This window comes from Larkinella sp. VNQ87 (genome assembly GCF_049445795.1).
In the GTDB taxonomy this organism is placed as follows: Bacteria; Bacteroidota; Bacteroidia; order Cytophagales; family Spirosomataceae; genus Larkinella.
On sequence record NZ_JBMSDT010000001.1, the window covers coordinates 458847 to 574189 of the forward strand.

The 115343-nt window shown below is 54.2% G+C and carries 95 protein-coding genes and 1 tRNA gene (2 of these 96 cut by a window edge); 56 read left to right on the forward strand and 40 right to left on the reverse strand.

Translation table 11 applies throughout. The annotated features are described in order from the left end of the window. On the reverse strand, positions 1–249 hold the 5' end (the start) of the coding sequence (locus ACO2Q8_RS01995; protein WP_423343094.1) for a DEAD/DEAH box helicase. The gene continues 1083 nt to the left of window position 1, outside the view; 249 of the gene's 1332 nt are visible here — the first part of the coding sequence; its start codon is at positions 247–249; its stop codon lies beyond the left edge, outside the window. A gap of 350 nt (positions 250–599) precedes the next feature. Between ACO2Q8_RS01995 and ACO2Q8_RS02000 the strand changes: the two genes are divergently transcribed. After that, on the forward strand, positions 600–3038 hold the full coding sequence (locus tag ACO2Q8_RS02000; protein ID WP_423343095.1) for a TonB-dependent receptor domain-containing protein: 2439 nt from the start codon (positions 600–602) through the stop codon (positions 3036–3038). Between the two features lie 219 nt (positions 3039–3257). Next, complete coding sequence (locus ACO2Q8_RS02005; RefSeq protein WP_423343096.1) at positions 3258–3911, forward strand: hypothetical protein; 654 nt, start codon at positions 3258–3260, stop codon at positions 3909–3911. Between the two features lie 101 nt (positions 3912–4012). Here the strand turns inward: ACO2Q8_RS02005 and ACO2Q8_RS02010 are convergent, their stop codons facing one another. Further along, the gene (locus tag ACO2Q8_RS02010; RefSeq protein ID WP_423343097.1) at positions 4013–4342 is read right to left on the reverse strand and encodes a MerR family transcriptional regulator; all 330 of its coding nucleotides are present in this window, start codon (positions 4340–4342) and stop codon (positions 4013–4015) included. A 152-nt stretch (positions 4343–4494) separates the two neighbouring features. Between ACO2Q8_RS02010 and alaS the strand changes: the two genes are divergently transcribed. Further along, positions 4495–7149, forward strand: coding sequence for an alanine--tRNA ligase (alaS, locus tag ACO2Q8_RS02015; protein ID WP_423343098.1), 2655 nt, complete (start codon positions 4495–4497; stop codon positions 7147–7149). Positions 7150–7264: 115 nt separating this feature from the next. Here the strand turns inward: alaS and ACO2Q8_RS02020 are convergent, their stop codons facing one another. Continuing rightward, complete coding sequence (locus ACO2Q8_RS02020; RefSeq protein WP_423343099.1) at positions 7265–7519, reverse strand: hypothetical protein; 255 nt, start codon at positions 7517–7519, stop codon at positions 7265–7267. 204 nt (positions 7520–7723) lie between these two features. Between ACO2Q8_RS02020 and ACO2Q8_RS02025 the strand changes: the two genes are divergently transcribed. The 8 genes from ACO2Q8_RS02025 (at position 7724) to ACO2Q8_RS02060 (ending at position 15271) form a co-directional block, all read left to right on the forward strand. Beyond that, complete coding sequence (locus ACO2Q8_RS02025) at positions 7724–9412, forward strand: hypothetical protein (RefSeq protein WP_423343100.1); 1689 nt, start codon at positions 7724–7726, stop codon at positions 9410–9412. A 24-nt stretch (positions 9413–9436) separates the two neighbouring features. Continuing rightward, on the forward strand, positions 9437–9793 hold the full coding sequence (speD, locus tag ACO2Q8_RS02030; protein WP_423343101.1) for an S-adenosylmethionine decarboxylase: 357 nt from the start codon (positions 9437–9439) through the stop codon (positions 9791–9793). 15 nt (positions 9794–9808) lie between these two features. Further along, positions 9809–11077 (forward strand): DUF4178 domain-containing protein, encoded by a 1269-nt coding sequence (locus tag ACO2Q8_RS02035; protein WP_423343102.1) that lies wholly within the window; start codon positions 9809–9811, stop codon positions 11075–11077. A 105-nt stretch (positions 11078–11182) separates the two neighbouring features. Then, on the forward strand, positions 11183–11377 hold the full coding sequence (locus ACO2Q8_RS02040; RefSeq protein ID WP_423343103.1) for a hypothetical protein: 195 nt from the start codon (positions 11183–11185) through the stop codon (positions 11375–11377). Between the two features lie 12 nt (positions 11378–11389). Further along, complete coding sequence (locus ACO2Q8_RS02045) at positions 11390–11605, forward strand: DUF350 domain-containing protein (protein WP_423343104.1); 216 nt, start codon at positions 11390–11392, stop codon at positions 11603–11605. After that, positions 11598–13121, forward strand: coding sequence for a polyamine aminopropyltransferase (locus ACO2Q8_RS02050; RefSeq protein ID WP_423343105.1), 1524 nt, complete (start codon positions 11598–11600; stop codon positions 13119–13121). Before ACO2Q8_RS02045 ends, ACO2Q8_RS02050 begins: the two co-directional genes overlap by 8 nt. Further along, positions 13096–14754 (forward strand): FAD-dependent oxidoreductase, encoded by a 1659-nt coding sequence (locus ACO2Q8_RS02055; RefSeq protein WP_423343106.1) that lies wholly within the window; start codon positions 13096–13098, stop codon positions 14752–14754. Before ACO2Q8_RS02050 ends, ACO2Q8_RS02055 begins: the two co-directional genes overlap by 26 nt. A gap of 49 nt (positions 14755–14803) precedes the next feature. Beyond that, positions 14804–15271, forward strand: coding sequence for a nuclear transport factor 2 family protein (locus tag ACO2Q8_RS02060; protein ID WP_423343107.1), 468 nt, complete (start codon positions 14804–14806; stop codon positions 15269–15271). Between the two features lie 43 nt (positions 15272–15314). Here ACO2Q8_RS02060 and ACO2Q8_RS02065 read toward each other — a convergent pair whose 3' ends face one another. After that, positions 15315–15794, reverse strand: coding sequence for a hypothetical protein (locus tag ACO2Q8_RS02065; protein WP_423343108.1), 480 nt, complete (start codon positions 15792–15794; stop codon positions 15315–15317). Between the two features lie 147 nt (positions 15795–15941). On the opposite strand from ACO2Q8_RS02065, the gene ACO2Q8_RS02070 reads away from it, so the two are divergent. Next, positions 15942–16313: a BlaI/MecI/CopY family transcriptional regulator gene (locus ACO2Q8_RS02070; RefSeq protein WP_423343109.1), complete on the forward strand. Its 372-nt coding sequence runs from the start codon at positions 15942–15944 to the stop codon at positions 16311–16313. Then, on the forward strand, positions 16310–17644 hold the full coding sequence (locus tag ACO2Q8_RS02075) for a M56 family metallopeptidase (RefSeq protein ID WP_423343110.1): 1335 nt from the start codon (positions 16310–16312) through the stop codon (positions 17642–17644). Before ACO2Q8_RS02070 ends, ACO2Q8_RS02075 begins: the two co-directional genes overlap by 4 nt. A gap of 66 nt (positions 17645–17710) precedes the next feature. Here ACO2Q8_RS02075 and ACO2Q8_RS02080 read toward each other — a convergent pair whose 3' ends face one another. The 9 genes from ACO2Q8_RS02080 to ACO2Q8_RS02120 all read right to left on the reverse strand — a co-directional run bounded on the left by ACO2Q8_RS02080 (position 17711) and on the right by ACO2Q8_RS02120 (position 30933). Beyond that, positions 17711–19105 (reverse strand): sulfatase family protein, encoded by a 1395-nt coding sequence (locus ACO2Q8_RS02080; protein ID WP_423343232.1) that lies wholly within the window; start codon positions 19103–19105, stop codon positions 17711–17713. A gap of 77 nt (positions 19106–19182) precedes the next feature. Next, a complete protein-coding gene (locus ACO2Q8_RS02085; protein ID WP_423343111.1) occupies positions 19183–20469 on the reverse strand; it encodes an MFS transporter in 1287 nt (428 codons plus the stop codon). A 44-nt stretch (positions 20470–20513) separates the two neighbouring features. Continuing rightward, positions 20514–21137, reverse strand: a complete 624-nt coding sequence (locus ACO2Q8_RS02090; protein ID WP_423343112.1) for a bifunctional 4-hydroxy-2-oxoglutarate aldolase/2-dehydro-3-deoxy-phosphogluconate aldolase — start codon at positions 21135–21137, stop codon at positions 20514–20516. Positions 21138–21139: 2 nt separating this feature from the next. Continuing rightward, positions 21140–22138 (reverse strand): 2-dehydro-3-deoxygalactonokinase, encoded by a 999-nt coding sequence (locus ACO2Q8_RS02095; protein WP_423343113.1) that lies wholly within the window; start codon positions 22136–22138, stop codon positions 21140–21142. Positions 22139–22311: 173 nt separating this feature from the next. Beyond that, entirely contained in the window at positions 22312–23541 is a 1230-nt protein-coding gene (gene dgoD / locus ACO2Q8_RS02100) for a galactonate dehydratase (protein ID WP_423343114.1), read from the reverse strand. 113 nt (positions 23542–23654) lie between these two features. Further along, a complete protein-coding gene (locus ACO2Q8_RS02105) occupies positions 23655–25202 on the reverse strand; it encodes a SusD/RagB family nutrient-binding outer membrane lipoprotein (protein WP_423343115.1) in 1548 nt (515 codons plus the stop codon). Positions 25203–25230: 28 nt separating this feature from the next. Further along, positions 25231–28362, reverse strand: a complete 3132-nt coding sequence (locus tag ACO2Q8_RS02110) for a SusC/RagA family TonB-linked outer membrane protein (RefSeq protein WP_423343116.1) — start codon at positions 28360–28362, stop codon at positions 25231–25233. Positions 28363–28580: 218 nt separating this feature from the next. Next, the gene (locus tag ACO2Q8_RS02115; RefSeq protein ID WP_423343117.1) at positions 28581–29822 is read right to left on the reverse strand and encodes a mandelate racemase/muconate lactonizing enzyme family protein; all 1242 of its coding nucleotides are present in this window, start codon (positions 29820–29822) and stop codon (positions 28581–28583) included. A gap of 73 nt (positions 29823–29895) precedes the next feature. After that, entirely contained in the window at positions 29896–30933 is a 1038-nt protein-coding gene (locus ACO2Q8_RS02120) for a LacI family DNA-binding transcriptional regulator (RefSeq protein WP_423343118.1), read from the reverse strand. Positions 30934–31212: 279 nt separating this feature from the next. Here ACO2Q8_RS02120 and ACO2Q8_RS02125 point away from each other — a divergent pair, with 279 nt between their 5' ends. From ACO2Q8_RS02125 to ACO2Q8_RS02135, 3 genes are read left to right on the forward strand one after another with little or no spacing between them, the layout of a single operon-like run. Further along, complete coding sequence (locus tag ACO2Q8_RS02125; RefSeq protein ID WP_423343119.1) at positions 31213–31869, forward strand: (2Fe-2S)-binding protein; 657 nt, start codon at positions 31213–31215, stop codon at positions 31867–31869. Continuing rightward, on the forward strand, positions 31866–32858 hold the full coding sequence (locus ACO2Q8_RS02130) for an FAD binding domain-containing protein (protein WP_423343120.1): 993 nt from the start codon (positions 31866–31868) through the stop codon (positions 32856–32858). The genes ACO2Q8_RS02125 and ACO2Q8_RS02130 overlap by 4 nt, the downstream gene beginning before the upstream one ends. Then, positions 32855–35116, forward strand: a complete 2262-nt coding sequence (locus ACO2Q8_RS02135) for a xanthine dehydrogenase family protein molybdopterin-binding subunit (RefSeq protein WP_423343121.1) — start codon at positions 32855–32857, stop codon at positions 35114–35116. Before ACO2Q8_RS02130 ends, ACO2Q8_RS02135 begins: the two co-directional genes overlap by 4 nt. 51 nt (positions 35117–35167) lie before the next feature. Here ACO2Q8_RS02135 and ACO2Q8_RS02140 read toward each other — a convergent pair whose 3' ends face one another. After that, positions 35168–35956 (reverse strand): carboxypeptidase-like regulatory domain-containing protein, encoded by a 789-nt coding sequence (locus ACO2Q8_RS02140; RefSeq protein WP_423343122.1) that lies wholly within the window; start codon positions 35954–35956, stop codon positions 35168–35170. A 207-nt stretch (positions 35957–36163) separates the two neighbouring features. Beyond that, a complete protein-coding gene (locus ACO2Q8_RS02145) occupies positions 36164–36769 on the reverse strand; it encodes an HAD family hydrolase (protein ID WP_423343123.1) in 606 nt (201 codons plus the stop codon). 195 nt (positions 36770–36964) lie between these two features. On the opposite strand from ACO2Q8_RS02145, the gene ACO2Q8_RS02150 reads away from it, so the two are divergent. The 3 genes from ACO2Q8_RS02150 to ACO2Q8_RS02160 all read left to right on the forward strand — a co-directional run bounded on the left by ACO2Q8_RS02150 (position 36965) and on the right by ACO2Q8_RS02160 (position 38873). Continuing rightward, positions 36965–37336, forward strand: coding sequence for a MerC domain-containing protein (locus tag ACO2Q8_RS02150; protein ID WP_423343124.1), 372 nt, complete (start codon positions 36965–36967; stop codon positions 37334–37336). A gap of 156 nt (positions 37337–37492) precedes the next feature. After that, positions 37493–37948 carry a hypothetical protein gene (locus ACO2Q8_RS02155; protein ID WP_423343125.1) on the forward strand — a complete coding sequence of 152 codons (456 nt, stop codon included), beginning with the start codon at positions 37493–37495 and terminating at the stop codon, positions 37946–37948. A 13-nt stretch (positions 37949–37961) separates the two neighbouring features. After that, complete coding sequence (locus ACO2Q8_RS02160; RefSeq protein WP_423343126.1) at positions 37962–38873, forward strand: NAD(P)/FAD-dependent oxidoreductase; 912 nt, start codon at positions 37962–37964, stop codon at positions 38871–38873. A gap of 61 nt (positions 38874–38934) precedes the next feature. Here ACO2Q8_RS02160 and ACO2Q8_RS02165 read toward each other — a convergent pair whose 3' ends face one another. Continuing rightward, on the reverse strand, positions 38935–40905 hold the full coding sequence (locus tag ACO2Q8_RS02165) for a glycoside hydrolase family 127 protein (RefSeq protein ID WP_423343127.1): 1971 nt from the start codon (positions 40903–40905) through the stop codon (positions 38935–38937). A 162-nt stretch (positions 40906–41067) separates the two neighbouring features. Between ACO2Q8_RS02165 and ACO2Q8_RS02170 the strand changes: the two genes are divergently transcribed. The 3 genes from ACO2Q8_RS02170 (at position 41068) to ACO2Q8_RS02180 (ending at position 46923) form a co-directional block, all read left to right on the forward strand. Beyond that, the gene (locus tag ACO2Q8_RS02170; protein WP_423343128.1) at positions 41068–44511 is read left to right on the forward strand and encodes a DEAD/DEAH box helicase; all 3444 of its coding nucleotides are present in this window, start codon (positions 41068–41070) and stop codon (positions 44509–44511) included. Between the two features lie 110 nt (positions 44512–44621). After that, positions 44622–45368 (forward strand): glycoside hydrolase family 19 protein, encoded by a 747-nt coding sequence (locus ACO2Q8_RS02175; protein WP_423343129.1) that lies wholly within the window; start codon positions 44622–44624, stop codon positions 45366–45368. Positions 45369–45414: 46 nt separating this feature from the next. After that, entirely contained in the window at positions 45415–46923 is a 1509-nt protein-coding gene (locus ACO2Q8_RS02180; protein WP_423343130.1) for an ATP-binding cassette domain-containing protein, read from the forward strand. Between the two features lie 105 nt (positions 46924–47028). Here the strand turns inward: ACO2Q8_RS02180 and ACO2Q8_RS02185 are convergent, their stop codons facing one another. Further along, on the reverse strand, positions 47029–48291 hold the full coding sequence (locus tag ACO2Q8_RS02185; RefSeq protein ID WP_423343131.1) for a hypothetical protein: 1263 nt from the start codon (positions 48289–48291) through the stop codon (positions 47029–47031). Between the two features lie 167 nt (positions 48292–48458). Beyond that, positions 48459–49556 (reverse strand): glycoside hydrolase family 130 protein, encoded by a 1098-nt coding sequence (locus ACO2Q8_RS02190; protein WP_423343132.1) that lies wholly within the window; start codon positions 49554–49556, stop codon positions 48459–48461. 144 nt (positions 49557–49700) lie between these two features. Here ACO2Q8_RS02190 and ACO2Q8_RS02195 point away from each other — a divergent pair, with 144 nt between their 5' ends. After that, positions 49701–50450, forward strand: coding sequence for a head GIN domain-containing protein (locus tag ACO2Q8_RS02195; RefSeq protein WP_423343133.1), 750 nt, complete (start codon positions 49701–49703; stop codon positions 50448–50450). A 92-nt stretch (positions 50451–50542) separates the two neighbouring features. On the opposite strand, the gene ACO2Q8_RS02200 is transcribed toward ACO2Q8_RS02195, so the two are convergent. Together ACO2Q8_RS02200 and parS are read right to left on the reverse strand one after the other, a co-directional pair. Beyond that, positions 50543–50776: an RES family NAD+ phosphorylase gene (locus ACO2Q8_RS02200; protein WP_423343134.1), complete on the reverse strand. Its 234-nt coding sequence runs from the start codon at positions 50774–50776 to the stop codon at positions 50543–50545. Between the two features lie 3 nt (positions 50777–50779). Beyond that, the gene (gene parS / locus ACO2Q8_RS02205) at positions 50780–51190 is read right to left on the reverse strand and encodes a type II toxin-antitoxin system Xre/ParS family antitoxin (RefSeq protein WP_423343135.1); all 411 of its coding nucleotides are present in this window, start codon (positions 51188–51190) and stop codon (positions 50780–50782) included. A 221-nt stretch (positions 51191–51411) separates the two neighbouring features. Here parS and ACO2Q8_RS02210 point away from each other — a divergent pair, with 221 nt between their 5' ends. From ACO2Q8_RS02210 to ACO2Q8_RS02220, 3 genes are all read left to right on the forward strand, one after another. After that, positions 51412–53034 (forward strand): ABC-F family ATP-binding cassette domain-containing protein, encoded by a 1623-nt coding sequence (locus ACO2Q8_RS02210; protein WP_423343136.1) that lies wholly within the window; start codon positions 51412–51414, stop codon positions 53032–53034. Between the two features lie 123 nt (positions 53035–53157). Further along, the gene (locus ACO2Q8_RS02215; protein WP_423343137.1) at positions 53158–55032 is read left to right on the forward strand and encodes a heparinase II/III domain-containing protein; all 1875 of its coding nucleotides are present in this window, start codon (positions 53158–53160) and stop codon (positions 55030–55032) included. A 248-nt stretch (positions 55033–55280) separates the two neighbouring features. Continuing rightward, positions 55281–55451, forward strand: coding sequence for a hypothetical protein (locus ACO2Q8_RS02220; RefSeq protein ID WP_423343138.1), 171 nt, complete (start codon positions 55281–55283; stop codon positions 55449–55451). Positions 55452–55480: 29 nt separating this feature from the next. On the opposite strand, the gene ACO2Q8_RS02225 is transcribed toward ACO2Q8_RS02220, so the two are convergent. Then, on the reverse strand, positions 55481–56185 hold the full coding sequence (locus tag ACO2Q8_RS02225) for a DUF4369 domain-containing protein (protein ID WP_423343139.1): 705 nt from the start codon (positions 56183–56185) through the stop codon (positions 55481–55483). Between the two features lie 329 nt (positions 56186–56514). Then, on the reverse strand, positions 56515–57873 hold the full coding sequence (locus tag ACO2Q8_RS02230; protein WP_423343140.1) for a GH1 family beta-glucosidase: 1359 nt from the start codon (positions 57871–57873) through the stop codon (positions 56515–56517). Between the two features lie 187 nt (positions 57874–58060). Between ACO2Q8_RS02230 and ACO2Q8_RS02235 the strand changes: the two genes are divergently transcribed. The 3 genes from ACO2Q8_RS02235 to ACO2Q8_RS02245 all read left to right on the forward strand — a co-directional run bounded on the left by ACO2Q8_RS02235 (position 58061) and on the right by ACO2Q8_RS02245 (position 61311). Further along, on the forward strand, positions 58061–59206 hold the full coding sequence (locus ACO2Q8_RS02235) for a glycosyltransferase family protein (protein WP_423343141.1): 1146 nt from the start codon (positions 58061–58063) through the stop codon (positions 59204–59206). A 181-nt stretch (positions 59207–59387) separates the two neighbouring features. Further along, complete coding sequence (locus tag ACO2Q8_RS02240) at positions 59388–60995, forward strand: calcineurin-like phosphoesterase C-terminal domain-containing protein (protein WP_423343142.1); 1608 nt, start codon at positions 59388–59390, stop codon at positions 60993–60995. A 118-nt stretch (positions 60996–61113) separates the two neighbouring features. Then, entirely contained in the window at positions 61114–61311 is a 198-nt protein-coding gene (locus ACO2Q8_RS02245) for a hypothetical protein (protein ID WP_423343143.1), read from the forward strand. Positions 61312–61389: 78 nt separating this feature from the next. On the opposite strand, the gene ACO2Q8_RS02250 is transcribed toward ACO2Q8_RS02245, so the two are convergent. Continuing rightward, positions 61390–61839 carry a putative quinol monooxygenase gene (locus tag ACO2Q8_RS02250; RefSeq protein WP_423343144.1) on the reverse strand — a complete coding sequence of 150 codons (450 nt, stop codon included), beginning with the start codon at positions 61837–61839 and terminating at the stop codon, positions 61390–61392. Positions 61840–62108: 269 nt separating this feature from the next. Here ACO2Q8_RS02250 and ACO2Q8_RS02255 point away from each other — a divergent pair, with 269 nt between their 5' ends. The 3 genes from ACO2Q8_RS02255 to ACO2Q8_RS02265 all read left to right on the forward strand — a co-directional run bounded on the left by ACO2Q8_RS02255 (position 62109) and on the right by ACO2Q8_RS02265 (position 66044). Then, positions 62109–62576 (forward strand): hypothetical protein, encoded by a 468-nt coding sequence (locus tag ACO2Q8_RS02255; RefSeq protein WP_423343145.1) that lies wholly within the window; start codon positions 62109–62111, stop codon positions 62574–62576. 138 nt (positions 62577–62714) lie between these two features. Then, positions 62715–64166: a hypothetical protein gene (locus ACO2Q8_RS02260; RefSeq protein ID WP_423343146.1), complete on the forward strand. Its 1452-nt coding sequence runs from the start codon at positions 62715–62717 to the stop codon at positions 64164–64166. A 63-nt stretch (positions 64167–64229) separates the two neighbouring features. Beyond that, positions 64230–66044 (forward strand): cytochrome-c peroxidase, encoded by a 1815-nt coding sequence (locus ACO2Q8_RS02265; RefSeq protein WP_423343147.1) that lies wholly within the window; start codon positions 64230–64232, stop codon positions 66042–66044. Between the two features lie 278 nt (positions 66045–66322). Here the strand turns inward: ACO2Q8_RS02265 and ACO2Q8_RS02270 are convergent, their stop codons facing one another. Then, on the reverse strand, positions 66323–66718 hold the full coding sequence (locus ACO2Q8_RS02270) for a T9SS type A sorting domain-containing protein (protein WP_423343148.1): 396 nt from the start codon (positions 66716–66718) through the stop codon (positions 66323–66325). Positions 66719–66987: 269 nt separating this feature from the next. Then, positions 66988–68355, reverse strand: coding sequence for an oxygen-independent coproporphyrinogen III oxidase (hemN, locus tag ACO2Q8_RS02275; RefSeq protein ID WP_423343149.1), 1368 nt, complete (start codon positions 68353–68355; stop codon positions 66988–66990). A gap of 157 nt (positions 68356–68512) precedes the next feature. On the opposite strand from hemN, the gene ACO2Q8_RS02280 reads away from it, so the two are divergent. After that, a complete protein-coding gene (locus ACO2Q8_RS02280; protein WP_423343150.1) occupies positions 68513–70924 on the forward strand; it encodes a heavy metal translocating P-type ATPase in 2412 nt (803 codons plus the stop codon). Here ACO2Q8_RS02280 and ACO2Q8_RS02285 read toward each other — a convergent pair whose 3' ends face one another. From ACO2Q8_RS02285 to ACO2Q8_RS02305, 5 genes are all read right to left on the reverse strand, one after another. Continuing rightward, positions 70925–71179: a type II toxin-antitoxin system RelE family toxin gene (locus tag ACO2Q8_RS02285; RefSeq protein WP_423343151.1), complete on the reverse strand. Its 255-nt coding sequence runs from the start codon at positions 71177–71179 to the stop codon at positions 70925–70927. A gap of 37 nt (positions 71180–71216) precedes the next feature. Further along, on the reverse strand, positions 71217–71465 hold the full coding sequence (locus ACO2Q8_RS02290; protein ID WP_423343152.1) for a type II toxin-antitoxin system Phd/YefM family antitoxin: 249 nt from the start codon (positions 71463–71465) through the stop codon (positions 71217–71219). Between the two features lie 140 nt (positions 71466–71605). Next, positions 71606–72355 carry an acyl-CoA desaturase gene (locus ACO2Q8_RS02295; protein ID WP_423343153.1) on the reverse strand — a complete coding sequence of 250 codons (750 nt, stop codon included), beginning with the start codon at positions 72353–72355 and terminating at the stop codon, positions 71606–71608. Positions 72356–72666: 311 nt separating this feature from the next. Beyond that, a tRNA-Arg gene (locus tag ACO2Q8_RS02300) sits at positions 72667–72738 on the reverse strand. A 139-nt stretch (positions 72739–72877) separates the two neighbouring features. Beyond that, the gene (locus ACO2Q8_RS02305) at positions 72878–73564 is read right to left on the reverse strand and encodes an NUDIX hydrolase (RefSeq protein WP_423343154.1); all 687 of its coding nucleotides are present in this window, start codon (positions 73562–73564) and stop codon (positions 72878–72880) included. A 208-nt stretch (positions 73565–73772) separates the two neighbouring features. Here ACO2Q8_RS02305 and ACO2Q8_RS02310 point away from each other — a divergent pair, with 208 nt between their 5' ends. From ACO2Q8_RS02310 to ACO2Q8_RS02330, 5 genes are all read left to right on the forward strand, one after another. After that, entirely contained in the window at positions 73773–74498 is a 726-nt protein-coding gene (locus ACO2Q8_RS02310; RefSeq protein ID WP_423343155.1) for a peptidase, read from the forward strand. A 37-nt stretch (positions 74499–74535) separates the two neighbouring features. After that, positions 74536–75378 (forward strand): transglutaminase family protein, encoded by an 843-nt coding sequence (locus ACO2Q8_RS02315; protein ID WP_423343156.1) that lies wholly within the window; start codon positions 74536–74538, stop codon positions 75376–75378. Between the two features lie 206 nt (positions 75379–75584). Further along, positions 75585–76994, forward strand: coding sequence for a phosphoglucosamine mutase (gene glmM / locus ACO2Q8_RS02320; RefSeq protein ID WP_423343157.1), 1410 nt, complete (start codon positions 75585–75587; stop codon positions 76992–76994). Between the two features lie 84 nt (positions 76995–77078). Next, the gene (locus ACO2Q8_RS02325) at positions 77079–78248 is read left to right on the forward strand and encodes a cysteine desulfurase family protein (RefSeq protein WP_423343158.1); all 1170 of its coding nucleotides are present in this window, start codon (positions 77079–77081) and stop codon (positions 78246–78248) included. A gap of 115 nt (positions 78249–78363) precedes the next feature. After that, positions 78364–79224 (forward strand): SDR family oxidoreductase, encoded by an 861-nt coding sequence (locus tag ACO2Q8_RS02330; protein ID WP_423343159.1) that lies wholly within the window; start codon positions 78364–78366, stop codon positions 79222–79224. Here the strand turns inward: ACO2Q8_RS02330 and ACO2Q8_RS02335 are convergent. Beyond that, positions 79221–80354 carry a trans-sulfuration enzyme family protein gene (locus ACO2Q8_RS02335; RefSeq protein WP_423343160.1) on the reverse strand — a complete coding sequence of 378 codons (1134 nt, stop codon included), beginning with the start codon at positions 80352–80354 and terminating at the stop codon, positions 79221–79223. The genes ACO2Q8_RS02330 and ACO2Q8_RS02335 overlap by 4 nt on opposite strands. 194 nt (positions 80355–80548) lie before the next feature. On the opposite strand from ACO2Q8_RS02335, the gene ACO2Q8_RS02340 reads away from it, so the two are divergent. From ACO2Q8_RS02340 to ACO2Q8_RS02365, 6 genes are all read left to right on the forward strand, one after another. Then, positions 80549–81433, forward strand: a complete 885-nt coding sequence (locus ACO2Q8_RS02340) for an SDR family oxidoreductase (protein ID WP_423343161.1) — start codon at positions 80549–80551, stop codon at positions 81431–81433. Positions 81434–81611: 178 nt separating this feature from the next. Further along, entirely contained in the window at positions 81612–82379 is a 768-nt protein-coding gene (locus ACO2Q8_RS02345; protein WP_423343162.1) for a class I SAM-dependent methyltransferase, read from the forward strand. Positions 82380–82525: 146 nt separating this feature from the next. Next, positions 82526–83884 carry a GWxTD domain-containing protein gene (locus ACO2Q8_RS02350; RefSeq protein WP_423343163.1) on the forward strand — a complete coding sequence of 453 codons (1359 nt, stop codon included), beginning with the start codon at positions 82526–82528 and terminating at the stop codon, positions 83882–83884. After that, positions 83857–84669 carry a 23S rRNA (guanosine(2251)-2'-O)-methyltransferase RlmB gene (rlmB, locus tag ACO2Q8_RS02355; RefSeq protein ID WP_423343164.1) on the forward strand — a complete coding sequence of 271 codons (813 nt, stop codon included), beginning with the start codon at positions 83857–83859 and terminating at the stop codon, positions 84667–84669. Before ACO2Q8_RS02350 ends, rlmB begins: the two co-directional genes overlap by 28 nt. Before the next feature lie 135 nt (positions 84670–84804). Beyond that, a complete protein-coding gene (locus ACO2Q8_RS02360) occupies positions 84805–85419 on the forward strand; it encodes a hypothetical protein (RefSeq protein WP_423343165.1) in 615 nt (204 codons plus the stop codon). Continuing rightward, positions 85419–86120 (forward strand): hypothetical protein, encoded by a 702-nt coding sequence (locus tag ACO2Q8_RS02365; protein WP_423343166.1) that lies wholly within the window; start codon positions 85419–85421, stop codon positions 86118–86120. Before ACO2Q8_RS02360 ends, ACO2Q8_RS02365 begins: the two co-directional genes overlap by 1 nt. Positions 86121–86176: 56 nt before the next feature. On the opposite strand, the gene ACO2Q8_RS02370 is transcribed toward ACO2Q8_RS02365, so the two are convergent. Continuing rightward, complete coding sequence (locus tag ACO2Q8_RS02370) at positions 86177–86548, reverse strand: c-type cytochrome (RefSeq protein WP_423343167.1); 372 nt, start codon at positions 86546–86548, stop codon at positions 86177–86179. Positions 86549–86831: 283 nt separating this feature from the next. Between ACO2Q8_RS02370 and ACO2Q8_RS02375 the strand changes: the two genes are divergently transcribed. Next, positions 86832–87581, forward strand: coding sequence for a class I SAM-dependent methyltransferase (locus ACO2Q8_RS02375; RefSeq protein ID WP_423343168.1), 750 nt, complete (start codon positions 86832–86834; stop codon positions 87579–87581). Between the two features lie 47 nt (positions 87582–87628). On the opposite strand, the gene ACO2Q8_RS02380 is transcribed toward ACO2Q8_RS02375, so the two are convergent. After that, positions 87629–89320, reverse strand: a complete 1692-nt coding sequence (locus tag ACO2Q8_RS02380) for a VRR-NUC domain-containing protein (protein WP_423343169.1) — start codon at positions 89318–89320, stop codon at positions 87629–87631. 59 nt (positions 89321–89379) lie between these two features. Here ACO2Q8_RS02380 and ACO2Q8_RS02385 point away from each other — a divergent pair, with 59 nt between their 5' ends. From ACO2Q8_RS02385 to ACO2Q8_RS02400, 4 genes are all read left to right on the forward strand, one after another. Beyond that, entirely contained in the window at positions 89380–90330 is a 951-nt protein-coding gene (locus ACO2Q8_RS02385) for a DUF2157 domain-containing protein (RefSeq protein ID WP_423343170.1), read from the forward strand. 43 nt (positions 90331–90373) lie between these two features. Beyond that, positions 90374–91543 carry a hypothetical protein gene (locus ACO2Q8_RS02390; RefSeq protein WP_423343171.1) on the forward strand — a complete coding sequence of 390 codons (1170 nt, stop codon included), beginning with the start codon at positions 90374–90376 and terminating at the stop codon, positions 91541–91543. A gap of 45 nt (positions 91544–91588) precedes the next feature. Then, positions 91589–91780: a type II toxin-antitoxin system VapB family antitoxin gene (locus tag ACO2Q8_RS02395; protein WP_423343172.1), complete on the forward strand. Its 192-nt coding sequence runs from the start codon at positions 91589–91591 to the stop codon at positions 91778–91780. 294 nt (positions 91781–92074) lie between these two features. Beyond that, positions 92075–93265 carry a phosphoglycerate kinase gene (locus ACO2Q8_RS02400; RefSeq protein WP_423343173.1) on the forward strand — a complete coding sequence of 397 codons (1191 nt, stop codon included), beginning with the start codon at positions 92075–92077 and terminating at the stop codon, positions 93263–93265. A 302-nt stretch (positions 93266–93567) separates the two neighbouring features. On the opposite strand, the gene ACO2Q8_RS02405 is transcribed toward ACO2Q8_RS02400, so the two are convergent. Together ACO2Q8_RS02405 and ACO2Q8_RS02410 are read right to left on the reverse strand one after the other, a co-directional pair. Beyond that, positions 93568–96021: an outer membrane beta-barrel protein gene (locus ACO2Q8_RS02405; RefSeq protein WP_423343174.1), complete on the reverse strand. Its 2454-nt coding sequence runs from the start codon at positions 96019–96021 to the stop codon at positions 93568–93570. 320 nt (positions 96022–96341) lie between these two features. After that, positions 96342–97916 (reverse strand): FG-GAP repeat domain-containing protein, encoded by a 1575-nt coding sequence (locus ACO2Q8_RS02410; RefSeq protein WP_423343175.1) that lies wholly within the window; start codon positions 97914–97916, stop codon positions 96342–96344. Positions 97917–98217: 301 nt separating this feature from the next. On the opposite strand from ACO2Q8_RS02410, the gene nadE reads away from it, so the two are divergent. From nadE to ACO2Q8_RS02425, 3 genes are read left to right on the forward strand one after another with little or no spacing between them, the layout of a single operon-like run. Beyond that, positions 98218–100242: an NAD(+) synthase gene (nadE, locus tag ACO2Q8_RS02415; protein WP_423343176.1), complete on the forward strand. Its 2025-nt coding sequence runs from the start codon at positions 98218–98220 to the stop codon at positions 100240–100242. 27 nt (positions 100243–100269) lie between these two features. Then, on the forward strand, positions 100270–100509 hold the full coding sequence (locus ACO2Q8_RS02420) for a DUF433 domain-containing protein (RefSeq protein ID WP_423343177.1): 240 nt from the start codon (positions 100270–100272) through the stop codon (positions 100507–100509). Further along, a complete protein-coding gene (locus tag ACO2Q8_RS02425; RefSeq protein WP_423343178.1) occupies positions 100506–100859 on the forward strand; it encodes a DUF5615 family PIN-like protein in 354 nt (117 codons plus the stop codon). The genes ACO2Q8_RS02420 and ACO2Q8_RS02425 overlap by 4 nt, the downstream gene beginning before the upstream one ends. Positions 100860–100946: 87 nt before the next feature. Here the strand turns inward: ACO2Q8_RS02425 and ACO2Q8_RS02430 are convergent, their stop codons facing one another. Beyond that, on the reverse strand, positions 100947–101825 hold the full coding sequence (locus ACO2Q8_RS02430) for an SDR family oxidoreductase (RefSeq protein ID WP_423343179.1): 879 nt from the start codon (positions 101823–101825) through the stop codon (positions 100947–100949). 132 nt (positions 101826–101957) lie between these two features. Between ACO2Q8_RS02430 and ACO2Q8_RS02435 the strand changes: the two genes are divergently transcribed. After that, a complete protein-coding gene (locus ACO2Q8_RS02435) occupies positions 101958–102836 on the forward strand; it encodes a DMT family transporter (protein ID WP_423343180.1) in 879 nt (292 codons plus the stop codon). Positions 102837–102988: 152 nt separating this feature from the next. Beyond that, complete coding sequence (locus ACO2Q8_RS02440; protein ID WP_423343181.1) at positions 102989–104041, forward strand: hypothetical protein; 1053 nt, start codon at positions 102989–102991, stop codon at positions 104039–104041. Between the two features lie 56 nt (positions 104042–104097). Here ACO2Q8_RS02440 and ACO2Q8_RS02445 read toward each other — a convergent pair whose 3' ends face one another. The 4 genes from ACO2Q8_RS02445 to ACO2Q8_RS02460 all read right to left on the reverse strand — a co-directional run bounded on the left by ACO2Q8_RS02445 (position 104098) and on the right by ACO2Q8_RS02460 (position 111098). Next, positions 104098–104661, reverse strand: a complete 564-nt coding sequence (locus ACO2Q8_RS02445) for a phosphonate degradation HD-domain oxygenase (protein ID WP_423343182.1) — start codon at positions 104659–104661, stop codon at positions 104098–104100. A gap of 109 nt (positions 104662–104770) precedes the next feature. Continuing rightward, positions 104771–106252 carry a SusD/RagB family nutrient-binding outer membrane lipoprotein gene (locus ACO2Q8_RS02450; protein ID WP_423343183.1) on the reverse strand — a complete coding sequence of 494 codons (1482 nt, stop codon included), beginning with the start codon at positions 106250–106252 and terminating at the stop codon, positions 104771–104773. Between the two features lie 115 nt (positions 106253–106367). After that, positions 106368–109691: a SusC/RagA family TonB-linked outer membrane protein gene (locus tag ACO2Q8_RS02455; RefSeq protein ID WP_423343184.1), complete on the reverse strand. Its 3324-nt coding sequence runs from the start codon at positions 109689–109691 to the stop codon at positions 106368–106370. 375 nt (positions 109692–110066) lie between these two features. Further along, positions 110067–111098 carry a LacI family DNA-binding transcriptional regulator gene (locus ACO2Q8_RS02460; protein WP_423343185.1) on the reverse strand — a complete coding sequence of 344 codons (1032 nt, stop codon included), beginning with the start codon at positions 111096–111098 and terminating at the stop codon, positions 110067–110069. A 324-nt stretch (positions 111099–111422) separates the two neighbouring features. Here ACO2Q8_RS02460 and ACO2Q8_RS02465 point away from each other — a divergent pair, with 324 nt between their 5' ends. Next, a complete protein-coding gene (locus tag ACO2Q8_RS02465; protein WP_423343186.1) occupies positions 111423–114467 on the forward strand; it encodes a SusC/RagA family TonB-linked outer membrane protein in 3045 nt (1014 codons plus the stop codon). Positions 114468–114616: 149 nt separating this feature from the next. Continuing rightward, a protein-coding gene (locus ACO2Q8_RS02470; protein ID WP_423343187.1) for a RagB/SusD family nutrient uptake outer membrane protein crosses the window boundary here: on the forward strand, positions 114617–115343 show its beginning. It continues 749 nt past the right edge of the window; the window shows 727 of its 1476 coding nt (coding positions 1–727); it begins with the start codon at positions 114617–114619; its stop codon lies beyond the right edge, outside the window.

The following is a 115343-nucleotide window of genomic DNA, read 5'->3' on the forward strand; positions in this document are numbered from 1 at the left end:
CACCAGCTCACGGGTCGGGACAATGATGAGCAGTTGCGGCAGCCGGTCTTTGGCAAACTGAAACTGTCGTAGACTTGGCAACAGGTAGGCAAAGGTTTTCCCGGTGCCGGTCTGGGCAATGCCGCACACATCCCGTCCCGACATGACTACTGAAAACGCGGCCCGCTGGATGGGCGTCGGCGTCGTATAACCCAGGTCGGCCAGGGCGTTCAGCAGGGGCTTATTTAAATTTAATTCGTCAAATGTCATAGTCGTATCTGGCACACCAACTGCATTTTTTACGCAATATGCTTCGGTCCCTTATGAAAGAACAAAATTACGAAAACCGCGTTCGGTATTACCCGGCCCACCCCTATGTATTTTATCCGACCGTTTTTTCGCTGCCTGGCCTGGCGATAAACCCTGTTTTATTTTTTATCTAATTCCAAAAAAGTCCTATTTTTGCTTTGTACTTGCGGAATCAGTTCCCCAGTATCCATCTCTACCGCCAGCGTCCTTCGGGGGCTTCCTTACGATAGTAGTAAAAAAGGCCATCTTCCGGCTTTTATTCAGCAATTAGCTTATTTCGAATGAACCCAACCTTTACACCCTCCTGGGGTATGTCCTACATACCCTTTCGAACGTTCTTGCTTTCCTTCCTGTTTGCCGTTCTGACAACGGGGCTGCTCACGTCCGCGCAGGCTCAGGACAGCAAGTTGAAAGTGACCGGCAAAGCCCTCGACGCCCAAACCAATGCGCCCCTCATTTACGCCAGCGTCCGGCTCTTCAAACAGGCCGACAGTTCGTTCGTAACCGGTGCGATTACGACCGAAACCGGTGAGTTTTCGGTGGACGCTCCCTCCGGCTCGTATTACGCTCTGCTTGAATTCATCGGCTACAAACCGCTCAAAAAACCGGGTATCCGACTGACCCGCGAAACGTCTCCGCTGAATCTCGGCCCGATCAAGCTCACGGCTTCGGCCAGTACGCTGGAGGAAGTGGTGGTGCAGGGCGAAAAAAGTACGATGGAATTTTCGCTTGACAAACGGATTTTCAACGTCGGCAAAGACCTCGCCAACGCGGGCGGAACGGCCGTCGACATTCTGAGCAACGTCCCGTCGGTGGCCGTCGATGTCGAGGGCAATGTGAGTCTGCGGGGCAGCAGCAGCGTCCGGATTCTGATCGACGGAAAACCGTCGGGGCTCGTCAGTTTTAAGGGCGGCAGCGGGTTGCAGCAACTACAGGGCAGCGCCATCGAGCGCATTGAGGTGATTACCAACCCCTCGGCCCGCTACGAAGCCGAAGGCATGGGCGGGGTGATCAACATTGTTCTGAAAAAAGAACGGAAGGAAGGTTTCAATGGCTCGTTTGATGTCATTGCGGGCCACCCGACCAATTACGGTTTGGCCGCCAACATCAACTACCGCAAAAAGAACCTGAACTTTTTTGTCAACTACACGGCTTCCTACCGCAACACGCCCGGCCGGAGCGAGCAGTACCAGGAGGTCTACCGGAATGATTCGACATTCCTGACGCAGCAGAATTCGACCAGCAAACTCCGGGGGCAGAACAACAACGCCCGGGCCGGGATCGATTATTTTTTCAACGAAAAGAACGTACTGACGGGTTCCTACACCTGGCGCATCAGCAAGGGGAAACGGTTTACCGACATCCGGTACCGCGATTACCTGTTTAATCTCACCAACCCGCAGAGCATCACGTACCGCACCCAGGACGAAACCGAAACCGAGCCCAACTCGGAATACGCCATCACCTACAAACGTTCGTTCAAGCGCCAGGGCCACGAGCTGACCGCCGATGTCCGTTACCTCGACAACTGGGAACAATCCGACCAGTATTTCGGCCAGCGAACCGTCCAGCCGGATGGAAAACCGTCGGGGATTCCCAGCAGCCTGCAACGGTCGGTCAACGACGAAACCGAGAAGCAGTTTCTGGTCCAGATCGATTACATCCAGCCCTTTGCCAAAGACGGGAAATTTGAAGCCGGTTTGCGGAGCAGTTCGCGCGATATGACCAACAACTACTGGGTTCGGGAACAAACGCCCGACGGTGGCTGGGTTCCGCTGCCGGGCCTGACCAACGACTTTTTGTACGAAGAAAACATCAACGCACTCTACGGAATTATCGGTAACAAAACCGGCAAGCTGTCGTACCAGGCCGGGCTGCGGGCTGAGTGGACCGACGTAACGACCACCCTGAAACAAACCAACGAGGTCAATCCACGCAGCTACGCCAACCTGTTCCCGAGCGTACACGTTACCTACGATTTGCCGCGCCAGAACGCCCTCCAGGTCAGCTACAGCCGCCGGGTGCGTCGCCCGACCTACAATGACCTGAGTCCGTTCTCAACGTTTAGCGATAATCGGAACTTCTGGAGCGGCAATCCGGATCTGAACCCGGAATTTACCGATGCCTTCGAAGTGGGTCACATCAAGTATTTTGCAAAAGGCTCCATCGGTTCCTCGCTGTATTATCGGTACACAACCGGAAAAATAATCCGTATCCGGCGGGTCGACGAAAACGGTTTTGCCAACACGCGCCCCGAAAACCTGGCCACCGAAGATTCCTATGGCGCGGAATTCACCACCTCGTATTCGTTTGTTAAATGGTGGAAACTGGACGGTAGTTTCAACTTCTTCCGGGCCATTACAAACGGCAACAACCTGGACTCCGATTTTCAGAGTGACACGTATAGTTGGTTTGTGCGGGCCAACAATCGCCTGACCCTTTGGAACAGTGCTGACATGCAGTTGCGGGCCAACTACGAAGCGCCCCAGCAAACCCCGCAGGGTCGACGCAAAGCCATTGCCACGCTGGATTTTGCCGTCAGCAAAGACATCATGAAGAACAAGGCCACCCTGACGCTCAACGTCATTGACGTGTTCAACTCCCGCCGGTTCCGCTCCATCACCGAAGGACCCAATTTCTTTACCGAAAACAACTCCCAGGGGCGGCTACGGCAAATCAACCTCACGTTCAATTACCGCCTGCGGCAGGCCAAGAAAAAGGCCAAAGACGTAGGCGAAGGCGAGTTCTGAGTCGACCCCGTTTTCCTGCAAAAAGCCACGGGTTGGGGCCGTGGCTTTTTGCTGTTCCCCGCGAAAAACCGCCACTTATTTCTTCAAACCGCCCCGTTGTCAATTCAGGCTACCGGGTCACGCGTAACGCTGCCATCTTTGCGACACGATCAGGGACGGTTTTTGAGCCGCTTGTATCGAACCTGAAGTTGTCTATCTCCAACCCCAACGCACTTTTACATGGCAAACGCAACGGCCTCTATGCCTTCCACCGGCCCCTACCGCGACCCGTCGATCAATCGGTTGTACGAACTGTTGTTTGGCGACCGGCCCGATCTCTACCAGAAGCTGATGCACGGTTCGCAGGGCTATCCGTGGGAAAGTCTGCTTTCCGAAACCGCTCCGGTTGCTGATTTACAGCAAATTGCCACCGATGACGAGTTGGAAACGCGGGCAAAGCTCCTGGCCTGTTTTCGGCTGCGGGCCGGTGGTCACCCCGTTCCGAAGCGCGAGTTGCTGGCGGTCGTCATTGAAGTTGGGTTGGATAAAGGGCTCGATGTGCTGGCTTCCTACCAGGACGGCACGGCCCGGTACATCAATCAGAGTGAAAAAATAGCCATCTGGGAAACCACCGACAGCCGCTCTAACCTTCTGACAAGCAATCTGTTCCGGGACAGCATCGCCATTGTGTCGAAAATTGGTCCGTGGGCCGGTCCGCGTCGCCCCTTCCCCACCCGGGGCAACCTCCGGATTTCCTTTCTGCTATCTGATGGTTTGTACTTCGGAGAAGGCCCGATGAATGCGCTGTTTAACGACCCGCTGGCCGCTCCGGCACTGAACGCAGCCGTGCAGTTGATGCAGTACATTACGGATCGGGTGCTAAAAACGCAGTAAGAGAAATCGCATTGTAACGGTTTTGCCAATGACTTCCGGAGGTGGCGAACCCGTTATTCGGAAAACCGTAAACTGAATACCGAAAACTGTAAACCGCAAACCTACCCCTCCAACTGATCCCGCGTCTCAACCAGGAACCGGCGGATTTCCTGTAAGCGGCTGACCATCTGTTTGATTTCATTCTGGCGTGAGGAGCGCGATTTGAGGTGCTGGCGGGCGCCTTCGAGGGTCAGTTTTTTTTCCTCGACCAATTCCAGAATTTCGTGCAGGTGTTCGATGTCGTCTTTGGTATAAATCCGGTCACCTGCCCGGTTTTTCCGGGGCTTGAGCGTCGGGAATTCCTTTTCGTAAAACCGCAGTTTCGAAATATTCACCCCGAGCATGTCGGCCACTTCCCGAATGCCGTAATACCGTTTGGTTAACTCCTCCATGGTTGCCGATCACGCCGGTGCGCGAATTAGTGCGTGAGCAAATTGAATCTTAACGGCGAAAATAGCTTAAATTTGCAAAAACTTTGGACGATAGCCCGACGATTTGCCCGACGACCGGCGCATTCGACGGCCGCCGTCAACCGCCCAGCATCATGACCTCAAGTGAAATTCGCCAGCATTTTTTAGATTTCTTTCGCCAAAAAGACCACCTGATTGTGCCCTCAGCCCCGTTGGTTGCCAAAAACGACCCGACGCTGATGTTCAACAACTCGGGCATGGCCCAATTCAAAGATTTTTTTCTGGGCAACGGCACACCGCCCGCCCGGCGCGTGGCCGACACCCAGAAATGCCTGCGCGTGTCGGGCAAGCACAACGACCTGGAAGATGTCGGTTTCGACACCTACCACCACACGATGTTCGAGATGCTCGGCAACTGGTCGTTCGGCGATTATTTCAAGAAAGAAGCCATTAGCTGGGCCTGGGAACTGCTGACGGAGGTGTATAAACTCCCGAAAGACCGGCTGTATGTGTCGGTGTTTCAGGGCGATGAGAAAGACGGCGTTCCGTTCGACCAGGAAGCCTGGGATTTGTGGAAACCAATTGTGGGTGAAAACCGCATCATTCTCGGCAACAAAAAAGATAACTTCTGGGAAATGGGCGACACGGGGCCATGCGGTCCGTGCTCCGAAATCCACGTCGATCTGCGCCCTCAAGCGGAAGTCGATCAAAAACCGGGTAAAGAACTCGTCAACGCCGATCACCCGCAGGTGGTCGAGATCTGGAACCTGGTGTTCATGCAGTTTAACCGCAAGGCCGACGGTTCGCTGGAACCGCTGCCCGCCCGGCACGTCGACACCGGCATGGGCTTCGAGCGGCTCTGCATGGCGATTCAAAGCAAACTTTCCAACTACGATACCGACGTGTTTACCAACACGATCCGGGTCATCGAAGAACTATCGGGCATCACCTACACCGGTTCGCAACGCGAGTACCCGGACGTTGCCATGCGCGTGATTGCCGACCACATCCGGGCGGTTTCGTTCGCCATTGCCGACGGCCTGATTCCGTCGAACGCGCGGGCGGGCTACGTCATCCGCCGGATTCTGCGCCGGGCCGTTCGCTACGGGTATTCGTACCTCGGTTTTACCGAACCGTTCCTGACGAAACTGGTCCCGACGCTGGCGCTGCAATTTGCCGACGTCTTCCCCGAACTAAACGCCCAGCGTGATTTTGTGGCTACTGTCATTCGGGAGGAAGAAGCGGCTTTCTTACGGACGCTGGAAAACGGCCTGAAACTGCTGGACAAAATCACCGCCGAACTAACCGAAAAAAGCCAGAAAACCATCGATGGCGAGACGGTTTTTGAACTGAACGACACCTTCGGTTTTCCGGTCGATTTAACGGCTCTGATTGCTCGGGAAAATGGCTTTTCAATCGATGAAGCCGGTTTTCAGAAAGCGCTGCAAGCGCAAAAAGCCCGCTCGCGGAAAGATGCCTCTTCTTCCACCGGCGACTGGACCGAACTGCATGATATTGACGGTGTGGAGTTCCTGGGCTACGACCAGACGCAGGCCGAAGCCCGGATTGCCAAATACCGGAAAGTGCAGAACAAGCAAGGCACCCAATACCAGATTGTGCTCGACCGGACGCCCTTCTACGCTGAATCGGGGGGCCAGATTGGCGATACGGGCAGTCTGGAATTACAGGTTGGCGACGAAAAAGTCCTGATTCGAATTGCCGACACGAAGAAAGAAAACGACCTGATTATCCATATTTCCAACGACAAGGATCTGGAAACGGTGCTGGATAACCACTCGGCGGTGTTGGCGAAAGTCGATGCCGACCGGCGCACCGCCATTTCTGACAACCACTCAGCGACCCACCTGCTGCACGCGGCTTTGCGGGATGTGCTGGGCACGCACGTGGCCCAAAAAGGGTCATACGTTGGGCCGGATGCGCTGCGGTTCGACTTCTCGCATTTTGCCAAAGTAACCGACGACGAACTGACGGAAGTGGAGCGAATTGTCAATCAAAAAATCCGGGAGAACATTCCGCTGGACGAAAAACGCAACGTGCCGATCGAGGAAGCCAAAAAGCTGGGCGCGATGGCGTTGTTCGGCGAAAAATACGGCGACTTCGTGCGCGTGATTACCTTCGACCCCAGCTACTCCGTCGAGCTTTGCGGGGGTACGCACGTTCCGGCGACGGGGCAGATTGGTCTGTTCAAGTTTACCTCCGAAGGCTCGGTTTCGACCGGCGTCCGGCGGATTGAAGCCGTGACGGCCGAAAAAGCGCTCGCCCTGCTGAACGAACAGCAAGCCACGCTCGATCAGTTGAAGGAACTGCTGAAAGCGCCGAAGGATGTCGTGAAAGCCGTTCAGGCGTTGCTGGACGAGCGCAGCCAGTTGCAGAAAAAAATCGATGCGCTGGAAGCCGAGAAATTGCAGCAGGTCAAGGCGGATTTGCTGACGAAAGTACACGCCAGCAACGGCCACTACGTGATTGTGGAACGCGTCGACGTGCCCTCGGCCGATGCCCTAAAGCAACTGGCCTATGACCTGAAAGCGAAACTCGACAACCTGGCGGTGGTGCTGGGGTCCGACATTGGCGGAAAACCGCAACTGGCCGTGATGCTCCCGGACGAGCTGATCAAAGATAAAAATCTCCACGCCGGGAACCTCGTTAAGGAACTGGCGAAGGAAATCCGGGGCGGTGGCGGTGGACAACCGTTCTTTGCCACGGCGGGCGGCTCCGACGCCACCGGCCTCGACCGCGCCCTGGCGAAAGGGAGGGAGCTGTTGAAATAAAAAAGAATGTAAACGGGGCCGCCCGCGCGGTGATGAACGCTAAATGATAAAGTAGTTCGAAAACCGGCACTTTATCATTTAGCGTTCATCATTTATTATTTAGCATTCTTTCGACTCACTCCTTCTCCTCCGAATGCTCGGAGCCGAAGACCGAGCCCAGGTACGAGTGCTGCCAGTCTTCCACCTGTTCGGGCGACTTGAGTTCTTCGATTTCAGTTACCCGGTGTTTCAGGTGCGGATATTGGGCATCCAGATCTTCTTCGATCAGTCGGGAAACGGGTTCGTGATCCAGCTTCATCGGGATCGTGGTGGGGGTTTCGACGCCCTGGTCGTCGGTCCCGACGGCCCGGACAATATACATTCGTTCCATAGCTTGTTTCGTTTTTTGAAAGATAACTAGCCAGCGGAGCAAAAGTTGTCGGCCGGTTTTAAATAGAGCGATTTAGGAAACGGTAAATCCTCCAATCAAGATATTGCTATCTTTACGTACCCACGGACTTTAGTCCGTGTTTTTGTTTTAATTCCATCTTATGGGTCTTATCAACTCACACGGACTAAAGTCCGTGGGTACTATATGCGTCTCTATACACACTCACTGCTGCCCATCCTGCTGGTTACCTTGCTGATGGGCGAATTTTCACCGACGGAAACACAACTGCTGGTGACAAAACCGGTCGCCGAACCGACGATTCCCTCCGCGCCGATCTGTGGTTCCATGCACGTCGGCGGTATTCCGGAATCGCTGCTGACGCAAACCGTGGCCCTGCGGCCGAATGTCGGACAATACCCCACGCCCACCTCCACCCAAAATCCGAAGGCACAGGCCTATTTCGAACAGGGCATGGCCTATCTGCACGGCTACGCGCTGGTGGAATCCGCTCGTTCGTTTCACGAAGCGCTCAAACAGGATTCGACGCTGGCCATGGCGTACGTCGGCCTGAGTCGCGTTTTTCTGCAACTGGAAGACAACAAAGCCGCCCTGAAAGCCGCCGAAAAAGCGAAATCGCTGTCGAAGTATGCGTCCGATCGCGAAAAAGCGCACGTGGAATTGCGGTTTGCACAGTTGAAGGCTGTCGATTCGCTGAGCAACCAGAAGTTGTTGAACGACTACCGCAACAAAGTGTACGGCATCGTCCGGCGGTTTCCGACCGACCCGGAATTGTGGCTATTGTCCGGCAACTCGTACGAGAAATTTGCCACGGGCCGAGGGCAAGGCTCCACCACGGCCAGCATCGCCATTTACGAAAAAGTCCTTCAGATGCATCCGAATCATCCGGCGGCTCACCATTATTTGATTCACGCGTATGAGGGCATGACGGATTACAAACAAGCCCTGGAACACGGCAAAGCCTACGCCCGGCTGGCCCCGAATCTGGCCCACGCGCTCCACATGTACGCCCACGACCTGATGAAAACCGGGAACGTCGACGAGGCCATTGCGGAAATGAAACAGACCGACGCCATCGAGCGGGGCTTGTATGCCAACGAAAACTACGAGTCGATGTACGATTGGCACCACATTCACAACATCTCGCTGCTGGCCCTTTCTTACCAATACCAGGGCCGGATTCGGGAAGCGGAAGAACTGGTAAAAGAACGGTTTAATACTAAGCGACCAATCAACCTGGAGCGCACGTTTTACAACAAAATGGGCTATCCGACGCTGTTGATTTCACAAAACCGGGATACCGAAGCGGTACCCATCGCCCAGGAAATGACGAAGGGCCAAACGCCCGGCGAACGCGTGATCGGGCACTATTTGTTAGGAATGATCGCGCTGCGAAAACAGCAACTTGAAGCCGCCCGGGCGTCGCTGAAAGCCGCCAAAACCGAACTGGTGGTTGCCAAAGAAGAAGCGCAGACCGACTGGCTGAATGCCTGGCTGGACCCGCATCCAAAGTTTTTGTCGGCCCTGATTGCGCTCCACGACCCCGCCGTTCGGGAAAAAGGGATGGCCGACATCCGCAAGTTTCAGGCCAGCGCCCGCGACCAGACCGGCCCCGACCCCTGGATCGAAGCCCTGTTCCAACTGGAAACCATCGCGCAGGTGGCTTACCAACTGAAGCTGAACAACTTTGCCGAGGAAGCCACCAAGGTCCTGGCCGAACACGACCCGTACTACCCCGGCACCCACTTCGCCCTCGCCCGGCTGGCCGACTTAAAAGGCGACAAAGCCACCGCCGAGCGTGAACGCCAACTTGCCCGGCAAGGCTGGGCGAAGGCCGACCCGTTTTTTTTAGCCCAGAATTTTCCTAAAAAATAAGTAGGAACTTCTATCTTGCGGGTTATGAACGCCTACCGTCCCGGCCTGCACATTTTATCGACCTTTGAAGCCCCGCTCCCGGCCCTGACCGACGTGGAGCGTTGCCGCAGCGGTTTTAATCGGTTGATTCAGGAATTGGGCCTGGCAAAGGTCGGCGAGGTGTACCATGCCTTTCCGAACGGTGGTTACACAGCGGTGGTCTGCCTGACCGAATCGCACGTCTCCATTCACACCTGGCCCGAAAGCGGTTTGGCCACGTTCGACGTTTTTTTGTCTAATTTTCAACACGATAACACGCCCAAAGTCCGACGGTTTTATGCCGAATCTTTACGTATTTTTGAGGCTACGGCAGTTTTGAATGAACAGGAAATTTCCCGTTGATCATTAGCTAAACCCATGCCCACCGACCCTGCCATTCCTGAAACTTCGTTCAATTGCCCCCACTGCCAGGCCCCGATTCCGGGGTATGACCTAGCGGAAAGCATTTACTTTGCCTGTCCGCAATGTGTGACTTATTTCCGGTATGGCGACACCGGTCCGATGGAAATCATCACGGCTTATCCCCCTCTCCCAACAGCGCCGGCTTTGTCGATCGGGTCCGAAGGTTACCTTGACGGCCAATGGGTGCGGGTGACGGGCATTATGCGGAAACGGGAAATTCAGTACGACGAACCCTGGCTCGAATATGTGCTGATGACGAAAGACGCGGCACACCAGATGCTGTCGGAGTACAAAGGCCACTGGATGGTTATTCGGCCGCTGGAAGGTGATTTTCGGGAAGATAAAAATCAGCGAATTATTCACGAAAACCGGGAATACGCCTTGTTCAACCGCTATAACGGCATGATTCTGAATGTCGTAGGCGAGTTTTACTGGAATGTTCTGGAGGATCAACACCTGACGGTTTCGGAGTACATTCATCCGCCTTACCTGTTGAGCCGGGAAGCAACCAGCCAGAAAACCGAGTGGTACAAAGCGGAATACAAAACACCCCAGGAAATTGCGAAAGCCTTCGGCTTGGGCGAAACGGCGCTTCCGCAACCGCTGGGCGTAGGTGCGATACAACCTTCCAAAACGGCTGCCCGACGCAAATCCGCAGGCTGGCTGGCAACCCGGCTGGCGCTGGCCGTGGTAGTGCTGCAAGTGGTGTTTTTTATCCTGAAACCGCAAAAGACGGTTTTCAGCCAGTCGTTTTACTGGGATTCGGATTCGACCCAACAAAGCCGGTCGGAGCCACTGGTGTCGCGGTCGTTCGTCCTCGACGGCCCGGCGGCTGTCGGCGTGAACCTGAAAGTGGATGTCGACAACAACTGGCTCGAATTACCGGTCAGTTTGATTCATGAACAATCCGGTCAAACCTACGAATTCACGCGGATTGTGGAGTATTACCACGGCTACGAAGACGGAGAAAGCTGGTCGGAGGGCGCGCAGGAAGACGAAGCCGTGCTGTCGCGCATCCCGGCCGGGAACTACCACCTGAATTTTTATCCGTCGTCGGAAGGTAAAAACCGGGTCAACTTTGAGGTGAAGGTCGTTCAAAATCCGATCCTGTATTCCAACTTTTTTTTGTTGCTTTTTCTGATTGCGCTCTACCCCATCATTCTGTTCATTCAGGACAAATCCTTTGAACACAAACGCTGGGAACAAAGTGATTACGGGCCGTGATAGGTACGCGAAATAAACGGATGCAACGGAATTTAACAGATAAATCTGTTTTAATCTGTTCAATCCGTTGCATCCGTGTTCCTATCCAAAACATTCAATCAAAAAATGCGCGAACATTTCACGAAAGCTAAATTCTTCGCCCTGGCGGGCGGTTTGCTGCTGGCCGGTTTTGTCTGGACCGGGATGTCCGGTTCGCGGCTGCTGGGCGACGACCTCGAAAGCGTCGATAAGCTCGAAAACTACAAGAAAGGCTCGGGTGGCCGGTCATACGGTCGCCATAACCGGTTTTACCACAAATAACTCGTTTCACGCATGGATTTGTCTACCCTCAAGTACATCGTTCCGTCCGTCGTTTACTCGCTGGTCGGCATTCTGATTCTGGTGGTCTGTTTCGTGATCATCGAAAAACTGGCCCCCGAAAACCTTTGGAAAAAGATCGTCGACGAGCAAAACGTGGCGCTGGCAATCCTGGCGGCTGCGTTCATGATTGCGGTTGCCATCATCATCAGCTCGGCCATCCATGAGTAACCCGCCCGACCGGCACCGGCATTTGCTGCTGCTGTTGTCGGTTTTTGTGATTGCCACCTGCGGACTCATCTACGAACTGGTCGCCGGAACGCTGGCGAGTTACCTGCTGGGCGATTCGGTGACGCAGTTTTCGACCATCATCGGTGTCTATCTGTTCTCGATGGGCATTGGCTCGTGGTTGTCCAAATACCTGGATGGCAATTTGTTACAATGGTTTATCCGGATTGAAATTCTGGTCGGCATCGTCGGCGGTGGCAGCGCGCCCCTGCTGTTTGTATTGTTTGAGTATGCGGCTTCGTTCCGGTTGATTCTTTATACCCTCGTCAGCCTGACCGGGGTGCTGGTAGGGCTGGAAATCCCGCTGCTGATGCGGATTCTGGAAAATCAGCTGACGTTCAAAGATCTGGTTTCCAGAGTGTTTACCTTCGATTACATCGGGGCGCTACTGGCGTCGCTGATCTTTCCGCTGGTGCTGGTCCCCTACCTTGGGCTGATCCGCACCTCGCTGTTTTTCGGCCTGCTCAATACCGGCGTCGCCTGGTTTCTGCTGTACCAGTTTTCCGACACCAAACCGTATCGGCGCTCGCTTACGACGGCCATCGTTCTCGCGTCGCTGGCCTTGCTGGTTGGTTTTGTTTATGCCGAACGAATCATGAGTTACACCGAAAACCTGACGTTTCAGGACAAGGTGATTTACAGCAAAAGCACTTCCTACCAGCGTATTGTGCTGACGACTAGCAACCGCGAACTCCGGCTTTTCCTGAACGGCAACCTCCAGTTTAGCTCCGCCGACGAATACCGCTACCACGAAGCCCTCGTGCATCCGGCCTTGCAGGCGCTTCCGCAAGCGAGCCGGGTGCTGGTACTGGGCGGGGGCGATGGGCTGGCCGTGCGCGAAATCCTGAAATACCCGCAGATTCAGACAGTAACGCTGGTCGATCTGGACCCCGGCATGACGACGCTTTTTCGGGAAAATGACCTCCTGCTGAAGTTGAATGAACGATCGTTGCTGTCGCCGAAAGTACAGGTCATCAACGCAGATGCGTACAATTTTGTCCGGCAGGATTCGGCGCGTTACGACCTGATTGTGATCGACTTCCCTGACCCCTCGAATTATTCCATCGGCAAATTGTACAGCACGGCGTTTTACCAGGAACTGCACCGACTGCTGAAACCAGCGGGGCTGGCCGTCGTGCAATCGACTTCGCCCTACATCGCCCGGCAATCGTTCTGGTGCATCCGCAACACGCTGGCGGCTTCCGGTTTTCACACCATTCCGTACCACGCCTACGTGCCGTCGTTCGGCGAGTGGGGCTTCGTGCTGGCCCTGCGCAACCAGCACTGGCGGGGCGATGGGCCGTTGCCCAACGGTCTGCGGTTTATCAATTCCCGAACGATTCACGACATGCTGCACTTTCCGCCCGACATGGCCGAGGTGCCTACCGAGATCAACAAACTCAACAACCAGGTGCTGGTGCATTATTTTGAAGATGACTGGACGCCCTACGCCCACTGACCGGCCGGATTCGCCGGACCGGCGACGGTTTCTCGAACAGGCCGCCGGTTTTTCAGCCTCGGCCCTGCTGGCTGGATCGGTCAGTCTGAGCAGTTGCCAGTCGGCGGCTTCGATCGCGCACATTCAGGGCGGCATAGTGGGGGCCAATCACCGGGTCGGCCACTTGCTTCGGAATCCCGAACAGCTTCCCCCACCAACCGAAACGCTGGAAACCGGGGTGTTGATCGTCGGGGGTGGCGTGGCGGGTTTGTCGGCCCGGCGCTGGCTCTGGCAAAACGGGATCAAGGATGTGTTGCTGGTCGAGATGGACGGGCAAGTGGGCGGGAATGCGGCCAGTGGTCACAATACGGTTTCGGCTTATCCGTGGGGGGCTCACTACCTGCCCATTCCTGATTTACGCAACCGCGAACTGCTTGATTTTTTGAAAGAATCGGACGCCATCACCGGTTCTGACGCCAACGGACTACCGGTGTACAACGAGTATTTTCTTTGCCATGATCCCGAAGAACGGCTGTTCATCAAAGGCCATTGGCAGGAAGGGTTGGTGCCTCAAGTGGGCGTTCCGGAAGACGAAAAAAGGCAAATTGCCCGGTTTTTTGACCTGATCGAAATGCTAAAAAAAGCCAAAGGACGCGATGGCCGGGATGCATTTGCCATTCCGCTCGACCAGTCTTCTACCGATGCGCAATTCCGGCAGTGGGACGCCATTTCGTTCGAGCAATTTCTGAACGAACGAAAGGTTACCTCGCCCTACCTCCGCTGGTATTTGGAATATGGGTGCAAAGACGATTACGGCAGCACCCTGGCCACGACCTCGGCCTGGGCCGGACTGCATTATTTTGCCGCCCGTAAAGGCGTCGCGGCCAATGCCGACCCCAATTCGGTGCTGACCTGGCCGAACGGGAACAGTTTTCTGGCGCAACAACTGGCGAAACAGGCCCAGTCGCCGATCCGATCTAATTGTCTGGTTTTTAACCTTCAGGAAAACAAAACCGGTGTTCGGGCGCTGGTGTACAATGTTTCGCAGCAAAAAACCGTGGCGATTCAGGCCCGGAAAGTGTTGTTGGCAACGCCCCAGTTTATCACGCAGCGGCTTGTTTCCTGCAACCCGGCCAACACCGCTTTTCAGTACGCGCCTTGGCTGGTGGCAAATCTGACCGTCAGCGGACTGCCGCAGGGCCGGGGTATGTCGCTTTGCTGGGACAATGTGATTTTCGGGGGCGCATCGGTCGGGTACGTCACGGCTACCCACCAGCTTCTGCACGCCCGCGACCCGAAAGTAATTACGGTCTATTGGCCGCTGGTGCAGGAACCACCCGAAGCCGCCCGCCGGAAAGCGTACCAAACCACCTACGACGACTGGCTCCGGCTCATTCTGGCCGAACTTGAAACAGCGCATCCGGGCGTGACGGCCTACGTATCGCAGGTCGATTGCTGGGTGTGGGGCCACGGCATGATTGCGCCGACCCCCGGTTTTATCAGCGGAGAAGCCCGCCGAAAAGCCGCCCAGCCGATCAACAACAAGCTCTTTTTCGCCCATTCCGACCTGAGTGGCATCTCGATTTTTGAGGAAGCATTTTACCAGGGCATTCGGGCGGCCAACGAAATTTTAGGACAATCCGCAGCGGTTTGACAATCTACCGGCCTGGCTGGTCGTTGCAGTTTGGAGTCTTCCCTTTTCTATGAAAACATTCCTACTGGTTGCCTTCTTCTTTTTAGCCTTTTCCAAAGCCTCACCCGCCCAGTCGGTGAAACACAAACCCATCAGCCGGGCCGACTTCCTGCGCTTGATGCAAACCGTGGCCGACGGCCTGAACGAAAACAACGGCCGGAAAGCCGCTGACTGTTTTGCCCTCGACGCCATTTACTCCGAACCGCCCAACAAGCAGATCTACCGGGGTCGCGACCGGATTTTTGAATTTTTCGGGGGCTTCAAAGGTCGCCCGAAAGTGGCGCAGATGGTCTGGCACCATTTGGCGTTCGATGAGCAGACGCAGATTGGCTCCGGCGAGTTTTCGCTCACTTACGACAAAACCGTCCACGGCATGGTGAGCGTCCGCATCCGCGACGGCCTGATCGGCAACTGGCGGGAATACTTCTACCAGTCGGCCCTCGACTGGAACGGATTTGTGTTGCAGAATCCTTTTTGAAAACCGGAATGCAGGAAGTCAACTGGCGAAAAACGGTCAAACACTACTTCTCAGCCGGTTTTGGTCTCTGGCGAAACACCAGCCGCAGCATCCGGACGTTCGGCTGTTGCGTATCCCTTACGTAGTCCAGGATAACAAGTTGATCAAATTTCTCGTGCACAAACCGACCATCGTCCAGTTTTTTGTAACCGGATTCCAGCATTCGGTTTTCCAGTGTATCAGGCACCCAGGGTTTTTGTAGCATGGGAATGCTGATGACCTGGTTACACCGGTTCTGGTTGGCCTGCGGAAAGCTCAGTGCGTGCGAAAAAAACAAGTCTACCCGGTTGGGACTGGTTTCCGATACGCTGTACGAAAGCGTCGTCATATCCCCCATCGGCGACGTCTGTTCCGTGTACACAATCCGCCTTTTATCCAGTTGGGATCTCACTTCATTGATGGCTCTACCCAGAAACTGATCCTGGGCCGCGCTTTGATAAACCGGGATAATTAGAAAAGCCAGTATCGTCAGCCAGTTTTGCATAACGTTTCAAAAGATGACGCCAAGTTAATGAATGATCGTCAATTTGACGTATAGACACGTCGATCCGTCCTCTAAAAATTCACATTCAGTTTTTTTATTTCGTCAGAAATTTCTACATTTGTAGAATAAACTCTATTTTTGTAGAAAATGAAACTAACCGAAGCCGAAGAAACCCTGATGCATTACCTCTGGCAAGCGGGCAACGCCTTCATGCGGGATTTGCTGAACGCCTACCCGGAACCCAAACCCGCTACCACTACGGTTGCAACTTTACTCAAACGCATGGCCGACAAAGGCTTTGTGGGGTATCGGGAGTATGGCAACTCGCGGGAGTATTATCCGCTTGTGAGCAAAGAAGATTATTTCTCCCGTCAGGTTAACGGATTGATCAAGAACTTTTTCAACAACTCAGCTTCGCAATTTGCCTCCTTTTTTACCACTCAATCCGATTTGTCGGCCAACGAGTTGGAAACACTGCGCGACCTCATCGACGATGAACTTAAAAAGAAGAAATCATGATACTGTATCTGCTGCAATCGGGAATCTGTTTGCTGGTTCTTTTTGGGGCCTATAAACTCGTCCTGGAGAATGAAAAGATGCACCGCTTCAACCGGTTTTACCTGTTAGCCAGCATCCTTTTCTCGTTTCTTACTCCGCTGGTTCCGGTTGATTTATTTCCTAAATCGATGTTGGTTCCAGCTCTTAAAAGTGTTCCGGAAATTCCGCTTCAGTCATTTAAACCGGCCAGTTCCGAGCTTATTGAACACGAACAACCAGGAATAACCATTCCGGTTTTTAGCATACTATACGGTTTAATCACCGGCTTCCTTTTACTGCGCTTTATCCGAAATGTTTGGTTCTTATGTGCTTCGATAAAATCAAACGAAAAGCGACCATTTGAAGGAGCGACACTCGTTCTAAAGCGTTCTATTACTGCTCCGTATACGTTTTTACGCTACATCTTTATCAACAAAGAACTTTATGACCAAAACCAGATCGAACCGGAGCTACTCACACACGAACTGACACACGTTCAGCAACGGCATTCACTCGATGTGATTGGTATCGAATTTCTGCTGGTTTTTGTCTGGTTCAATCCCGTACTGTATTGGCTAAAAACCGCCATTAAACTCAATCATGAGTTCCTGGCCGACGATGCCGTAAATAGCCGCTATCGGCAAATCACCGCCTATCAGCGGCTGATCCTCAGCAAAGTAACCAAACAGCCTACTCAAAACTTAAGCAGTTTATTGACCTTTCAAACGACCAAACGACGATTTCTCATGATGACGAAACAAACTTCTTTCACAAAAGCAGTAATCCTCCAATTCAGTATGCTGCTAGTCGTTTCCACCCTATTGGGTCTATCAAGCATTGACACCTCGGCCCAGGACGCCAAACCGGCATCACCTGCCCCGAAAAAAACCGACCCGGTGGTGCCTGATTTATCACTAGAAGAACGCTATAAAAACATCCAGGTTATAGGCTGGGTTAACAAAGAAATGAGGGGTAAAAAGTATTCAGAATTGACGCCAGAAGAGAAAAAACACGTCATAGAGCTGCCACCTGAACCCCGAAAATCGCCGACTGATGCACAATTTAACGACTGGAAAAACCCGGACAAATTTGGCATCTGGTTGGACGGAAAACGCATCAAAAACGAGGAGTTAAATAAATATAAACCCTCTGATATCGTCTCATTCTGGGGTAGTTATGTCCATAAAAATGCCCGACGGTTTGGGAAACATCACTATCAGTTTGAACTGATGACCGAAAAATATTATTCCGCTTATTTAAAAATACCAATCCTGGTTTTTGACGAAGAAGTAAAGAGAGAGGTTAAGAAATGATCCGGATAGAAAAGGTAGGGCTGGCAAATCGACGGCCTGCCCTGCCTTTTTTAGTATTGAAGCAAATTACGGCTTCGTTACCCTTCCCACCGGCCGCGTATTCGTTCCCTCCCGGTTTTGCAACTCGTCGCCCAGGTCCGTGCGGGCTTCTTCGGCCAGTTTTTCGAGTCGGGCCACGACGTCGGGATTTTGTTCACGCACGTCGTACCGCTCACCCGGATCGCGCCGGAGATCGTAGAGGGCCAGCGGAAACCGGTGGCTTTCGGTGCTGGGTCCCGGCTGACCACCCTTGCCCGGCAGAAAGCCTTCGTAGGTGCGGCCCGGATGCGCAAAAACGAGCTTCCAGTCCCCCTGCCGCACAGCTTCCAGGCTGTTTTTGCGGTAGTAATAATAGAAACGATCGCGGGGCGTGACGGTTTCATCGCCTTTCAACAGCGCCACCATATCGACGCCGTCGATGGCTTTTTTCGGCAAGCGCGCTCCGCAGAGTTTCGTGACGGTCGGCAGAATTTCCAGCGTCGTCAACAGTTTGTTGCAAACCCGGCCCGCCGGAACCACGCCCGGCCAGCGAACGATACACGGCACCCGGTGACCACCTTCGTACGACGTTCCTTTGCCTTCCCGAAAACCGCCCGCCGATCCCGCATGATCGCCGTAATTGAGCCAGGGACCGTTGTCGCTCGTGAAGATGACGAGCGTGTTTTTGTCAAGCCCCTGCTTTTTCAGTTCCTGCAGGATCTGCCCCACCGACCAGTCGAGTTCCTGCATCACATCGCCCAGCAAACCGGCCCCGCTTTTGCCCCGAAACCGGCTCGAAGCCGCCAACGGAACGTGTGGGAGCGGATGCGGTACGTACAGGAAAAACGGGGCTTTTTTATGTTTCCGAATGAAGTTGACGGCTCGTTCGGTAATGGAAGGCGTCAGTTCGGCGGCATCCTCCAGCGTTTTGACTTCCCGGCTTGGCGTGTCGCCTTCGATCAGGTGCAGGGGCGGGTAATGGGCGTTTTTCTGGTTGGGATGCAGCGGCCACATGTCGTGCGAATACGGTACGCCGTAGTACTGATCAAAACCTTGCTGCAACGGCAGAAACTCCTTCCGGCTGCCCAGATGCCACTTCCCGAAAATACCGGTCGCGTAGCCTTTTTCCTTCAACAACTCGGCAATCGTTTCCTCCTCGGGATTCAGTCCCACCACCGATTCGGGCCCAAACGCCCCGGCAATCCCCAGCCGATTCGGGTAGCAACCCGTCAGCAAAGCCGCCCGCGAGGCACTGCAAACCGCCTGGGCGGCCAGAAAACTCGTAAACCGGGTTCCTTCGGCGGCCATGCGGTCGAGGTTGGGCGTGGTGTAACCCAAGGCTCCATAACACGACAGATCGCCGTAACCAAGGTCGTCAATAAAAAACAGGACCACATTGGGCGTTTGCGCAGCCGGTTTGCGCACCCAGCCACCAAAGGCCATCCAGACGCCGAGCAGTGAGAAAACCGTAAGCCCCTGCACAAAACCGGTTCGGGTAAAAATCTTCATGGTAAGTTGGGTTAAAGCAACTGATTCAATTCCACCATTTTGGCCCGCCGGGTCAGCAGGTGAATCAGCACCCAGACGGTCAGGTAGGTGAATCCGCAAATGGTGAACAACACATTGTAACCACCCGCTAAGTTACCGGCCGATTTATAGGAATCCAGCAGAGATCCTACCAAAATTGGAAAAAAGATGCCCCCCACTGCCCCCGCCATGCCCCCAATCCCCACCACGGAGCTGACGACCTGCTTCGGGAATAAATCGGAAGCGATCGTAAAGACATTCGTCGCCCAGGCCTGGTGCACAGCCACCGCCAGGCTGATCAGCGCCACTACCATCCAAATATTAGTAGCAAACTGGGCCAGAATAATGGAAACTTCAAGAATGGCGAAGACGAACAGGACGGTTTTCCGGGCTTTCAGGGTGGGCCACCCCCGTTTGATAAGCAGGGAGGACAGGTACCCGCCCCCGATGCTGCCGACGGTGGTTGCGGTGTAAATGATCATCAATTCCGGACTGATTTTCTTCAGATCCAGTTGATACCGCGACGAAAAATAGGAGGGTAACCAGAACAGGAAAAACCAGAAAATGGGGTCGATAAAGGCTTTACCCACCACAAACGCCCAGGTCTGCGGCAATGTAAACAGCCGGAACCAGTTGATCGAAAACCGCTCGGTTTCGGGTTCCTCCTGCCCGCTGGTAATGAGGTTTCGTTCCTGGTCGGTCAGGCGTTTTTGCCGGGCTGGAATGTCGTATAGAATGAGCCAGAAAACAAGCCAGACGAAGCCCAGCGCGCCCGTGATCCAGAAGACTTCCTGCCAGCCGTAGTGCGTCAGAATCCACGGTACCAGCACCAGCGCCACCACCACCCCAACGCTCGTTCCGGCGTTGAAAATACCGGTAGCCAGCGCCCGCTCTTTCTTTGGGAACCACTCAGCCACGGTTTTGACGGCCGCCGGGAAGTTGCCCGCTTCGCCCAGACCCAGCGCCAGCCGGGCCAGCCCGAAACCGACCGCGCTCCGGGCAACGGCGTGCAACATCCCGGCTACGCTCCAGAATACGATGGTGAGAGTGTACCCGAGTTTGGTGCCGGTTTTGTCGATCAGCCAGCCTGAAACCGCCAGCCCGATGGCGTAGGCCGCCGTAAAGGCCATCACGATTCGGGCATAATCCGTCTCGGTCCAGTCGAATTCCTTTTCAAGGATGGGTTTCAATAAGCCGATAATCTGGCGGTCGAGGTAGTTGATGGTCGTGGCGATAAATACCAGCACGACGATCAGCCAACGGTAGTTTCTGATTTTCAAAGTCAAAACGGGTTAGGTACTACAAAAAAAATGTAACCAACTGGCTACAGCCGCTCTTTAAAAGTTGTAAAATGCGCCCTCAAACCAGTCCAGTCCCGGTGAGCAATCAATTCTTTGTCAAATAGTTGTCCACCAATACCCAATCCGTCGGCCCCGGCTTTCCGGAAATCGCTCATGTTGTCGAGGCTCACTCCGCCGGTGGGCAGTAGTTTGATCTGGTTCAGCGGAGCTTTCACTTCCTTGATATACCCCGGCCCGAGCGTAGCCGCCGGGAATAATTTCACCATCGGCGCGCCCAGCGACCAGGCTTTGTAGATTTCGGAGGGGGTAAAAGCGCCCGGAAAAACCGGTATTCCGCGTTCTACGCAGCGTTGAATGACGGTTTCATTGAGGATCGGCGTCACGATAAACTGCGCCCCAGCCGCCAGCGCCCGGTCCAGGTCGGCTTCGGTGCAAACGGTTCCGGCCCCAATGTTCAGCCCTTCCAGCGCGTGGTCGATGGCATACCGGATCAGGTCTTCGGCCCCGGGCGTATTGAGGGTAATTTCAATCGTCGTCAATCCGGCTTCCCGGTAGATGGGCAAAATCCGGATAACTGCCTCCGCCGTCAGGTTTCGAACAATCCCGACAATTGGCGTTTCCTGAAACAAGTCCCACGAAAACCCCATGATTATACGTTTAATTTTTGATTCTGATACAGAATAACTTGCCCCACCATAGCCGCTTTATCGATTAGTTCGGCAGGAATAACAACCGTACGAGCAGACAGCGCCAGGTCTTCAATGGCCAGTTGGTAAAAGGCGAATAAATTAGTACCACTGCACAACACCAACTGCCAGCTTTGCTGCTGCACCAACGGTTTTAGCTCAGCCCCGATCAGCAAACCGCTCAGGTAAAACGCATTCTGCTCTTTTGTCAGTTTCTCGAACAACTGATTTGTCCGGACGGTAAATAGCCGGTTTAAGAGTGAAGCTTCCGAATCTTTTAAGCCGAACCGAAATGCCGCTAAATTTTTGTCTGAAAAATCACCTAAACTACTGACGTTAAGGGAGTCTTTCAGGATACTGTACGAAGCCATGACACTGAAAATTTCACCCGTCATATACGTTTCAAAATTCTGCAATTGCCCCTGCTGCACGTACATGTGTTTCGAGTGGGTGCCGGGGAAAATAAAAAGGGCATCGCTGGGTCGGCGACCCTCGGAGTCGAGCAAAGCGGCCAGACCAATCAACTGAGTTTCTTCACCCCGCATCACATCTTCGGCACTTTTTACGCCGGAGATCAGCATCAGCTCGTGGGGGAACGCTTCGATAGGGTCAAAATGCCGGACGCTGGCCTGGCTTCCATCCATCGCAAAGGGTAAACCGGCGTACGGAATTTCTTCCATCCCGATCGAAGATGAAGCCATGCCCGAAACCGCTACCGGAATTCGTTCCAGATTACGTGAAATGTTGTCGGCTAATGCGTCAATTTGTTGTTTAAGTTGTTGACGGAAATAAAAATTTCTTTGAACCCCTCCTGTCTCGGCTTGTTTTTTCCAGGCAGAATATGTATCGGCAACGCCCTGCCCGGAAATTATTTCTCCAATCAACTTATACGATGACACATCGATTAGTCGTAATCGAAACGAAGAGGTTCCCCAATCACAGCACAATAAAGACTTGATCATTCAGTGGTTAGTTAGGCATTTTTCCATGACTTCGCCATTCATTATTCGCTATTCGTTATTCGCTATTCATTATTCATTATTCGATATTCGTTATTTCTTTAAATCATAATTCAATATCGAATAGCGAATATTGAATAGCGAATAACGAAAATAGGAACGAGAAGATGAATAAGCTACCAATCCACCACCGAGCCATCGAGCGTATTGTACGTCTCCGGATTTTTCCAGTCGTGGCCAATTTTATCTTTGAGTTGGGCTTCGTCCAGTTCAATGCCCAGCCCAGGCCCACTGGGAATCAAAACCGTACCATCTTTTTCCAGTTTGAACGGTTTTTTTAGGTAGCCTTCCCCCAGTGAAACCTGCTCCTGTACCAGAAAATTGGGTACACTGGCGGCTAGGTGTAGCCCCACAGCCAGCGAGATCGGCCCCATCGGATTGTGGGGTGCGATCGGGACGTAGTAGGCTTCGGCCATGCCCGCAATGATCCGGCCTTCCGTAATGCCGCCCGCGTGGCACAAATCCGGCTGGATGATGCTGGCGGCCCGTTTCTCCAGAATTTCCCGGAAGCCCCATTTCGTAAAAATCCGCTCTCCGGTTGCAATTGGCAGGTGCGTCCCGCGGGCAATATCGACCAGGACATCCACATTCTGCGCCTGCACCGGTTCTTCGACAAACATCGGTTTATACGGTTCCAGCTCTTTGATCAATAGCTTGGAGGTTTGCGGTGAAATGGCCCCGTGAAAGTCGATGGCAATGTCCATCTCGCTTCCACCCGCTTCCCGCAGCGACGCAAAGTTATCAACGGCGTACTGAATGAACTTCGGATTTTCGACAATCTGGGCCGGATTTTTCTTCGCGACCCCGGTTTTAATCACCGTATACCCTTCGGCCTTCCGCTTTTTGATCTCCTCGGCATTGCTGGCCCGGCCGTAAATCCGGACGCGATCGCGGGTCGGGCCGCCCAGCAGTTCATAAACCGGCACATTCAGCAGCTTGCCTTTGATGTCCCACAAAGCGTGGTCGATACCGCTCAGGGCACTCGTCAGAATCGGGCCTCCCCGGTAGAAGGCGTGCCGGTAGATGGCCTGCCAGTGGTGTACCACCTGCCGGGGATCTTTGCCGATCAGGTAGGGTTCGACTTCCTTGATGGCCGTCTGAATGGTGAGCGCCCGCCCTTCGAGCAGGGGTTCGCCCAGACCGACGACGCCCACATCGGTGTGTATTTTCAGAAAAATCCAGCGCGGTTTGACCAGGAAGGTTTCGAGTTTGGTGATTTTCACCTTGCCGTAGTCGCGGAATTGACCGGGATTGTGGGCATAGGAAGATTCGGGCAAAGCCGTCATGGCGGTGCCGACCACGCCCAAAACCGATTGGATGGCCGTGCGTCTTGAAAAACGTTTCATTGGTTAAGGGTTTAAAAGGGTTGTTACACAGGGATAATCAGAGTACATCAGAGGTACGCAGAGATTTCTCTGATAAACTCTGATGTACTCTGATTAACCCTGTGTAATAGCTTTCATTTCTTATCCCACCAAACGCGGGTACTCAGCGTGTTCGGCCCCTGGCGGGTGATGGCTTCGTTTACATTCTGCTGGTTGACAATCGTTTCGCTATCCGGATACGGCATCCGGCGAATGAAATCCTCCGTAATTTCGGAAGCAGGATACGGATTTTTGGATAAAGTCGGAAAACCGCTCCGGCGGAAATTGGCAAAAAGTTCGGGGCCATTCAGGAACGAAGCCACCCAGTACTGCGTGTTAATTTGCTCCAGTGCTTTTGCGGTTTCAAACGGATGCGCCGTCAGGTAGGCCTGGATAGCGGCTTCAGGAATGGCAGCAGCCGGATCGTAAGCGGCCATCTGCTCCAGATTAGCCCGGACACCTTTCACAAAATAATCCGCAGCATTGCCCGTGATCCAACCCCGTTGAGCCGCTTCGGCCAGCAGCAACTGCGTCTGTGCCTGGGTGACGTGAAATTCCGGCGCATCGAGCTTCAGCACGGTTTTCAGATTGACCTGCGAAAAATCCCACAGGCTGGCCACCCCATTCTGCGCCAAAACCGCCGGAGCCGAGATCGTCACGTTGTCATACCCCATCGGCATGCCCACCTGTACTTTTGGATCGGTCGATGCCCGGGCGTCGACCTGCTCGGGACCGCCTTTGGCCCCCACGTAGCGCACCGCAATGGAACCTAAACGGGGATCGTTATTGCTTTTGAGGTAGTTCACAAACGGCGCGGCCAGGTAGAAATTCGTCTTTTCGCGGGCCTGCAAGTGGTTGGCAATCCAGTTGTTATACAAGGCCGTATGCCGCATCACCGCATTGTCGTCGTTGGATTGCATAACCCCTCCGGCCACGGCTTTCGTGACATAGTTTCGGGCGGTGGTCGGGTCCACTTTGGTCAGGCGCATGGCCGCCCGCAGCATCAGGGAGTAACCAAACCGCTTCCATTTGGTGATATTACCCCCATACAGGATATCGGTTGTTTCGATGGTTTTCGTGGCATCCAGACCCGCCGAAGCTTCGTCCAACTCCTTCAAAATATCCATATAGATAGATTGCTGGGTATCGTATTTCGGCGAGGTGATTTCGCTGATATAGCCTTTTGCCGCTTCGGTATACGGAATATCGCCGTAGGTATCGGTCAGGATCATAAACGAATAAGCTTTCCAGATCCGGGCCATGTGGTAAAGATTTGTGCGGTTAGGATCGTCTTTGGTCTTTTCCACCACATCGACAACCTGCTTCAATACGTTCCGGTAAAAATTCTGCCAGACTAGTGGAGTATTGCTCACGTTGTTCTGGTTGTAATTTGCTCCGGCCAGCGAACTGCCGTAAGGCGTGATGATCTGCTGAACGATTCCAAATTCGTAACATAACATTTGCAATGTCCCGAAACCGTCGAGGTAGTTGGCGTCGATAATCGCTTTGTTCATCACAAACGACGGCGCCAGGGTGGTCGGATCGACCTTATTGGTATTGATTTCATCGAACTGATCGTCACAGCCCGAAAGCAGAGTAACGGCTGTCAGCAAGCCAAGCAGGTAAGTTAGTTTCGTTTTCATACGATTGTAGCGGTTTAAAACCAGTGGCTTAGAACTTGATATTCAGGTTAAAACCCATGCTCCGGGTGGGCGGCAAACTCGGCCAGAAATCCAGACCGGTCGCGTTGTCCGATGCGTTGTTGACCATCTCGGGATCCATGTTTTCGGTCCATTTTTTCAACACCGCCACGTTGTTGGCCACCGCATTCAGCCGCAGTCCCTTGATGAAGAATTTCTGGGGCAGCAACTTCGTGAAATCGTAGCCCAGCGTAATCTGCCGCAGCTTCCAGAATCCGGCGTTGTAGATAAAATCCTCGTAAATCCCGAGCACGTTCGGCGTTTCATAAAACGGCTGAATCGGCGAACGGGTGGTGTTGATTTCGCCGTCCGGGTTGACGCCCTCCCCAACGACATACCCCTGCTCCCGCCCTACCAGTGTCTTTTTGTGCAAACCGTGCCGCAGGTAGTTCATGTTTTGCCCGCCGATCATCTTGTGGCCCAGTTTGAAATCGATCAGGGTCGACAGCGTAATGCCCTTGTAGGTGAAGGTGTTCGTAATCCCGCCAAAGTATTTCGGCAGGGCGTTTCCGACGTTCACCGGGGTGTTATTGCGCAGGGGTCGCCCGCTGCCTTTGTCGAACACCTGCCGTCCCTGGGCATCGCGGAGGTAATTGAACGTAAACAATTGCCCGATCGGCTTGCCGACCACCTGCCGGAGCGTACTGCCCCCCGAACCGCCGACCGTAATCATGGTATCGGCCGCCGACAGGCCCAGCGTCAGCACTTCGGAAGTGTTGTAGGCCAGGTTGGCACTCACATCCCACTGAAAAGCCGACGTCTGGATCGGTGTTCCCGTCAGCAGCAGTTCCACCCCTTTGTTCATGCTCTTGCCGACGTTGATCAGCTTGTTGGTGTACGACGAGGCATCCGACACCTGGGTGGCCAGAATCTGGTCCTGGGTTATTTTGCGGTAATACGTGAAATCCAGCCCCAGCCGGTTGTTGAAGAACTTCAGTTCAATCCCGGCTTCGGCTTCCGACACCCGCAGCGGGCGCAGGTTGCGGTTAGGCACCGACGTGGCATTGATCCCTCCCACCGGCACCAGTTGCCCCGACGGGGTTGGGAAGTTGTTGTTGTTGACGGCATAAAACAGCGCGTTCGAATACGGACTGACGTTGTCGTCGCCCACTTCGGCATAAGCCGCCCGGAGCTTCCCGAACGTCAGCCAGGTCGGCAGGTTGGAGAAGGCCTGGGAAAACACGAAACTCCCGGTGACGGACGGATACAGAATGCTGCGGTTTTCGGGCGAAAGAGTAGAAAACCAGTCGTTTCGGGCCGTTGCGTTCAGAAACAGAAATTCTTTATAGGAAATCGTAGCGGCCGCGTAGAGCGAATTGATTTTCCGTTCCGATAGACTGTACAGCGGGTTTTTCACGCGCCCGTTCATCACCGTGTACAGGCCCGGCTGCACGAAATCCTGCACGGTTACACTGTTGTAATCCATCCGCACAAACCGCTGGTTACCCCCCAGCGTGACATCGACACCAATGTTGCCAAAGGTCTTGTTCCCACCCAGAATAAAATCATAATTTCGCTCGACAAACTTCCGTACATCCTGCGTATACGAGCCGTTGACATAACCGGCCGGCGCTTTGGCAATCGGCGCGTAGCCGTTCGGGATGTTGTAATCCTGGTTCCGGGTGTAGAGGTCCTGCGCCAGCCGGGCCTGTAAATACAGCCAGTTCGTAAACTGGTATTTCAGGGCTACGTTGCCAAACAGCCGGTCGCGCTTGATGTTTTCGAAGTGGTAATTGACGGAGTAGTACGGGTTGTTCCGAACCAGAAACCGTGAGAAGACGAATTCGTCGCCGTTGGGCAGCACCTGGTGTTCTTTGAGGGCTTCAAGCGGCATGGAGTTCGCCAGCGTCATGATCACCGTGGGCGTGGCAAAATCCTGGGTGTTGAGCTGCGTCGGGTTGCGGTTGTATTCGTTGGAGTAATTGATGTTTCCGGTAGCCACCAGGTTTTTATTGATGTTCTGCGAAAAACCGAGGTTGATGGTTTTGCGGTTAAAGTCCGAGTTCGGCGTGATGGCTTTGTTGTCGGTATTGGCGAATGAAAGACTAAAACCGCCGTTTTCCCCGTTGTTGGAAACCGTCAGCGTGTTGGTAAAATTCTGGCCGACGTTGTAAAACTTCCGAATCCGGTTGTAGACGGGCTCGTACGGATACACATCGCCGTCGAACAGCACCTGCGTCATGCCCGGCTGGAATTTTTCCCCGAAACTCCAAACTCCCGAAGTAGGGTACGGCGTCGTAGGCCGAATCCCACCTTCGCCCTGACCGTACTCATACTGAAAATCCGTAAAATCCAGGGGTGTATCGGTCGTGAAGTTGGCATTGTATTCGACTCCGAAGCCTTTGCCCGCGCCCCGGCTTTTGGTTGTAATCATCACCACGCCGTCTTTGGCCCTCGACCCGTAGAGCGCTGCCGCCGTGGCTCCTTTCAAAACCGTCATCGTTTCAATATCATCGGGGTTGATGCTGGAAAGGCCGTCGCCCCCGTCCGAGTTGTTGGCCGACCGGTTGCCGAAGTTCCCGCCAATGGCGTAGTTCGAGTTATCGACCGGCACCCCGTTGATCACGATCAGCGGGTTATTCTGCCCACTAAACGACGACTGGCCCCGAATCCGGATTTTGGAGCTGCCGCCCGGTCCGGTCGACATCGTCGAAATGTTCACCCCCGCCATTTTGCCCTGCAAACTCGTCATCAGATTCGGACTGCGGTTGGTCGAAATCTGGTCAGCATTGACGGTGGCCGTAGCATACCCCAGCGTTTTAGCCTCCCGTTTGATCCCAAGCGCCGTCACGACCACCTCGTTCAGGCTTTTGGTGTCTTCCGCCAACTGAACATTGATCACCGACCGGCCATTGACCGGAATGGTCTGGCTGACGTAGCTGATGTACGAAAACACCAGCGAGCCATTGGCCGGAGCGTTGACGGCGTAATTCCCATCGGCATCCGCAACGGTTCCCTGCGTCGTACCATTCACGAGCACGTTGACCCCCGGCAGCGGTTTCCCGTCAGAACCAGTCACTTTACCGGTTATCCGGTTGTTCTGGGCGAGGGCGTTACCCTGCCACAAAACGAGCAGCACCAAACATGTTAGAGCGTTTTTCATGGGTTTAGGAATGGGATAAAGGGTGAAAGAATGATGAGTTAAGAGTTAAGAATTAAGAGTTAAAATGCTCCGCAGCGTTATTCGTCAGCCAATCGCCGAGTGTCACCGGTGAAAATGCGATGGAGAAAACGTAATACTAAAAAGCTTCATAGAATGCGTCAGCCAACTCTTCACCGCCGGGCGGCCCCGTCTTAACTCTTAATTCTTAACTTCATAGTCTACCAATTATGAATCGAGCCATCCGGGGCTTTCAGGATGGGGTGCGGGAATTTGGTGTTGGAGGTGATTTCCATGACAAACGTCGCCTTTTTCGGATCGAACTTGACGCCAAGGCCGGGGTCCGGATTGAGGTAGAGTTTGCCGTTTTGAAACCGCACAAAATCGTCGTTGAAGTAGGGCGGTCGTTCGGGTTCGCCCCCGCCGAGTTCCATCAGCGCCCGGGCCGGGCTGCTCGAACCCAGGACATGCACCAGCGTGGCCGTGGCCAGTGGTCCCGTGAAATGCGGGATCATGCCCACATAATGGGTTTCGCACATCGACGCCAATTTCTTGAACTCGGAAATTCCGCCGGTATTCGGGAGCGTAAACCGGGTGTAGTCGATCAGGTGTTGCTCGATGAAGTTGTTGCTATCCCAGCGGTCGCCGAACTGTTCGCCCACGGCAATGGGCACGTTGGTCATCTGGCGGACGGTTTTGTACACATCCGGGTTTTCGGACCGCACGATGTCCTCGACAAAATAAGGCTCCAGCGATTCGAGCGCCTTGCAGATCTTGATGCCTTCCGTCGTATCGAAACGGGTGTGCAGGTCGATGGCCCACTTACCCCCTCCGCCCACGGCCGCATCGATGCGTTTGCAAAGCTCGATGGTTTTCTTGGCGTTTTCGTAAAAGTCAAACGGCTGGTCACCGTTGCCGCCGGTGGGGCCAATTCGGTACGAACGCAACCCGGCTTTGATGCAGTCCTGCGCCCGCTCCTCCTCGGTTTTAGCCTTCGACGCCCGGAAGCCGGTGGCGTAACACTCCACGTAATCGCGGGTGGCTCCCCCCAGCAATTCGTAGACCGGAACCCCGAGCGCCTTGCCCTTGATGTCCCAAAGCGCCATATCGAGCGCCCCCTGCGCGTGCAGTTTCTCGCGACCGGGCGGGTAAAACATGCCCCGGTACAGATTCTGCCAGATGTGCTCGATCCGGAAGGGGTTTTCCCCGATCATCATCTGGGCACACTGCTCGATCATGTCTTTGGAACCTCCTTCACCAATGCCAATAATGCCGCCATCGGTTTCGATCTCGACAATGCCCCGGGCCTGATTGAACAGCGGTTTGTTGTAGCCGGGAGCCGCATAATACCGGATTTTGGTAATCTTCAGCTTGGGGACAGCCGCTTCCGTTCGAAAAGGCAGTCCGGCGATCAAAGCGCCGGACCCAACCAGGGTTGATTTCAGAAAATTTCTTCTCTGCATAAACGTACAAGGAAAGTAAGGGTAGGAAAACAATTGTTTAAACGATTAAGCAATGGTTTAAATTTAGGAATGCTCAAGAAGACGTGTGTTTCGGCCGGGAAGAATCTCTCACCATCAACACGGCTTTCATCTGAATTTGTCGGGTTTCGGCATATGGCTCTTTTAATCGATGGATCAGGATTTCGACGGCGGTTTTGCCCAGTTCTTCCATCGGCTGGTGAACATAGGTGATCGGGCAATAATACAGATCGAAGGCTTCGGCCTGGCCAAAGCTGACAATCGCCAGGTCATCCGGCACTCTGATTCCCAATGAATTGATGTATTTCAATCCCGCAATCGCCAGTCGGTACGTCGCAAAAATCAGAGCATCGACGGCAAACTCCGCACCCAGCATCTGATCGATTCCGGTTTTGATCTCCTGCTCAACAGCTGTAAATTCAACTTCTTTGAGCCACTCCGGTTGAAACGGGATCTGGTTTGTTTCCAGAGCCTCCCGGTACCCCCGGATACGCTCCTGCATGTGAAACAGCGCGGATTTGTACGCTACCAGTCCGATGTGCCGGTAGCCCTGTTGCACCAAATGTGTTCCGGCATCAAAAGCCGCTTTGTAACTATCCAGCGAGACGAAATCGGTCGGCAGGTTCGGAAAATGCCGGTCCAGCAAAACGACTGCCACGTGTTTGTCCAGCAAATACTGAATCTGCTCTTCCGAGTTTTCCGACGATACAATGATAAAGCCGTCGACCTGCCGGTTTAACAGTACATTGATCAGATCCCAGGATTTCTCCGCCTTTTCGTCCGAACTCCCGATGATGACCGTATACCCGTATTTTTTGGCCTCATCTTCGACAATCCGGGCAATGTTGGCGAAAAACGGATTCGATATATCGGCAATGATCAGGCCGATGGTCTGCGTTTTCCCACTTCGCAAGCTCTTCGCCAGGTAATTGGGCTCGTAGTTTAGCTCCCGGGCAATCTGTTTGATTTTTTGCGCAATTTCGTGCCCTACCCGACTCTCTTTTTCCTTCCCATTCAAGACGTAGGAAACCAGGGCGGTCGATACCTGCGCTTTTTCGGCAATGTCTTTCAGGGAAACTTTCTTCTTGTTCATACACGGCGAGTGGGCGAATCAAATGTATGTTTAATCGTTTAAACAATCAATAAAATAGTATATTTTTTTTATTTAATTTTGTTTTTCGTATTAGACCACTCAACTGAGGCTTTTGGCCCTCACGCCCGTTTAGACTCTACAGCATATTCAATTCCATCATCGTTCAAGGAGAATAGCGAAATATCGGTTGTTGAACGATTCGAAATTAAGGTGTAATTCCTTTCGGCCTGCCACTAAATTAAGGTTATCTTTCGATGCGATTTCCTAACCCATTACTCTATGACTGACCAAGACATGCCGTCTGACGACGGTTTTTTGAACGATCCTCCCGAAGACCGCCGGTTTTTTCTGAAACAGTCGCTGGCACTGGCCGGGTTGACGTTGAGTCCGGTTTCCTTTCACTACCCTGCCAAACCGGCTGATCCGGAGCCGCTATCAAGCCCTCAAAAAACCGTCCGGCTGAGCCTGACCATCAACGGAACCAAACGTCGGTTAGCCGTCGATCCGCGCACGACGCTGCTCGACCTGCTCCGCGAACAGCTCGGCCTGACGGGCACCAAAAAAGGATGCGATTTCGGCCAGTGTGGAGCCTGCACGATTCACCTCGACGGTCAGCGGGTACTGGCCTGTCTGAGCCTGGCCGTCATGCAAAACGGCCGTACGATCACCACCATCGAGGGACTAACCCAGAGCGTTACTGAATCATCCGCCCGGTTACATCCGATGCAGGAAGCGTTCATACGGCACGACGGTTTTCAATGCGGCTATTGTACGCCCGGTCAGGTAATGTCGGCAATCTGCTGTATTCGCGAAGGGCAGGCTGGTTCGGAAAAAGAGATTCAGGAGTACATGAGCGGAAACCTCTGCCGGTGCGGAGCCTATCCGAACATTGTGAAAGCCATTCTGGACGTTAAAAACAGCGGTCAGCCGGTATGAAACCGTTTCTTTACCTACGCCCAACCCGGATCAAGGAAACCGTCGAAGCCCTGGCCGCCCATCCGAATGCCCAGCTCATTGCCGGAGGCACCAACCTGCTCGACCTCATGAAACGGGGCCTTGTCAGTCCGGATAAACTGATCGACATTAATGGGTTACCCCTCCGAAAAATTGAGTTGCAAGGCGATTTTCTCCGCCTGGGTGCGCTGGCCCGCAACAGCGCCGTTGCGCAGCACAAAGGGGTCCGGATGCACCATCCGCTGCTGATTCAGGCCCTGAATGCGGGCGCATCGGGCCAGTTGCGGAACATGGCCACGGTCGGTGGCAACCTGCTCCAGCGAACGCGCTGCCCATATTTTTACGATTCGGCGTTCCCCTGCAATAAACGACAGCCCCAAACGGGTTGCGGGGCGCTGGAAGGCATTAACCGGCAGCACGCTATTTTTGGCATTTCCCAACAAAATGCCTCCTGCGTTGCCGTCCACCCCAGCGATCTGTGCGTGGCCCTGGCGGCTCTGGATGCCACGGTTCGGGTGGTAGGACCAACCGGGGAACGGCGCATTCCGATCGGCGATTTTCACCGCTTGCCGGGCGACCGACCAGATCGGGACACGACCCTCGAACCAGCCGAACTGGTCACGGCGGTGGAGATTCCAGTTTCTCCGTACACAAAGCATGTGCATTACCTGAAAGTCCGCGACCGGGCGTCGTATGCTTTCGCACTGGTGTCGGTAGCGGCTGCGCTGGACCTGGAGCAAAACCGCATCAAAACCGCCCGGCTGGCGTTGGGTGGTGTGGCGCACAAACCCTGGCGATTGCCCGAAGCGGAACAACTCCTGGCGGGACAACCGGTTTCCGAAGCGGTTTTTCGCCGGGCCGCCGACGCAGCCATGCAGGACGCCAAAGCACTGGAGCACAATGCTTTCAAATTAAAAATGACGCCGAACGCCATCGTTGAAGCCTTAAAACAAGCCGCCGGTAAGTCATGAAACGGGAAAACAAACCATACAGCAGGCCATTTGCAGAACCCGACCCTTCGCTCGACCGCGTCGATGGGCACCTGAAAGTAACCGGTGCGGCTCCCTATTCGGCCGAATACCGGTTCGAAAACCTAACTCATGCGGTTTTGATCAACAGCACCATCGCCAGAGGGCGAATTACCGCGATTGAGGCAAAACCGGCCGAAGCAGCGCCCGGTGTGCTGGCCGTCATCAGCCATCTGAATTCGCCGGGCGTTCCCGGCTACGGAACCCCGAAGAAACCCGCTGAGCGGGCTCCCGTCGGAACCGCGTTTCGAGTCTTTTTTGATGAACTGGTCTATTTCAGTGGACAGCCGGTGGCGCTGGTCGTTGCCGAATCGGTCGAACAGGCCCACTATGCCGCTTCGCTGGTCCGGATCACCTATGAAGCGGAACCGCACCAGACCGATTTTGAGGCCAACCAATCGAGGGCGGTGTTACCCGGTGGTGTTCAGCGGAATGCGGCCTCCCCCTTCCGCGACTACCACCGGGGCAGTTCCGACGCGCTCCAGACCGCCGAGGTGCGTTTGGAAGCCAGCTACACCATCCCGACCCAACACCACCAGCCCCTCGAACCCCACGCCATCCTGGCGGTTTGGGAAGCCGACGACAAACTAACGGTTTACGATAAAAATCAGGGCGTTAAGTCGGCGCAGGGCAATCTGGCGCAGGCGTTTAAACTGCCCCGCGAAAAGGTTCGGGTGCAGGCACCGTTCATTGGCGGAGCGTTTGGCTCAGGCATCCGGGTCTGGCCCCACACGGTGGCGGCAGCGCTGGCGGCTAAACTCCTGAAACGACCTGTCAAGCTGGTTTTGGGCCGCGACCAGATGTTCACCTCCGTCGGCTACCGGCCCTACACGGTTCAGAAGTTTGCACTCGGGGCGTCAAAGGATGGAAAGTTGATCGCGATGAACCACGAAGGCATCGGCCAGACTTCCCGCTACGAAGACCACCTCGAACGGACCATTCTGGCGACTAGAGCGATGTATGCCTGCCCGAACGTATCGACCCGCTACCGCTTACTTCCGCTGGATGTCAATACGCCAACCTGGATGCGCGGCCCCGGCGATGCGACGGGCATGTTTGCGCTGGAGTCAGCCCTGGATGAACTGGCGTTTTCGCTCCACCTCGATCCGCTGGAATTCCGGTTGCGAAATTACGCCGAGACCGATCCTGAACGAAACCTGCCCTGGTCGGCAAAGTCGCTGAAGGAATGCTATCGGATGGGGGCTGAAGCATTCGGCTGGCAAAACCGCCCCCTAAAACCGGGTACCATTCAGAAAGATGGTCAGTTGGTGGGGTACGGAATGGCATCGAGCCTGTACGGTTTTCACCGGCACCCTTCGAAAGCCCGGGCGGTTTTGCAGGCCGACGGCTCGGTGGTGGTCCAGAGTGCGACGATGGACATTGGCCCCGGAACCGGCACCGCCATGACCCGGATTATCGCCAAAATCCTGGGCGTTAGTCCGCAGAAAATCCGGTTTGACCTCGGCGACTCGGCCCTGCCCGACGCGCCCGGACAAAACGGCTCGGCTACCATCACCAGCGTCGGCTCGGCCGTTCACGTAGCCTGTGAAGCCCTGAAAAAGAAACTGATAGCACTGGCATCCTCGCTCCCGAGTTCGCCCCTGGCCCACATTCCGTCCGAGGCTGTGTCCGCCCGAAACGGCCGGATTTTCCTGACCGCCAACCCTTCCGCGAGCCTGGCCTACACCGACATTCTGGCTCATCACAACCTGACCGAAGTTGACGTAACGGAAGAATCCAAACCGGGGCCGGAGCGAGACCAGTATTCGATGTATTCGTTTGGCTGTCATTTTGTGGAGGTCCACGTCAGTCCGGTGACGGGCGAGGTGCGCGTCAAACGGGTGGTAACCTGCGCCGATGTGGGCAAAATCATCAATGAAAAAACCGCCCGCAGTCAGTCCATCGGCGGTATTGTGGGTGGCATCGGCATGGCGCTGATGGAAGCCTCGGTGATGGATCACCGGTATGGTCGGTATGTTACCAGCGATTTCGCCAGCTACCACATTCCGGTGCAGGCCGATATGCCGCAGATCGAGGTGTTTTACATTGACCAGCCGGATGTGTACGCCAATCCGATTGGGGCCAAAGGCCTGGGCGAAATTGCCATTGTGGGCGTTGCGGCCGCTATTGCCAACGCGGTTTTTCACGCCACCGGCAAACGGATTCGCGACCTGCCGATCACACCGGATAAAGTACTGTAGCCTGACCCCGTCGTGTCGGAATTGACGCGACGGGGTGGAATGACGTGATGATCACCGGCGATTGGTGTAACCGATCCCCATGCTATTAGCGCGGTAGGAAGCCTCGGTGCCCAGAAAATCGAGAACGACCGATGTTTTGTATTCCAGATCGCCCCAGCCATCGGCCACGAGCAACTTCTCGCCCGTCGGTTTGTAGACCGCCGAAATTTCATAGCGCCCGATGGGAATATCCCGCAGGAAGCTATCGTAGCGCCTTTTTGCTTTAAGTGTCAGCGTTTTACCAGCCGATCCGTCGATCAGCGGACCAACGGGCTTGAAGGTAAACTCAATATTCTCGTCATCATTGAGTCCTTCGGCGTTCGGATCGCGGAGCAGTTCGGCGGTTCCGCCGTAGTACAGGTCCAGGCTCAAATCCGGAATGTGCCCGGTCAGCTTCCACTGAAAGTTGCGGACCGGTTTCTCATCTTCCGAAAAACTGTCCGGATTCTCCGGGTCGAGCAGAATTTTATACACGCGGTCGTTGTACGATTTCAGGATAAAGCCTTTGGCAACCCACTGCCCGGCTCCGGCCACCAGGGCCATTTTGTAGCTGCCGTCGGAACCGCTCGTTACTTCAGCCCCCCGGCCGACCAACACCGTATTATCGATGTAGACCGTGGCGCGGGGCAGTGGTCTGCCCTGCGGATCGGTTACTTTCCCGATCAGAAAACCGGCTTTTCCCGCAACCGGAGCCGTGGGGTCGGGCATCGGGTCGGCCGACTCTTTTTTGCAGGCAGCCAGGGTCGTTAATCCCAGCACGGCGATTCCCACCAACGTGTGGAGTGTTGTTCTTCGTTTCATTTGAGGATGTGTTTGTTGTTTACGTCCTCAAAACTAGTCTATTCGCGACCTGCCCTTCAACCGCATTCGGAATCGCCAGTACCAAGCGATGGATGAATTGCGCAAAGAAGCGGCTGATTTGCTGCGTCTCCGGTTACATGCGTTGGTTGCCTGCCCCAGAAACTATTTCAGCGGCAGGTATTGAAGCATTCAACCTTCTGAGCGCCCTCAAGCGATGATTTTCAACTCAACCAACCGCTCCCGCAACTGCTCCGGGCTCTGAAAGTGAATCGATTGAATCCCAAGTGCTTCGGCGGCTTTCACATTCCGCAGGTTATCATCGATGAACAGGGCTTCTTCCGGTTTGACCGAATACCGGTTCAGCAGCGTTTGGTAAAACGACGGAAACGGCTTGCGGTCTCGCTCGGTGCCCGACACCACAATGCCATCGAACCAGGAAAGAAAATCGAAGCGTTCCTGGGCAATCGGGAACGTCTCGGCCGACCAGTTGGTGAGCGCATAAAGTTTGTAAAACCCACCTTCTTTCAGTTGCCGCAGGATCTCGACAGTTCCCGGAATTTCGCCCTTCAGCATTTCCGGCCAGCGATCGTAGTACAACCGAATGTTGGCTTCGTGTTCGGGAAACTGGCTGACAAGCAGTTCCGTAGCTTCCTTCAAACTGCGACCCGCGTCTTGTTCCTCGTTCCAGGCGGGGGAGCAGATGTTTTCCAGAAAATGGCGCATCTCTTCTTCCTGAAACACGCTCTGGTAAAGATAATTCGGGTTCCAGTCGATCAAAACGGCCCCCAAGTCAAAAATGATGGTGGTAATCATGCGGTTGTATCAATCAAGATGACATAGGTCATAACAGGCCACAAGAAGCTAAAAAATCAGATACCGCGCTCAGCGAAACCGGCCATTTCGCACAACTAGTCACTTTTTGATCGAAAAAAATTTTTGCAACATTGTTGCATTTATTTAAAATCCCCTACTTTTGTACCCACGATTGACAACAAAATAGGTTTCGTTATGGCAACCTCCTACAGCAAGGCCGATTACATCGGTATTACCGGTTCTGTTCTTTGCATCATTCACTGTCTGATTACGCCCGTGCTGCTGATATCCACGACACTGCTCTCCGACCGAACGGTCCGCGTCGGCTTTCTGAGTCTGGACTATGTATTCATTCTGGTCAATATCGTGGCGGTTTTCTTCGCGTCCCGCCAGGCGAGCCAACCGCTGATCCGCCTGGGACTCTGGAGCTTTTTGGCCCTCTTCGCCGGAGCGCTGTTGCTCGAAGACCTGAACGAAACCTTTGAATATCTGGCCTACGGGGCCTCCGCCGGCTTGATTGTTATGCATTTTCTCAACCTGCGTTCGCACCGGCATACGGCGCATTGACAAAAGGACCCAGGCTGCTGGTGGCTCCTTCAACGATCCATTTCCGGTTTGGGAATAAGCCAAAAGCATACCGGTTTTTTAGGCAAATTTTTGCAACAGCGTTGCACATGAATTATCTTTCCGACTGCATCCATCCGTTTCAAAAATCTTTGTTATATGAAAACGTCCCTGCTGATTGGAGCCTTTGCCTGCTGCCTGACCGCCTGTTCATCGTCCGAAAAAAAAGACCCGTTGCTGGAAGAAGCCGCCCAATACCACAACGAAGCCACGCAAATCCAGGCCGTCGTGGAGCCCAAAATAGAGCAGCTCGATTCGCTCCGGAATGTGCTCGCGAAAAACCCCAAACCGGCCGCAGCCGCAACGGTGGCTACCCTCGACAGCCTGAAAAAAGCGTTTGAGGAATGGGAGGAAAACCTGGTGGAAGTGCCCGGCATGCCGCATGAGCACCACCACGACCACGGCAGTCACGAACACCATCACCATACGGATGCGACGCTGAAAGACCTTCCTGCCGAGCAAATGCGCAACCTGCAAAAAGAAACCCGCGACAACATCCTGCAGCTTCAGGAACGCACCAACGCCCTGCTTCAGCAGACTAAAAATTTACAATAACTTACTTTATCCAGTGAATTCATCCACACCTCCTTTTGACGTTATCATCGTCGGCGGCAGTTACGCCGGGCTGAGTGCCGCCCTGCTGCTAGGCCGCGCCCTGTACCGGGTTCTGGTCCTGGACAATGGGCAACCCGCCAATCGGCAGACGCCCCACTCCCACAGCTTCCTGACCCGCGACGGCGAAACGCCCGCTCAGCTATCGGCCATCGCCCGCGAACAGGCCCTGGCCTACCCGACCGTGCAGTGGCGGGAAGCCACCGTAATAACTGCAAAGGCCGAAGGCGCTGGTTTTCAGGTCGGCACGCAGACAGGCGAAACGTTCAACGCCCGGCGGCTTCTGCTGGCAACCGGTTTGCGGGACATTCTGCCTCCCATTCCCGGTTTTGCCGACTGCTGGGGCATTTCGGTGCTGCATTGCCCGTATTGCCACGGCTACGAAGTCAGGGGCGAAACGGTGGGCATACTGGCCAATGGCGAGGGCGGTTTTGAGTTTGTGAAACGAATTCACCACTGGAACCCGGCCGTGAGCCTGTTTACCAACGGCCCATCCACGCTGACCGAGGAGCAAACGGCCAAACTGCGTCAGCACAGTATTCGCATCATCGAAACGCCCATTGCGGCCATTCAACACCAATCCGGCCAGCTTCAGGCTGTGCAACTGGCCGACGACACCACCGTTCCGCTCGTGGCCCTGTACGCCCATTCCGAACTCCGGCAGTCCAACGATCTGGCCGAACAACTGGGTTGCAAACTGGATGACCTGGGCTTTGTTGTAGTCGATGCAATGGGGAAAACCACCGTGCCGGGGGTGTTTGCCGCTGGCGATGCACACACCATGCTGCGGCAGGTCGTCGTAGCCGCCAGCAACGGCCTGAAAGCCGCAGCCATGATCAGCAAGGAGTTGATCGACGAGGAGTTTTAATTTCCATCAAAAACCGGGTGCCATTTGCAGAAACAGCACCCGGTTTTTACTTTTCCCTTTCTCAATCCAGCAGTTTCACCTGCTTCGCTTTGGTCGGTAGCCATACCTGCATGGGGCTTTTACCCCGGTTGGCCCAGACGTAATACGGAATGGCCGTTATTTTCTTTTTCTCCGTGACCACACTCGCTCCGTCCGCCGACGGCCCCACGACCGGCACTTCGGCCTGAACGGCCACCACCGGCTCCGTGCTGACCTGGTAGGATTCGGTCGAAAACCGGGTTTGCTCGGGCACCAGCAGGTTCCAGGCCTGGCCGTTGTTGTCAACTCCCTCCACGCAGTAGACCAGCGGGCCACGTTGAATGGCTACCCGGTCGTTGGCGGCAACCAACTCTTTTTTCGCCACCACCCGCTTTACTTCCATCGGCAGGTTCAGCTCGATCACATCGCCTTTTTGCCAGGTCCGGTCGATGACGACGTAGCCGTTTTCTTCGCGATAATTGACCGGTATTCCGTTCAGACTGACCGAAACGGCGGTTTTGCTGTCGTCCAGAAACCGGTACAAATCGCCGGGCACCGGCACGTTGCTGACCCAGCCCGGAATCCGCAAATGCAGGGCGTAAGGCACTTTTTTCGCCGGATTGACCGTCAGCCGAACGCGGCCTTCCCAGGGATAGTTTGTCTCTAGTTGAACAGGCACCTCGGTTTTGCCGATTTTGAGCTTCGTGTTGCTGCCGATGTACAAATTCACCCAAAGGCCCGCATCGTTTTTTCCGTAAATGTAATCGCCAATCGACGCCACCAACCGCGCGATGTTCGACGGGCAGCAGGCCGTGCCGAACCACTCGCTCCGGGCATTGTTGCCACTCGACGCCAGCGGGTTGCCGTAGAAAAACCGGTCACCACTCAGGCTCAGGCCGTCGAGCGCGCCGTTGTACAGACTCCGTTCGAGCACGTCGATGTATTTGGCTTCGCCGGTCAGCAGGTTCATCCGCTGATTCCAGAACACCATGCCCACCGACGCGCAGGTTTCGCAATAGGCGGTTTCGTTGGGCAGGTCGTAATCCAGCGTAAAACCCTCGTTCTTCCCCGACGAGCCGATGCCGCCCGTGATGTACATATTGCGGTACACCACATCTTCCCAGACGGTTTTCATAGCGTTCATGTACCCCGCATCCTGCGTCGTGGCCGCCACATCGGCGGCTCCGGTGTAGAGGTACATTGCCCGCACGGCATGGCCGGTAATCTCTTTCTGCTGTTTTACGGGTTCGCTGTCCTGGCAATAGGCCGGATTTTTCCACTGATCCCAGATGACGCCCTTGCCAAAACCGCGCCCGCGCTGGTCCAGAAACCAGTCAGCCAGCTTCAGGTAGCGGTCGTTATTAGTCTGGTGATAAAGTTTCATCAGGGCCAGTTCGATCTCCTGGTGCCCGCTGACCCAGGGGCGGTTGGCCTGCCGGAACGTCGCGTCGATGTGGTCGGCAAACCGGATGGCTACGTCGAGCAGCTTCCGTTTGCCGGTGGTGTTGTAATAGGCCACGGCGGCTTCGATCAGGTGACCGGCGCAGTAATCCTCGTGCTTTTCCATGTCGGTCCAGCGCTTGTCGAGGCCCGTCAGCGTGTAGTAGGTATTGAGATAACCGTCGGCTTGTTGCGCAGCCGCGATCTTGTCGATCCACTCGTCGGCTTTCTTTTCCAGTTCGGCATCCGGGCGGTTTTTCAGCGAATAGGCGATGGCTTCCAAGGCTTTGTACACATCGCTGTCGTCGTAGTAAATGCCTTCGTGTTTCTCGTGCTGCCCGCGCTGCACTTTCTCGAAATTCCGAATCCGGCCCGATTTGTCTTCGGTTTGCACGATGCAGGCCCGCAGCGTGGCCGTGGCAACTTTGTCGAGCTTCGGACGCCAGAAATGATCGGTAATATCGACCTGCGAAAAGCGAACCGGCTCAAACCGGCGAACGGGCACCTGGGCCGGAGCGGTCCCGAGCATTGTTCCGGCAAGCGCAGCCGTCAGAAAAGCAACTCGAAAAAGCATGGTGTCAAAATGGGTTTAGAAAGAGACCAAAATAACGGGAAATTTACGGGGTTTGCCAACGTTGGTCAGGCGGTTTTGCAGTCAAAAGCGGTTTTTCGTTAGGGCAACTTACGCTCAAACCGTAACTTGTCCGGAATTTCGATTCCTTTCAAACAACAACGAATGAACGATTCTTTGCCCCCCTTTTCGCTTTCCGATTCGCCGGATGCGTACCGACTGGCAGGCATCACGCTTTCGACGCTGACCGAAACGCACCTGGCCCGGCACGGAGTCGCGTCGTTTTTCCCCAGCCGTAGCGTGCACGACATTCAGCCGCTGGAACTGACCATCGATCAGGGGCTTTTTTCGGCCGCCACCCGGGACATGATCTTTCCAACGGTGGTGGTTTATCAGACAGCCGACGATCTCTTTTTGACCTGTTCGTGTGCCGCGCCCAAAAACCGCCTGTGCGAGCACCAGGCCCTGGTGCTTTCGAGCCTGCTCCGACGCCGGGAACTCCGGGCGTTTTTCGATCCGGCCCTGCGGCACGACCTCATCAAACCCGTCGCCCGCGAGTACGGGCTGGAAAACGAACCGGACCCGGATGCGTTTTTTGATGTTATCTACGAACATAAGTCGCTGACTATAAAACCAAAACGCCCCGAATTGCTTCGATTTACGGACACGGACCGCGAAACGCTGGTAGCAAACCTGCTGGCCCAACCGCCACGCCCCGAACCGGGCGGCAGCGCCCACGATCCGTTCCGGAAATGGCTGCTGGTGTTTACCAAACCGCGTTATTCCGAGCAGTTTTGCCTGGAACTTTGGGAGGCTCCGCTTTCGCAAACCGGCACGTTGAAAAACCCGCTGACGCCGGTTTATCCGCTCGACCAGCTCAGCCGCGTCGACCCACTGAAAGAGTTGAAATTCTATTCGGCCCTGGCCCGGTTTCAGCATTCGCACCGGAGCAAAAAAGAAGACGCGGACCTCGACAGCCTGCGGCTGGTGGTCGACAATCCGGCCGGGCTGGACGTTTTTTACCACGACCCGACGGTTTCGGAAAACCTGACGGTGCAGTCCCTCCAGCCGATTCACCTCAAACGTCTACAAGCCCCGCTGCATCTGACGGTTGTGCGCGTCGACTCATTTTACGAACTGACGGGCTGGCTGACCATCAACGGTTTCGCCCACGAGTTACACACGCTTTCGCTGAAGTACGATTACTTTCTGGTGCTGAACAACACCTTTTACCTCATCGACGCGCCCGAGCCGTTGCGGGTGATCCGGTTTTTCAGCGGGCGACCCAACCGGCTGCTGATTCACGCATCGAAGTTTGAGGAATTCCGACTGGCGGTGTTGAGTCCGCTGGAAAACCGCATTCGGGTGCAATATGCCGACCTGCCCCCGGCCACGCCCGAGCAACTCGCCGAAAATAGTTTTACAGAAGACTATAAGCGGCTGATTTACCTCGAAGATTCGCAGGATTACGTCAACCTGACGCCGGTGTTGACCTACGGCCGGGTGGAGGTGCCGGTACTGTCCGAAAAGGAAATTTATTCGGTCGACAGCAAGGGCAAACCGTTCCGGGTCGAACGTGACACCCGGGCCGAAGAACAGTTTCTGCGGGCCATTGTCAGCCAACACCCTGACTTTCAGGAACAGCTTGAAAATCCGTATGTTTACCTTCATCAGAAACGGCTGAATTTTTATTTGTTCAAAAAACAGTTGCTGGACGAAAACTGGTTTCTGATGGCCTTCGAAGCCTGGCGCGAGCAGGGCATTGAGGTGCTGGGGTTCAACGCCTTACAGGGTAACCGGCTGAATGCGCATCCGGCGAAGGTGTCGGTGATGGTCAACAGCGGCCTCGACTGGTTCGAAACCGATCTGGGCGTGTCGTTCGGCAAAAACCGGGTGTCGCTCAAACACCTGCAACAGGCCGTCAAAAACCGCAGCCGGTTTGTCACGCTCGACGATGGCACGATGGGGCTGTTGCCCGCCGAGTGGCTCGACCGGTTTTCGGCTTATTTTCAGGCGGGTGAGATCGTCGACGACCGGATTCACACGCCGAAGATCCGGTTTTCGAGCCTGCCGACGCTGTACAACGACAGCCAGCTCAGCACCGAAACCCGGGAGCAACTGACCGCGCTGACCACCCGGTTTGTCCATTTCAACGCCATGCCGCCGGTTTCGATTCCGGACACCTTGCGGGCCAGACTGCGGGATTACCAGAAAGCGGGCGTTAACTGGTTGAATTTTCTGGATGAACTCGGTTTCGGCGGGTGCCTGGCCGACGATATGGGCCTGGGCAAAACCCTCCAGATCATTGCCTTTTTGCTGATTCAGCAAGCGAAAAACCGCCCCGGTGCCACGCTGATCGTGGTCCCGACTTCACTGCTCTTCAACTGGCAGGCCGAACTGACCAACTTTGCGCCATCGCTTACCGTTCACACCTTTTACGGCGCCAACCGGGTTTCCAACCGGGTTTCCAGCGGAACCACCAAAAAACCGGATTTCGACCCGTACGACGTGGTGCTGACTTCCTACGGCACGGTGGTTTCGAGTGTCAATTTCCTGAAAAAATACCAGTTCAATTACGTCATCCTGGACGAATCACAGGCCATCAAGAACCCCGAATCGCAGCGGTACCGGGCCGTCCGGCAATTGCCGTCGCGCAACAGACTGGTACTGACCGGCACGCCGATTGAAAATCACACCTTCGATCTGTACGGGCAGTTGTCGTTTGCCTGTCCGGGGTTGCTGGGCGATTACCACCACTTCAAAGCGCACTACTCCACGCCCATCGACAAGTTTGACGACCGGCAACGTGCCCGCGAACTTCAGCAGAAAATCAGTCCGTTTATTCTGCGCCGGACAAAGACCCAGGTGGCTCCCGAACTGCCCGAAAAAACCGAGATGCTGCTGTTTTGCGAAATGGGACCGGAACAACGGAAGGTGTACAACGCCTACGAGCAGGAGTTCCGGCAGTTTCTGCTCACGACGAAGGAGGGCGACATTCCCCGGCTGCGGCTGCACGTCTTGCAGGGCCTGACCAAACTCCGCCAGATTTGCGATGCCCCGGTTTTGCTCAACGACGCCGAAGACTACGGCGACGCGTCGGCCAAAATTGACGTATTGATCGAGCAGATCGAAACCAAATCACCCCAGCACAAAATCCTGGTATTCTCGCAGTTCGTCTCCATGCTTGAATTGATCCGCAAACGACTGGATGTCAGCCGGATTTCGTACGAATACCTGACCGGCCAGACCACCGACCGAGCCACCCGGATCAACCGGTTTCAGGCCGACGACGCCGTGCGGGTGTTTCTGATCAGCCTCAAAGCGGGCGGCACGGGCCTCAACCTGACCCGCGCCGACTACGTCTACCTGGTCGATCCGTGGTGGAATCCGGCGGTCGAGAACCAGGCCATCGACCGGGTGTACCGGATCGGCCAGCAAAAGAACGTGGTGGCCGTTCGGCTGATTTGCCCCGATACGATTGAAGAGAAAATGCTTCAGTTGCAGGAAACGAAAAAAGAGCGGGCCGATCAGTTGGTCAAAACCGATGCCGCCCTGCTGAAGACGCTCAACCGAAGCGATTTGCTGAACCTGCTACAAAACCGGAAGTAAACACCTGAAAGTCTGCTCATTAAACCATCAACCGATCAATAAATAGGTTGATAATTGTTGGGTTATTTCCAGCAACTTAGGGCCGGATTCTTCTAATCTCCTCTGTGACCATGCTCACCTTTAACCGAAAAAAATTCTTCGATGCCTACCGCACCCGGTTTGGCAAACTGACGCAGCCGCTAGTCGATGCGCTCGATTTTCTGATTGACCAGATTGAACAGGACGAACGGTTTTCGGCAACCGAAAAAGACCGGCGGCAACTGGCCTACTGCCTGGCGACCTTCAAGTGGGAAACCGCCCACACAATGGAGCCCATTGACGAATTCGGGACGACGGAACGGTTTAACCGACTTTACGGCCCCGAAACCAAAGTGGGTAAAATGCTGGGCAATACCCAGCCCGGCGACGGCGCGCGGTTCAAAGGCCGAGGCTATGTACAGTTGACGGGCCGCAGCAATTACCGGCGCGCCGGAGCCTTTACGAACGTCGACCTGATCGAAAATCCCGACCTGGCAAAACGACCGGAACTGGCCTACCGGATCGCGGTTCAGGGCATGAAAGAAGGCTGGTTTACGGGCAAAAAGCTCGACCAGTTTATCAAAAAGAATCAACCCCCTGAATACGAGAAAGCCCGCGCCATCATCAACGGCACCGACAAAGCACAGACCATTGCCGACATGGCCCGCCGGTTCGATGAGGTGCTGTTGTCGGCCCTGACGCTTCCGGTGGCTCTGGCGCGCAGTAACCGGGCAGGCGTTGCCCGTCCAAAAACAGCGGCTTCTACGCGAGCCCAAAAACCGGCTCGTACGGCCCGAATAACGGCGAAACGCAAGGAGAAATCAGAAACGGAAGCCTGATTTTTGGGGTAGTCTTGTTAAGTTTGGGGCCAAAATTGGATTCCTGATGCCCCACTCGCCCTTACTTTCTTTTCAGAATGCCAGTGTTCGTCGGCCGACCGGACCGGTTCTTCACCACCTCGACTGGTCGCTCCGGCCCGGCGAACACTGGGCCATTCTGGGCCCGACGGGTTCGGGTAAAAGCTCGTTGCTGGATGCGCTGAGCGGGCGGTTGCCGGTCGCGAGCGGCATGTACGAGCATCCGGTTGGCGCACTGCGGGAGGTCGTGGAGCGGGTGGCTAATGATTACCAGTTCGACCGGCATGTGGCTTCGGCCGCTCAATTTTACCAGCAACGGTTTAACGCCGATGCCGCCGAGGAAGCGCCCACGGTTTGGGAGGTCTTGCAACACCAGGTAAAACCGACCGGCACCGTCGATGAACATTCCGTCAGCTTACCCCCACCGGCTTACCCGGAGGACTGGCTGGCGGAAGTAGCTGACTGGGTGCAGATTACACCCCTGCTCGACCGGCGGCTGACTTCGCTGTCCAACGGCGAAACCCGCCGGACGCTGCTGGCCCGCTCGCTGCTGCGCCGACCCCGGATTCTGCTGCTCGACAATCCGTTCGGTGGTCTGGATACCCAAAGTCGCGAGCGGTTGCACGGCATTCTGAACCGCATTGCCGCCGAAGGCACCACGCTCGTGCTGGTGACGACGCCCCGCGAGATTCCGGCCGGCATCACCCATGTGCTCGAACTAGCCGAAGGACAAATCGCCTGGCAAGGCCCCAAAGACCTACTGCCTTCCCTGCCCGAAACCGCTCCGGAGACCCTGACCGACCCGGGCCTGCTCCCCCGCTGGCTGAACACCGCACCGACCCGGTTTGCGTACGCGATCCGGATGCGGAATGTGTCGGTGCGTTACGGTGAAAAAACCGTATTAAGTGACATCAACTGGGAAGTACGCCGGGGCGAAAAATGGGCGGTTTTAGGCCCGAACGGCTCCGGAAAATCCACGCTGCTCAGTTTGATTACCGCCGATAACCCGCAGAGCTACCGCAATGATTATGAACTATTTGACCGAAAGCGCGGCACGGGCGAAAGCATCTGGGACATCAAACGCAACCTCGGCTTTGTATCGCCTGAACTGCATCTCTACTTTCCCCGTGAGCAGGCGGTCTGGAAGGTCATCGCTTCGGGCCTGTTCGACACGGCCGGTTTGTTCCGGAAACCGACATCGGAGCAGCAGGAGCAAGTAGATTTTGTGCTCGATCTGCTGCGCATCCGGCACCTGCGCGAGAAGCGGCTAGCCCAGCTCTCGACCGGCGAACAACGCTGGGTGCTGCTGGCTCGCGCCCTCGTGAAAAACCCGCCCCTACTCGTGCTCGACGAACCGTGCCAGAACCTCGACCCGCCCCACATCGCCCGGTTTCGGGATCTGGTGGATGAACTTTGTCAGTCGCCCGACCGCACGCTGTTGTACGTTTCACACTATGCCGAGGAGATTCCGCGCTGCGTCAACCGGGTGCTGAGGCTGGATTTGGGGAAAGGAACGGTGGGGAGGATGGAAGGATAAAGATGAATGATAAATCAAAACTGTAGAACGCCAAATGTAAAAGTGGCCGATTGGCAGAGCTTACACTTTTACATTTGGCGCTCTACAGTTAATATTTTACATTTTTCACTGATTCGGCATAGCCCGGACAAAAAACTCACCCGTAATGGGTGGGCCGGACTTGGTGCAATTGGCATCGTAATCGATGAGATTCCCCGAAATCGTCCCCTTTACAAATTTGCCCGGTTCGTACCGCTCGAAGACGACCTGCCCGTTGGCAATCATATCTTCACCATCACAGTTGTCGTGCCCGGAATCATACTGTTTGCCCCCGTTGAACTCGAAGTTGACCCGGCATTTGCCCGGCTCCGAATCGTAGTAAAACCGCAAGGCGCTGCCTTCTTTCCCGTTGCTAAAGTTAATGCTGAACATTTCCGTCCCGTTCCCACCGACAATGGCCGAGTACTCCGGTTCCTCGTCGTTCAGGTAGACGCCCAGGTTATAGATTCGCTCCTGCCCCAGGAAGTTGATCTTGATGTAACCGGGGCCAATAAAAAACTCCCGCACCAGAATCAGTTTAACCGGACTATTCCCGAACGTCAGCTCCACGGAAATCGTCACCGGGTTCTGTTTGGGCATCGAACGCGGGGCAGTGTAAGTTGCCTTGTAGGGCTGGGGAGTCAGGGTTCCGTCGCCGATCAGTGACCATTTTGTGCCGGAATTAGGGGCGGTTTTGGTGATCAGCGGTTCTTCAGCCGTTCCGGTCAGGGCGGCTATCTGGACAATCTCCAGTGTAACCGTTTCCCCGTAGTTCAGGAAACCGAAGTTGTTTCCGCCTTCGGTAACCAGGTAAAACTCCTCGAACAGGCTCCAGTCGCTAAAGTGCGGCATTGGTACCGATACCTCCCGCTTTCTGATATCCACCTGTTTTCCGGGCACGGCATACCAGATTTTATTCGTGCGCTGGTAGGCAACCCCCAGGGACGACGGAGCGCTGTCGCTAACGTCGGCATCCGTATACTGAAACGTCAACACCGCCGGTTTGCTGAACTGGAGCCCGTCGGGCAAAAACCGGTAAGCCGTACCAACGCCGTGGGGGGTATGGTTGCTGATGGGCTGAATGGAAATGGCCGTGGCTTTATCCACCGCCCCGGCCGGTATGGTGAGCTGCACGCGCCCGTCGGCTGTCGCCAGGCTCCCCCCTTCCGGCCCGATGAGTTTGCTGACAACAGCTCCCTGCGGTTGCCCGACTTCCGTAACATCGCCCGTCGGGTTGGGCTGCTCCGTTCCCGGTTTTTCAGGATCGGGCTCATTCTGATTGGGTTGACAGGCACTCAGGCTGACCAGGACTACCCAGCCGGCCAGCAGGTAAACGATTCCTTTTAACATGGTTCTTTTTAAGAAATAGGGATGTATTTGTTGTTCTGACACGGGCTTTCGCCGGAACAAAAGTGCCATCCTGTCTTAAAAGAACCGATGAAAAATCGACTGATTTGTGAAAACTAAAAACCGGATTGTAAAATTGCTGTACTGAGCTGAAAACCGTATCCGACGTTTTAGTTCTTCATCCTGGCCATTGCCACGGCAATTTTGGAATCTGCCGTGCCGTAATACAGAAACCAGCGCCCTTTGTACGGAACCAGCCCTTCGATGAAGCAAACATGATTGACCTGACCGACGATCTCATACGGTTGATCCGGTTTTAGGAAATAGGTTTCCGAACGGTCGAGGAGTTTGGTGGGTTCGTTCGCATCAAACAGCAGTTGTCCGGCCGCGTAGGTCCCGTCGGGCAAATCCCGGTCACCGTTCTTGTCGTGGTTCATGCCGTTGTAGAGCAGCACAATCCCGTTCTCGGTCAGCAACGCGGGCGGACCGGGCTCGAGCAGCCGCGAATCGTGCTTGCCGTTCCGCCGTTCGGCCACCGGAAAAAGCTTGCCGTTCGGGGTTTCCACGGGTGTCCAATGAATCAAATCCGGAGACGAAGCGCAATACAACTGCGGCTGATCACCCCAATACATCCAGTACTTATCCCCGATTTTTTGGGCTACCAACCGACTCCCCACACGTTTGCACACAATCGAACCGGATTTTGACCACTCGTTGCGGTATTTCAGGTCATCGAACGCCAAACCCTGTTTTTTCCAGGAAATCAGGTTTTTCGACGTGGCCACGCAAAGCCGGGCTTTATCACCGTCGTAGGACGTATAGGTCATCACATACACCCCGTTCGGACTTTCGACAATCCGGGGATCTTCGCAACCACCCTCCCATTCGTAAACCTTCATCGGATCGTTGTCCGGATAAAAAACCGGCTTCGGACGGCGTTTGAAGTGAATACCGTCGCTACTGGTCGCCAGGCCCAGCCGCGAGGTTCCGGCGTGTTTGCCTACCGTGTCTTCGGCCCGGTAAATCAGGTGTATCTTTCCTTTTCGAACAACCACCGCCGGGTTGAAGACATCTTTCTCTTCCCAGCGCACGGTTTCGCCCCGGATCGGGCAGGCGAACGTCGTCGTATTCTGGGCCGTCAGAACCGGATTGGCAGCATTTTGCTTGACAAACTCACCCAGCATCCAGGGTTTGTAAGGCGACTGGGCCTGTGCAACCAGGCCGCACAGGCCGATGACTAAAGACAAAAAACGGGTACGCAGCATCATGTGATTCAGGAATTGATTGCAGGGTTTAGCGGTATGAATCCGAATTAAGTCGTTTCAGCCCTCAATATGCACAATTCAGTCGGTAAAAAATTGGCGAACTGATCACCGGCTGCGAATTTTGGATCATAAACAACAAACAAACTGATGAAATCTTTCCTGTATTTGACTGCCCTTCTGACGGCATTTGTTGCCGGTTTATCGGGTTGCAACCGCGAAGACGTTGGCCCGCTTCAAGAAGGTGAAAAAGCTTTTCTGATTGCTAATTTTGACCGTCTCGAAGTCCACAGCGGCATGGATGTAACCGTCACCCAGGGCAGTGGCATTAAAATTATGGCCAAAGGCGACCAGCGTAACCTGGATGATCTGGAAGTCGAAAACCGCAACGGCACGCTCTATATTAACTACCGGAACTTCAAAAACCGGAAGTATGCGACCGCCTTCACCATCAGCATGCCAACACTCCGGGGCGTCAAGTATACGGGCGGAGTCCATGGTACGGTGCAGGGCTTTGCTGATTTAGCCAATCTGGACGTTGATTTGTCTGGTGGCTCGCACGGGAACTTCGAAGTGATTGCCAAACGCACCGACATTGTTGCTTCCGGCGGCTCTAAAGTCACCTTTACCGAACCCAAAGTCACAACGGGCGGAGATGATTCCATTCTCAGCCTGATCGACCAGGTAACACTGGATGTATCCGGCGGTTCTAAAGTCATGGCCTTCGAGTATCCGGCCCATCGGGTCACAGCGAAAGCATCGGGCGGCAGCCAGGCCGAAGTGAATGCGACCGAATCGCTGACGGCCGAAGCCAGTGGGGGCAGCAAAGTCCGCTACCGGGGCAATCCAGCCAACCTCAACCAGAATACGAGCGGGGGCGGCAAGGTCGAACGCGACTAACCCTGACAGCGCCGGCCCGGCGCTGTCAGGGATTTCATGGCGTCAAGATTCGTCGCGCCACAGTCGCCGTTCGATGGGAAACGGTTCCTGCTTCACCACCCGGACTCCGGCACTTCCAGGGTGAACAGAACCAGTTTCGGCAACTTCTCGTACCTCACCAGGGGCTGATGCACCAGCGATTCTACCAACGCCAGTGCCGGTGAAGAAGTTGAATATAACAGCGGAAAGCCTTTTGGATTCCAGCGTCCACCAAACAGCCGCGCCCCTTCGGTAGCCAGCGGATCAGTAGCGTAGTTAGCTTTCACCGTTCGGTAAACCCTCAGCATGTCCTACCCGACTATGCCGTGTTCGATTCGGCCCAGCACGTCGTTCACCAACCCAAAACCGGTTGCCGTGTCGAGCAACTGAATCGGCGACTGGCTGTTCAACTCGCGGATGGGCGACCGCAACCACTCAGCAAGGGTTTCAGCATCCTCGTCAAAAACATCCAGTTCGTGCCGCAGCAGGTTGGTTAGCAGCAGTAGCCGTTCCGAAGCATCACGGGACATCCGCTCGTTGGGCTTAAGCCGGTGCAGGTTACGATCTGACATATTCAGAATGCGGGCCATTTCCTTGTCGGTTAAGCCAGCCAGGTCGGCTACCTGATCGGCTTCAAACCGTAGCACGCCTTGTCGCGACTTATTGATCACATCGTAAGGTGCATAAATCGTCGTTTGCGGTGGAAAGGTTGAATTAGTCATAATCGTGCATTTTGTCGGTACTACAACCGCAATATGGCACACATCGTTCCTTGATGCAAGTACTGTATGCAAAGCTGACTTATCAACAGAACAGGCTAAACCTTGACAGGGCCTGCAGCCGCTGTCAGGGTTTAGCCCTGTCAGGGTTTTTGTGTGTTAAATGGCATAACCGGCCAAATTTCCCTACCTTTGCGCTTCAATTCAATCCGGAGAACCTACGAATGATTTCAGTACAAAACGTCTCGCTCCGATACGGCAAGCGGGTGCTCTTTGACGACGTCAATATAAAATTTACACCTGGCAACTGTTATGGCGTCATCGGCGCCAACGGCGCCGGGAAATCAACGTTCCTGAAAATTTTGTCCGGCGAAATCGAACCGCAGACGGGCGCTGTCACGATTACTCCGGGCGAACGGCTTTCGGTCCTGAAACAGAACCAGTTCGCTTACGACGAATTCCCGGTTTTGCAAACCGTGATCATGGGTAACGAGCGGCTGTATGCCATCACGCAGGAAAAAGATGCCCTGTACGCCAAAGCCGACTTCTCGGATGCCGACGGCGAGCGGGCGGCCGAACTTGAAGCTGAATTCGCGGAAATGAACGGCTGGGATGCCGAATCCGACGCAGCCTCGTTGCTGAGCGGTTTGGGCATCAAGGAAGACCTGCACTATAGCCTGATGGCCGACCTGAATGGCTCCGAAAAAGTGCGGGTTTTGCTGGCCCAGGCACTGTTTGGCAACCCTGACATTCTGCTGCTCGACGAACCGACCAACAACCTCGACGTGGAATCGAGCATCTGGCTGGAAAACTTTCTGGCCAATTTTCAGAATACCGTCATCGTTGTGTCGCACGACCGGCATTTTCTGGACCAGGTCTGCACAAACATTGTCGACATCGACTTTTCGAAGGTCAAGCTGTTTACCGGTAACTATACTTTCTGGTACGAATCGAGCCAACTGGCGCTGAAACAACGGCAGGATCAGAACAAACGGACCGAAGACAAACGGAAGGAACTGGAAGAATTCATCCGGCGGTTTTCCGCCAATGCGTCTAAATCGAAGCAGGCCACCAGCCGCGCCAAACTGCTCGAAAAACTGACCATCGACGACATTGCGCCTTCGTCGCGGAAATACCCGTACGTCAACTTCAAACCGGAGCGCGAACCAGGCGACCAGATTCTGACCGTCGAAGGATTGAGCTACACCAGCGAAGAAGGTGTCAAACTGTTTGACAACCTGTCGTTTTCGATGCAGAAAGGCGACAAAATTTTCTTCTTCAGCCGCGACGGCCTGGCCGTGACGGCTCTGTTTGATATTCTGGCGGGCGAACGCAAAGCCGACAAAGGCGAGTTCAAATGGGGCGTAACGATCACGCCCTCTTACTTCCCGAACGACACGGGCCGCGACAAATACTTCCAGACCGACCTCAACCTGGTCGACTGGCTGCGGCAGTATTCGGCGGAAAAAGACGAGAGTTTCATCCGCGGTTTTCTGGGCCGGATGCTGTTTTCGGGCGAAGAATCCCTGAAAAAAGCAACGGTTTTGTCCGGAGGTGAAAAGGTGCGGTGTATGCTGTCGAAAATGATGCTGTCGAGTGCTAACCTGCTTGTATTGGACGAACCGACCAACCACCTCGACCTTGAATCCATCACGGCCCTAAACAACGGTCTGATTGATTTCAAAGGACCGGTTTTATTTACCTCGCACGATCACCAGTTTGCGCAAACCATCGCCAACCGCGTCATCGAACTAGCGCCGAAAGGACACCTCGACAAGCTGATGACCTATGACGAATACCTTGTTGATGAGAAAGTTAAAGCGCAGCGGGACGCGTTGTACAAGTAATCAACTCCTCTTTTCATGAGCCTGCTCGCCAGCGTGAGCAGGCTCATTTTTTTGCGTTTTTGGGTAGACCTGTCCCGGAGCAGGCTTATGGTATCGCGTACCAATCCCTTACCGACTCCCTCCATGAAGCCTACCCTGAAACCGGTTTTTATCGCCCTATTGGCCTGTACCACGGCTCTGGCCCAGACCGATCACCTTGGCGCAAAAGTTACCCTACCAGACCACCCACGGCTCCTGCTGCTGAAAGGCGAAGAAGACGCCATTAAACGTACCATCGCAGCCGACCCGGCCTGGGCCAAACTGCACGGCGCGATTCTGGCCGAGTGCGACGCGCTGATTGATGTGCCACCCATCCAGCGGATTCAGATCGGTCGGCGATTGCTCGACAAATCCCGCGAAGGGCTGCGCCGGTTATTTTTTCTGTCGTACGGCTGGCGCATGACCCGGCAGGAAAACTACCTCCGGCGCGCGGAAAACGAATTGCTGGCCATTGCCGGTTTCAGCGACTGGAACCCGACTCATTTTCTGGATGTGGGCGAAATGACGATGGCCGTGGCCCTGGGGTACGACTGGCTCTACGACGGTTTGCCCGAATCGTCGCGGACCACCATCAAAAATGCCATTCTGAAAAATGGCATTGAACCCTCTCTGAACCCCAAATTCAATAACTGGCTGAAAGTCACCAACAACTGGAACCAGGTCTGTAACGCCGGAATGGTTTATGGTGCGCTGGCCTTGTTCGAAGACAAGCCGGAACTGGCCAAAAGCATCATCAACCGGGCCATCGAAACGGTCGTCCGGCCTATGACCGAATACAGCCCGGACGGCGCTTATCCCGAAGGCTACGGCTACTGGGGCTACGGCACCAGCTTCAACGTCATGTTGATCAGCGCACTCGAAAAGGCATTTGGCACCGATTTTGGCCTGGCCTCCCAACCCGGTTTTCTGAAAACGGCGGGCTACCTCCGACACATGACGGGGCCATCTGGCAACGCCTTCAACTATTCCGACGCCGGACTGGGCGGAGGTTTGCAACCCGCCATGTTTTGGTTTGCCACCCGCCAGAAAGATCCTTCCTTGCTTTGGGTTGAGCGAAACCACCTGCTGCACGACGCCAGCAAGTTTGTCAAAAACCGGCTCCTGCCAGCCACGATGCTCTGGAGCAACGGAGTGAAACTCAGCGCGATCGCGGAGCCCAACAACCTGATGTGGACCGGCCAGGGCAAAACGCCGGTCGCCCTGATGCGGTCCTCCTGGACTGACCCGGCGGCTGTTTACCTCGGCCTGAAAGCCGGAACCCCGTCCGCCAGCCACGCCCACATGGATGTCGGGTCGTTTGTGATGGAAGCCGACGGCGTTCGTTGGGCGATGGATTTCGGGATGCAGGAATACGAATCGCTGGAATCGAAAGGCGTCGACTTGTGGAACATGAAGCAGGATTCTCAACGCTGGCAGGTTTTTCGGTACAACAATTTTGTTCACAACACGCTGACGGTCAATAACGAATTGCAGAAAGTCACCGGCAAAGCCCCCATTACCGCATCGTCAGACCAAATGGCCTTCATGCACGCCGTCACGGACTTGACAGACCTCTATTCGGAATCCTTGCAGAAAGCCACGCGGGGCGTTGCGCTGGTGGATAAAGCCTACGTTGTGGTGCGTGATGAACTCGAAACCCGCCCCGCCGAAACGACGATTCGCTGGACCATGCTGACCCCGGCGGACGTAAAATTGCTCGGCAACAACAAAGCCGAACTGACCAAAGACGGCAAAAAGCTGGTACTGGAGGTACGCGAACCGGCGAATGCGGTGCTGAAAACCTGGTCGACCGAACCCACGCACGAGTACGATGCCCCCAACCCCGGTACCCTCCGCGTCGGATTCGAGGTAACGGTTCCGGCTAGTTCGAAAACCGCCCTGACGGTTTTACTAGTCCCCGCCAAAGCGGAAAAAACCGCCCGCAAAACCGTCGAGCCGCTGGCCCGGTGGCCGAAGTGAAGGACGGTTTTCGGTAGTCGATATGCAGTATTCGATATTCGGTGTTCGTTATTCATTATTCGTTATTGGTCCCTCTTTCCGCTGAAGACTATAATAGGCTAGCGACAACGGAACACCGAATATCGAATATCGAACACTGAATAACGAATACCGTCTCCCGATCCTCTTCTAAGCAAATTTTAAGCAGATATTCAGGAAGGCTTAAGAAACACAATGCAGTTTTGGGTTGGTAAACTACCCAAAACGCTATGACACTTCCGGTTTATTTTCAACGATCGCTCCAGACGCGGCCCTTGCGGCATGCACGGTTTTATAACGAACTCGGCCAGTCGGATCGAAAACCGCCCCGGCCCGAGCGCCCGGATTGGCTGGTGGTATTCACCTTTGTGATGATCGCCCTGACGTTGCTGTTCAGTTAGTGGTTCCCCGGTGCCGACAAGACAACACCTCACGGCTGTACGCCTTTCCGACGGGCCTCCAGCAAAATCTCCCGGCCGAAGCGCGAATTCTGCCAGGTTGGCGACAGGCTCTGGTACATTTCGAGGTAATCGGCTTGGGTCAGGTAATCCCCCAGGGTACACAAAGTGGGTAAAACCGCCCCCACCGCCGAGGTCCGGTGGCGTCGCACGTACGTTTTCAACAACTCAATCCGGGCGGTGGTCAGCTCGTTTATCAGCTTCCTGAGCACGTTCGCGTTGGCGGTATCCTCTTTACTGACCAGCGACTCGTAGACTTGTTTGATTCGGAAACGTTGATAACCAATCCGCAGGTCTTCCCGGCTCCATTCCTTCCAAAGCCGGTCGATGTCCGAGCCGGTTACCACGATGCTGTCGTAAACCGGTTCACGTCCCTCTATTGTCAATGTCCGGTTATCGAGCAAAATATCCGCCAGTTTCGTGCTGCTTCTGCCCTTCCCGGCGTATAAATACGTATGGGCGGCTTCGGTCAAGGTTCCGGCCAGCACAAACCGCCCCTGCCGCACCACCGCCGAATCGATGATCTTTCGTTGACCACCGTCGATCAGGTACATCCTGGTTTCGTCCGACAACCCCCGAATGTGACCCTCAACCCGGTAACCCAAAGGCGGCTGAGCAGAACATTTGATCAACAGGAAGTAGAGCAATACGAGTAGCAGAAGTTGAAGAAGTTTCATCGGCAGCGCAGGATTAGGTTCTAAACGACTAGACGAAACCGGAGGGCTTTCATTACAAACCGATGCTATTCTTTTAGGGCAACGCTCCCCGGACATATACCTTTTTCATGACCCTGTGCGAGCCTGTCCCGACTTGTCTATTTGGCCTCAAACACAAAACTCCGGCAATCACCGGAGCCTGTGCTCAACCAACCTATGATGAAAAACACGTGTTCTTCTTAACTATAGAGTCAAATAATTCATGGAAATCACCTATTTTCCTGAATTATTTTTTCTTAAATACTAAAAAATGGTTCAATCGGGCCAGTGATCCGGAAAAATAACCGAATTCAGGCGCTAAGAAAATCGCGGAACCAGTGCCCCGATGCTTTGATAATGCGTTGCTGGGTTGGATAATCGACATACACCAGTCCGAAACGGGGCCGGTAGCCTTCGGCCCATTCGAAGTTGTCCATCAGCGACCAGGCGAAATAGCCACTGACCCGAAAGCCCTCCCGCTTGGCCCGCAGCACCTGCTGAAGATACTGTTGGTAATAATTGACCCGCTGCGGATCGTGGACCCTGCCGTCTTGGAGCCGGTCCGGAAAAGCCGCCCCGTTTTCGGTAATTACAATGTCCCGAACCTTTTCATACTGTGAAAATTGACGGATTACGCGGTAGAGGCCTTCGGGGTATACTTCCCAGTCCATCGCCGTAATCTCAGCCACCCGGCGTTGGCGGGGTTTCACCTCCCGCGCCCAGACGTAGGGCGTAAACCAGTCGTGCCGAACCACCAGCCGGAAGTAATTTTGCAGTCCGATAAAATCGAAGTCGAACGTTGCCCGTTGCAGGTCGCCCAATTTGGCGTATTTTGTCAGGATTTGTTTGAGCAGGGGCGCTTCCTGCACCGGGTAGCCGAGCCCCAGACTCGGTTCGATAAATAGCCGGTTTCCCAGCGCATCAATGCGCGCGGCTGCCCGAACATCGCGGGGTGCGGGCGTATGCGGGTCGATGGGAGCACAGAACAAAGTGGTACCAATCCGGGCGTTGGGCACATTCCGGCGCACAATCCGCCCCCCTTCTCCCTGGCAAATAGCGACATGGTGAACCGCCGGTAAAAAATTCCAGGGGCCGCGCCGACCGGGCGCGTGAATCCCGGCAAAGTACCCGCCCGCCGTAAACACCAGTGGCTCGTTCATCACCATCCAGTGCTTTACTTTGTGGCCAAACGCCTTCGTGCAGCAGTCGACAAACTCCGAAAACCAGCGAATAACGGCCCGGTTGGTCCAGCCGCCCTTGGCTTCGAGTGCCTGGGGCAAGTCCCAGTGATAGAGCGTCACCCAGGGTTCGATGCCCAGCCGAAGGCAGGTGTCAATCAGTTGGTCGTAAAAAGCCAGCCCCGCTTCGTTGATCCGCCCGGTGCCCTCCGGAAAAATTCGCGACCAGGAAATGGAAAACCGAAAGGCCCGAAACCCCATCTCTCTTAGTACCTGCAAATCCGATTCGTAGCGGTGGTAAAAATCGCAGGCGATGTCGCCGTTTTCACGTGCCCGGCTCCAGGCCGGTCCGTGGGTGAACGTATCCCAAATTGACGGTCCGCGTCCGTCGGTCTGGTGCGCGCCTTCAATTTGGTAGGCTGCCGTGGCCGCTCCCCAGACGAAGTCGGGCCCAAAATCCGCACGGGAAAAAGAAGGTGGTGTTGGTCGCAAACGCTGAATACAGACAAATGAGCGGCAAGGTAAGCGGTTTCCGACCGTATCCGAAAGCAGTCTTTGTTAAGAATGTGTTAAGAAAAAGCAGGAAATCGCCTGAATCTGAGCAATTTGTTAACCAGGCAGTAAAATTCGTATCACATTCGGAGAGTAGTTTCGAGGATTAAAATTAATCCATTTGCCCATGCGTATTCTGTTTTTGGTACAGGGAGAAGGCCGCGGGCACCTGACCCAGGCCCTTGCCTTTGCTCAACTGGTTACAACCGCAGGGCATGAGGTGGTCGGCGCACTGGTGGGCGTTACCCAAAACCGTCCGGCACCGGCTTTTTTCACCGGGCAGTTTCCCGCGCCGGTGACGCCCCTGTTAAGCCCCGGGCTCGTGTACCATACGCAAACCCATGCGCTCCAACCCTCGAAAACCGCCTGGCAGGCGCTGCTCAACGGGCGAACCTACCGCCAGAGCATCCGCCAGATCCGGGACGCCATTGCTACCCTCAAACCCGATCTGGTCGTTAATTTTTATGAACTCCTGGGTGGCCTGACCTACGGCCTGCACCGCCCCGCCGTGCCCATGATCTGTGTGGCCCACCAGTACCTGGCTTTTCATCCGCAGTTCCGGTTTCCGGCGGGTAAATTGCTCGACCGGTTTTTGTTCAAAATGACCTCGCGGTTGACGGCCTGGGGTGCCCGCGAACTGCTGGCTCTCTCGTTCGATCAGCAGCCCGACGTACCGGGCAGCCGTCTTCGCATTGTTCCACCCCTGCTGCGCCGGGAAGCCATCGAACGCCAGCCCGAAACGGGTGATTTTCTGTTGGCTTACACGACCAATTCAGGGCTGGTTGCGCAGTTGCTGAAAGCCCACCAGCAACACCCCGACATTCCGATGCGGTGTTTTCACGGACAAGCCAAGGCACCGGAAGAACGCATAGATGCCACCCTGACCTACCACGCCATCGACGGCCAGCGGTTTCTGGACGCCATGCAGACCTGCCGGGCCGTGGTCACGACGGCCGGTTTTGAATCGGTCTGTGAAGCCTTTTACCTCGGAAAACCGGTTTTGATGATTCCGCAGCCGAACCATTACGAACAGGCCTGTAACGCCCTGGACGGAGAACGGGTCGGGGCCGGAGTAGCTGCTGATACGTTCGATTTGAACCGGTTGCTTGACTTCATGCCCCGGTATGACGCCCACGCCAGCGAACAATTCCGGGGCTGGTACGCACGCGGTTATTACTTATTTCTGGCAGCTATCCACCGGGCGGTCAACTCCGACAAACCGCAGCAACCTTCCCGTCAACGCTTCAAAGCCCTTTCCACGACGGGCAATTAAACTCCATATCCCCTCCCCGTTTTCGCCTTTTGGCCGACTCTGCTCATCCCCACCCAAGCAGATCGTTTTCGGTTGGGCAGGCATTCATCCGTATTTTTAATAAATTGATAACCCAACCGCCGACAAACCATAAGGTCCGGTGGTTTAATTTTCCGGCTTGATTGACAACCCTCCCATGATTATGCATACAACGCCATTACTCCGTGGAATGCTGTCCGGCGCGCTGGTGCTGGGCTCAGTGCTGGCCCAGGCCCAGACAACCGCCCAGGGCTTTGTTTATGAAGACCAGAACCAGAACGGGAAAAAAGACCGCCGGGAAATCGGGCTTGCCAACGTCCCGGTTTCGAATGGTCGTGACGTGGTCCTGACCGATGCGAAGGGCCGGTATGAATTACCCGTCGGAGCGGATAACATCCTGTTCGTGATCAAACCGATGGGGTACAAACTGCCGGTCAATTCGCAGAATCTGCCCCAGTTTTATTACCGGCATAAACCGCAGGGATCGCCCGCGCTGAAATTTCCGGGCGTTGCGCCGACGGGGCCGTTGCCGAAATCGGTTGATTTTGCCCTGACCAAACAGGATGAACCGGATCAATACCAGATTCTGGTGTTCGGCGATCCGCAGGTGTACACCACCGAACAGGTGGGCTTCTTCGACAAGGGCGTGGTGTCCGAATTGCTGGGAAAAACCGGCAATTTCCGGTTTGGCATCAGTCTGGGCGATCTGGTCGGCGACAATCCGCCCCTCTTCCCCGATTACAACGCCGTTATCAAAAAGCTGAACCTGCCGTGGTTTCAGGTGATGGGGAATCACGACATGAACTACGACGTGAAAGCCGATAGTTTGTCGGACGAAAGCTTCGAAGCCATGTATGGTCCGAATACCTACGCTTTCACGCACGGTAAAGTCCATTTCATCGTGCTGGACGACATCCTGTATCCTGACCCGCGCGACCAGTCGGGTTACCAGGGCGGTTTGCGCCCCGATCAGTTGGATTTTATCGAAAACGACCTCAAGCACGTTCCGAAAGACCACCTCGTTGTGCTGTGTCACCACATTCCGCTGTTCACCGAAGGGCCCAGTGAAACCTTCCGCCGGGCCGACCGCGAGCGGCTGTTTGCCGCCTTGAAAGACTTCCCGCACACACTGTCGCTGTCGGCCCACACGCACATTCAGCAGCACTTTTTTCACGGGAAAGAAGACGGTTTTGAACGCGATACGCCCCACCACGAATACAACGTCGGCACGACTTCCGGCGACTGGTATTCGGGCGAGAACAATGCTCAGGGTGTGCCGGTTTCGACCATGCGCGACGGAACACCGAAGGGCTACCTGTTCCTGACCTTCAACGGCAACCAGTATTCGTTCGATTACCGGATTGCGGGCCAGCCTGAAACCTATAAAATTGGCTTATATGCCCCCAAGGCCATCGCCAAAGGGCAGATGGGTCGGAATGACCTGTATGCCAACTTCTTTCAGGGCAGCCAGCACGATTCGTTGCAATACCGCATCGGTCAGGGAGCCTGGAAGCCAATGGCGCAGGTCGCCGAAGCCGACCCCGCCATGCTGGGCGTTCGGTTCCGGTACGATTCCGCCGACCAGCCGTTGAGCGGTACCAAGCCGTCCGCACCGGTGTTGTCGACTCACTTGTGGAGGGCCAAACTCGGCGGTGATCTGCCCGTTGGCCAACATACCATCGAGGTACGTGCCAAGGACGCTTACGGCCGGACGTTTACCGAAAAAACCACCTTCCGGGTTGTGGAACCGTCAACGGGTTCGGGCAGGTAAAAGCGTGCCCGCTCGTTTCCGTAACAGAATGATAACACCCGGTTTTTGATTTTGGTGGTTTTTCCGTATTGGTTTGCCGGTTCTTTGTCAACCATACCTTACGTCAAACCAATTCTGTATGAAAGCCCAAAAGAAAGCGCTGGCCGAAAGCATTGCTCAATCCGTTGAAACGAAGCTGGCCGAAGGGGGGAATGCGTCCAAAAAGCTGAAAAAACTGGTCCAGCAGTCGTCCGAAAAGTTGGCGGCCAAGCTGATCAAAGTGACCACCAAAGAAGAAAAAAAGCAGCCGAAGGCTGAAAAAACCGAAAAGAAATAGGCTAAACGGCCCGGATGCTACGGCACTCGGGCCGTTTCTTTTCAGGCATAAACCTCTGCCGGTACTCACCTTTGCTACTTACCGGTTATTTTCATTTATCTTTTTGAATATCATCGGCGCTATGGCCCTATCCAGCGCTTCCATATCGACTAGTTTTAGTGATTTTACCATCTTTAGCGTAGTGGTTTTGTACTTCTGAAAATGTGGCGTTTTTAAATGATGCTCGTAAGCGGATTGGCTGGCATACATTTCCAAAATCCGCACCGATGCCGGATTTTCTTTTTGGTACATCGGAAAGATGGCAATTACCCCAGGCTCCAATTTTACGGAGGCAGCCGCTTCTTCTGTCAGGATAGTTTTGTATTCTTCCAGGTAAACCGGTTCTATTTCAATTTCCGAAATACGCACCATCGTTTTTGGTTGCTGGGCTGAAGCGGTTTGGTAACTCACCCCCATCGACACTAGCATTAAAAACGTAAAAAGTATCCGAAGTGCTTGGGTTTTAAAACCGGTGCCGTGCTTGTTCATGTTGATTCGGGATAGCGTTGTTGCTGTTAGGTTGGCGGTACGTTCAAGTCAGGTAAGTCGGTGAGCGAAGAAGACTTCCAGACCGCTTTCTCCTACTATTGATCAAGAAACCCGAAAGTACTTTAACCAATTCAGATTTTCGCATAGACTCTTCGACTCATTTCGTACAACGGACCTAAACTTAGCAAATCGTTCACATTCGCTTCACGCTGGGGTTATTTAGGTAACCGAACTTTAGACAACCATTTGCCTGTTTCGTGACTCACTCTTTGCGTATTCTTCTTTTACGGCGACTCAACCAGAGCTTCTGGCTGTTGTTGCTGATGGGTCTGACCACCTGGGGTGCCTGGCGGTTTTGCATTCTGCTGGCTCCGTCGGTGACCCGTCCCCTTGTACCGGCACACCAGGAGTTACATACCCTTCATTCTCAGCACCTGGAGTCGCTTGATTCGTCGGTCACGGCGTTGCGGCTGGCCGTCATAACTGGTCAGCCGGAAGCGGTTTTGCTGGAGATGCACGAGCAAATCCGTCAACTTGCTCAGGAAGTTACCCTTCTTTCGGTCTCAGAGCCTCGTCGGAAAACTGCGTTACAAACGCCTTTGCTCGACCAATGCCTGGCTTTTAAACGGTTGTTGATCCTAAACGCTCCGGCCCCGGCCCTCTCCCAACACCTGGCCACGCTTCAGTCGCAGGTGCGCTATCAGCAATTTCTGCTGACCCTGGCGCCGTCAAATTGATACCTGTTTTCGGAAACTCGTTGCCTTTTTGTTAATTCTTCTTCCGGCGAATTCTTCCACCCTTCATAGTTCCGTAAAACTGAAATAACGCGCCAACGGGTTATTTGTACCCAAATTCACGCACTTAGCTTTTTACCTATGAACATTTCTCCCGGCCTTTCGGCTGCCGCCCTGGCGGTATTGCTCGCGGGTTGTTCCGTACAGGATCACCAACCACCCCAGGACTCGACTGTCCAGCTTAAATCGTATTCCGTTAACCCTTCGCTCGTCAAGAGTCTGCCCGGTTTCGAAGCGGTCGGTATTTACCCGCTCATCAGCAGCGACGACAAACTGGAGCAATCGCCCGATTTCATTTTTGGTGCGCAACCCGACGGTGCGGACTTGCTGAAAAACCCAAACGGCGACGGTTTCGTCCTCATCAACAACCACGAAATTCATCAATCGGTATCGCGGGTTTATCTCGACAAAACCTTCAAACCCGTCAAAGGAGAGTACATTGTCGATTACGAAGGAGGCCAGTGGCGGCTGTGCTCGGCGACGATGGCAACGCCCGAAGAACACGGTTTCGGCCCGGTTTTCCTGACCGCCGGTGAAAGTGGTGCCGAATCGATGGTTCACGCGATCGACCCGCTCGGTCCGGCCGACAAAAAGAATAAAAACCGCGTCCTGCCTGCGCTCGGGAAAGCCAGCATGGAAAACGCCGTGCCACTGCCGAAAGAGGCCTTCCCCGGTAAAACCGTGATTGTCATCGGCGAAGACGATTCGAACGGTCAGGTGCTGGTATACGTGTCCAATTCGGTCGGTGATCTGCAAAACGGCAAACTCTACTTCCTACGCCGGGTGAATCAGGACCCCGTTGAGACCAACATGGTGCCGGGTCAGTTGTATGACATTGAGTTTGTGGAAGTAGACAATCCGGCGGCTTCGACGGGAGCGCAGATTGCCGCCCAGTCGGTGGAGAAAAAAGCCGTGCAGTTTGCCCGCGTCGAAGACATCGACTATCGCAAAGGGGGCGGTGGTGAGCGGGGCCGTGAGTTTTATTTTACGGCAACGGGCGTGAGCCAGGCCGACAAAAAAACGCCGGTAACGGGCAAAACCATGTGGGGCCGGGTCTATCGCGTGAACCTCCAGGAAGGCAACCCATTGCGGGGAACGCTGCAAATCATTGCCGACGGTGGCGTCGATCCGGGCAACAACATCGTCAACCCCGACAACCTGTGTGTGACGGAAAACTTCGTGTACATCCAGGAAGACGGCGATTCTTTCTACCTCGACAACAAACACGACGGTCGGGTGTGGCAGTATTCAAGAGCCACCAAAGAGCTGAAACCGATGCTTGAAATGAATCACCGCCGGAACGAACCGACGTTCAACAGCAAATACAACACTGTCAATAGCCAACTGCTCAGCTCATGGGAATACGGTGCGATGTATGATATTTCAAAGCAAACCGGTGTTCCGAACACGTTTCTGCTGAATTTGCACCCGCACACCTGGCAAAGCGATGCCTACGCGAACCCGGATGGTAGCGGCAAAAGCACCAACAAAGAAGGTGGCCAGGTGGTCATTCTGCGCGGGGTAGCGAAATAAGCCTTCCTCTTCATTCAGCCCGCCCGTCCAACGATGGGCGGGTTCACTTTTTTCAGGATTGGTATGAAAAAAACAATCAGTTTGTTTGCCGCAACGGTTCTGGTCAGCATTGGGCTGTTCGGCTGGATTGACCGGTCTGGTCAGGCAGCACAGTCGCCTAAAAAACGGGTGTACCGGCAATTTTTGACTGATCTTGATTCGCTGGAAAACCACCTGATTCACCGGTTTTTGCCAATGGCGCAAACGTCGGCTTCGGTCGACAGCCTACGCCGGACGTTCCTCGACAGTCGACGACGGTTTAAAAAACTGGAGCATTTCACGGAATATTACCTGCCCGGTAGTTCCCGCCTGATCAACGGAACACCGCTGGACGAAGTAGAAGTAGAGGAAACAAAGGCGTTCGAGCCGGGTGGTTATCAAGTCATTGAAGAATTGCTGTTCGCCGAAGACACCGGGCTGGATCGAACGGAACTGGTGCGACAGCTTCAGAATTTGCGAAATCAGTTTGTGCGGGTTCGGACCGTCTGGGAAGCTACTGCACTGACTGATGCGCACGTTTTCGATGCGTTGCGGCTTCAGGTGTTCCGCATCATCTCGCTCGGCATCGCCGGTTTTGATACGCCTTTGTGCCGGACCGCCCTGCCCGAAGCGGCCATCTCTCTTGCCAGCCTGCGCACGTATTTGTCGTTTTATGCCGAACATGACGGATTTGAAGCCCTCCATCAACGGTTTCAGGAAGCCGAAATGTACCTGACGAAGCACCCGGATTTCGACACCTTCGACCGGGCTCATTTCATCCTGACCCTCGCCAATACGCTCTCTACGGACCTGCTGGCTTACCAGAAAACCGCCGGGATTCAGCCGTTTACGGAAGTTCGGGCGTTGCGCGCCGATGCGGCCACGCTGTTCGAGCCCAACGCGTTCAACCCGGATTTCTGGGCGCCCCATGCCGGGATGCGGACGAATCCGGCCAAGGTGCTTCTGGGCGAAAAACTGTTTGCCGACCCGATTCTGTCGGCCGACAATACCCGCTCCTGCGCCAGTTGCCACCAACCCGACAAGGCATTTACCGACGGCTTGCCAAAAAACACCACCCTGAGCGGAAACCGCCTGGTGTCCCGCAACACGCCGACGCTGATTAATGCAGCTTTGCAAAACAGTCAGTTTTATGACATGCGCTCCCAAACGCTTGAAAACCAATCGCTCGACGTGGTGCACAATGTAGACGAAATGCGGGGTTCGCTGGAAGAAGCTGCCCGGAAATTGCAGCAGCGACCGGAGTACATTAGCCGTTTCAAGCAAGCGTTTCCGGATTCCAAAGGCACGATTCGACCGGTGGATATACAGAATGCGCTATCAGCCTATGAACGCTCGCTGGTCCGGCTGAATGCCCGCTTCGACCGGTATATGCGGGGCGAAAAAACCGCCCTGAGTGTGGAAGAAGTGGCCGGGTTTAACCTGTTCATGGGCAAGGCCAAATGCGGCATCTGCCACTTCATGCCGCTCTTCAACGGCACCATTCCACCCGGTTTTACCAAAACCGAATCCGAAATCATCGGCGTCCCGGTTCGTCCGAACGCGAAGCAACTGGACCCCGACCCGGGCCGGTATGCGCTGACAAAGCTACCTTCACTCAAAAATGCCTTCAAAACGCCCACGGTGCGGAACATCGAACGAACCGCCCCCTACATGCACAACGGCGCTTTCGAGACGCTCGACGAGGTGATCGACTTCTACGACAAGGGCGGAGCGGCCGGGCTGGGCATTGAACTGGAAAATCAGACGCTGCCCGCCGACCGGCTGAACTTGACTAAAAGCGAAAAAGCCGCCCTGAAGGCCTTTTTGACAGCATTGACGGACGCGCCGGAAGAAGGATAAAGGGGCGCGAATTTGTCGGAATGCACAAAAAACACGGCCCGGCAAGATGCCGGGCCGTGTCCCTTTCAATCTAGATCGTAGAAACAGCGACTGCCGGAAGCCATCAGCCTGTCTGGATTACCCAATGAACATGAGAAGGCAAAAGGATAGCGGCAAGGCCCCGTTCGGTCGCACCGACACCGGAATGTGACTCTCGTTGAGCGGGGTCTTACTTGCCACATCAAAGATAATTCAAATCCTGGTGTCAGTGGGTTATCAAATTGTGAAGGTTTTGGCCCTTAGTTCAGGCTGATCGCCCGGTATTCGGCGGCTACCGGCGTGCTGGTTTGGACTTTCACGGTTTTGACTTCGGTCCGAAAACCGTCGGAAATTTCCACTTTGTAAATACCGTCTTCCAGGTTGTTCAGGTCAAACCGGATGGTTGACATTTCATTGTCTTTGCCCAGTTTCAACGCCGAGAGTGTCTGACCGGCTTCGTTCAGCAACCGGACGTTGACCTTGCTGTCTTTCACTTTGCTGATGTTTACAGTCACTTTCAGGGTATTAATGACTGGGTAAACCGCCGATTGGAACGACGATTTGGCTTCGGTGACTTCCTTATTACCATCGGCATACGTAGCGGTAGCAGTGGCTAATGTCAGAGCGAGGAAAGCGGAGGCAAATACGGTTTTCATTGTTATCTGTTGTTTAGTTGCGTTAGAGTTCTTTGTTGTTTACTGCCTTTCGGGCCGTTTGATGATTCAAAGGTAGCGCAAACATAAGGTACCTTGCTATACATAGTACTTTAGCGGCAAAAATACCGGGATGAGTGGTAATTAGCTGGGATGAGTTATCAGGCAGAGGCATTCTATTTCGGGCAAAAACCGGTTTACCCCGAACCAACACGTGCGACCTTCCTGGTAGGAAAACCACACGCAACAGAGGTAATAGCCCTAAACCGCCTTCAGACGGTCTGCGAAAACAGATTTTTGACGGGTTGCGTCTGGTTGAGCCGCCAATCGAATACCATGCAGATGTTGCGCAGAAAGGGATAGCCCTGGGGCAAGACACGCAAACCGCTTTCGTCATAGGTAATCAGGCCATCGGCGCAAAGGGCGTCCAGCCGGGGTTCGATTCCTTCCCACTCAGCTTCCGACCAGTCGGCCAGGTTCCAGCGGGTTTCGAACCGGCACATGATGTTCAGAATCTGCTGGCGGATGAACCCATCGCGCTCAATCAGCAAATGGCCGCGCAGCACCGGCAGTTGCCCCGCCCGGACGTGGTTGGTGTAGGCGTCAATGTCTTTTTCATTCTGGGCAAAAGCCGTCCAGGCATCGCCGATGGCCGAAACGCCCAGGCCAATCAGCACGTCGGTCTGCGTGGTGGTGTAGCCCATGAAATTCCGGTGCAGCGTCCCGGTTTGCATGGCCTGATACAGCGAATCGTGCGGCAGGGCAAAATGATCCATCCCGATTTCGGCGTACCCATTGGCTTCCAGCAAGGCCCGCCCGGTTTCGTACAAGATCCGTTTTTGTTCGCCCGATGGTAAATCGTCATCCCGAAAACCCCGCTGGCCGTTGCCCTTGAGCCAGGGCACGTGGGCGTAGGAGTAAAATGAAATCCGGTCAGGACGCAGTTCGAGCGTTTTCGCCACGTTTTGCCGAATGGAGTCAATCTGCTGAAACGGCAGGCCGAACACCAAATCGTGGCTGATGGAGGTATAGCCAATTTCGCGCGCCCAGCGGGTCACCTGTCGCACGTTTTCGAAGGGCTGAATCCGGTGAATGGCCCGCTGCACCGCCGGATCGTAATCCTGCACCCCGAAACTCACGCGCCGAAAACCGTAGTCGTACAAAACGTGCAGGTGCTCGCGGGTCGTGTTGTTCGGGTGACCTTCCCAGCCGTATTCAAACCCGGCTTCCGGCCGGATGGCCGACGCAAACAAGCCTGCCAGCAGTTGTTGCAGACTGTCGGGGCTGAAAAAGCTGGGTGTTCCGCCCCCAAGGTGTAGCTCCGTAATCCGGGGTTTTTCGGGCAGCAGGTCGCAATACAGATTCCATTCGGCCAAAACCGTCTCGATGTAGGGCTGCTCGACCGCGTGGTTTTTCGTGATCCGCTTGTTGCAGCCGCAGAACGTGCAGAGGCTTTCGCAATACGGTAGGTGAATGTACAGGCTAATGCCGCTTTTCTGGTTGCTAACGGAAAAGGCGGTTTGTAACCGTTCGATCCATGCGGTTTCGCTAAACGAATCGGCTTCCCAAAACGGAACGGTTGGGTACGAGGTGTAGCGCGGGCCGGGAACGTTGTATTTGCGGATCAGATCGTTTGTCATGATTGGCTGATGGGAACACGGCCGGGCCACATTCCTATTTTTCTCCAAAATTGGCCCCAAAACCGCCGACCGACTTTAAGAAAGGTCAGCCCAACGCCTGATTCTTCTCATGCAAACCGCGTTGATAAACCCCGAATTTTGGTAAAATTTTCGGACTATGACGACGACCCCGGTTACGAGTCTCACCTGTTACCACTGCGGCAATGCGTGCGACGACGATTCGATCCACCTCGACGAGAAAAGGTTTTGCTGCGAAGGCTGCAAAACCGTCTACCAGGTGCTGAACGACAACCAGTTGTGTCAGTATTACGATATCACGGCCACGCCCGGCCAGTCGCCCCGCGTGCCCCGACTGGAGTTTCTCGACCATCCTGATATCATCGCCCAACTCATTGAGTTTACCGACGGTACGCAGTCGAACGTGACGTTTTACGTACCGGCCATTCACTGTAGTTCGTGCCTGTATTTGCTCGAACACCTGTACCGGCTGCATCCGGCCATTCAGCGGTCGCGGGTCGATTTTCTAAAAAAGCACGTCCATGTGACGTTCCGGCAGGCCGATCTGTCGCTGCGCCAACTGGCCGAACTGCTCACCTCGCTGGGTTACGAACCACTCATCAGCCTGAACGATGTGGTGCAGGAGCAGCAAAAACCGTCGTACAAACCGACCTTATACAAGCTGGCCGTGGCTGGTTTTTGCGCCGGAAATATTATGCTGTTCAGCTTTCCCGAATACCTCGGGCTGGACGATCCGACCTTCCGGCGGCTGTTCAGCTACCTCAACTGGACGCTGGCAACGCCGGTGGTGTTCTATTCGGGCTGGGAATACTTCGAATCGGTCTGGGCGGCCCTGCGCCGGAAGATGATCAACATCGATCTGCCGATTCTGGTCGGGGTGCTGACGGCCTATTTCCGGGGCATTTACGAGGTACTGACCCAAACCGGCGCCGGGTATTTCGACTCGGTTTCGGGCCTGATTTTCTTTCTGTTGATCGGAAAATGGTTTCAGAAACGGACCTACGATTTCCTGTCGTTCGAACGGGACTACAAATCGTACTTCCCGCTGGCGGTTACCCTCCTGATCAAAAACCGGGAAAGCTCGGTGCCGGTGGCTTCGTTGAAAAAGGGCGATCACATCCGCATCCGGAACGGCGAACTGATTCCGGCCGACGGGATTCTGTACAGCGGTGAAGCGACGATCGACTATAGTTTTGTAACCGGCGAATCCGAACCGGAGCAAAAAGCGCCGGGCTCGCTACTCTACGCCGGGGGCAAACAGGTGGGCGCTACCATCGAACTGGAGGTTGTGCGGGAAGTATTGCAAAGCTACCTGACCCAACTCTGGAACAACGATGCGTTTCGGAAAAACAAGCCCAGCCGGATTCGTACGTTTGCCGACGCTGTCGGGAAATATTTCACGATCAGTGTGTTGACGCTGGCGGTTGGCGTCGGAGCCTATTGGTACCTGAACGATCCGTCCAAAGCCGTCAATGCATTCACGGCCATTCTAATCGTGGCCTGTCCGTGCGTGCTGTCGCTGTCGTATCCGTTCGCGCTCGGAAATGGGATGCGGATATTGGGCAAACTGAAATTTTACCTGAAAAACGCCGACGTGATCGAGCAAATGGCTGCCTGTGATGCAATCGTCTTCGACAAAACCGGCACACTTACGTCCAGCCACCTGGCGGCTACCGACGAATCCGGACCGGCCATTGAGTACATCGGCAAACCGCTGCATGAAACCGGGCGTTCGCTGGTGGCTTCGCTGGTGCGGCATTCGGCCCACCCGCTCAGTCGCAAACTGACCGCTTATTTAAAAGATGAGATGGTATTTCCGGTCCGAAACCTGGCGGAAGTGCCAGGAAACGGCATCAAGGGCCTCGTCGACGGCCAGGTTCCGGTGCGGGTTGGGTCGCGCTCGTTTGTCAATCCATTTTCAGGAGACGTTGAAGAAGCCGAAGGCTCCACGGTTCACGTCAGCATCGACAATGCCTACCAGGGCTATTTCCGGTTCCGGAACCACTACCGCCCCGGCATCCAGACCATGCTCTCGGCCTTGCGTTCCGACTATAGCCTGTACCTGCTTTCCGGCGACAACGATGCCTCCCGGCCCGAATTGCAGCATTGGTTTACCGACAAAAACCGGATGGTATTCGACTGCAGCCCGCAGCAAAAGCTGGATTTTATCCGGTCGTTGCAGCAGGAAGGCCGCAAGGTGCTGATGGTTGGCGACGGCCTGAACGATGCCGGAGCGCTGAAACAGGCCGATGTGGGCATTGCCGTCACCGACGACACCATCCAGTTTGCGCCCGCCAGCGACGGGATTCTGGAAGCCAGCGCCTTGTCCACCCTCCCCGACTTTCTGGCCTACAGCCGGTTTGGGATGCGCCTGATCCGCTTCAGCTTCGGTATTTCGTTGATTTACAACTGCATTGGTCTTTCGTTCGCCATTGCCGGAAACCTGTCACCGGTGGTTGCCGCCATTCTGATGCCGGTCAGTTCGGCGACGATGGTGCTCATTGCCACGCTCGGGATGCGTTGGCGGGGCGGGAAATTACAACTTGCCTGATTACTCGTAGACATCCGAACGGTGCCCGATGCGAACCACCAGCACCAGCAGTTCTGAATCGTTGATGGTGTAGATGACCCGATAATCCCCAACCCGGATACGATACAAATCTTCTTTACTTTCCAGCTTCTTCACCCCGGGAGGCCGGGGTTGGCTGGCTAACTCACTGATCTGGCGAACAAGCCGGGCCTGAGTCACTTTGTCGAACTTTTTAAGCTGGCGGCTGGCTGACGTTGTAAACTCAATACGGTACATACTCGAAAGCCCTGGCCCCTATCGGCCAGGCTTGCTTTTATAGACCTAATTCTTTTTTCAGATCGTTCAACGAGATCGTGGGTTCGTTAGCAGCTAACACCTTTTCGGCTTCCCGAACATCCCGCTCATCCTCAAGCCTTTCCAGCAATTCCAGGTCTTCAATCGAAATAATGGCCGCTACTTTCTTTCCCCGTCGGGTCAAAACAACCGGTTCTTTTCCAAAAGCAGCTTGGTTCACCAAATCGGCAAATTGATTCCGGGCTTCGGCCGTTGACAATATTTTCATTTTAGCACAGTTAAGTAAGGCTTTTCTATAAAGGATAAAGGTACGGTTTTGTACGAATTGATCGAAATGTACATTACGTACAATTTGTAACAAAAAAAGGGACGCATTGGTCCCTTTTTTGCATGATCCGTTCAGTTGATTCACATATACTCCAAATCCCGGCCCAACCGTAACTTCAGGACGCCCAGTTTGTTCAGCAGCAGGATCAGCGGGTAAGCCGGGTCAAACTCGTGCCAGCGAAAACCGCCGAAGTTGGGCCGACCGCCAAATTTGTGGTGGTTGTTGTGGTAGGCTTCGCCCATCATCAGGAAATCGAACGGCAGCAGGTTTTTGGCCGTATCGTTCACTTCAAAATTAGTGTAACCATACTTGTGTGAATACCAGTTGATGATCGCGCCGTGAACCGGCCCCATCAGGTAGTGAATCGGCAGCAGCAGGAACATCCACCAGGCCGTCGCAAAATAGATGTAAAATAAGGTGTAGGCCGTTCCCCAGGCCAGCCGGACTGCCCAGCGGTCGCCAAACCACTCCATCCATTGCCAATTGGGCACGCCTTTTTTGAACTTGGCCGGAATGTCGTCGCGGTTATGCACGATGTTGTTGTAGAACGCTTTGGTCTTCCACATCATGTCGAAAATGCCGTTCGAGTAATCGGGCGAGTGCGGGTCTTTCTCGGTGTCGGCGTAGGCGTGGTGCAACCGGTGCATGATACCGTAAGCGCGGGGGCTCAAAAACGAAGATCCCTGCGAAATAAAGGTCAATACGTAGAATACCTTTTCCCAGCCTTTACTCATCGTAAACATCTGGTGGGCGGCATAGCGGTGGAGAAAGAACGTCTGCATCAGTACGGACAGGTACCAATGAGTCAGAAAGAAAATAAGAATGGGCATACGGTGCTAAACGAGCCTTTGTGGCTCGTCGGGAGGAAAAGTGAGCGATAAAACCAATCCGGTGATTTGCCGGTTTAACGCCCGTAAAGGTGCCGGCTCACCGGCGGTTTTTCCATGAGATTGGTCAGGAAGATTATTGATCCCGCTCAGTGAGCTTGACCCTGAAAAGTGGACATTGAAATGGTGGAAAATAAGTCCGCGACAAGCTTTATGAGTTGGGCTTTTTCTTCTTCCAGCGGCCCCAAAGCGTCCCGGATAAAAAACAAAACCCGCTAACTCTTTGAAAGTTAGCGGGTTGAAAAATTAATTAGTGAACCCGAAGGGATTCGAACCCCTATCTTCAGAACCGGAATCTGAAATTCTATCCATTGAACTACGGGTCCAGAACGAACGCGCGGTGTCGTTTCGGGTTGCAAATATAGGGAATCTTGCTCCGTTTTCACAAATCCGTTTTTTTTCTTTTTTCAATTTTCTTCCCCTTCCCCTGCCCTATGCCCTACGCCCCATGCCTTTCCCCCTCATTCACAGCAACTTCATGGTGTCGTAATCGCCCACGGCCTGGAGGTATAAAAAATGAATCAGCAGCCCGTTGATGTTGTTGATGAGCTTGTGCGCTTCCGGTAGGGTTGTCACGGCCGTCGTGATCCGCTCAAATTCGGAGGCCACGCCCATGTTTTTGTGGTGAAACGCCATGATCTCCTCGCGCGGCAGTTCCCGTTCGAGGTAGTAATAGTGCATGGCTTCGTCGCTCGTGCCCGTACTCGGAAAACAGAGCCGGTTCATGAGCCGGGTCAGTTCGTCGGGCCGGACGGTCAGGCCGATCTCCTCCCCCACCTCGCGGGCGGCCACCTCCGCCGGATCGTCCGATGCATCGACCATACCCGCCGGGTGCTCGTAGGTGTGCGAGCCGTCGCAAATCCGGCGTTGGCGCACCAGCACCACGTATTTTTCCTTCGTCTCCCGGTCGATCAGGCACACCAGCACCGACACGGCGTGGCCTTTCAGGAACAGCGCGGGCGGTATTTTATCGCCCTCGGGCGTGTCGGCGTCCACTTCGAGCATGGCAAACAACACTTCGCCGTTGTGGCGTCGGCGGATATAAAACTCATCGACTTTGTGAATAATCAGCCCGTTGGTTTCGGCCTGTTGCCGCCAGAACCGGTATTTGGGCGCGTCGGCCAGCGATTCTTTTTTCGTTTCGTGTTTCATTCTTCGAGGTTGTTTCCTGCCTGGCCGACCGAATTTGGTACGGTTTTGGCCCTGCAAGTAACAAACCCTTTTTTAAAAACCCGTCTGCAATTACGACCCCTGATGAAACAAAACCGGGTTGTTTTTGCAAAAACTGGTTGAAAACAGAAGCCCAAAGTCGGAAACCTGTATATTTGCCATTCGCCATAGCTTGTAGTTTCCTGATTCAATGACGTATTGTTTAGGTATCAAAGTAGCCGCCGGCCTAGTCGCCATTGCCGACACCCGACTGACCTCCGGCTCCGAAGTTTCGTCCAATCGCAAGATTTCGGTTCACGAACTGGAAAACCACTCTCTGTTCATCATGACCTCCGGCCTGCGCTCCGTACGCGACAAAGCCATTACCTATTTTCGGGAAGTGATTGGCGAGAAAGACCGTTCGTTCAACAAGTTATACAAAGCCGTCAATGCATTTGGCGAACAGGTCAGGCGGGTGGCCCGGGAAGACAAGCTGGCGCTGGAAGCTTCAGCGCTTAACTTCAACCTGAACGCCATCGTGGGTGGGCAACTCGAAGACGACGAAGAACACAAGCTGTATATGCTCTATCCGGAAGGCAACTGGGTCGAAGTCGATCAGGGCTCTCCGTTTAAAATCATCGGTAATTCGGGCTACGGAAAACCCCTGCTGTACCGTAACCTGACCTATGAATCGTCGCTTCAGGAAGCATTAAAGATGGGTTTTCTGGCCTTCGACGCCACGCGGGTCAGCGCCAACGACGTCGACTACCCGCTCGATGTGGTCGTCTACGCCAAAGATAGCTTTCACCTGATCGAACACCGGCTCCAGAAAGAAGACATGGAAGGGGTTTCACACCAGTGGAGTGCGTTACTGAATAATTCGGTCCGGAAACTTCCGACGGACTGGATGGACCCTATTTTCAACCGAATCAGTTAAGGAAGAGCGCCTATTGCCTAAACTTCTCCGCAGATCCATGAAACTTCGGGTTACGCATGAACTCCGGTACGACTACTCCGCGGCCGTTGCGCTGGAACCGCATACGCTGTATTTGTACCCCAGAATTTACCCCCATCAACGGTTGGCCGACTATCAATTGCTCATCGACCCCTTACCCGGCAAACTCGTCATGAATGTCGACATTGAGGGTAATGTTCAGCAGTTGATCTACTTCAGCAACCTGACCGATTCGCTGGTCGTGCGGGCCGATATGGAAGTGGAATCGGATCTGTATAACGCCTACGACTTTGTGCTGTTCCCGTTTGAAACCCAGCGGATTCCGTTCCAGTATTCCGATGCCGACCGGAAGCTGCTCGAACCGTACCTCGAACGGTCGGGTGTGACGACGCTGGTAGAGCAATACGCCCGGCAGATTGCCTCGGAAGCCAAGTGGCAAACCGTGCCGTTTCTGTCGCACCTCTGCACGACGATTCGCAACAATTTTGCCTACGAAACCCGCGACCTCGGACCGGCCACCTCGGCCGAAATGACCCTGATTTCGCGCAACGGTTCCTGCCGCGATTATGCCGTGCTGTACATTGCCGCCTGCCGCAGCATCGGTCTGGCGGCCCGGTTTGTGAGTGGGTATTTGTACGGCAATCCGCAGCAGGAACACGAGTTGCATGCCTGGGCGGAGGTCTACCTGCCGGGGGCAGGCTGGCGCGGTTTCGACCCCACAGAGGGTTCGGTGGTCATCAACCACCACGTCTCGCTGGCGGCTTCGTTCTTCCACGACCGACTGCCTCCGCTGTCCGGGATTTTCCGCGGACAGGCCCGCTCAAATATGACCGCCAGGGTGTCGATTACCGGTATCGAATAAATTAACCGGTCGATTGAAAAAACCCGCTATATTTGCTCGTAATAGCTGAATTGACTGGCTGCAATGGTTTGATGGCATCAGGGCTGAAGCGCAATGCGGTTTGCCGCTAAACATCTTCGTGTTTACATTAGCTATGCTTTCAACCAGTTAACAGCTCAACCATTTGACAATCAGCCCATTCTGCACTTTAATCTTATTCTTTCAACGTGGCATTAATTAAGTCGATTTCCGGAATACGTGGAACAATTGGTGGGCGAAGTGGTGATGGGCTTACGCCTTTGGATGTCGTAAAATTTACGGCCGCTTACGGTTATTGGGTCCGGCAACGGCACCCGGAAAACCGAACGGTAGTGATCGGGCGCGACGGCCGGCTGTCGGGCGAAATGGTGTCCAAACTGGTTTCGGCCACCCTTCAGGGCCTGGGATTAAACGTGGTTGACTTGGGCTTATCGACCACGCCGACGGTCGAGCTGGCCGTGACGGGCGAAAAAGCCGCTGGCGGTATCATCCTGACGGCCAGCCACAACCCGATCCAGTGGAACGCCCTGAAACTGCTGAATGAGGACGGCGAATTTATTTCGGAAAAAGACGGCGCGGAAGTCCTCGCCATTGCCGAGTCAGAAGCGATTGATTTTGCGGAAGTCCGGAAGCTGGGCAGTTACCGCACCGATGATACCTGGCTCCAAAAACACATTGACGCCATTCTGGCACTGCCGCTGGTTGACCGGGAGGTCATTGCCGCCCGGAAATTCCGGATCGTGGTGGATGCGGTTAATTCCACTGGCGGAATCGTAGTGCCGATGCTGCTGGAAGCCCTGGGCGTCGAAACCGTTCAGAAACTGCATTGTGAACCGACGGGCCAGTTTGCCCACAACCCGGAACCACTGCCCGAAAACCTGCGCGACATTATTCACGAAATTGAGAAAAACGAATACGACCTCGGCATCGTGGTTGACCCGGATGTCGACCGGCTGGCGCTAATCTGCGAAGACGGGTCCCCGTTCGGCGAAGAATATACGCTGGTGGCGGTGGCTGATTACGTCTTGAAAAACCGGCCGGCCGAATCAGGCCCCGGTAACACGGTTTCGAACCTCTCCTCGACGGTGGCACTGCGCGATGTGACCCAGAAGTACGGCGGGAAGCACTCGGCTTCGGCGGTTGGGGAAGTCAACGTGGTGGCGCTGATGAAGGAAGTGGGCGCGGCCATCGGGGGCGAGGGCAACGGCGGAATCATCTATCCGGACCTGCACCTGGGCCGCGATGCCCTCGTCGGCATTGCGCTGTTCCTGACGCACCTGGCAAAATTCGGCAAATCAGCCTCCATCCTGCGCCGAACCTACCCGAATTATTACATTTCCAAAAACAAAATTGAGTTGACGCCCACCATCGACGTGGATGCGGTTTTGGAGCAAATCAAGACAAAATACGCCAAGAATCCGATCAATACCATCGACGGCGTCAAGATCGAATTTGACAAGGAATGGGTACACCTGCGGAAATCGAACACCGAGCCCATCATCCGGATTTATTCTGAGTCCGACACGCTTTCGACCGCCGACTACCTGGCGAACAAAATCATTTCCGACATCAAGGAGGTCATTTCGGCCAAGCGGTAATTCCAGCCAGCCGCCCCTAATCCACACGCGGGTTGGGGGTAGTTGCCGAATTTCGTACCTTTGTGGTGTTTTACACGACATCACATGCGCGCTTACTTCGACAATGCGGCCACCACCCGGCTCGACCCGGACGTGCTGGAAGCCATGCTCCCCCTCATGACCGAGGACTTCGGCAACCCTTCATCCATTCACGCCCACGGCCGGAAAGTGCGAACCGCCATCGAAAAGGCCCGGAAAACCGTCGCGTCGCTGCTCCACACCTCACCCGCCGAAATCTTTTTTACTTCCGGCGGCACCGAAGCCGACAATACCGCCATCCGGAGTTCCATCGAAACCTACGGACTGACGCACGCCATCACGTCTCCGCTCGAACACCACGCGGTGTTGCACACGCTGGAACACCTGGCGAAAAAAAATGTGATCAAACTGAGTCTGGTGGAAGTCGATGAAGATGGCCGCATCAATCTGGCGCACCTGGAAGAACTGCTGCACGCGCATCCCGACACGCTGGTGTCGCTGATGCATGGCAACAACGAAATCGGCAACCTGCTCGATCTGAACGCCGTCGGCCAGCTTTGTCAGGAGTACCAGGCGGTTTTTCATTCCGATACCGTGCAGACAATGGGTCATTTCCGCCATAATCTTCAGCACCTTCCGGTTGATTTCATCGTTGGGGCCGCCCATAAATTCCACGGACCGAAGGGCGTCGGTTTTCTGTACGTCAACGCGAACACCAAATCCGGTCGCGGACCGATTCATCCGTTCGTTCACGGCGGTTCGCAGGAGCGCAACATGCGGGGCGGCACCGAGAACGTCTACGGCATCGTCGGCCTGGCAAAAGCGCTGGAAATTGCCTACGCCCAGATGGAAAACCACCGCCAGCACATCGAAAGCCTGAAAAGCCGGATGATCGAACAACTGCGCGAACGGTTGGAAGGCGTGTCATTCAACGGGCTGTCGGCCGATCTTTCCGCTAGTTTGTACACGGTTTTGAACGTCAGCCTGCCCGCTTCGGATCTGAGTGACATGCTGCTGTTCAACCTCGACATTGCCGGGATTTCGGCTTCGGGCGGCAGCGCCTGCACCAGTGGCTCCAACCTCGGCTCGCATGTCCTGTCGGCCCTGCCTAATAACGATCCAGATCGGGGTGCTATCCGTTTTTCGTTCAGCAAGTACAACACCGCCGACGAAGTGGATTACGCCGTCAATACCCTGGTCGAACTTTACCAACGCGAGCAGGAAGTCGTCAAATAAGCTCAGCCATAGGTCAAGCCCCTGTCAGGAGTTGAGCTGATAAGATTGCTTTTTTGCAACCTTCCTGATAGCAGGCTGGTTACTACCTTCGTTACACCAACTCAAGGTAACCACTATGGTATCCCGTACTTGCCTGATTACCGGTGCCAACTCCGGCATCGGAAGAATAACCGCCCTCGAATTAGCTAAAAAAGGTTTCAATATCATCATGCTGTGCCGGAGTCTGGAAAAGGCCCGGCCCGTTCGGCAGGAAATCAAACAGGTCAGCAAAACCGGGCACGTCGATCTGGTCTGGTGCGATCTGGCCAGCCAGTCGTCGGTGATTCAGGCCGCCCGCGAGGTCAACGACCGCTACGACCGGCTCGATGTGCTGGTCAACAACGCCGGTTTGTACATCGATACCGAACAGTACTCGCCCGAAGGCATCGAACTGACGTTTGCGACCAACCACCTCGGCCCTTTTTTATTGACAAATCTCCTGCTGAACCTACTCCGGAAAGGTCATCAGCCCCGTATCGTGACGGTTTCATCGGAAGCCCACCGCTGGGACCGGGGATTCATTTTTGACGAACTCGCCAAACCGCGTAGCTACGATGGAATGAAAGCCTACGGAGCTTCTAAGCTGGCAAATATTCTGTTCGCCAGGGAACTGGCTGACCGGCTGGCGGGCGAAGGTATCACCTCGAACAGCCTGCATCCGGGTGTTGTGAAAACCAACTTTGCGCAAAGTGCCAAAACGCTTCAGGGCCTAATTTTCGGCCTGATGCGCCCTTTTTTCATCAGTCCGGAAAAGGGCGCTGAAACAACTATTTATTTGGCTGCGTCGCCGGAAATTGAAAACGTGACCGGTTTGTATTTTGCCAAAAACCGTCCGAAAACACCCAGCGCAGCCGCCCAGAGCCAGTACAATGCCACCCAACTCTGGGCGCTGAGCGAGGAACTGACGCAGGTGAAAAAACACTTGGCGACAGTTTAAACCGGTCGGGCGTGCAACAAAGCCTGTTCCAGATCGGCAATCAGGTCGTCGGCATGTTCCAGGCCCACCGAAATCCGCAGCAGGTTCTGGGGCGTGGTCGTGTTGGGCCCTTCTACCGAAGCCCGGTGCTCAATCAGGCTCTCGACCCCACCTAGGCTGGTAGCCCGCGTAAAAAGCCGGACGTGTGCCGCCACGGCCATAGCCGCTTCGGCTCCGTCTTTAATCTGTACCGACAACATAGCCCCGGCCATCGTCATCTGTTGTTGCGCAATGGCGTAGCCCGGATGCGATTCCAAGCCCGGATAATGGACAGCTTCCACCGCCGGATGCCGGTCCAGAAATTCGGCCAGTTGCAACGCCGTAGCCGACTGCGCCCGCACGCGGGTCGTAAGCGTTCGCAGGCCGCGCAGCAGCATCCAGCAATCAAACGGGGCGGCAATGGCTCCGCCGAGTGTCTGAAACCGCCGAACCCGCTGGTAGAGTTCGCCGTCTTCCCTGAAAACCAGCGCCCCGCTCAGCACGTCGCTATGGCCGCCGATGTACTTAGTCGTTGAGTGCATGACCACATCGCAGCCGAGGTCGAGTGGGCGTTGCAACACGGATGTCGCCCAGGTGTTATCGCAGGCACACCACGCCCCGGCCTGGTGCGCCAGATCGGCAATGGCCTGAATATCGGCGATTTTCAGCAGCGGATTCGACGGTGTTTCGATCCAGATCAATCGGGTATTTTCGTGGATGGAAATCCGGACATCGTCCAGATTGGTCATATCGGCGCGGGTGTAGGTCAGTCCCCACGGATGAAACAGTTCTTCGAGTAGCGCCGGAGTGCCGTGGTAGGCATCTTCACCGATGATAACATGATCGCCGGGGCGCAGGCCCAGCAGCAGCGTCATCGTGGCGGCCTGCCCGGAGCTGAACGCCAGCCCAGCAAAACCGCCTTCCAGCGTTGCCAGAGCCGCTTCCAGCGCGTCGCGGTTGGGGTTGCTGGCCCGTCCGTAAATGTGTCCGTGCGGAAAGGAACCATCAGCTTCCCGTTCAAAAGTGGTTGTCAGGTAAATCGGCGGCACAACGGCTCCGGCGTTGGCATCGGCCATCCGGCTTTGGTAGATGGCAAGTGTTTCGGGATGCATACGATTATAGTTTACACGCGAAAATAGTGTTAGTTTAGGTTTATGATTTACAGTTTACGGTTTATAGTTTACGGTATACTCTTTTCGGCAAACGGTTTTCGGTTGGTGAAGGCCTAAAGCTGTAAGCTAGATAACTGAATACGGTAAACCCAAAACTGAAAACTGTTTACTGAAAACCGTAAACCTGTAAGAACATGATCAAAGCAGAAGGCATGCTCCGGGATGGAGCGTTGACCGATAAAACGATTATCGTCACCGGGGGTGGCACGGGACTGGGTAAGTCGATGGCCCGGTATTTTCTTCAACTGGGTGCCAACATTGTCATTTGCAGCCGAAAGCGGCCGGTTTTGGAAGCGACGGCGGCCGAACTGATGGCCGAAACCGGCGGACAGGTGTTGCCACTGGCCTGCGATGTCCGGAATCCGCTGGAAATCGAGCATGTCATCACACAAACCATTGAGCGGTTTGGCCGGATCGACGGGCTACTCAACAACTCGGCGGGCAACTTCATCAGCCCCACCGAGCGGTTATCGTACAAAGCCTTCGACGTGGTAGTCGATATTGTCCTGCGCGGAACGTACTACTTCACGCTGGCTGTGGGGAAATACTGGATCGAAAACCAGATTCCGGGGACGGTGCTGAACATCTCAACGACCTACGCCAGCACGGGTTCGGGCTACGTAGTTCCGTCGGCGGTGGCGAAGGGCGGGGCACTGATCCTGGTCAAATCGCTGGCAGCGGAGTGGGCCAAATACGGGATTCGCCTGAATGCCATCGCCCCGGGGCCATTTCCGACCAAGGGAGCCTGGGAACGGCTTTTTCCCGAACCGCTCGTGCAGATGATGGACCCCACCAGCCGCATTCCGCTCAAACGCGTCGGCGACCACCAGGAACTCGCCAACCTGGCGGCTTATCTGCTGTCGGATTATTCGGCCTACCTGACCGGCGAGTGCATTACCCTCGACGGCGGGGAAGTGCTGTCGGCGGGCGAATTCAATCACCTCGAAACCGTTACGCCCGAGCAGTGGGACGAAATCGGAAAAGCCATCAAACAGGCCAACCGACCTGGGAAGGAATAAACAGCCGTCCGCACGGCTTCCTTTCACCACAGAATTTTAAAGCTCTGGCAAATCCCGTATCTTTGGACTGTGATTACAATGATTGTTATGATCACAATGATCAGTGATTTAAAAAGAATCATCATTGTTTTTAAATCCAATCAATCATTTCAATCCCTAGAATCCGAGTTCAGAATCTATGTACAAAACCACCGAAATAACCTCCGCCGAGATTGCGTCTGACAACCCCGTTCACCAGCGGCTGCTGTTTCCGTACGTCGAAGCGGCTCAGCTTGTGCACGGCAAGGTACTCGAAATCGGCTGTGGCTGGGGACGGGGCCTGCAACTGCTGACGCAGGCGGCTGATCACTATACCGGAATCGACAAAAACGATGCTTTGATTCAGTCGCTGCGGCAGGAATACCCACAATCGACTTTCATTCAGGCGAATATTCCGCCCCTGAGCGGGCTGGCCGATAACACGTTTGACTACATCGTTACGTTTCAGGTCATCGAACACATTGAAAATGACGATCTGTTCGTCAAAGAAGCGTTTCGGGTGTTGAAACCGGGTGGAACGTTGCTGCTGACGACCGTGAACCGGCTTTTTTCCCTGACCCGCAATCCGTGGCATGTCCGGGAATACACAGCCGAGGAATTGAAAAAACTCATCTTGCGGTATTTTCCCGCTGTACAAACGCGGGGCATTCACGGCAATGGAAAAGTAATGGACTACTACGAGCGGAATAAAAAATCGGTGGAAAAGATTACGCGCTACGATGTGTTCGATCTGCAACACCGCCTGCCCCGCTGGATGCTCCAGATTCCGTACGATTTGTTGAACCGTCTGAACCGAAACAAGTTATTGGAAGCAGACAGTCTGGCGGCCGAAATCCAATACACGGATTACCAATTGACGAATATCCCCGCCGGAAGTCTGGATTTCTTTTATCTGGCTAAGAAATAAGTTTACCCACACCCCCCTGAAGGGGGCTAAAAATGGCAGAGCTAAGCTTCCTTCAGGGGGTTGCGGGTAAATCGAAGAAATAAAGCGTTGGCATTGATGGGATTGCCGGCTTTGTTCGTTCTAGTGAAGAATAGCTTTTGATCAGTATGCGACTAGTCATTCTCTTTTTTTGTACCATGCTGCTCGGTGCCTGTGCATCGGGAAAACGGAATAAACCGACAGAAACCGCCACCAACCGCGTCGAGCGTCCGACCGAACGCGAACGCGTGGCCGAGCGCCCGGCCAGCCGTCCCCAAACGGCCTCCGCGCAGCCCGCTCAGCAATCCACTCCGTCTACCTGGAAAGTGGTTTCGACGAAAGGGTTCTTTCTGGGCAAAGATTCGTCAACGATCCGGGTTTATATGAACGTCATGGTTCGAAAAGGCGACCAGAAGGCGACCATCGAAGACTTTACGTCCCAGTTCATGTATAATTACGTGATCTACCCGGACTACAACAGCCGCGAACGGCTGGGCTACGGCAATGTGCCGCTCACAGGCGAGTCGGTCATCCGCGACGCGTCGCCCGAATCCGGCGATGTGTTGATAGTTTTCTTCGATATCAAAAAACCGGAGAAAGCCGTCAACGGCGTCATGCTCAACGAGATCACGGAGATTAGCACCGGCCGGAAAGTACTGAACGACCTGCCGATTCGGTTCAAAACCGCCAAGTTGGGTGACCGGTTTGCCCTTTTCAACCCGAAAACCAGCCTACCCCAATTGCACCACTTTGTCAATGCCGGGGATACCGTCGTGATCCGGGATGTGAACGGCACCGTGACCAAATCGCTGCACCTGTACCGGTATCGTCACGATTTTGATCCGGCCCAGTCACCGATGAACACCACGCCCCGCCCGGCCTCAAAGACGCTGGACATTGACACAACCCTGAGCGTGACGACCAATCAGCCATTCTCACTGCCAGAAGAAGGTCTGTATTATTTCCTGGAAGATACCGCCGACACCTACGGCATCGGTCTGGTGGTGGCCGACAAGCGTTTCCCGAAACTGACGCGGCCCGAAAAACTGGTCAAGCCGGTTTTGTACGTTAGCACCAATACCGAAATCAACGGCCTAAATTCGGCCCCGGATTTTAAAAAAGCCCTCGACCGCTATTGGCTGACGCTGATGGGCGGGGATCAGAATCTGGCACGAGGGGCCATTCGGGCGTACTATGGCCGGGTTGAGGAAGCCAACCGGCTCTTCACGACCTACAAGGAAGGCTGGAAAACCGACAAAGGCATGATTTACATCGTGTTAGGTCCACCCGACCGCGTCCAGCGCAGCCGCGACCGCGAGGTCTGGGTGTATAACCAGCGCGCCAACGTGTCGGAAATCAATTTTACATTCAATCGAAAACCGAATCAATTTGTCGAGGATCACTACGAACTGGTGCGATATGTGGAGTATCAACCCGTCTGGTATCCCGTCGTCGAAGCATGGAGAACCGGCGCAATTCGCGAGTAAATCCGTATCATCAGCATAAGCCCAAACAATATTCCAGCGAGGAAATGGTGTTTGGCATCCAGTCTGTCACCGAAATGTTGCGTTCGGGCAAGGATATTGACCGGCTTTACCTGGTCAAAGAGGGCAGCTTTCCCGAAATTCAGCAACTGGCGTTCGAACGGCGCGTGACCATTCAGCGGGTTCCGGCCGAAAAACTCGACCGGATCACGCGGAAAAACCACCAGGGCGCGATTTGCTTCGTCTCGGCCATTCATTACGCCAAGCTCTCCAACGTGATTGCGGGCGTTTACGAGCAGGGCCAGGTGCCGCTGCTACTGGTGCTCGACCGCATTACGGATGTCCGCAATTTCGGGGCCATTGCCCGAACAGCCGAATGTGCTGGGGTTCAGGGCATTGTGATTCCGGCCCGGGGTGCGGCCCTGATCAACGCCGACGCCATGAAAACCTCGTCGGGCGCGCTGAGCCATTTGCCGGTTTGTCGCGAAGTTCATCTAGAAGAAACCGTAAAATACCTAAAAGACTCGGGTATCAAGGTCATCGCCGTTACCGAGAAAACCGACAATTACCTCTACGATGTCGATATGTCCGGCCCAACGGCCCTGATCATGGGCTCGGAAGACGACGGGATTTCGGAAGAACTCCTCCGCCTGGCCGACCACCACGCCCGGATTCCGCTGGTGGGTCAGGTCGAATCGCTGAACGTTTCGGTGGCGACGGGTGTGATCCTGTACGAAGCCGTCCGCCAGCGGATTTTCAGCGAACCACCGGTGGATGAGGGGTTTTAATATAAGTCTCATCCGAACTACTATCTTTTGCGACAAACACCATTCGCCCAATCAAAAAGATTTAGGTCGAATAAATAAACCGCTTGCTTTACTATTTGTTTAATGTGCTTTTTCATAATTTGCAAATCGCAAATTATGAAAAAGCACAACGGAATGCGCCCGCAGGACGTAATGATCTTGCTCAAGGTAGCTGCGCATGCTAAGGAAATCCACGATTATAAAGTATCGGATGGGCAGATTATAACAGGCAGTGAGAATAGCCAATTAGCCATTTCCAGATTTAAACCTTTATCGTTCTTTAATCCACTTCCTAAAAAAGTCATTGCATCTGAACTCGGCATTAGCCCAGCCGAAGTAACCGAGTCGTTAGCCCGCTCGTCATACGCAGGACTATATGCCCCGGCGAATCAAACGGTAAAATCATTAGCCTTGCTGGATTTTCTGCAATACGGCTTGAAATACGTCTTTCCCCAACAACCCGGCCCCATAGCCCGGGGAATTCCAACGGCGCATTCTGCCAAACCGCTTTCTTCCTTAATCTCTTCTAAAGAAGTCTACGTATGGCCTTATGCAAACGGCACGGCCAGAGGGCAGGCTATCGAACCCCTCTATCCGAGCGTAGCCATCGCCATCCAAAACGACGAACGGCTGTACGAGTTACTCGCCTTAACCGATGCGATCCGGATCGGAAGAGCCCGCGAAGTCAACCTGGCAATAGAAGAATTGAAAAAAAGAATATTGGTTAACTAATGGCACAAGACGTTAACGTAACCCACTTATGCCGCGTTGCTGACGCCCTGGCTACCTTGGAAGAAAAGTTTGTCTTTGTAGGCGGAGCCACGGTCCAACTCTATGCCACTGATCTGGCGGCAGCAGAAGCCAGACCAACACAAGACATCGATGTGGTTGTAGCATTGGTGAATTACAACGATCCCGCCAAATTAGAAGTGAAGATTCTGCAACTCGGTTTTTTGAATGATATAATGTCCGATGTTATTTGCAGATATATTTATCAGGGCATTACAGTTGATATTATGCCAACAGAATCCTCCGTATTGGGGTTTACAAACAAATGGTATTCAGAAGGCTTAGCCCATACCGTTGACTATCAGATTGGGAAAGCGTATAGCATTCCCATCCTTTCTGCACCCTATTTTCTTGCTACCAAACTGGAAGATTTCAAATCTCAGCGACATGGCGCTGACCTGCGAGGAAATAGCGATTTTGAGGACATCGTTTATTTGTTCGACAACCGGGTTGAGCTTGCAGATGAGATAAAAGCCAGCCCGGTCTCGGTTCGTTCGTATTTAGTCAATGAGATACAACAGTTGTTACAACATCCAAACCGACATGAATGTATTTCGGTTCACCTGGAGTATGCCACAGCCAGCCCACGAACTGATCGAATCATAAAAATCTGGCATGAGATCATAAATACCGATGCCCTTTAATAACAAACGCGTCCCGACTTTTGGCCGGGACGCGTCATTGTTAAAGCAGTAAACGATTATGCCTTTTTCTTGGCAGCCGGTTTTTTAGCGCCACCTTTTGCACCGCCGTCCAGGGAGTTGATCCACTTGGCGATTTTCAGGGCTTCGTCTTTCGGTACGTTTTTCAGCGCAGCCATCGGCGGATAACCCGGCCAATGCTCCGGTTTGGGGTCGTAGATCAGTTCAACAATCTGCGCATCCGTATATTTTTTCTTCGCAACCTCTTTGTAAGGAGGGCCTACCAGACGCGTATCCGGATTGTGGCAAGCCAGACAGGCATTCTTTTGCAGCAACCCCTTGATATCGTCAGGTATTACAGTTTGAGCGTTACTGTCGAAGGAGATTGCGGCCAATACCCCTGCAATGAGCATTCCGAACGTTTTTTTCATGTAAATGCGATTAAAAGCTAATGAGTTAAGATTAAATGGTAATCCGACCAGCAAAGTTATATGCCGACACTGTATGCGCCAACATCCGACCGGTTTTTCAGCTTAGACCGCAGCCATCGGCCAACGTTTAACGCGCTTGCCAAAAAAACTGAATTTTATGCCTAGATAACCTGCCGACCCCGGATGCGGTTTCCGACGGAAGCAAAAATATAGCCTACCCGCCAGAAATTTACATCCTTACCTCGAAATTGCGGAAAAAAGTCATTCCCTAACCACCCCACTCATGGCAACCCTCGACCGCTTCTCCGGCCACGCCGATCTCTACGCCAAATACCGGATCGATTACCCGCCCGAACTTTACGCCTACCTGCTCGCGCGGGTGCCCAACCGCCGGAAAGCCTGGGATTGCGCCACCGGCAACGGGCAGGTCGCCGGGGTGCTGGCAACGCCTTTTGAGCAGGTCGAAGCCACGGACATCAGCGCGCAGCAACTCGAAAACGCCGTGCAGCAACCCAACATCCGCTACACGGTTTGCCCGGCCGAACAAACGCCCTTTGCCGACGAGTCCTTTGACTTGATCACGGTTGCGCAGGCCTTGCACTGGTTCGACGCCGAAGCGTTTCATCGGGAAGTCTGGCGCGTCGCCAAACCGGGGGCCGTAGTGGCCGAATGGGGCTACGCAGGCGCTCAGATCAATCCGACCATCGACCCGGATTTTCTGCATTTTTACGAAGAAATCATCGGCCCGTATTGGGATGAAAACCGCCGACACGTCGAGGACCATTACGCCCGGATTCCGTTCCCGTTCGAGGCCGTCGAGCAGCACGAATTTACCATCTACCGCCACTGGACATTAGATCGTTTTCTGAATTACATCCGAACCTGGTCGAGCGTGCAGAAGTACCTCCGCCAGCACGGCGCCGACCCGGTTTTGAGCCTCGCCGAAGACCTCGAACCGCTCTGGGGTCCCGCCGAGCGCGAAGTCCGCTTCCCCGTCTTTCTCCGTTCCGGAATTAAGAGTTATGAGTTATGAGTTGGCTCCGCCACTTTACAGGAAACGGCGGAGCCAACTCATAACTCTTAATTCTTCCAAAGAACGCGGAGGACGCGAGAGCGGACGCCGATAAGCTGGAAGAACTCCAGCCAGTGGAGTTGTTGGGCCCCCAGGTGGTCGGTGGGGGATTTGACTTCGATGAATTCGTAGTCGCCCTGTTCGTTCCAGACGAGCAAATCCGGAAAACCGCGCGTATTTTCACGCAGATTCCGCGAGATTTCGAGCAAAATCAGGCTTAATTGCTTCGGTTCGAGCACCTCAACCATTTGCCGATTCAGGTTTAGCAGCTCTTCGTTCCAGTCTACGAGCACGTTGGTGATGCCGTATTTTTCGATAAAAACCGTCTCAATGTGGCGCTTCCAGTCGTCGCGGGTTTTCAGATCAGCCAGGCGCTTTTTCAACTGTTCTTCCCGCTTTACGTAGAAATCCGGCAGGTAAAAATCCGACGGTGCCCGTTGCAGCGGATGGTGAATGGCCTGCACGTTGGCGTCGTAGATAATATCCCAGAACACCAGCCCGAACAACCCGCGCCAGGGGTAATTTTCGGTGAAAGCCGCTTCCCAGCCGGTTTCGAAGAAGTGGTTCATGACGCCCGCTTCGACGTGGTGCCGGTAAATCGCGGGAATATCGACACTTTCGGCGTCGGACAAAAACCGGGTGGTGGCCTTCCGGCTGCGTTTTTTTTCGCCTGCGCTCAAAATTTTCTCCCGAAAGTCGTTGGCAAAATACCGCTCCTCGGCGTTCTGCGGGTTCAGCGCGATTTCATCGCAGAGGGCCAACGCTTCTTCCGCCAGACCCGATTTGAACAACAGCCGCACCCGCCGTTCGCGGGCCGGAACGCGGTCGGTCAGGCCATAAACCTGCATGGCCTGTTCAGGCAGTTTCTGCCGTTCGAGGTAACCGCCAACGTGCGTAACAAGTTTGGCGTAGCCCGGCATCGCAATTTCGCTCAGGGTCGGTTTGGCTTCGTCCCAGTTCATAAACCAGTTGAAAACGTCTTCCGGGGGCGTCACCGAATCCCGCAGTTCGCGAAACTCCTCGTTGGTCAGCGAAATCAACAGCTTGTCTTCCACCTCCTTGCGGGTCGAAAACCGGGCCGTCAGCTTCGACTCGTCGTAGCGTTCGAAGGTCACCATGCCAAGGTCCCGGATCACAAACTCGGTCATGTCGCCCGAGCGGTTGCCGAAAAACAGGTACTTCAGCATCATCACTTCCGCATCGAAGTTCGGCTTCACGACGGTTTCGTACTTCGTCAGGCTTTCGACAATTTTCGAAAATGCCAGTTCGTGCAGCGCATACCGTACGATATTTTCTTTTTTGGCTTTGCCCAGTGGTTTGAGTTCTTCCGGTTCCAGCGGCAGCAGTTCCAGCAATTCGGGCTTGGTAAACGTGTTCAGGACCTCCTCACCGAGCAGTTCGTGGTGCGGGTTGAGCCGTTCGATAAACCCGTTGATCAGGAGTTCGCCCACAGCCGCCGGAAGGTCGTCAATCTCTTTGTATTGCAGTTTCTGAATCCGGAAGAAAGTCCCCCGCCGGTTGCTGAACCGCACGTACATGCACTGCGCGTCCTCGGTCAGCGCGTTGAACCGGCGGATGAATTCCTTTTCCGCATCGTTCAGTAGATGCCCGTACATTCGCTGGACGAAACCGATCAGGTATCGAAAATAGTCAAGGTAGTATTTAGGAGGCAGTTCGATCTGCTGGGGTCTGTTTGCCATATTTTTCAATCCATTTACCCATCTTTGCCGTTATAAGGATAACACCATTTTTTCATAATATGTCCCCGGAACGGGTATTGCAGGAACTGGCAGATCGCGGTCTGCTCGACGAGAAACAACGAACGGTAATTCAGTCGGTTGAGTCCCAAAAACCGTTTTCGGTCCATTGGGAATTACGATCCGTTCTGTACGTTGGCATTCTGCTGTTCACAACCGGGGCGGGCTGGCTGATTTACAAATACATTGACCGAATTGGGCATAATCTGCTCATTATGGCCCTTTCGGTGCTTTGCGCGGGCTGTTTTGCCTTTGCGGTCCGGTTTCGCGGCCCTTTTTCCTACGCCCGCAGCCACAGCCGTTCGCCCTTCGGCGATTATGCGCTGCTGCTCGGCTGCCTGCTTTTCCTGACGCTGGAAGGATACTTACAATACCAATATACGATTTTCGGCACCCGCTACGGTCTGGTAACCTTTTTGCCCGCCCTTCTGTTTCTGGCTCTGGCCTACGGTTTTGATCACCGGGGTGTATTAGCGATGGGCCTGACGGCCCTGATCTCATGGATTGGCGTGACGGTTCGGCCACTGGAGTTTTACTTCAAAGGTAACCTGAAAGACATGACGGTGCTGCTCTCGGCCCTTGCCCTGAGCCTGGGGCTGATGGTCGGGGCGCTGGTGCTGGACCGGCAACGTATCAAACAACACTTTACCGTTACGACGCTGAGCATCGCGGGCAACCTGCTGCTGGTCGCGCTGCTCGCCGGCCTGTTCAACTTCGTGGAATACCATCTGTGGTTTACCCTCGCCCTGGCTGGTACCTGCGTTGCCTTCGACTGGTATGCCCGGCAGAATCATTCGTTTCTATTTCTGCTTATGAGCACGCTTTACGGCTACATTGGCGTCACGTACCTGGTGTTTCACTACCTACACCTGCGCGACGAAGCAACCTATCTTTACTGGATCATAACCGGCATCGGCATCACGATTTATCTTTCCAACAGCCGTTCCATCTGACAACGAACCTCCGAACGCTCTTTCACTCTTTCGCTCTTTGTCCATGAAAGCCTATAACGAAACCTGGGTTCGCAACAAACAAATCCTGGAGTACACGGCAAGCTGGCGTCGGCAGGGTCTGCTGGATGAAGCCACCGAACAGCGGATACAGGCCAGGTTTCCGGTCGGTTTTCGGCCCTCAAACGGTTTTATCGAAGTCGGTTTGTTTGTCTTCTCCATCGTTGCCATCAGCGGAAGTTATTTCTTACTGACAACCTTGTTCGCAAAGTTGTTCGACAACGACATTCTCTACAGCCTCTTTAACATCGCTTTCGGACTGGGGATCGGGCTGTTAGTCGGTTATCTAATCAAAAGTCGGCACTACTACCGCTCCGGCGTCGACAATGCGATGGTTGTGGCGGCAGTGGCGTTAGTGTGTGGCGGGTTTGTCGGGCTTTTTCCGGATCAGTTGCCGCTTTGGCAATACTGTTTTCTGCTATTACCTCTTGTGTTATTGAGCGTCTGGTATTACAGCGATTTGCTGCTGACAATGGCGGCTTTTGCTACCATAACAATTGGCATGTTCGATTTGATGCTTGCGTTTTCCTTCGGTAAGCAACTCCTGCCATTTGTGCTCTTGATGGTTTCCGTGGGTATGTATGTGTTAGCCCGGCTATACGAAAACCGAGATCAACTTGTCTACTGGCGGGATAATTTTATCTTGCTGGAATGGCTGTCGCTGAGCCTGCTGCTGATCAGTTGCAATTATTTTGCAGTCCGGCAATTCAATTACTGGACGCTGGATCTGCGCCCGGCCGAAGCGCCCGAAATCGCGTGGGCAGGTTTGTTCTGGTTTCTCACGATCACGACTCCAATAGCCTTACTCTATTTCGGCCTTCGGCAAAAAGAGCGGCCTTTATTGATTATGGGAGTCGTTGGCTGGGGGTTGGCGCTGGCCACCTGGCGGTATTACCATCCACAGTTTTCGCTGGAACTTTACCTCATTATCAATGGTATTTTGCTGATAGTGACGGCTATTCTTCTGATCCGGTATTTGCGCGTTCCCCGGTACGGCTTTACCGACCGGCCGGATGAAGAGTCCCCCAAAGATTTTCTGCCGAATGCCGAACTCCTGTCGACCATTCACACCACGTCCGGGCACCTGACACCCAAAGATGATCTGCGGTTTGGCGGGGGCGACTTCGGCGGGGGCGGCAGCGGGGAGCGGTATTAATCTTGGAAAGATTCGTCTACATTTGTACATAATGCAATGTAAATCATGAAGATAAGCATCGATATTCAGGATGACCTGCTACGGCAGGCGATGGAACTCAGCCAAGCGAAAACAAAAAAAGAAGCCATTGAGCAGGCATTGGATATCTATGTTAAGATGTTAAGGCGAAAAGATCTTCTGAACTTACGGGGAAAAGTAGCTTGGGAAGGGGATCTGGATCAAATGCGGCAACATTAATGGAGCCAATTCTAGCTTCCTACGCTTTGTATTATGATATGGCTGTTTTGCATAATGATTTCCGGTTTTTATCTAATTTCGACTTCCTCTTTTAAAATTCACCGGAGCAGCGCTCCGGCGTACTTATATTCCGATTTTCATTTAACTTCATCTTCTTCCAAACTACGAACCATAAAATTGTAACAATACCGCATAATTTATTACTAATTCAATAAGCTACGGAGAGGGCTGTTGCGTTTGGGTAAAAACTCCTAAGTTCGGGCGGATTTTGCCAACCAACAGGAAACCTGTCGTATGAAAACCTTAGACGCCTACAATTTTTCCGGTAAACGTGCCCTGATCCGGGTCGATTTCAATGTTCCGCTGAACAATAAATTTGAGATTACGGACGACACACGGATGAAAGCCACCTTGCCGACAATCAATAAAATTCTGAAAGACGGCGGTTCATGCGTGCTGATGTCGCACCTGGGACGGCCCAAAGGCGGTCCGGAAGATAAATTCTCGCTGAAACACCTCGTTGGTCCGCTGTCGATCATGCTCGGCGTTTCGGTAAAATTTGCCGACGACTGCATTGGTGACTCCGCAAAGGAGCAGGCCGATGCCCTGAAACCGGGTGAAGTGTTGCTGCTGGAAAACCTGCGGTTTTACAAAGAGGAAGAAAAAGGCGATGTGGCGTTTGCCGAAAAACTGTCGAAACTCGGCGATGTCTGGGTAAATGACGCCTTCGGAACCGCCCACCGCGCCCACGCATCCACGGCGGTGATTGCTCAGTTTTTTACGGATAAAGTCTGCGGGTATGTCATGCAGGCCGAACTGGATAACGCCCAGCGCGTGCTGGAAAACGCCGACCGTCCGTTTACGGCGATCATGGGTGGAGCCAAGATTTCGGACAAAATCCTGATCATCGAGAAGTTGCTCGACAAAGTCGATAACCTGATCATTGGGGGCGGCATGGCCTACACGTTCTCTAAAGCGCAGGGGGGCAACATTGGCAAATCGCTGCTCGAAGCCGACAAGCAGGGGCTGGCGCTCGAATTGCTCGAAAAAGCGAAAGCAAAGGGTGTAAATGTGTACCTGCCCGTCGACAACGTGATTGCCGACGACTTCTCGAACGACGCCAACCGCCAGGTGGTGGCAACCGGCCAGATTCCCGACGAATGGGAAGGATTGGACATTGGTCCGGATACGGTTAAACAGTTTGCCGACGTGGTGGCAGCTTCAAAAACCATCCTCTGGAACGGTCCGATGGGTGTCTTTGAATTCCCGAATTTTGCCACAGGTACCAACGCCATTGCCGATGCAGTGGTAAAAGCAACGGAAGACAACGGCGCTTTCTCGCTGATCGGTGGTGGAGACTCGGCTTCGGCCGTCAACAACGCCGGGTATGGCGACCGCGTGAGCTATGTCTCAACGGGTGGTGGTGCCCTGCTCGAATACATGGAAGGCAAAACTCTACCGGGAGTAGCCGCTTTAGATGCCTAAATGATAATTGATTAAAAAAAAATTATCATTCCGATAATCATAAAAAAGGCCATGCAAACGGGCCTTTTTTTATGATTATTAAATTATTACGGGCCGATAGTTACAATTTTATCAATTGACAAAAACTTGTTTTACCAAATGATATTTTGAATTTGGCTGTCATTACACTATTTTTAAAACACGAAAAAGCCACTCCTCAACGTGGGAATGGCTTTCTGCTTTCTTAACCTAAACTAATTATCTTTTAAAGTAACGGCGGATCGGTGAAAAACTGTCCGCCGTTTGCTTTATTTAACGTTTATTTAATTATTTCCGCCCCCGGCCCGGTTCCGCTCGCTCTCGGTGCTGGTGCTGCGCTGACGGGCCGCCTTCACATTCTGATTGCCAAAGCGATACGTAAACGTCAGACGGGCAACCCGGCTTTCCCAACGCGACTTGATCCGGAAATCAATGTCCTGATACTTCGCATATCCTGAAAACCGGTTGAGCCACAAGGGGTCATTCACATTCAGTTTCAGCGATGCCTTTTTATTCATGAACGATTTCTGCACCCCGAAGCCAAAAGCCCCCATCGGTTGCGCCGTGTAAAAACCGTATACGCTTTTTGAGTTATACCATCCGAATACCTCAGCCGTAAAGCCTTTGGGCAGGACGAAGTTTTGTGAAGTGTATACATTAAAGGCAACAAAGTCGACATTATACTGTGCTCCGAGGTACGGAGAATCGAATTTATTGTAATTGACGTTGATGTTGTTCTGCATGTTCCACCATTTCGTCACCGTTACGGGGAAGCTCATCGTCAAACTCACGTTGTCCTGCGTCGCCAAGTTGTCGGTCGTCACGTAGGTGATGTTCTCTTCCGGAATTTGGCCCGGCACTTCGTTCACGATCACGTCGGTCGTGCGGCTGTAGCTTAGCGAGGTCGAGAATTTCCCTTTATACACGTGCGTCACCTGCACCGAATTGGTAAACTGCGGTTTCAGGTAGGGGTTACCCTGCTGGTACGTATACGGGTCGAGGTAAAACCGGAATGGGTTCAGGTTCTGGTAGTTTGGCCGATCGATCCGGCGGCTGAGCGACACATTCAGGACGTTGTTGGTATCCAGTTGACGTGACACGAACAGCGTCGGGAACAGGTTTGTGTAATTCCGGTCGACCACCTTGTTGAGCGTCACCGAGTTACCACGTGAGAACGTGTTCTCCAGCCGCAAACCGGCCTGAATGCTGGTTTTCTTGTTAAGCTTCCCGGCGTAGTTCACGTACGCAGCGTTGATGTTTTCGGTATATTTGAACTGGTTACTCTGGTTGGCATTCTCCACCCAGCGACCGTCGATAAAATCTTCGTAGACCAGGTTGTTGCCCGATTTCACCGAACTGCTTTTTACCCCGGCTTCCAGCTTCGCGCCTTTCTTCAACGGATGCACATAGTCAGATTTGAACGCCCAGATGTCGATGGTCGACGGCATATCGTTCCGCACCAGAGCCGCCGGCTGCACAATGCTGTCGTTGGCGTTCCGGTACGTCGTGTTCAGGTTGTTGTACGAATCGCCGTTGAAGCGCGAGTAGTCGAGGTCGGCGGTTAGTTCGCGGCCTTTTCCGTCAAAATCGTACTTGTAATTTACGTTCCCTGTCACGTTCGACCATTTGTTTTTCACCGAGACATCGGTCGTCGGTTTCAGCGTGATCTGCCCCGACGCGTCGCGAATGATGGTGTTGTTGATCCCGTTTGGTTGCCGCCAGTCGTTGATAAAACCGGTGGCCAGCACGCCGATGGTGCTTTTCTTGTTGATGAAGTAGTCGACACCGGTCCGGAACGTATGCCCATCGAACCGATTGGCGCGTTTGGATTCCTGGTCGAAGTAAGTAACCGTCCCGTTGAAGGGAATCACCCGGTTCAGTTCATTTTCCTGAAACCGGCGGTTATGAAAATAACTGTAGTTGCCAAACGCATTGATTTTGCCGACGCGGTGATTTAGATTCAGGCTCGCGTTCGCCTTCTCGTAGCGTCCGTAGCCCACCCCGGCAATGGCCGTTCCGTTGGTTCCGAAGTTCTTGTTTTTCTTCATCCGGATGTTGATGATTCCAACGTTTCCGGCGGCATCGTACTTCGAAGACGGATTAGTGATGATCTCGATTTTCTCGATGTTATCACTCGGTGTATTTTTCAGCAGGTTGGCAACCTCCTGGCCCGACAAGTACGTCTGTTTCCCGTCAATCATCACAATAACGCCGGATTTTCCCTTTAATTGTACGTTATCGTTTTGCCGGTCGATCGTTACGCCCGGGGCTTTTTCGAGCACTTCCAGCGCGGTATTTCCACTCGACACAATGCTGTTTTCGACGTTCACCACCGTCCGGTCGATTTCCTGTTCGATAAACGGTTTTTTAGCCACCACCTTCACCTCGTTGAGACTTTTGGCTTCCTCGACCATCGTCAGCGTCTTGACCTGAACTTCCGCGTTCGCGGCATCGATCGTGAACGGTTCGGAATATACTTTCTTAAAACCAACCAGGGAGGTTGCGACCCGATAACCGCCTTCGGCCACGTTATCAAAATCATACTGGCCTTTGTCGTTGGTCACAACGCCTTTTACCAGCGTTGAATCTTTGGCTTTCAGGAGCAAAATAGTAACAAACTCGGAGGGTTTCTGCGCTTGGTCGATGACGACACCCCGAACTTTGCCTTTGAGGGAAGTTTGGGCAATTGCCGTAGACATAACCAGCCATGCACACACGATGGTGATAAATGTTTTCATAAGCTATTAGTAGGTTGTTGTTTACTGCGAATGATTCAAAAGTTGTTGTTTACTGTTCGGCTCCTTAAGAGTACATGGCAAAGTTAAGTAGTATGCATTACATAGAACCTGATCTTACATAGATGGCAAATTTGCCGGGATGACTGGTAGGGCTGGGAAAATTACCGCGTGGTTTCAGATCAATAGATGCAAAGATGAGCCGGGAAGTTGCCTGGTTCAAAAGAAAATGTAGCAGAAGGAATAATTCGGGGACAAATGGCCGAAAATGAATTCAAAACCGTTTCCGGCATGCCCTGAAAAACCGGCATTAAGGGTAAAGCCTACCGAATCGTATTTTCCAGGACAACAACGGAAGGCCCGGTTGTCATCCATTTTTTACCGAGCCCGGTGGTATCGCCTTGGGGAATAAAATAAACAAACGAACCCAACACAAGGTCACAATCGCCATCCGCATCCATGTCGCCAGCATCCATTACGACCCATCTCCCCTTCGGAGCTTCGGGAAACGAATAATCGTCGAAGGTCAGATTTCCCTTATTTCTGAGATAAATAAAGCTTTCTTCCGGGTAGCGAAGATAGTCCGGAAAGAACGAGATAGCCGCAATGTCCAGATCGCCATCCAGATCATAATCGCGCACCATCGCCTTATACGCGCCATTCAACGGATAAAAATAGGCTTGTTTAAAGTTGGATTTGCCATCGTTGAGAAAAATATAAATCCCGTGGTATTTCTTCAGGATCGGTGATTTGTCGGCATTGTCGCCACTGACATAGACGATATCATCAAAACCGTCTTTGTTCCAATCCGCCAGTTCCATATGCTGGGAGCCATTGAGCGGCAGAAAGGTTAGCAATCGTTTTTCCTGAAACAGACCCGATCCCTGGTTTTCGTACAAAAAAACACCCTCGTCGCCCTGAGCCATGAGCACATAAATATCCGGTAATCCATCTTGGTTGGCGTCTTTGATAATGGCCGTGATCGCACCGGGTTTCTGCCGTAAAATCCGCCGGTCATACCCCCCTCTGCCGTTATTTTTGTACCAGGCCAGTTGCCCGGTTTGATTACCAAACTCACAGGCTACGACATCTTCGGCCCCGTCTTTGTCTAAATCTCCGAAAGCCATAAAAACGGGTCGCCGTAAAGCCGGGATCGCAATATTGCCCAGTTTGTAGCCTGGCCCCGATTCATTTTTTACCCAGCGCAGCAGGGCTCCATCGGGGGCATCATTCGGAAATATCCCTTTTCCAACCGTTGTGATGTAGAGATCATTTGCTTTTTCATCAAATTGAATGGGCGTTGCTCCCAATCCCAGGCTATAATTCTCGGTAAGGTCGGGGGTAAGAAATGTTAGAATATTGCGCGCGCCTTTGCCATCATTAAAGACGATGCCTCGGTTATCGGGTAGAATTTTGACGAGGGTCGTCAGCGCAGGCCGGTGCGAAAAGGCAGCTTCTTTGTACTTGAAATGCGGTAGCCCGATCCGAATGGTGTGGTTGCGAACGGGCGACAGGATCGTGTCCGGTGCGTTCTGAAGGTAATACTCCTCGATTTTACGCCAATCCTCTTTTGCCAAAACCGGCTTTTCCGGATAGATTCCAGCGTTCCGGACCAACGTGCCGCTCACGCCGGGATCAAACAAACTATCGGGCCTTGATCCCCCGCTATAAATTCCCAGGCGATGTCCCATGGCCGGAAGCACATCCTTCCAATTCGTTTTTGCCAGCAATTCGGGGCTCACAAACGCATGGCAACTGCCACAATGCGCCATCGCCAATTCCTTTCCCGAGAGTCCCGAAACCAGTATGTCTTCCGATTCCGTTTTATCATGTTGTTTTTTAGCCGTGCAGGAGCCGAGTAGAAGGAGTAAACTACAAAACAGGAACAGTGGTCGCATATACAAAATAACCGAATTCGGGCGATTGGCAACCAGGCCTGGTTGCTACTTTTTTTTCATTCCCTAAATCAAGGCTTTGCGTGGGTTATAAACGGAGCGGTTTTGGCAGAATCTGCCCGACTGCACGGGGTCAGCACGTTTTTTTTATCGGAATTAGACCATAACCGTTAATTTGCGGTTCTTCGTTTTCAAACGGGCCAACATTCGTTTTTTAAAATGTGTTTCCCTACCGGGCACTCTTGCTAAAAACCGTTGCCCGCCAGGGAACCGAAACCCTGACTAAACAGAACAACCGCATTCTATGAAGCTTATAAAAGTTGCCGCCGGTGTTGTCAACCAGATCCCGATGGCCTGGGAACACAACCGCCGGAACCTCATCGATGCCATTGAAGAAGCCAAACGCCAGCAAGTCAGCATTTTGTGTTTACCCGAATTGTGTATCACCGGTTACGGCTGCGAGGATATGTTCTTCTCGCACGAGCTGATCGAACAGGCCAAACAGAGTCTGCTGGAACTGGTGCCGCACACCGCCGACATCATCGTCGCCGTCAGTCTGCCGCTGCGGCTGGCCAATAACCGCACCTACGACACGGCCTGTCTGATTGCCAACAAACGGATTCTGGGGTTTGTCTGCAAACAGGTGCTCGCTAACAACGGAATTCACTACGAAACCCGCTGGTTTCAGCCCTGGACGGCCGGGGTGCGCGACGAAATCCAGATCGGTGAGTTTACGTACCCGGTCGGCGATCTGCTGTTCGATGTATCAGGGGTAAAAATCGGTTTTGAAATTTGCGAGGATGCCTGGATTGCCAGCCGGCCGGGCCGCCACCTCTACGAGCGGGGTGTCGATATCATCCTCAATCCGAGCGCCAGCCATTTCGCCTTTTTCAAGTCCCACGTCCGCGAACGGTTTGTGATCGACGGATCACGGGCGTTCGGGGTGAGCTATATTTACTGCAACCTGCTGGGCAACGAGTCGGGGCGGGCCATTTTCGACGGCGATGCCATGATTGCCTCCAACGGCCAGTTGCTGGTGTCGGGGCCGCGTTTCAGCTACGCCGACCACCTGATTATCACCGCCGTCATTGATGTCGACGACACGCGGTTGAGCCAGGTCCAGAACAAAGTCAACCTCGCCGGGCTCTTTCCGAACCTGCGTGTACCGGCTCAGTTTGATTTTCCGCCGGTAAAACCGGTCGTGCAGAAGGCCGAACTGGAATACTGGGAGCGCGGGGATCATCTGAAGGAAGAAGAGTTTGCGCGGGCCGTGGCGCTGGCGCTGTTCGATTACCTGCGGAAAAGTCGCTCGCACGGTTTTGTGTTGTCGCTGAGCGGAGGAGCCGATTCGTCGGCCATTGCGGCCCTGGTGTCGCTCATGATTCGGATGGCCGACGAAAGCATTGGCCTGGACGCCTTCAAGAAGAAATTGAGTTACATCAAGGCTATTCAGAGTCTGAAAACCGTCGAAGAAATTTGTAGCGCGTTGCTGACGACGATTTATCAGGGAACCGAAAACAGTTCGAAAGATACCTACGAGTCGGCCGAATCGCTGGCGAAGTCCATTGGCGCGACGTTTTACAACATCAACATCAACGGCCTGGTCGAGACGTATACCAAGCTGATCGAGGAGCAGTTGGGTCGACAGCTTAGCTGGGACACTGATGACGTCGCGCTGCAAAACATCCAGGCGCGGGTGCGGGCTCCGAGCGCGTGGCTGCTGGCCAACATTCAGAATGCGCTGCTGCTCTCGACCTCCAACCGCTCGGAAGCGTCGGTGGGCTATGCGACGATGGACGGCGACACGGCGGGCAGCATCTCCCCCATCGCCGGAATCGACAAGCACTACCTGCGGGGATGGCTGCGCTGGCTCGAAACCGTGGGCGTCGGCGGCACCATCAAAGTCGAGGGCTTACAGAAAGTAAACAACCTGCAACCGACCGCCGAACTCCGCCCGCTCGACAAGAAGCAAACCGACGAGGAAGACCTGATGCCGTACGACGTGCTGAACGCCATCGAAAAATTCGGTATTCGGGACAAGCTGTCGCCGAAGGAAGTCATGCAGCAGGTCGAGGTGGCGTTTGAAGGGCAATACGACCGCCAGCAGTTGTACGTTTCGGTCGACCGGTTTTTCCGGCTCTGGAGCCGCAACCAGTGGAAACGCGAACGGTATGCACCCTCGTTCCACCTCGACGACGAGAACGTAGACCCCAAAACCTGGTGCCGTTTCCCGATTCTGAGCAGCGGTTTCGAGAAAGAACTCGCCGAGTTGAAGGCCTACGTCGACGGCAACGACGGCCGGGGCCGGAAAGGGAAGATTGGGTTTTAAATGTATATTTGAGAAAATAAAATAGCCATGAACAACATAAACTGGCGGGATTATATCACCACTGACCCGACCACCATGGTCGGCAAGCCGATCATCAAGGGCACCCGCATCACGGTGGAATTGATTGTCGAAAAACTTGCCTATGGCGAGCCCATTGATGAAATCCTGATTGATTACCCTCATTTAACGCGCGAAGCGATTTTCGCCTGTTTGCATTATGCTGCAGACGCCGTTCGTAACGACATCATTTTTGATCTGGCAGCATGATTACCATTTTGGCAGATGAAAACGTTGAAAGCCGGATAGTTAATTTGTTGCGCGAAAATGGGTATCAGGTTCAGTACATTTCTGAATCGAATCAGGGCATTTCTGACAGTCAGGTTTTGGATCAGGCTGTTAGAGCCATCCATTTATTACTGACAGCGGATAAGGATTTTGGCGAACTACACTATCGGTACGGGCAAGTTCACCATGGTGTTTTGTTTTATCGCTTGTCAAAAATGACAACACTCGAAAAGGCCCAGATCATTCTAGAAGCGATACAGGCGAATCAGAATGATCTGGTGGATGCCTTTACGGTTTTGACCAATAATAAAATTCGGATTCGCCGACCTTAAGTACCCCCGGACTTTAGTCCGGGTGAGCTAGTACCAACTACTGGAGTTAGAATTACCTACCCGGACTAAAGTCCGGGGGTACGGTTTTCAAACTAATTCCCCTACCCGGCTGAACGCACCGGCGTATTCACTAACGAAGTCGGCGTACGACCGGGGTTCCCGGCCCAGCAGTTGGGTGAGCACGGCAAGATCTTCGTCGGACGCCCGCAGCCCCTGTTTCTGGAAAAACCGGTACATCTCGACCCAGTCATCCACCAGCCAGCCCGGCAACCACTGTTTGACCTGTGCCGACCAGCTTTCCAGATCATTTCCGGCGTAGCGAACCTCGTAACCCAGTTGTTCGCTCAGAATGCGGGCCGTATCGTCGGCTGTCAGGATGTCCGGCCCGGCCAGCGGGATGCGTTGGCCGTCAAACTCATCGGTCAGCAACACCCGAACGGTGGCTTCGGCAATGTCCCGCACATCGATCCGGCTCAGGCCCACACCGCCAAATGGCTGCGTATACAGGCCGTGGTTGACAATTCCGTCTTTAAACCAGAAGTCATTCTGATAGAAGTTATTCGGACAAATAAACGTGTAATTCAGCCCCGACCAGAGGACGGCTTTTTCAATGGAAATTTTCGTGCGAAAATGCGGAATATGAAAGCCCTCGTATACATTATGAACACTCTGGTACACGATCTTCCGCACTCCCGCCCGGCGGGCAGCGGCCACGGCGTAGGTTCCCTGGGCCACTTCGGTATGGCTCTGGCGGTTTAGCAGAAAGACTTGATCGATGCCCTCGAAGGCCGGTGGCAACGTAGCCGGTTGGTCCATGTTGCCGACCACGGTTTCGACGCCCTCCGGCACCAAAGCGGCTTTTTCGGCCGAAGTAACCAACACCCGAACCGATTGCTGCTGACGCAGCAATTCCTGAACTACCTGACTTCCGACGGTACCCGTACCGCCCAGCACTAATGTTTTCATGTGTCGTTTGTATTTGCTGTTGATGGATCAAAAATGGCAGGTGTGAGCAGCAAACCTAGTGGCGAATCCGTTGAAACGGAAAAATGCCGCGTTGAAGTGGTAGGCATACCGGCTCCGGCGTACCTTTGCGCCATGAAATTTTTGCTTCCCGGTTTGCTTTTTGCCGCGCTCTGGGCTTCGGCTTCGGCCGCCACCAAATTCGGCGTTCTCTCCGCCGATCCGCTTATTCTGGCTACTGTACGCTTTTTGATTGCCGGTCCGCTGATGTTGCTCGTCGCCCACGGTTTCCAGCGACACGGGCTACCGAATCGCACCGAGTTCGGTCGTCTGACGGTTTTTGCCCTGCTGAACACCACCCTTTACCTCGGCGCTTTTGTGCTGGCGCTCAAGCATGTAGCGGCTGGAATTGGTAGCCTCTCCACGGCGACCAACCCATTGTTTATCACCTTGTTGTCGGCCTTGTGGCTTCGGCGACCGGTGCGCTGGTACGAAGTGGCCGGGATCGGGATCGGCATGGGCGGGGTGTTGCTGGCGACCTATCCGCTGCTGCAAAACAGCTACGCAACCATACCGGGGCTGTTGATTCTGCTGGGTGGCATGGTGTCGGTATCAGCGGCTACAGTGTATTATGCCCGGTTTTCGTGGCAATTGCCCACGCTCGTTATCAATGGCTGGCAGGTGTTGATTGGGGGCCTCTTGTTGCTCCCCTTCACGCTGGTTTTCGCTGATTTTAACCAGTCGAAGTACGACGCCCGGTTTTGGGGCTCAGTCTTCTGGCTGATCATCCCGGTTTCGGTCGCGGCCCTGCAACTGTGGTTTTACCTGGTCCGGCAGGATGCGGTGCAGGCGTCGCTCTGGCTGTTTCTTTGCCCGATTTTCGGTTTTGCCTACTCCTCCCTCCTGCTCGACGAACCGCTGACGATTCACACCTTTCTTGGCACGGCGATGGTGCTGGCGGGCTTGTACCTGGGCCAGCGCGATAAGTTTAGAAGCCCGCAAAACCGTCGTTAAAAGTGGCCACCCAGGCCCGTTTTTCGCTCTGGTTTTATTCGATTACCCCAGGTATTCATTTTTATTCATAATCCATTGAAAAACAGCAATATACATACATAAAATAATCCTTAAAACCGGAACATCAGCCGACCTTTTTTTGTTCTATTTACATGAACACGAACACAGGAAATACGATGAACCAAGAAGGGAAATTAGTGCCGTTTACGCCCGGTCAACCGGCGGACGAAACCTGGCGGAAATCGATCCCGGCGCAGGTCTTTCTGAACCACTTTTTCGCGATCGATTTTCACATCCAGCGGCAGGACGACCTGTTCGATCTGACCCGGTTTCCGCTGTTTCAGGATTTTGAACCCCGGCTGACCGACGAACAGATCAAGTCGCTGGAAAAACTGCTCCTCAATAGCTGGAGCGCCGAGTACGCCCTTCGGATTACGCCGGTCGTCAATGATAATCAGTACCTGCAAAGTTCGCTGCACTGGACGTTCCCGCAGGCGTATTACAGCGTTCTGTTCAGCGTCCGGGCGTTCCTGCACACGATGGGCGAACCGGTCAGTAACGAAGAAATTATCCGCCGTCGCATCGGCAACATGGTGGTGCGTGGTTATTACCCGGCTTCGGTTGGTTTTTATGCCTCCGGTCCGCTGAACAACTACCGGACCATGCGGCTGCCGATGGCGAAGCTGGATATTGCCAAACCGGATCTGACGCTGCCTTCCCGTGAGTCGGCGGCCCAGATCGAGATTGCGCAGTTTTTGAAAACCTCCCGTGATCAACGCATCAAGGCATTGCGGCAGGCCATCCAGAACAACCCGAAAACCGCCCTGCGCAGTGTAAAAACCGGCAAAATTTTGCAGAAATTCGGGGTGGAACAATACAAGCAATTGGGCAAGCAAATCGGTTACACAACGTATTTCGATGCCCTGAGCCGACTCCGGATTTCGTCGACCAACCGCGAGATTGAACGGTTTGTCGAGTCAGAAATCGATGTGCGATTATTCCACGAGAGCCTGGTCAACATCGTGTCTCACATCAATGCGGTGCACGAAGCTTACATTGCCAAAGCGCTCGGGATACAGAGCTACAACCAGTTGATTGCCAAACTGCCTTCGTATTTACAGGAAGGTTTTCTGCGCGAACGGCTGCAAACCGTGATCGAACCGATGCTACAGGGCGATCAGCAGGCGTTCCGGGTTGCGGCTTAATACAGTCCGAACCAGTTTATACTAAAAGCCCCGGCGTTTCCGTCGGGGCTTTTCTTTTAATTACGCTCCAGGTACTGGCGACACAGGGCCAGGTAGTGTTCCACCGGGGGCGTGTCGGCATCGGTTTCTTTCGCCAGTTCGTCCCAGCCACGCACCTGCAAGATGCCCCGGAAATACGGATTGGTTTCAAACGCAGCGGCTTCCTGGGACGTCATCGGCCCGCCCTGAAATTCCAGCGTTTTCAGGCTGGCTTCCGACAGTTTGTTGAAATACGCCGGATTTTTGTAGGTCAGATACCGCTTGGCGTTGACGTGGTGTTCGATCAATTGGGCCACTTTCTCCGAAAAACCGCGTTCACGCAGCCAGTCGGCCCCCAGCTTCTCGTGATCGACTCGACCGTAATCATCCATGTGATCCTCGGCAACGTCCGACGGCAGCAAGTGCCCGATGTCGTGCAGAAAAGCCGCAATCACGGTTTCCTCATCCGCCCCGGCCCGCTCGGCCAGCGCCCCTGACTGCAACATATGCTCCAGTTGCGAAACCGGTTCGCCGTAATAATCCTCCGAACCGTGCTTCTCAAAGAGTTCGGTAATTTCCGCAATCGCCTGATCGGTCGTCATCGTTTTTTCAATGAGTGAATGAGTGAATTGTGAATGAGTGAATAGCGCTGCCTATTTCTATTTCTTGCGAAGCTATTCACTCATTCACAATTCGCTCATTCGCAATTTATTATTTGTCCCACCACACCGGGGTGTTGAGGTCGTTGGTTCCCTGGGTTTTGATGGCGGCTTCGACCGACGCTTTGTTCAGGGAAAGTTCGGAGCTGGGGTACGGGAAGCGCACCGGCACCCGGTTTTGGTTCAGGTTCGACGGGCCTGGCGTGATCGTCGGGATGCCCGTCCGGCGCCAGTCAAACCAGGCTTCGAGCCCGTTGTAAAATAACGCAATCCATTTCTGAGTTCCAATCAGTTCGAGGGCTTTTGCGTCCGTAAAGGCCGCATTCGGCTGCGTTAGGTACCCCGCCGGAACGTCCAGCGCGTAGTAGTTGAACGAGGCCGTAATGCCTTTCTCGTAATAGCTTTTGGCATCACCCGTGATGAATTTCTTCTGCGCGGCTTCGGCCAGGATAAACTGTAATTCGGCGTAGGTCATGAGGATACCTTTGGCGATGTTCAGGTTGGCGTCAGTCGGGGTTCCAAAACCGTCGATGTAGTAGTTGGAACCGATCCGCGAAACGTTTTGCGCCCCGCCGTTGTAGGTCAGCGCCGAGTTATCGTCCAGACCGTTCGGAACACCCACGTACGCCGGTTTACCAGCGGCCACCGAAGCCACCGTCGGGCGGGCAAAAATGGTCAGACGCGGATCGTTCAGTTGGGTCAGCCGGTCGCCCAGCGTTTTGCTCAACCGGAATTCATCGAACGAGCCAACCCGTGAGGTATACAGCGGAAACTGATTCGGCACCGTGGGCAGATACCGCAGCGTCGCATGGTCGGCGTTGGAGGTAAAAACCGGGTAGGTCGTCGGATTGCCGACGATGGCCTGCATATCGGCTTTCACATCCTTCTTGTTCGAAATCCGCATCAGGTACCGCAACCGCAGCGAGTTGGCGGTTTTCTTCCACTTCGACACATCGCCCCCAAACAGAATGTCGCCGTTGATGGCTCCGTTCTCGGGAGCCAGCAGACCGTTGGCATCCGCCAGGTCTTTCAGAATGGCCGTGTAAATCGACTCCTGCGAATCGTACTTAGGGAAATAAGTAGCCTCTTTCCCTTTGGTAGCTTCCGTGAACGGCACATCGCCGTACGCATCCGTGATCAGCGATGTCACCCAGGCCCGCATCACCAGCGCAACCCCCTGGTAGTTCTTCTGGACCGGGTTGGCGCTCGAAGCAATGGTGTACATGTTCTGGATTTCGCGCAGCACGGAATAGCCCGTGTTCCAGATACCGTTTTGTTCTCCCCACAGATAGCGGTCTTCGTTCACAAACTGAATTTTGGCCGTGTATTGCATCACAGTGTTGCCGATTCCCCAGGCCGTTCCCATGTTTTCATTGATCGGACTTCGGATGATATTCGGCAGGAGCAAATCGGGCGTTACCGTATTCGGCACGTTGGGGTTGGTGTTGACTTCCTCAAAGTTGTTGTCGCAGGACGTGCCGACTGCCATCAGCAGCGTCAGACAGGCGATCAACCGGATGTATGTTTTTTTCATAGAAGTAGATAGCGGTTTTTAGTTTATTGTTTAGAGTTTATAGCTAACAAGCTTCTGACTAACAGCTTATTACCTTACCCAACTATAAACTTTAAACAATATACTTTAAACTTGATTAGAGATTAAACGACAGGTTGACACCGTAGCTCCGAGCCGATGGGATTGCCACCGATTCTGCCCCCGGGATAACGGTTCCGCCCGACACCGAAGCGGTTTCCGGATCGATGTGCGGCACTTTGGTCCACAGGAACAGATTCCGGCCCACCAGCGACAGCATTACGTTACGGAAGGGCAGTTTCTGACCCAGCAGCCGGTTCGGAATCGTGTAGCCCAGTTTTACCTCCCGCAATTTGGTGAAGGAAGCATCGAAGATCGCCCCTTCCAGCACCCGGCGACCGAGCGTGAACGCCGTATGCCACTCGCGGGCCGAAATCCGGCGCTGGTTCGGCGAAAATTGCCCTTCCCCGGTTTTATTTACGCCCGGCACCACGTAGTACGTTCCTTCCGGTGCATTCCGAAACTCCCGGTCCACCGAGTTATCATAGTAGCCATTTTCACGTCCTTGCAGCGTTTCGACCAACTGACCCGCTTCCCGACCGACCACGTAAGTATGCGAGTACACTTCTCCCCCTTTTCGAATGTCGAACAGGAAGCTCAGGTTGAAGCCTTTGTAGGTGACAGAGTTGTTGATACCGGCCAGCCAGTCGGGGTTGTAATTGCCCAATTTTTGCAACGTCGTCGTCGAGATGGGACGTCCGTCGGTGGTGGTCACCAACTGACCCACATATTGCCCCGTCGGGTCGTAGTACTGGCTGTTCGGATCGCTGCTCACGCGTTCGTAGGCATAGCCGTACATATCGCCCATCCGCTCGTTGACGCGGGCCTGCACGGAGAAATAGCGGCTTGCCAGTTCGTAGGTTGTCACTCCGCTCGCCAATTCGAGCACCTTGCTGCGGTTGCGCGAAAAGTTGACGTTCATGTCCCACCGCAGACCGATGTTGTCCAGCCGAACCGGCGTCAGGTTCAGCATAACTTCAATCCCCTGGTTCTGAATCCGTCCGGCGTTCTGCACAATCTGGCTGTACCCGGTAGTGCCCGAAAGCGGCAGGAAGATAATCTGGTTGCGGCTGATCGTATTGTAATAAGTAAAATCGAGGCCGATGCGGTTTTTCAGGAAACGCAGGTCAACACCGTATTCCTGCGAACTGCTGATTTCGGGTTTCAGGCTCAGGTTCGGAATCCGCGTCGATTCGCTGAAAGTCGGCGTCGTGCCCCAGGGCGTTCCGGGGTTGAACGGCTGCGAGAACTGATATGGCTCCGTGTCGTTCCCGACCTGCGCATACCCGGCCCGAAGTTTGGCAAACGATACCCACGAGGGCATCTTCACCCAATCGCTCACGACAGCGCTGAGTGTTCCCGACCAGTAGAAATACGAATTGTCGGCGGCTCCTACCACGCCCTGCGGCAGTGTCAGCGTGCTCGACCAGTCGTTCCGGCCGGTCAGTTCGAGCGTCAGTTTGTCCTGGTACGTCAATTGACCGGAGGCAAACAAGCTGTTGATCCGTCGTTCGGAGGTGTTTTGCGAATATTCCAGCGGCACCCGCGTGTTGTTTAGACTGAATACTCCCGGCACCGTCAACTGGGGGGCAAAGTTGTCGACGTAATCGTAGGTATTCAGGCGCTGGTTGCCCCCGGCGGTTCCGCTGAGTGTAAAGTTTTCATTAAGTTTTTTATCCACCAGAAACAACAGGTCGGTATTCCGCTCCAGCGTTTTGACGGTTTCCCGCCGATACGAACCATACGGATACCGCTGCGTACTGAACGCCCGACGCCGAACACGTAACTCGTCCTGGTAATCGACCTGGCTCCGCCCCTGCACCGACAGCCAGTCCGTCAGTTGATAGGAAAGCGTAATGTTACCAATCACCCGGTTGATGTCCTGGCCATTGGTATTTTCGTACATATTGAAGTACGGGTTGTCGTGGTAATTATAGTTGAAATTGAACTGCTGAATGCCTTCCAAGCCCGGTTGCCAGTAGTTCCGCATCGACGCCATATCGATATGGCGGCCCCACCAGCAATTGAGCAAATACATGATGTTTTCCGTTCCATAACTGAGGTTCGGGCGGTTGTCGCTGTGGTTACGAATGTAGCTTACGTTCGTGCGCGCCGTCAGGCGGTCGGTCAGTTTATAACCCGCGTTGACGTTGAACGTGTTCCGGGTCAGGTCGGTGTTCGGCACATACCCTTTCTGCGACAGATTAGTATAGGACAACCGAAAATCCCCTTTGTCATTGCTACCCGTTACCGCGACGTTATTGGTCAGAATTCGGCCAGTTTCGAAGAAATCCCGGATGTTGTCCGGGTGCGCGACAAACGGCGTCGGCGTGGCCACACCGGGTCCGCCGGGCACTTTCGTATCCCCGGCGCGATAGCCTTTGTCGGTGGGAGAATCGTGCTGCACCAGCAAGCGGCCATCCATTTTCGGGCCCCAGCTTTCGTCTACGCCATCGCGTACCCCCCCACCGGAACCGTCTTTGAACGTAAACTCGCCGTTCAGCCCCTGGCCGTAGACATTTTGGTAATCCGGTAACCGCAGCACGGATTCAAACGTCAGGTTCGAATTGACGCTCACGCCAATGCCTTTCGTGCCTTTCCCGCTTTTAGTCGTGATGACCACCACCCCGTTGGCCGCCCGTGATCCGTAGAGGGCCGTGGCACTGGCACCTTTCAGCACCGTCATGGTTTCAACATCATCCGGGTTAACAAAACCGGCTCCGTTGCCATAGTCGGCATCCTGGTTGTTGCGGCCCGATGAACCGACGAAATTGTTGTTGATCGGCAACCCGTCGATCACAAAAAGTGGCTGGTTCGCGTTGATATTCAGCGACTTTTCACCCCGAATCGTGATCCGAGACGAGCCGCCGATCCCCGACGGGCTGTTGACCACCGTGACGCCCGCAATCTTCCCGGCCAGTTGGCTCACCAGGTTGGTTTCGCGAGCTTGTGTCAGCGCAGAATTGTCGATTTTCTGGGTCACGTACCCCAGGTTACGCTGCTGTTTGGAAATCCCGAGTGCCGTAACAACGACTTCGTTGAGACTTTGGGCCGACGCAGACAGCGTTACATTAATAGTCGTCTGATTACCCACCGTTACTTCCTTCGGCTCAAAACCGATGAATGAATAAATCAATACTGCCGACTGGTTGGGCACCGTCAGCGAGTAGGTACCATCGTTCCGGGTTGTGGTACCCGTTGTCGTTCCTTTTACCACAATGGAAACCCCTGGCAAAGGCAGGTTCTCTTCGGAAGAAATGACTTTCCCGGTAATCGTTTGGGCCAGCAGGGGCACCGAGAACAACAGAATGGCCAGCGTCAGCACAATCTGGCGACAGTCGAACCTCCAAAAAGCAACGGGAGGAAGTAGTTTTTTAATCATAGTGTAGTTAGGGATGCTCCGCCGGGCGGAGGTGATTGATGGATACGGGGCATTACTGTCCTTGAAAAGCGGCAAAGGTATCGGGCGCTTGTTGCGTGATTATTAAGGAATTATGAACTTTATAATACACGAAACATAAATAGCATAAGATATCGAATAAATCAATTATTGCCACACAAAATACCTGCTTAATACTATTAACCCAGAATAAAATACCATATCAACACCAAAATATATACTATTTATTCCATTTAGTAACTTTCTATGAAGAATTGGTTCCAAACCGGCTTCTGCCCCTTAGTAGAAACAGGTTTTGAAAAAAGAAACGACAGCCGAAGTCCGGCTGTCGTTGCAAAAAGGCAGGGGGCAGGATTCTTACCCAACGGTTCCAGGCCGGGTTGATCCGCGCACGATCAGGCGCGTGGGCAGCACTACCAGTTCGGGTTCCGGGCGCTCGTCTTCAGCCGTCAGTTGATTCAGCAACAAGCGGGCAGCCTGCTGCCCGATCTCGTCCACCGGCTGCGCCACGGTCGTCAGACCGGGTTCGACCAGGGCCGAAACCGGATCGTCGCTGAAGCCCACGATGGCAATATCGTCCGGCACCCGAAGGCCCCGGTTTTTGATGACTTTCAGGGCTTCGATGGCCGTCGGGTCGTTGATGGCAAAAAGGGCATCGGGCGGCTGGGGCAGGTTTAACAGGTGATTGACGTAAATGTTTGCCTTGTCGAGCGTCAGATCGTAGGAAATGATCAGCGCCGGATCAATCTGTATTTCGTAATGGGTCAGAGCGTCCCGGTAGCCATTCAGCCGGTAGCGACTGTTCATTAGCGAGTCGGGCCCGGCCAGGTGGGCGATCCGTCGCCGACCGGTTTTGATCAGGTGTTCGACCGCCCGGTAGGCCCCTTCGTAATCGTCGACAGCCACTTTCGACACCTCCAGTTCATCGACCACCCGGTTGAAAAGCACCACCGGAATCCCTTTCCGCTCGAAGATTTTAAAGTGATCGAAATTCCGGGTTTCTTTCGTGTGCGACACCAGAATCCCGTCTACCCGACTGGCTAACAGCAATTTGGTGTTTGCAACCTCCGTTTCGTAGGATTCATTGGCGTGGCAGATCACTACGTTATAACCAGCTTCGGCCAATACCTGCTGCGCCCCTATGATCACCTTGGGGAAAAACGGACTCAGAAACTCCGGCACCATGATTCCGATGGTTTGCGTCCGGTTGGTGAGTAACGAGATCGCCAGTTGATTCCGTTGGTAATCCAGTTGCCCAGCCAGTTCCAGGACGCGATCACGAGTTTTAGCTTTTACATTCGGGTGGCCCGTCAACGCCCGCGAAACCGTCGACTTCGACAGGTTCAGGGTTCTGGCAATATCGACAATTGTCGTTTGATGACTTTTCATAAATATAACTTTTCCTGCAAATCACTTCTCACATCTTAAAAAACAACCTAACGCTTCCGATAAATAAGGTGATTTTTTGGGAACATTCCCAATAATTTGGGAATGTTCCCAAAAAAATAAGCCAACTTTTTCTTTGCATAATCAATATATCTCAGTAATATCAAATAAAATAATCAAAAAAGCTAGTTTATACTGGCATTTGCCGACTAGCAACACAAATTGTGCGGCATAAGCGGTTTTTGGCAAACGACGTGCGGCCCTTCTCACCAAATTGTACTTTTTCTTATTACCCTCTAACTTCAAGGACTATGTCCAGATTTACGTATGGTATCTTCTAAACCCGTTCAAGCAGCCAAGAGCCTGTTGTGGCTTCTCCTGCTGGCCTTCTCTCTACCCTCCTATTCGCAAACTAATCGGGGACTGACCGTACGCGGCCAGGTGACCTCCGGTACGGAAGCCCTGCCGGGTGTCAATGTCATCATTAAAGGTTCGCAGCAAGGCACCACGACCGATGCTGAAGGCCGGTATAGCCTGAACGTACCGGACGGCAACGCCACCCTGACGTTTTCGTACATTGGGTACACCTCACAGGAAGTGAGAGTCGGCAACCGCAGCACGATTGATGTTTCGCTTCAGTCCGATGATCGCTCGCTGAACGAGGTCGTCGTGGTTGGTTACGGGACCCAGCGCAAGGTGGAAACCACGGGAGCCATTGCTTCGGTCAAAGCCGCCGATCTGGTTCAGACGCCCGTTGCCAACGTCGCGCAGGGGCTTCAGGCCCGGGTGGCCGGGGTGCAGGTCAATCAGAATACCGGCGCACCGGGCGGCAATATCAGCGTCCGGATTCGGGGTACGAACTCGATCAACGGCAATTCCGAACCGCTGTATGTGGTTGACGGTATTCAGATCTCCAATGGCGGAGGCATCAACGACGTTAGCCCGCTGTCGACGATCAACCCGAACGACATCGAGTCTGTCGAAATCCTGAAAGATGCGTCGGCTTCAGCCATTTACGGGTCGCGGGCGGCCAACGGCGTCGTGCTGATTACGACCAAGCGGGGCCGGACCGGTGCGACGCGCGTCACATTCGACAGTTATTATGGTACGCAACGGGCCGCCAAAAAGCTGGACGTGCTGAATGCCGCCGAATTTGCCCAACTGGAAAACGAGGTTTTCAAAAACAACGCCTACCCGAATCCGTCGTCGCTGGGCCAAGGCGTCAACTGGCAGGATGTCATTTTCCGGGATGCACCGATTCAGAATCACCAGCTTTCGGTCAACGGCGGTACGGAAAAAACGCAACTGGCGCTGTCGGCCAACTACTTCAACCAGGACGGCATTATCATCAATTCCAACTTCAAGCGGTACTCGTTTCGCGTCAACGTCGATCATAAAATCAGCGACCGGGTTAAAGTTGGCACCAGTATTCTGGGGAGTTACGCCGTTAACGCGGGCGTCACGACCGGGTCGCAAACCGTCGGCGACGGGGCCGTCGTAACGGGTTCCATTCTGGGGGCAGCCATTGGCGCTCCGCCGACGCTGCAACCGTACCGCGCCGATGGCACGCTGTTTCCGTTCGCCGAGCAGGGCAACGGGCAATACCGGGAAGTGGTCAACCCGCTGAACTTCTCGTCCATTCTCAACCGGACTGACATCCGCCGAACGCTCGCCAATTTCTACGGTGATGTCAACATCCTGAAAGGGTTGACCTACCGGGCTTCGTTCAACGTTGATTTGCAAAGCAGCCTCCGGGATCAGTATTCACCCCGTTCCATTGTCGCCAGAAACGACCTGAATGATAACTCCGGTTCGGGTTCCAAAACCAACGCCAACAACCTGGCGCTGCTGCACGAAAGTATTCTCACGTACAGCCAGACCTTTGCCCAGCACCATTCGTTCAAAGCGACGGCGGTTTTTGGCACCCAGGTCGAGACCTTCAATTCCAACTCCATCAGTGCCAACGGTTTTCCGAACGACGCCACGCAGAACGAAGCGCTGCAACTGGCCCTCAACCGGACCGTCAGCAGCAGCCGAAGCCGCCAACGGCTGGATTCGTACCTGGCCCGGGTGAATTACGGGTATAAAGACAAATACTTCCTGGACCTGACGGCCCGGGTCGATGGATCGAGCAAGTTCGGTGCGAACCACAAATACGGTTTGTTCCCGGCTATTTCGGCCGGCTGGCGGATCATCGAGGAGCCGTTTGCCAAAAATCTTTCCTGGCTCTCGGACCTGAAATTGCGGGGAAGCTACGGAATCACCGGAAACGCCGGTGGCCTGAACCCATACCAGTCGCTGGCAACCGTGTCGGCTTCGGGCAGCGATTACAACCTCAACAATGCGTATGTAACCGGTATCAACCCGTCGGGAATTGCCAACCCCGACCTGCGCTGGGAACGTTCGGCCCAGACCGATATTGGGCTGGACGTGGGCTTGCTCAACAACCGCATCAGCGTCATTGTCGATGTCTACCAGAAAACCACCAAAGATTTGCTGTACGTCAAAGCCCTGCCGCTGAGTTCAGGCTACAGCACCATTACCGGCAACTTTGCGTCGCTCGAAAACAAAGGGATCGAGTTTGCCGTCAATGGGCGCGTACTGGATGGTCCCGTGAAATGGAATGTGTCGGCGAACATCACGGCCAACCGCAACAAAGTCCTCGACCTCGACGGTGGCACCACCCGGGAGCGGTTTGTCACTACCTACTCGTTGTTAAGCGTGGGCCAGCCGCTGGGTGTTTTCAAAACCTATGTGTTCGACGGCGTCAACCAGACCGGCGAGACGATTCTGCCCGGCTACGACGGCCGTTTGGGCGGTCATAAAGTCAAAGACCTCAATGGCGACGGCACCATCTCGGCCCTCGATCAGACCATTACCGGCGACCCGAACCCCAATTTCATCTACGGCTTTTCGACCAACGTCTCCTACAAAGGCTTCGACTTCAGCGCCTTCCTGTCGGGTTCGCAGGGCAACGACATCTACAACGCCAGCCGCCTGTCGTTTGAGATGCCGCTGGGCCAGCGGAACCTCTTCAAAGGCGTAGTCAACCGCTGGACGCCCACCAATCCGAACAATCAATATGTGAGCCCGGCGCAGGGAGGACGGTTGCCGATCACGAATTACGTCATGGAGGACGGTTCGTACCTGCGTTGCAAAAACCTGACCCTCGGCTACACGCTGCCCCGCATCAAGGGGATTCAGCAAATTCGGGTTTACGCCAGCGCCAACAACCTGTTTACGATCACGAACTACAGCGGTTTTGATCCGGAAGTAAACACCTACGCCGGTTCCAACACGCAAATCGGGATCGATAATCTGGTGTATCCACAGGCCCGGTCGTTCCTGGGTGGTTTGCAAGTGACATTTTAAATCATCTGAACTGGGATTACGTAGATTAAAACGGTCCGCCGTAGCGGGATTATCGGACCGCCGACGCGGCCACGATAGCTCCCGCAATCATCATTTTATATCCTTTTAATCCTTTAATCCGTGTAATCCCAGTTCAAGAACCTTTCAACATGAAAAAGATACTCATTCCTATATTCGCCGTTTTTGGCCTGACAGCCTGCGAACTCGACGAAACGATTTACTCGTCTATTTATACCGAAGCCTTTTACAAAACCGCTGCCGACGCCGAAAAAGGGCTGATTGCGGCTTACGACCCGGTTGCCGATCTGTACAGCGGTCCGGCCATGACGCTGGTGCCGGATTTCAGCGACGACCAGACCTACCCGCGCGGGGTGGTGGGCCGCAACACGCTGACGCTGTTCTCGTACGACGTGAATTACACCGTGCAGAAAAGCAACGGCCGGACCAACGAATCGCCCCAGCAAATCTGGGCATCGGGCTACGACGGCATCGAGAAAGCCAACTGGGTGATTGCCAAGGTGCCGGACGCCGTGATGGATGAAACCCGGAAAAAACAGATCCTCGGTGAAGCGTATTTTTTGCGGGCCTTCTACCACTGGGCGCTGACCAAAAACTTCGGCGACGTGCCGATCAAGACCACTCCCAGCTATTCGGAAGCCGACGCTATTGTAGGCAAAAGCACGAAAGCCGACGTTTACAAACAGATTTACAGCGACCTCGATCAGGCTTTTGCCGCCGGACTCCCCTCCTACCCCGCCGTTGACAAAGGGCGTCCGTCGAAGGAAGTTGTGAACGCGCTCTATGCCAAAGCTGCCCTGTACAACGAAGACTGGGCCAAAGCCCTCGAAAAAGCCCAGGCCGTAATCACGTCCGGCA

Excerpts from the sequence above, each read along its gene's own strand:
- ACO2Q8_RS02000 (WP_423343095.1), top strand. The coding sequence starts at position 600 with ATGTCCTACATACCCTTTCGAACGTTCTTGCTTTCCTTCCTGTTTGCC.
- ACO2Q8_RS02005 (WP_423343096.1), top strand. The coding sequence starts at position 3,258 with ATGGCAAACGCAACGGCCTCTATGCCTTCCACCGGCCCCTACCGCGAC.
- ACO2Q8_RS02010 (WP_423343097.1), bottom strand. The coding sequence starts at position 4,342 with ATGGAGGAGTTAACCAAACGGTATTACGGCATTCGGGAAGTGGCCGAC.
- alaS (WP_423343098.1), top strand. The coding sequence starts at position 4,495 with ATGACCTCAAGTGAAATTCGCCAGCATTTTTTAGATTTCTTTCGCCAA.
- ACO2Q8_RS02020 (WP_423343099.1), bottom strand. The coding sequence starts at position 7,519 with ATGGAACGAATGTATATTGTCCGGGCCGTCGGGACCGACGACCAGGGC.
- ACO2Q8_RS02025 (WP_423343100.1), top strand. The coding sequence starts at position 7,724 with ATGCGTCTCTATACACACTCACTGCTGCCCATCCTGCTGGTTACCTTG.
- speD (WP_423343101.1), top strand. The coding sequence starts at position 9,437 with ATGAACGCCTACCGTCCCGGCCTGCACATTTTATCGACCTTTGAAGCC.
- ACO2Q8_RS02035 (WP_423343102.1), top strand. The coding sequence starts at position 9,809 with ATGCCCACCGACCCTGCCATTCCTGAAACTTCGTTCAATTGCCCCCAC.
- ACO2Q8_RS02040 (WP_423343103.1), top strand. The coding sequence starts at position 11,183 with ATGCGCGAACATTTCACGAAAGCTAAATTCTTCGCCCTGGCGGGCGGT.
- ACO2Q8_RS02045 (WP_423343104.1), top strand. The coding sequence starts at position 11,390 with ATGGATTTGTCTACCCTCAAGTACATCGTTCCGTCCGTCGTTTACTCG.
- ACO2Q8_RS02050 (WP_423343105.1), top strand. The coding sequence starts at position 11,598 with ATGAGTAACCCGCCCGACCGGCACCGGCATTTGCTGCTGCTGTTGTCG.
- ACO2Q8_RS02055 (WP_423343106.1), top strand. The coding sequence starts at position 13,096 with ATGACTGGACGCCCTACGCCCACTGACCGGCCGGATTCGCCGGACCGG.
- ACO2Q8_RS02060 (WP_423343107.1), top strand. The coding sequence starts at position 14,804 with ATGAAAACATTCCTACTGGTTGCCTTCTTCTTTTTAGCCTTTTCCAAA.
- ACO2Q8_RS02065 (WP_423343108.1), bottom strand. The coding sequence starts at position 15,794 with ATGCAAAACTGGCTGACGATACTGGCTTTTCTAATTATCCCGGTTTAT.
- ACO2Q8_RS02070 (WP_423343109.1), top strand. The coding sequence starts at position 15,942 with ATGAAACTAACCGAAGCCGAAGAAACCCTGATGCATTACCTCTGGCAA.
- ACO2Q8_RS02075 (WP_423343110.1), top strand. The coding sequence starts at position 16,310 with ATGATACTGTATCTGCTGCAATCGGGAATCTGTTTGCTGGTTCTTTTT.
- ACO2Q8_RS02080 (WP_423343232.1), bottom strand. The coding sequence starts at position 19,105 with ATGGCCTTTGGTGGCTGGGTGCGCAAACCGGCTGCGCAAACGCCCAAT.
- ACO2Q8_RS02090 (WP_423343112.1), bottom strand. The coding sequence starts at position 21,137 with ATGGGGTTTTCGTGGGACTTGTTTCAGGAAACGCCAATTGTCGGGATT.
- ACO2Q8_RS02095 (WP_423343113.1), bottom strand. The coding sequence starts at position 22,138 with ATGATCAAGTCTTTATTGTGCTGTGATTGGGGAACCTCTTCGTTTCGA.
- dgoD (WP_423343114.1), bottom strand. The coding sequence starts at position 23,541 with ATGAAACGTTTTTCAAGACGCACGGCCATCCAATCGGTTTTGGGCGTG.
- ACO2Q8_RS02105 (WP_423343115.1), bottom strand. The coding sequence starts at position 25,202 with ATGAAAACGAAACTAACTTACCTGCTTGGCTTGCTGACAGCCGTTACT.
- ACO2Q8_RS02110 (WP_423343116.1), bottom strand. The coding sequence starts at position 28,362 with ATGAAAAACGCTCTAACATGTTTGGTGCTGCTCGTTTTGTGGCAGGGT.
- ACO2Q8_RS02115 (WP_423343117.1), bottom strand. The coding sequence starts at position 29,822 with ATGCAGAGAAGAAATTTTCTGAAATCAACCCTGGTTGGGTCCGGCGCT.
- ACO2Q8_RS02120 (WP_423343118.1), bottom strand. The coding sequence starts at position 30,933 with ATGAACAAGAAGAAAGTTTCCCTGAAAGACATTGCCGAAAAAGCGCAG.
- ACO2Q8_RS02125 (WP_423343119.1), top strand. The coding sequence starts at position 31,213 with ATGACTGACCAAGACATGCCGTCTGACGACGGTTTTTTGAACGATCCT.
- ACO2Q8_RS02130 (WP_423343120.1), top strand. The coding sequence starts at position 31,866 with ATGAAACCGTTTCTTTACCTACGCCCAACCCGGATCAAGGAAACCGTC.
- ACO2Q8_RS02135 (WP_423343121.1), top strand. The coding sequence starts at position 32,855 with ATGAAACGGGAAAACAAACCATACAGCAGGCCATTTGCAGAACCCGAC.
- ACO2Q8_RS02140 (WP_423343122.1), bottom strand. The coding sequence starts at position 35,956 with ATGAAACGAAGAACAACACTCCACACGTTGGTGGGAATCGCCGTGCTG.
- ACO2Q8_RS02145 (WP_423343123.1), bottom strand. The coding sequence starts at position 36,769 with ATGATTACCACCATCATTTTTGACTTGGGGGCCGTTTTGATCGACTGG.
- ACO2Q8_RS02150 (WP_423343124.1), top strand. The coding sequence starts at position 36,965 with ATGGCAACCTCCTACAGCAAGGCCGATTACATCGGTATTACCGGTTCT.
- ACO2Q8_RS02155 (WP_423343125.1), top strand. The coding sequence starts at position 37,493 with ATGAAAACGTCCCTGCTGATTGGAGCCTTTGCCTGCTGCCTGACCGCC.
- ACO2Q8_RS02165 (WP_423343127.1), bottom strand. The coding sequence starts at position 40,905 with ATGCTTTTTCGAGTTGCTTTTCTGACGGCTGCGCTTGCCGGAACAATG.
- ACO2Q8_RS02170 (WP_423343128.1), top strand. The coding sequence starts at position 41,068 with ATGAACGATTCTTTGCCCCCCTTTTCGCTTTCCGATTCGCCGGATGCG.
- ACO2Q8_RS02175 (WP_423343129.1), top strand. The coding sequence starts at position 44,622 with ATGCTCACCTTTAACCGAAAAAAATTCTTCGATGCCTACCGCACCCGG.
- ACO2Q8_RS02180 (WP_423343130.1), top strand. The coding sequence starts at position 45,415 with ATGCCCCACTCGCCCTTACTTTCTTTTCAGAATGCCAGTGTTCGTCGG.
- ACO2Q8_RS02185 (WP_423343131.1), bottom strand. The coding sequence starts at position 48,291 with ATGTTAAAAGGAATCGTTTACCTGCTGGCCGGCTGGGTAGTCCTGGTC.
- ACO2Q8_RS02190 (WP_423343132.1), bottom strand. The coding sequence starts at position 49,556 with ATGATGCTGCGTACCCGTTTTTTGTCTTTAGTCATCGGCCTGTGCGGC.
- ACO2Q8_RS02195 (WP_423343133.1), top strand. The coding sequence starts at position 49,701 with ATGAAATCTTTCCTGTATTTGACTGCCCTTCTGACGGCATTTGTTGCC.
- ACO2Q8_RS02200 (WP_423343134.1), bottom strand. The coding sequence starts at position 50,776 with ATGCTGAGGGTTTACCGAACGGTGAAAGCTAACTACGCTACTGATCCG.
- parS (WP_423343135.1), bottom strand. The coding sequence starts at position 51,190 with ATGACTAATTCAACCTTTCCACCGCAAACGACGATTTATGCACCTTAC.
- ACO2Q8_RS02210 (WP_423343136.1), top strand. The coding sequence starts at position 51,412 with ATGATTTCAGTACAAAACGTCTCGCTCCGATACGGCAAGCGGGTGCTC.
- ACO2Q8_RS02215 (WP_423343137.1), top strand. The coding sequence starts at position 53,158 with ATGAAGCCTACCCTGAAACCGGTTTTTATCGCCCTATTGGCCTGTACC.
- ACO2Q8_RS02220 (WP_423343138.1), top strand. The coding sequence starts at position 55,281 with ATGACACTTCCGGTTTATTTTCAACGATCGCTCCAGACGCGGCCCTTG.
- ACO2Q8_RS02225 (WP_423343139.1), bottom strand. The coding sequence starts at position 56,185 with ATGAAACTTCTTCAACTTCTGCTACTCGTATTGCTCTACTTCCTGTTG.
- ACO2Q8_RS02235 (WP_423343141.1), top strand. The coding sequence starts at position 58,061 with ATGCGTATTCTGTTTTTGGTACAGGGAGAAGGCCGCGGGCACCTGACC.
- ACO2Q8_RS02240 (WP_423343142.1), top strand. The coding sequence starts at position 59,388 with ATGCATACAACGCCATTACTCCGTGGAATGCTGTCCGGCGCGCTGGTG.
- ACO2Q8_RS02245 (WP_423343143.1), top strand. The coding sequence starts at position 61,114 with ATGAAAGCCCAAAAGAAAGCGCTGGCCGAAAGCATTGCTCAATCCGTT.
- ACO2Q8_RS02250 (WP_423343144.1), bottom strand. The coding sequence starts at position 61,839 with ATGAACAAGCACGGCACCGGTTTTAAAACCCAAGCACTTCGGATACTT.
- ACO2Q8_RS02260 (WP_423343146.1), top strand. The coding sequence starts at position 62,715 with ATGAACATTTCTCCCGGCCTTTCGGCTGCCGCCCTGGCGGTATTGCTC.
- ACO2Q8_RS02265 (WP_423343147.1), top strand. The coding sequence starts at position 64,230 with ATGAAAAAAACAATCAGTTTGTTTGCCGCAACGGTTCTGGTCAGCATT.
- ACO2Q8_RS02270 (WP_423343148.1), bottom strand. The coding sequence starts at position 66,718 with ATGAAAACCGTATTTGCCTCCGCTTTCCTCGCTCTGACATTAGCCACT.
- hemN (WP_423343149.1), bottom strand. The coding sequence starts at position 68,355 with ATGACAAACGATCTGATCCGCAAATACAACGTTCCCGGCCCGCGCTAC.
- ACO2Q8_RS02280 (WP_423343150.1), top strand. The coding sequence starts at position 68,513 with ATGACGACGACCCCGGTTACGAGTCTCACCTGTTACCACTGCGGCAAT.
- ACO2Q8_RS02285 (WP_423343151.1), bottom strand. The coding sequence starts at position 71,179 with ATGTACCGTATTGAGTTTACAACGTCAGCCAGCCGCCAGCTTAAAAAG.
- ACO2Q8_RS02290 (WP_423343152.1), bottom strand. The coding sequence starts at position 71,465 with ATGAAAATATTGTCAACGGCCGAAGCCCGGAATCAATTTGCCGATTTG.
- ACO2Q8_RS02295 (WP_423343153.1), bottom strand. The coding sequence starts at position 72,355 with ATGCCCATTCTTATTTTCTTTCTGACTCATTGGTACCTGTCCGTACTG.
- ACO2Q8_RS02305 (WP_423343154.1), bottom strand. The coding sequence starts at position 73,564 with ATGAAACACGAAACGAAAAAAGAATCGCTGGCCGACGCGCCCAAATAC.
- ACO2Q8_RS02310 (WP_423343155.1), top strand. The coding sequence starts at position 73,773 with ATGACGTATTGTTTAGGTATCAAAGTAGCCGCCGGCCTAGTCGCCATT.
- ACO2Q8_RS02315 (WP_423343156.1), top strand. The coding sequence starts at position 74,536 with ATGAAACTTCGGGTTACGCATGAACTCCGGTACGACTACTCCGCGGCC.
- ACO2Q8_RS02325 (WP_423343158.1), top strand. The coding sequence starts at position 77,079 with ATGCGCGCTTACTTCGACAATGCGGCCACCACCCGGCTCGACCCGGAC.
- ACO2Q8_RS02330 (WP_423343159.1), top strand. The coding sequence starts at position 78,364 with ATGGTATCCCGTACTTGCCTGATTACCGGTGCCAACTCCGGCATCGGA.
- ACO2Q8_RS02335 (WP_423343160.1), bottom strand. The coding sequence starts at position 80,354 with ATGCATCCCGAAACACTTGCCATCTACCAAAGCCGGATGGCCGATGCC.
- ACO2Q8_RS02340 (WP_423343161.1), top strand. The coding sequence starts at position 80,549 with ATGATCAAAGCAGAAGGCATGCTCCGGGATGGAGCGTTGACCGATAAA.
- ACO2Q8_RS02345 (WP_423343162.1), top strand. The coding sequence starts at position 81,612 with ATGTACAAAACCACCGAAATAACCTCCGCCGAGATTGCGTCTGACAAC.
- ACO2Q8_RS02350 (WP_423343163.1), top strand. The coding sequence starts at position 82,526 with ATGCGACTAGTCATTCTCTTTTTTTGTACCATGCTGCTCGGTGCCTGT.
- rlmB (WP_423343164.1), top strand. The coding sequence starts at position 83,857 with ATGGAGAACCGGCGCAATTCGCGAGTAAATCCGTATCATCAGCATAAG.
- ACO2Q8_RS02360 (WP_423343165.1), top strand. The coding sequence starts at position 84,805 with ATGAAAAAGCACAACGGAATGCGCCCGCAGGACGTAATGATCTTGCTC.
- ACO2Q8_RS02365 (WP_423343166.1), top strand. The coding sequence starts at position 85,419 with ATGGCACAAGACGTTAACGTAACCCACTTATGCCGCGTTGCTGACGCC.
- ACO2Q8_RS02370 (WP_423343167.1), bottom strand. The coding sequence starts at position 86,548 with ATGAAAAAAACGTTCGGAATGCTCATTGCAGGGGTATTGGCCGCAATC.
- ACO2Q8_RS02375 (WP_423343168.1), top strand. The coding sequence starts at position 86,832 with ATGGCAACCCTCGACCGCTTCTCCGGCCACGCCGATCTCTACGCCAAA.
- ACO2Q8_RS02380 (WP_423343169.1), bottom strand. The coding sequence starts at position 89,320 with ATGGCAAACAGACCCCAGCAGATCGAACTGCCTCCTAAATACTACCTT.
- ACO2Q8_RS02385 (WP_423343170.1), top strand. The coding sequence starts at position 89,380 with ATGTCCCCGGAACGGGTATTGCAGGAACTGGCAGATCGCGGTCTGCTC.
- ACO2Q8_RS02390 (WP_423343171.1), top strand. The coding sequence starts at position 90,374 with ATGAAAGCCTATAACGAAACCTGGGTTCGCAACAAACAAATCCTGGAG.
- ACO2Q8_RS02395 (WP_423343172.1), top strand. The coding sequence starts at position 91,589 with ATGAAGATAAGCATCGATATTCAGGATGACCTGCTACGGCAGGCGATG.
- ACO2Q8_RS02400 (WP_423343173.1), top strand. The coding sequence starts at position 92,075 with ATGAAAACCTTAGACGCCTACAATTTTTCCGGTAAACGTGCCCTGATC.
- ACO2Q8_RS02405 (WP_423343174.1), bottom strand. The coding sequence starts at position 96,021 with ATGAAAACATTTATCACCATCGTGTGTGCATGGCTGGTTATGTCTACG.
- ACO2Q8_RS02410 (WP_423343175.1), bottom strand. The coding sequence starts at position 97,916 with ATGCGACCACTGTTCCTGTTTTGTAGTTTACTCCTTCTACTCGGCTCC.
- nadE (WP_423343176.1), top strand. The coding sequence starts at position 98,218 with ATGAAGCTTATAAAAGTTGCCGCCGGTGTTGTCAACCAGATCCCGATG.
- ACO2Q8_RS02420 (WP_423343177.1), top strand. The coding sequence starts at position 100,270 with ATGAACAACATAAACTGGCGGGATTATATCACCACTGACCCGACCACC.
- ACO2Q8_RS02425 (WP_423343178.1), top strand. The coding sequence starts at position 100,506 with ATGATTACCATTTTGGCAGATGAAAACGTTGAAAGCCGGATAGTTAAT.
- ACO2Q8_RS02430 (WP_423343179.1), bottom strand. The coding sequence starts at position 101,825 with ATGAAAACATTAGTGCTGGGCGGTACGGGTACCGTCGGAAGTCAGGTA.
- ACO2Q8_RS02435 (WP_423343180.1), top strand. The coding sequence starts at position 101,958 with ATGAAATTTTTGCTTCCCGGTTTGCTTTTTGCCGCGCTCTGGGCTTCG.
- ACO2Q8_RS02440 (WP_423343181.1), top strand. The coding sequence starts at position 102,989 with ATGAACACGAACACAGGAAATACGATGAACCAAGAAGGGAAATTAGTG.
- ACO2Q8_RS02445 (WP_423343182.1), bottom strand. The coding sequence starts at position 104,661 with ATGACGACCGATCAGGCGATTGCGGAAATTACCGAACTCTTTGAGAAG.
- ACO2Q8_RS02450 (WP_423343183.1), bottom strand. The coding sequence starts at position 106,252 with ATGAAAAAAACATACATCCGGTTGATCGCCTGTCTGACGCTGCTGATG.
- ACO2Q8_RS02455 (WP_423343184.1), bottom strand. The coding sequence starts at position 109,691 with ATGATTAAAAAACTACTTCCTCCCGTTGCTTTTTGGAGGTTCGACTGT.
- ACO2Q8_RS02460 (WP_423343185.1), bottom strand. The coding sequence starts at position 111,098 with ATGAAAAGTCATCAAACGACAATTGTCGATATTGCCAGAACCCTGAAC.
- ACO2Q8_RS02465 (WP_423343186.1), top strand. The coding sequence starts at position 111,423 with ATGGTATCTTCTAAACCCGTTCAAGCAGCCAAGAGCCTGTTGTGGCTT.